Origin of the sequence: Leisingera sp. ANG-M1 (assembly GCF_000813745.1) — a bacterium.
Classification (GTDB): Bacteria; Pseudomonadota; Alphaproteobacteria; order Rhodobacterales; family Rhodobacteraceae; genus Leisingera.
Map to the genome: position 1 here is coordinate 64522 of NZ_JWLC01000010.1, position 111088 is coordinate 175609.

At 63.2% G+C, this 111088-nt stretch carries 107 protein-coding genes, 1 tRNA gene and 1 pseudogene (1 of these 109 cut by a window edge); 52 read left to right on the forward strand and 57 right to left on the reverse strand.

Annotation, left to right across the window (positions count from 1 at the left end; genetic code table 11):
- Both RA19_RS25740 and RA19_RS09105 read right to left on the reverse strand, forming a co-directional pair.
- The coding region (locus RA19_RS25740) for a M10 family metallopeptidase (protein WP_052261722.1) at positions 1-2064 on the reverse strand (2064 nt) is incomplete at its 3' end.
- A 27-nt stretch (positions 2065-2091) separates the two neighbouring features.
- Entirely contained in the window at positions 2092-2493 is a 402-nt protein-coding gene (locus RA19_RS09105) for a hypothetical protein (RefSeq protein ID WP_152615721.1), read from the reverse strand.
- A gap of 288 nt (positions 2494-2781) precedes the next feature.
- Here RA19_RS09105 and RA19_RS09110 point away from each other — a divergent pair, with 288 nt between their 5' ends.
- The 4 genes from RA19_RS09110 (at position 2782) to RA19_RS09125 (ending at position 6424) form a co-directional block, all read left to right on the forward strand.
- Complete coding sequence (locus tag RA19_RS09110; RefSeq protein WP_039161824.1) at positions 2782-3684, forward strand: metal ABC transporter substrate-binding protein; 903 nt, start codon at positions 2782-2784, stop codon at positions 3682-3684.
- A gap of 99 nt (positions 3685-3783) precedes the next feature.
- On the forward strand, positions 3784-4686 hold the full coding sequence (locus tag RA19_RS09115; protein ID WP_052261723.1) for a manganese/iron ABC transporter ATP-binding protein: 903 nt from the start codon (positions 3784-3786) through the stop codon (positions 4684-4686).
- Complete coding sequence (locus RA19_RS09120; protein WP_039161826.1) at positions 4686-5564, forward strand: metal ABC transporter permease; 879 nt, start codon at positions 4686-4688, stop codon at positions 5562-5564. Before RA19_RS09115 ends, RA19_RS09120 begins: the two co-directional genes overlap by 1 nt.
- Positions 5564-6424, forward strand: coding sequence for a metal ABC transporter permease (locus tag RA19_RS09125; RefSeq protein ID WP_039161829.1), 861 nt, complete (start codon positions 5564-5566; stop codon positions 6422-6424). Before RA19_RS09120 ends, RA19_RS09125 begins: the two co-directional genes overlap by 1 nt.
- 1 nt (position 6425) lies before the next feature.
- Here RA19_RS09125 and RA19_RS09130 read toward each other — a convergent pair whose 3' ends face one another.
- Positions 6426-7340: a LysR substrate-binding domain-containing protein gene (locus tag RA19_RS09130; RefSeq protein ID WP_039161832.1), complete on the reverse strand. Its 915-nt coding sequence runs from the start codon at positions 7338-7340 to the stop codon at positions 6426-6428.
- Positions 7341-7435: 95 nt separating this feature from the next.
- Between RA19_RS09130 and RA19_RS09135 the strand changes: the two genes are divergently transcribed.
- The 4 genes from RA19_RS09135 to RA19_RS09150 all read left to right on the forward strand — a co-directional run bounded on the left by RA19_RS09135 (position 7436) and on the right by RA19_RS09150 (position 13765).
- The gene (locus RA19_RS09135) at positions 7436-8956 is read left to right on the forward strand and encodes a trimethylamine methyltransferase family protein (RefSeq protein ID WP_039161834.1); all 1521 of its coding nucleotides are present in this window, start codon (positions 7436-7438) and stop codon (positions 8954-8956) included.
- 141 nt (positions 8957-9097) lie between these two features.
- Positions 9098-10273 (forward strand): mandelate racemase/muconate lactonizing enzyme family protein, encoded by a 1176-nt coding sequence (locus RA19_RS09140; protein ID WP_206540270.1) that lies wholly within the window; start codon positions 9098-9100, stop codon positions 10271-10273.
- 11 nt (positions 10274-10284) lie between these two features.
- A complete protein-coding gene (locus RA19_RS09145; RefSeq protein ID WP_152615722.1) occupies positions 10285-12759 on the forward strand; it encodes a GcvT family protein in 2475 nt (824 codons plus the stop codon).
- Between the two features lie 22 nt (positions 12760-12781).
- Complete coding sequence (locus tag RA19_RS09150) at positions 12782-13765, forward strand: GlxA family transcriptional regulator (RefSeq protein ID WP_052261724.1); 984 nt, start codon at positions 12782-12784, stop codon at positions 13763-13765.
- Positions 13766-13817: 52 nt separating this feature from the next.
- Here the strand turns inward: RA19_RS09150 and RA19_RS09155 are convergent, their stop codons facing one another.
- Positions 13818-14291 (reverse strand): nuclear transport factor 2 family protein, encoded by a 474-nt coding sequence (locus RA19_RS09155; RefSeq protein ID WP_039161837.1) that lies wholly within the window; start codon positions 14289-14291, stop codon positions 13818-13820.
- 207 nt (positions 14292-14498) lie between these two features.
- On the opposite strand from RA19_RS09155, the gene RA19_RS09160 reads away from it, so the two are divergent.
- Positions 14499-15062, forward strand: coding sequence for a TetR/AcrR family transcriptional regulator (locus RA19_RS09160; protein WP_039161839.1), 564 nt, complete (start codon positions 14499-14501; stop codon positions 15060-15062).
- 242 nt (positions 15063-15304) lie between these two features.
- Here the strand turns inward: RA19_RS09160 and RA19_RS09165 are convergent, their stop codons facing one another.
- The 5 genes from RA19_RS09165 to RA19_RS09185 all read right to left on the reverse strand — a co-directional run bounded on the left by RA19_RS09165 (position 15305) and on the right by RA19_RS09185 (position 21175).
- Positions 15305-16759: an aldehyde dehydrogenase family protein gene (locus RA19_RS09165; RefSeq protein WP_039161844.1), complete on the reverse strand. Its 1455-nt coding sequence runs from the start codon at positions 16757-16759 to the stop codon at positions 15305-15307.
- A gap of 63 nt (positions 16760-16822) precedes the next feature.
- Positions 16823-18139 (reverse strand): MmgE/PrpD family protein, encoded by a 1317-nt coding sequence (locus RA19_RS09170; protein WP_039161846.1) that lies wholly within the window; start codon positions 18137-18139, stop codon positions 16823-16825.
- A gap of 31 nt (positions 18140-18170) precedes the next feature.
- The gene (ltaE, locus tag RA19_RS09175) at positions 18171-19220 is read right to left on the reverse strand and encodes a low-specificity L-threonine aldolase (protein WP_052261725.1); all 1050 of its coding nucleotides are present in this window, start codon (positions 19218-19220) and stop codon (positions 18171-18173) included.
- Positions 19217-19894, reverse strand: coding sequence for a hypothetical protein (locus tag RA19_RS09180; RefSeq protein ID WP_039161848.1), 678 nt, complete (start codon positions 19892-19894; stop codon positions 19217-19219). Before RA19_RS09180 ends, ltaE begins: the two co-directional genes overlap by 4 nt.
- Before the next feature lie 384 nt (positions 19895-20278).
- Positions 20279-21175: a LysR substrate-binding domain-containing protein gene (locus tag RA19_RS09185; protein ID WP_039161849.1), complete on the reverse strand. Its 897-nt coding sequence runs from the start codon at positions 21173-21175 to the stop codon at positions 20279-20281.
- Between the two features lie 191 nt (positions 21176-21366).
- Between RA19_RS09185 and RA19_RS09190 the strand changes: the two genes are divergently transcribed.
- The 6 genes from RA19_RS09190 (at position 21367) to RA19_RS09215 (ending at position 26797) form a co-directional block, all read left to right on the forward strand.
- Positions 21367-21591, forward strand: coding sequence for a DUF1127 domain-containing protein (locus RA19_RS09190; protein ID WP_039161850.1), 225 nt, complete (start codon positions 21367-21369; stop codon positions 21589-21591).
- 186 nt (positions 21592-21777) lie between these two features.
- Complete coding sequence (locus RA19_RS09195) at positions 21778-22614, forward strand: transporter substrate-binding domain-containing protein (protein ID WP_039161853.1); 837 nt, start codon at positions 21778-21780, stop codon at positions 22612-22614.
- A gap of 56 nt (positions 22615-22670) precedes the next feature.
- Positions 22671-23642 carry an amino acid ABC transporter permease gene (locus RA19_RS09200; protein ID WP_039161856.1) on the forward strand — a complete coding sequence of 324 codons (972 nt, stop codon included), beginning with the start codon at positions 22671-22673 and terminating at the stop codon, positions 23640-23642.
- Between the two features lie 13 nt (positions 23643-23655).
- Positions 23656-24396 carry an amino acid ABC transporter ATP-binding protein gene (locus RA19_RS09205; RefSeq protein ID WP_039161860.1) on the forward strand — a complete coding sequence of 247 codons (741 nt, stop codon included), beginning with the start codon at positions 23656-23658 and terminating at the stop codon, positions 24394-24396.
- A gap of 112 nt (positions 24397-24508) precedes the next feature.
- Complete coding sequence (locus RA19_RS09210) at positions 24509-25852, forward strand: MmgE/PrpD family protein (protein ID WP_039161863.1); 1344 nt, start codon at positions 24509-24511, stop codon at positions 25850-25852.
- 42 nt (positions 25853-25894) lie between these two features.
- The gene (locus RA19_RS09215; RefSeq protein WP_039161865.1) at positions 25895-26797 is read left to right on the forward strand and encodes a LysR substrate-binding domain-containing protein; all 903 of its coding nucleotides are present in this window, start codon (positions 25895-25897) and stop codon (positions 26795-26797) included.
- 220 nt (positions 26798-27017) lie between these two features.
- On the opposite strand, the gene RA19_RS09220 is transcribed toward RA19_RS09215, so the two are convergent.
- From RA19_RS09220 to paaZ, 3 genes are all read right to left on the reverse strand, one after another.
- A tRNA-Met gene (locus tag RA19_RS09220) sits at positions 27018-27094 on the reverse strand.
- Between the two features lie 177 nt (positions 27095-27271).
- Complete coding sequence (locus tag RA19_RS09225; protein ID WP_039161868.1) at positions 27272-28072, reverse strand: PaaX family transcriptional regulator C-terminal domain-containing protein; 801 nt, start codon at positions 28070-28072, stop codon at positions 27272-27274.
- Positions 28073-28156: 84 nt separating this feature from the next.
- Entirely contained in the window at positions 28157-30187 is a 2031-nt protein-coding gene (paaZ, locus tag RA19_RS09230; protein WP_039161871.1) for a phenylacetic acid degradation bifunctional protein PaaZ, read from the reverse strand.
- Between the two features lie 127 nt (positions 30188-30314).
- Here paaZ and paaG point away from each other — a divergent pair, with 127 nt between their 5' ends.
- From paaG to RA19_RS09255, 5 genes are all read left to right on the forward strand, one after another.
- Entirely contained in the window at positions 30315-31100 is a 786-nt protein-coding gene (paaG, locus tag RA19_RS09235; RefSeq protein ID WP_039161874.1) for a 2-(1,2-epoxy-1,2-dihydrophenyl)acetyl-CoA isomerase PaaG, read from the forward strand.
- A gap of 2 nt (positions 31101-31102) precedes the next feature.
- The gene (gene paaI / locus RA19_RS09240; RefSeq protein WP_039161877.1) at positions 31103-31528 is read left to right on the forward strand and encodes a hydroxyphenylacetyl-CoA thioesterase PaaI; all 426 of its coding nucleotides are present in this window, start codon (positions 31103-31105) and stop codon (positions 31526-31528) included.
- A gap of 15 nt (positions 31529-31543) precedes the next feature.
- Positions 31544-32854: a phenylacetate--CoA ligase PaaK gene (paaK, locus tag RA19_RS09245; protein WP_039161878.1), complete on the forward strand. Its 1311-nt coding sequence runs from the start codon at positions 31544-31546 to the stop codon at positions 32852-32854.
- A 3-nt stretch (positions 32855-32857) separates the two neighbouring features.
- Positions 32858-33454 carry a TetR/AcrR family transcriptional regulator gene (locus RA19_RS09250; protein ID WP_039161880.1) on the forward strand — a complete coding sequence of 199 codons (597 nt, stop codon included), beginning with the start codon at positions 32858-32860 and terminating at the stop codon, positions 33452-33454.
- Between the two features lie 104 nt (positions 33455-33558).
- Entirely contained in the window at positions 33559-33774 is a 216-nt protein-coding gene (locus RA19_RS09255) for a hypothetical protein (RefSeq protein ID WP_039161883.1), read from the forward strand.
- A 65-nt stretch (positions 33775-33839) separates the two neighbouring features.
- On the opposite strand, the gene trpS is transcribed toward RA19_RS09255, so the two are convergent.
- Positions 33840-34868 carry a tryptophan--tRNA ligase gene (trpS, locus tag RA19_RS09260; RefSeq protein WP_039161885.1) on the reverse strand — a complete coding sequence of 343 codons (1029 nt, stop codon included), beginning with the start codon at positions 34866-34868 and terminating at the stop codon, positions 33840-33842.
- Between the two features lie 101 nt (positions 34869-34969).
- Here trpS and RA19_RS09265 point away from each other — a divergent pair, with 101 nt between their 5' ends.
- Positions 34970-35656 carry a rhomboid family intramembrane serine protease gene (locus RA19_RS09265; RefSeq protein WP_039161887.1) on the forward strand — a complete coding sequence of 229 codons (687 nt, stop codon included), beginning with the start codon at positions 34970-34972 and terminating at the stop codon, positions 35654-35656.
- Positions 35657-35884: 228 nt separating this feature from the next.
- Here RA19_RS09265 and RA19_RS09270 read toward each other — a convergent pair whose 3' ends face one another.
- From RA19_RS09270 to RA19_RS09290, 5 genes are all read right to left on the reverse strand, one after another.
- Complete coding sequence (locus tag RA19_RS09270) at positions 35885-36082, reverse strand: YgaP family membrane protein (protein WP_039161889.1); 198 nt, start codon at positions 36080-36082, stop codon at positions 35885-35887.
- A gap of 87 nt (positions 36083-36169) precedes the next feature.
- Positions 36170-36757 carry a Crp/Fnr family transcriptional regulator gene (locus RA19_RS09275; protein WP_039161892.1) on the reverse strand — a complete coding sequence of 196 codons (588 nt, stop codon included), beginning with the start codon at positions 36755-36757 and terminating at the stop codon, positions 36170-36172.
- A complete protein-coding gene (murJ, locus tag RA19_RS09280; protein WP_039161895.1) occupies positions 36754-38304 on the reverse strand; it encodes a murein biosynthesis integral membrane protein MurJ in 1551 nt (516 codons plus the stop codon). The genes RA19_RS09275 and murJ overlap by 4 nt, the downstream gene beginning before the upstream one ends.
- Positions 38301-41141 (reverse strand): [protein-PII] uridylyltransferase, encoded by a 2841-nt coding sequence (locus RA19_RS09285; protein ID WP_039161896.1) that lies wholly within the window; start codon positions 41139-41141, stop codon positions 38301-38303. The genes murJ and RA19_RS09285 overlap by 4 nt, the downstream gene beginning before the upstream one ends.
- Entirely contained in the window at positions 41101-42267 is a 1167-nt protein-coding gene (locus tag RA19_RS09290) for a penicillin-binding protein activator (protein WP_039161898.1), read from the reverse strand. Before RA19_RS09290 ends, RA19_RS09285 begins: the two co-directional genes overlap by 41 nt.
- Before the next feature lie 88 nt (positions 42268-42355).
- Between RA19_RS09290 and rsmI the strand changes: the two genes are divergently transcribed.
- From rsmI to RA19_RS09310, 4 genes are all read left to right on the forward strand, one after another.
- Entirely contained in the window at positions 42356-43213 is an 858-nt protein-coding gene (gene rsmI, locus RA19_RS09295) for a 16S rRNA (cytidine(1402)-2'-O)-methyltransferase (RefSeq protein WP_039161899.1), read from the forward strand.
- 3 nt (positions 43214-43216) lie between these two features.
- On the forward strand, positions 43217-43591 hold the full coding sequence (locus RA19_RS09300; RefSeq protein WP_039161902.1) for a YraN family protein: 375 nt from the start codon (positions 43217-43219) through the stop codon (positions 43589-43591).
- Positions 43592-43662: 71 nt separating this feature from the next.
- Complete coding sequence (gshB, locus tag RA19_RS09305) at positions 43663-44598, forward strand: glutathione synthase (RefSeq protein WP_039161905.1); 936 nt, start codon at positions 43663-43665, stop codon at positions 44596-44598.
- A complete protein-coding gene (locus RA19_RS09310) occupies positions 44598-45506 on the forward strand; it encodes an alpha/beta hydrolase fold domain-containing protein (RefSeq protein WP_039161907.1) in 909 nt (302 codons plus the stop codon). The genes gshB and RA19_RS09310 overlap by 1 nt, the downstream gene beginning before the upstream one ends.
- A gap of 73 nt (positions 45507-45579) precedes the next feature.
- Here RA19_RS09310 and RA19_RS09315 read toward each other — a convergent pair whose 3' ends face one another.
- From RA19_RS09315 to cobU, 4 genes are all read right to left on the reverse strand, one after another.
- The gene (locus RA19_RS09315) at positions 45580-47082 is read right to left on the reverse strand and encodes a YifB family Mg chelatase-like AAA ATPase (RefSeq protein ID WP_039161909.1); all 1503 of its coding nucleotides are present in this window, start codon (positions 47080-47082) and stop codon (positions 45580-45582) included.
- Positions 47083-47196: 114 nt separating this feature from the next.
- Entirely contained in the window at positions 47197-47880 is a 684-nt protein-coding gene (locus RA19_RS09320) for a glutathione S-transferase (protein WP_039161911.1), read from the reverse strand.
- Between the two features lie 58 nt (positions 47881-47938).
- The gene (locus tag RA19_RS09325; RefSeq protein WP_039161913.1) at positions 47939-48520 is read right to left on the reverse strand and encodes a histidine phosphatase family protein; all 582 of its coding nucleotides are present in this window, start codon (positions 48518-48520) and stop codon (positions 47939-47941) included.
- On the reverse strand, positions 48517-49035 hold the full coding sequence (cobU, locus tag RA19_RS09330) for a bifunctional adenosylcobinamide kinase/adenosylcobinamide-phosphate guanylyltransferase (RefSeq protein WP_039161916.1): 519 nt from the start codon (positions 49033-49035) through the stop codon (positions 48517-48519). The genes RA19_RS09325 and cobU overlap by 4 nt, the downstream gene beginning before the upstream one ends.
- 277 nt (positions 49036-49312) lie before the next feature.
- Between cobU and RA19_RS09335 the strand changes: the two genes are divergently transcribed.
- The 5 genes from RA19_RS09335 (at position 49313) to RA19_RS09355 (ending at position 53990) form a co-directional block, all read left to right on the forward strand.
- The gene (locus tag RA19_RS09335) at positions 49313-50191 is read left to right on the forward strand and encodes an RNA polymerase factor sigma-32 (RefSeq protein ID WP_039161917.1); all 879 of its coding nucleotides are present in this window, start codon (positions 49313-49315) and stop codon (positions 50189-50191) included.
- Positions 50188-51024, forward strand: a complete 837-nt coding sequence (locus tag RA19_RS09340) for a ChaN family lipoprotein (RefSeq protein ID WP_039161920.1) — start codon at positions 50188-50190, stop codon at positions 51022-51024. The genes RA19_RS09335 and RA19_RS09340 overlap by 4 nt, the downstream gene beginning before the upstream one ends.
- A gap of 236 nt (positions 51025-51260) precedes the next feature.
- Positions 51261-52457: a bifunctional phosphopantothenoylcysteine decarboxylase/phosphopantothenate--cysteine ligase CoaBC gene (gene coaBC, locus RA19_RS09345; protein WP_039161922.1), complete on the forward strand. Its 1197-nt coding sequence runs from the start codon at positions 51261-51263 to the stop codon at positions 52455-52457.
- Positions 52458-52494: 37 nt separating this feature from the next.
- Complete coding sequence (dut, locus tag RA19_RS09350; protein ID WP_039162067.1) at positions 52495-52950, forward strand: dUTP diphosphatase; 456 nt, start codon at positions 52495-52497, stop codon at positions 52948-52950.
- Positions 52950-53990: a HesA/MoeB/ThiF family protein gene (locus RA19_RS09355; RefSeq protein WP_039161924.1), complete on the forward strand. Its 1041-nt coding sequence runs from the start codon at positions 52950-52952 to the stop codon at positions 53988-53990. Before dut ends, RA19_RS09355 begins: the two co-directional genes overlap by 1 nt.
- A 106-nt stretch (positions 53991-54096) precedes the next feature.
- Here RA19_RS09355 and RA19_RS09360 read toward each other — a convergent pair whose 3' ends face one another.
- Complete coding sequence (locus RA19_RS09360; RefSeq protein WP_039161926.1) at positions 54097-55305, reverse strand: trans-sulfuration enzyme family protein; 1209 nt, start codon at positions 55303-55305, stop codon at positions 54097-54099.
- Between the two features lie 110 nt (positions 55306-55415).
- Here RA19_RS09360 and RA19_RS09365 point away from each other — a divergent pair, with 110 nt between their 5' ends.
- The gene (locus tag RA19_RS09365; protein WP_039161927.1) at positions 55416-57431 is read left to right on the forward strand and encodes a M3 family metallopeptidase; all 2016 of its coding nucleotides are present in this window, start codon (positions 55416-55418) and stop codon (positions 57429-57431) included.
- A gap of 127 nt (positions 57432-57558) precedes the next feature.
- On the opposite strand, the gene RA19_RS09370 is transcribed toward RA19_RS09365, so the two are convergent.
- The 7 genes from RA19_RS09370 to RA19_RS09400 form a co-directional block, all read right to left on the reverse strand.
- Positions 57559-58491, reverse strand: coding sequence for a 2-hydroxyacid dehydrogenase (locus RA19_RS09370; RefSeq protein WP_039161928.1), 933 nt, complete (start codon positions 58489-58491; stop codon positions 57559-57561).
- 18 nt (positions 58492-58509) lie between these two features.
- Positions 58510-59661: a rod shape-determining protein RodA gene (gene rodA / locus RA19_RS09375; RefSeq protein ID WP_039161931.1), complete on the reverse strand. Its 1152-nt coding sequence runs from the start codon at positions 59659-59661 to the stop codon at positions 58510-58512.
- Positions 59658-61604, reverse strand: coding sequence for a penicillin-binding protein 2 (mrdA, locus tag RA19_RS09380; RefSeq protein ID WP_039161933.1), 1947 nt, complete (start codon positions 61602-61604; stop codon positions 59658-59660). The genes rodA and mrdA overlap by 4 nt, the downstream gene beginning before the upstream one ends.
- Positions 61601-62140 carry a hypothetical protein gene (locus RA19_RS09385; RefSeq protein WP_039161935.1) on the reverse strand — a complete coding sequence of 180 codons (540 nt, stop codon included), beginning with the start codon at positions 62138-62140 and terminating at the stop codon, positions 61601-61603. The genes mrdA and RA19_RS09385 overlap by 4 nt, the downstream gene beginning before the upstream one ends.
- On the reverse strand, positions 62133-63074 hold the full coding sequence (gene mreC / locus RA19_RS09390; protein ID WP_039161937.1) for a rod shape-determining protein MreC: 942 nt from the start codon (positions 63072-63074) through the stop codon (positions 62133-62135). Before mreC ends, RA19_RS09385 begins: the two co-directional genes overlap by 8 nt.
- Before the next feature lie 33 nt (positions 63075-63107).
- Positions 63108-64154 carry a rod shape-determining protein gene (locus RA19_RS09395; protein WP_039134955.1) on the reverse strand — a complete coding sequence of 349 codons (1047 nt, stop codon included), beginning with the start codon at positions 64152-64154 and terminating at the stop codon, positions 63108-63110.
- A gap of 228 nt (positions 64155-64382) precedes the next feature.
- On the reverse strand, positions 64383-65165 hold the full coding sequence (locus RA19_RS09400) for a hypothetical protein (RefSeq protein ID WP_039161939.1): 783 nt from the start codon (positions 65163-65165) through the stop codon (positions 64383-64385).
- A 120-nt stretch (positions 65166-65285) separates the two neighbouring features.
- Here RA19_RS09400 and RA19_RS27370 point away from each other — a divergent pair, with 120 nt between their 5' ends.
- Positions 65286-66071 (forward strand): 23S rRNA (adenine(2030)-N(6))-methyltransferase RlmJ, encoded by a 786-nt coding sequence (locus RA19_RS27370; protein WP_082020499.1) that lies wholly within the window; start codon positions 65286-65288, stop codon positions 66069-66071.
- Between the two features lie 212 nt (positions 66072-66283).
- Here the strand turns inward: RA19_RS27370 and RA19_RS09410 are convergent.
- From RA19_RS09410 to RA19_RS09420, 3 genes and pseudogenes are all read right to left on the reverse strand, one after another.
- A pseudogene (locus RA19_RS09410) lies at positions 66284-67438 on the reverse strand (tetratricopeptide repeat-containing sulfotransferase family protein); the annotation flags it as partial.
- A 225-nt stretch (positions 67439-67663) separates the two neighbouring features.
- Complete coding sequence (locus RA19_RS09415) at positions 67664-69250, reverse strand: 2-isopropylmalate synthase (RefSeq protein WP_039161945.1); 1587 nt, start codon at positions 69248-69250, stop codon at positions 67664-67666.
- A gap of 293 nt (positions 69251-69543) precedes the next feature.
- Positions 69544-70125: a helix-turn-helix domain-containing protein gene (locus tag RA19_RS09420; RefSeq protein WP_039161947.1), complete on the reverse strand. Its 582-nt coding sequence runs from the start codon at positions 70123-70125 to the stop codon at positions 69544-69546.
- A 93-nt stretch (positions 70126-70218) separates the two neighbouring features.
- Between RA19_RS09420 and RA19_RS09425 the strand changes: the two genes are divergently transcribed.
- A complete protein-coding gene (locus tag RA19_RS09425; RefSeq protein ID WP_039161949.1) occupies positions 70219-71409 on the forward strand; it encodes an MFS transporter in 1191 nt (396 codons plus the stop codon).
- A gap of 58 nt (positions 71410-71467) precedes the next feature.
- Here RA19_RS09425 and RA19_RS09430 read toward each other — a convergent pair whose 3' ends face one another.
- Positions 71468-72871, reverse strand: coding sequence for an MORN repeat-containing protein (locus tag RA19_RS09430; protein ID WP_039161952.1), 1404 nt, complete (start codon positions 72869-72871; stop codon positions 71468-71470).
- 182 nt (positions 72872-73053) lie between these two features.
- On the opposite strand from RA19_RS09430, the gene RA19_RS09435 reads away from it, so the two are divergent.
- Entirely contained in the window at positions 73054-74712 is a 1659-nt protein-coding gene (locus RA19_RS09435; protein WP_039161954.1) for an NAD+ synthase, read from the forward strand.
- 179 nt (positions 74713-74891) lie between these two features.
- Positions 74892-76223 (forward strand): NAD(P)/FAD-dependent oxidoreductase, encoded by a 1332-nt coding sequence (locus RA19_RS09440; protein ID WP_039161957.1) that lies wholly within the window; start codon positions 74892-74894, stop codon positions 76221-76223.
- Positions 76224-76226: 3 nt separating this feature from the next.
- Here the strand turns inward: RA19_RS09440 and RA19_RS09445 are convergent, their stop codons facing one another.
- Positions 76227-77159 carry an MBL fold metallo-hydrolase gene (locus tag RA19_RS09445; protein ID WP_039161958.1) on the reverse strand — a complete coding sequence of 311 codons (933 nt, stop codon included), beginning with the start codon at positions 77157-77159 and terminating at the stop codon, positions 76227-76229.
- 107 nt (positions 77160-77266) lie between these two features.
- Here RA19_RS09445 and RA19_RS09450 point away from each other — a divergent pair, with 107 nt between their 5' ends.
- Both RA19_RS09450 and gltX read left to right on the forward strand, forming a co-directional pair.
- Positions 77267-77695 carry a DUF1801 domain-containing protein gene (locus tag RA19_RS09450; RefSeq protein ID WP_039161959.1) on the forward strand — a complete coding sequence of 143 codons (429 nt, stop codon included), beginning with the start codon at positions 77267-77269 and terminating at the stop codon, positions 77693-77695.
- 122 nt (positions 77696-77817) lie between these two features.
- Positions 77818-79143, forward strand: coding sequence for a glutamate--tRNA ligase (gltX, locus tag RA19_RS09455; protein WP_039161961.1), 1326 nt, complete (start codon positions 77818-77820; stop codon positions 79141-79143).
- 274 nt (positions 79144-79417) lie between these two features.
- On the opposite strand, the gene RA19_RS09460 is transcribed toward gltX, so the two are convergent.
- Entirely contained in the window at positions 79418-79984 is a 567-nt protein-coding gene (locus tag RA19_RS09460) for a gamma-glutamylcyclotransferase family protein (protein ID WP_039161963.1), read from the reverse strand.
- Positions 79985-80086: 102 nt separating this feature from the next.
- Between RA19_RS09460 and RA19_RS09465 the strand changes: the two genes are divergently transcribed.
- The gene (locus RA19_RS09465; RefSeq protein WP_039161965.1) at positions 80087-80536 is read left to right on the forward strand and encodes an RrF2 family transcriptional regulator; all 450 of its coding nucleotides are present in this window, start codon (positions 80087-80089) and stop codon (positions 80534-80536) included.
- Between the two features lie 21 nt (positions 80537-80557).
- Here the strand turns inward: RA19_RS09465 and RA19_RS09470 are convergent, their stop codons facing one another.
- Positions 80558-83083 (reverse strand): ABC transporter permease, encoded by a 2526-nt coding sequence (locus RA19_RS09470; protein ID WP_039161966.1) that lies wholly within the window; start codon positions 83081-83083, stop codon positions 80558-80560.
- Positions 83080-83784 (reverse strand): ABC transporter ATP-binding protein, encoded by a 705-nt coding sequence (locus RA19_RS09475; RefSeq protein ID WP_039161967.1) that lies wholly within the window; start codon positions 83782-83784, stop codon positions 83080-83082. The genes RA19_RS09470 and RA19_RS09475 overlap by 4 nt, the downstream gene beginning before the upstream one ends.
- A 48-nt stretch (positions 83785-83832) precedes the next feature.
- On the opposite strand from RA19_RS09475, the gene RA19_RS09480 reads away from it, so the two are divergent.
- A complete protein-coding gene (locus RA19_RS09480) occupies positions 83833-84474 on the forward strand; it encodes an arylesterase (protein WP_039161968.1) in 642 nt (213 codons plus the stop codon).
- A 59-nt stretch (positions 84475-84533) separates the two neighbouring features.
- Here the strand turns inward: RA19_RS09480 and RA19_RS09485 are convergent, their stop codons facing one another.
- The 3 genes from RA19_RS09485 to RA19_RS09495 all read right to left on the reverse strand — a co-directional run bounded on the left by RA19_RS09485 (position 84534) and on the right by RA19_RS09495 (position 85970).
- Positions 84534-84743: a cold-shock protein gene (locus RA19_RS09485; RefSeq protein ID WP_039132699.1), complete on the reverse strand. Its 210-nt coding sequence runs from the start codon at positions 84741-84743 to the stop codon at positions 84534-84536.
- A gap of 209 nt (positions 84744-84952) precedes the next feature.
- Entirely contained in the window at positions 84953-85525 is a 573-nt protein-coding gene (locus RA19_RS09490) for a L,D-transpeptidase (protein ID WP_039161970.1), read from the reverse strand.
- Positions 85526-85586: 61 nt separating this feature from the next.
- Positions 85587-85970 carry a hypothetical protein gene (locus tag RA19_RS09495; RefSeq protein WP_052261726.1) on the reverse strand — a complete coding sequence of 128 codons (384 nt, stop codon included), beginning with the start codon at positions 85968-85970 and terminating at the stop codon, positions 85587-85589.
- A 130-nt stretch (positions 85971-86100) separates the two neighbouring features.
- Here RA19_RS09495 and trxC point away from each other — a divergent pair, with 130 nt between their 5' ends.
- On the forward strand, positions 86101-86526 hold the full coding sequence (gene trxC, locus RA19_RS09500) for a thioredoxin TrxC (RefSeq protein WP_039162070.1): 426 nt from the start codon (positions 86101-86103) through the stop codon (positions 86524-86526).
- Here the strand turns inward: trxC and RA19_RS09505 are convergent.
- The 4 genes from RA19_RS09505 to ettA form a co-directional block, all read right to left on the reverse strand.
- The gene (locus RA19_RS09505; protein WP_039161972.1) at positions 86523-86735 is read right to left on the reverse strand and encodes a hypothetical protein; all 213 of its coding nucleotides are present in this window, start codon (positions 86733-86735) and stop codon (positions 86523-86525) included. The genes trxC and RA19_RS09505 overlap by 4 nt on opposite strands.
- Positions 86736-86874: 139 nt before the next feature.
- Positions 86875-87246 carry an eCIS core domain-containing protein gene (locus RA19_RS09510; RefSeq protein WP_039161974.1) on the reverse strand — a complete coding sequence of 124 codons (372 nt, stop codon included), beginning with the start codon at positions 87244-87246 and terminating at the stop codon, positions 86875-86877.
- A 401-nt stretch (positions 87247-87647) separates the two neighbouring features.
- Positions 87648-88172 carry a hypothetical protein gene (locus RA19_RS26535; RefSeq protein ID WP_152615725.1) on the reverse strand — a complete coding sequence of 175 codons (525 nt, stop codon included), beginning with the start codon at positions 88170-88172 and terminating at the stop codon, positions 87648-87650.
- 9 nt (positions 88173-88181) lie between these two features.
- A complete protein-coding gene (ettA, locus tag RA19_RS09515) occupies positions 88182-89849 on the reverse strand; it encodes an energy-dependent translational throttle protein EttA (protein WP_039161975.1) in 1668 nt (555 codons plus the stop codon).
- Between the two features lie 188 nt (positions 89850-90037).
- Here ettA and RA19_RS09520 point away from each other — a divergent pair, with 188 nt between their 5' ends.
- Together RA19_RS09520 and RA19_RS09525 are read left to right on the forward strand one after the other, a co-directional pair.
- Positions 90038-90541 (forward strand): hypothetical protein, encoded by a 504-nt coding sequence (locus RA19_RS09520; RefSeq protein ID WP_039161977.1) that lies wholly within the window; start codon positions 90038-90040, stop codon positions 90539-90541.
- 217 nt (positions 90542-90758) lie between these two features.
- The gene (locus tag RA19_RS09525) at positions 90759-91364 is read left to right on the forward strand and encodes a nicotinate-nucleotide adenylyltransferase (protein WP_039162071.1); all 606 of its coding nucleotides are present in this window, start codon (positions 90759-90761) and stop codon (positions 91362-91364) included.
- On the opposite strand, the gene RA19_RS09530 is transcribed toward RA19_RS09525, so the two are convergent.
- Complete coding sequence (locus RA19_RS09530; RefSeq protein WP_039162073.1) at positions 91353-92180, reverse strand: DMT family transporter; 828 nt, start codon at positions 92178-92180, stop codon at positions 91353-91355. The two genes, RA19_RS09525 and RA19_RS09530, sit on opposite strands and share 12 nt — an antisense overlap.
- 123 nt (positions 92181-92303) lie before the next feature.
- Here RA19_RS09530 and dacB point away from each other — a divergent pair, with 123 nt between their 5' ends.
- Entirely contained in the window at positions 92304-93791 is a 1488-nt protein-coding gene (dacB, locus tag RA19_RS09535) for a D-alanyl-D-alanine carboxypeptidase/D-alanyl-D-alanine endopeptidase (protein WP_039161978.1), read from the forward strand.
- Here dacB and RA19_RS09540 read toward each other — a convergent pair.
- Complete coding sequence (locus RA19_RS09540) at positions 93779-94162, reverse strand: winged helix-turn-helix transcriptional regulator (protein WP_039161979.1); 384 nt, start codon at positions 94160-94162, stop codon at positions 93779-93781. The two genes, dacB and RA19_RS09540, sit on opposite strands and share 13 nt — an antisense overlap.
- A gap of 113 nt (positions 94163-94275) precedes the next feature.
- Between RA19_RS09540 and RA19_RS09545 the strand changes: the two genes are divergently transcribed.
- A complete protein-coding gene (locus RA19_RS09545; RefSeq protein ID WP_039161982.1) occupies positions 94276-95187 on the forward strand; it encodes a PLP-dependent cysteine synthase family protein in 912 nt (303 codons plus the stop codon).
- A 19-nt stretch (positions 95188-95206) separates the two neighbouring features.
- Here the strand turns inward: RA19_RS09545 and RA19_RS09550 are convergent, their stop codons facing one another.
- Together RA19_RS09550 and RA19_RS09555 are read right to left on the reverse strand one after the other, a co-directional pair.
- Positions 95207-95605: a DUF2513 domain-containing protein gene (locus RA19_RS09550; protein ID WP_039161983.1), complete on the reverse strand. Its 399-nt coding sequence runs from the start codon at positions 95603-95605 to the stop codon at positions 95207-95209.
- A gap of 205 nt (positions 95606-95810) precedes the next feature.
- The gene (locus tag RA19_RS09555; protein ID WP_039132891.1) at positions 95811-96233 is read right to left on the reverse strand and encodes a tellurite resistance TerB family protein; all 423 of its coding nucleotides are present in this window, start codon (positions 96231-96233) and stop codon (positions 95811-95813) included.
- 236 nt (positions 96234-96469) lie between these two features.
- Here RA19_RS09555 and RA19_RS09565 point away from each other — a divergent pair, with 236 nt between their 5' ends.
- The 3 genes from RA19_RS09565 to RA19_RS09575 all read left to right on the forward strand — a co-directional run bounded on the left by RA19_RS09565 (position 96470) and on the right by RA19_RS09575 (position 101037).
- The gene (locus RA19_RS09565) at positions 96470-98113 is read left to right on the forward strand and encodes a lysine--tRNA ligase (protein ID WP_039161988.1); all 1644 of its coding nucleotides are present in this window, start codon (positions 96470-96472) and stop codon (positions 98111-98113) included.
- 140 nt (positions 98114-98253) lie between these two features.
- Positions 98254-98655, forward strand: a complete 402-nt coding sequence (locus RA19_RS09570; RefSeq protein ID WP_039161991.1) for a DUF4864 domain-containing protein — start codon at positions 98254-98256, stop codon at positions 98653-98655.
- A 96-nt stretch (positions 98656-98751) separates the two neighbouring features.
- The gene (locus tag RA19_RS09575) at positions 98752-101037 is read left to right on the forward strand and encodes a hypothetical protein (RefSeq protein WP_039161993.1); all 2286 of its coding nucleotides are present in this window, start codon (positions 98752-98754) and stop codon (positions 101035-101037) included.
- Between the two features lie 11 nt (positions 101038-101048).
- Here RA19_RS09575 and RA19_RS09580 read toward each other — a convergent pair whose 3' ends face one another.
- Positions 101049-101534: a HugZ family pyridoxamine 5'-phosphate oxidase gene (locus RA19_RS09580; RefSeq protein ID WP_039161995.1), complete on the reverse strand. Its 486-nt coding sequence runs from the start codon at positions 101532-101534 to the stop codon at positions 101049-101051.
- 27 nt (positions 101535-101561) lie between these two features.
- Entirely contained in the window at positions 101562-102221 is a 660-nt protein-coding gene (locus tag RA19_RS09585) for a hypothetical protein (RefSeq protein WP_052261727.1), read from the reverse strand.
- 154 nt (positions 102222-102375) lie between these two features.
- Between RA19_RS09585 and RA19_RS09590 the strand changes: the two genes are divergently transcribed.
- Entirely contained in the window at positions 102376-102699 is a 324-nt protein-coding gene (locus RA19_RS09590; protein ID WP_039161997.1) for an antibiotic biosynthesis monooxygenase family protein, read from the forward strand.
- Positions 102700-102804: 105 nt separating this feature from the next.
- Complete coding sequence (locus tag RA19_RS09595) at positions 102805-103212, forward strand: universal stress protein (RefSeq protein ID WP_039161998.1); 408 nt, start codon at positions 102805-102807, stop codon at positions 103210-103212.
- A gap of 12 nt (positions 103213-103224) precedes the next feature.
- Here the strand turns inward: RA19_RS09595 and RA19_RS09600 are convergent, their stop codons facing one another.
- Positions 103225-103836 (reverse strand): hypothetical protein, encoded by a 612-nt coding sequence (locus RA19_RS09600; protein WP_039162000.1) that lies wholly within the window; start codon positions 103834-103836, stop codon positions 103225-103227.
- Between the two features lie 154 nt (positions 103837-103990).
- On the opposite strand from RA19_RS09600, the gene RA19_RS09605 reads away from it, so the two are divergent.
- Positions 103991-104266 carry a TFIIB-type zinc ribbon-containing protein gene (locus tag RA19_RS09605; protein ID WP_039162001.1) on the forward strand — a complete coding sequence of 92 codons (276 nt, stop codon included), beginning with the start codon at positions 103991-103993 and terminating at the stop codon, positions 104264-104266.
- A 58-nt stretch (positions 104267-104324) separates the two neighbouring features.
- Here RA19_RS09605 and RA19_RS09610 read toward each other — a convergent pair whose 3' ends face one another.
- A complete protein-coding gene (locus RA19_RS09610) occupies positions 104325-104792 on the reverse strand; it encodes an aminoacyl-tRNA deacylase (protein ID WP_039162003.1) in 468 nt (155 codons plus the stop codon).
- 495 nt (positions 104793-105287) lie between these two features.
- Between RA19_RS09610 and RA19_RS09615 the strand changes: the two genes are divergently transcribed.
- Positions 105288-105914: a hypothetical protein gene (locus RA19_RS09615; RefSeq protein WP_039162005.1), complete on the forward strand. Its 627-nt coding sequence runs from the start codon at positions 105288-105290 to the stop codon at positions 105912-105914.
- A gap of 51 nt (positions 105915-105965) precedes the next feature.
- Here the strand turns inward: RA19_RS09615 and uvrB are convergent, their stop codons facing one another.
- A complete protein-coding gene (gene uvrB, locus RA19_RS09620) occupies positions 105966-108164 on the reverse strand; it encodes an excinuclease ABC subunit UvrB (RefSeq protein ID WP_039162076.1) in 2199 nt (732 codons plus the stop codon).
- A 192-nt stretch (positions 108165-108356) separates the two neighbouring features.
- Between uvrB and RA19_RS09625 the strand changes: the two genes are divergently transcribed.
- Positions 108357-108668, forward strand: a complete 312-nt coding sequence (locus RA19_RS09625; protein ID WP_039162007.1) for an ETC complex I subunit — start codon at positions 108357-108359, stop codon at positions 108666-108668.
- 485 nt (positions 108669-109153) lie between these two features.
- Here RA19_RS09625 and RA19_RS09630 read toward each other — a convergent pair whose 3' ends face one another.
- The 3 genes in view from RA19_RS09630 to RA19_RS09640 are tightly spaced (each overlapping or abutting the next) and all read right to left on the reverse strand, a layout consistent with a single transcriptional unit that may run on beyond the window.
- Positions 109154-109924 (reverse strand): LamB/YcsF family protein, encoded by a 771-nt coding sequence (locus tag RA19_RS09630; RefSeq protein WP_039162010.1) that lies wholly within the window; start codon positions 109922-109924, stop codon positions 109154-109156.
- Positions 109921-110949 carry a 5-oxoprolinase subunit C family protein gene (locus RA19_RS09635; protein WP_039162012.1) on the reverse strand — a complete coding sequence of 343 codons (1029 nt, stop codon included), beginning with the start codon at positions 110947-110949 and terminating at the stop codon, positions 109921-109923. Before RA19_RS09635 ends, RA19_RS09630 begins: the two co-directional genes overlap by 4 nt.
- On the reverse strand, positions 110946-111088 hold the 3' end of the coding sequence (locus RA19_RS09640) for a 5-oxoprolinase subunit B family protein (protein ID WP_039162014.1). It continues 595 nt past the right edge of the window; 143 of the gene's 738 nt are visible here — the last part of the coding sequence; the start codon falls outside the window, past its right edge; its stop codon occupies positions 110946-110948. Before RA19_RS09640 ends, RA19_RS09635 begins: the two co-directional genes overlap by 4 nt.

The window sequence follows — 111088 nt, forward strand, 5'->3', positions numbered from 1 at the left end:
GCCGCTGCCGCTGGTCATCGCGTCGTTACCAGTGCCGCCGTCCAGCTTGTTGTCACCGTCGCCGGCGTTCAGGGTGTCGTTTCCGTCGCGGCCAAACAACTGGTCTCCGTCAAGGCCCGTGGTGATCGCATCGTTTCCGTCACCGCCGTCCACTTTGTTCCTGCCGTCGCCGGCTGTGATGCTGTCGTCGCCGCCGCCGCCGAGGATCTTGTCAGCATCGGCCCCTGCGGTGATCGTGTCATTGCCGGTCCCGCCGGTCAGCTGGTTTTTACCGTCGCCGCCCAGGATCACGTCATTGCCGTCGCCGCCGTAGAGTTTGTCGCTGCCGTCGCCGCCATCCAGGCTGTCATCGCCCAGGCCGCCGTACAGACGGTCATTGCCGCGGCCGCCGGTCAGCGTGTCATCGCCATCGTAACCATACAACTGGTCATTGCCGTTGCGCCCTTCGATCTGGTTGTCTTCGCCGTTGCCATAGCCTTTGTCTGCCGCGGCACCGAGAATGATGTTTTCGATCACCGAACCTTCGCTGACGGTCAGCGTCTTGGAGCCGATTTTGCCGGACACACCGCTTTCCAAGGTAATTGTGGCTCTCAGGGTGACCTGGCTCAGGTCCAGCGTATCAACGCCGCCGTTTGTGTCCGTGACAGTGCCAAGCACGTTGGTCCAGCCCGGCACAAAGCTGTCGGTGAAGACATAGGTATTGTCGGGCGAGGGCGGCGGCGGCGGCGGCGGGGTGTCGCCGCTGTCGATGATTTCCGCCAGATCCGCATTGGCGGCGACACCTGCCAGGAACGCCAGCTGGGTGTCCGAGCCATTGTGGGATACCACCAGCCACGAGCCGCCGCTGCCTGCCTGCAGCGAGACGATGCCATCGCCGGCAGCATCGCTGCCGGAATATCCGATTGCCTCAAGCGCGGCAGTGATGTCGACCCGGTCGCCGGCTGCGAGATCAAAATCCGTGATGGTATCACCGGCCTCGCTCAGCGCGGTGTAGACAAACCGGTCGGCACCGGTGCCGCCGCTGAGAGTGTCCGCGCCGGCACCGCCGATCAGAATGTCGTTGCCTTCACGCGCATCGATGATGTCATTGCCGCTGCCGCTTTCCAGCCGGTTGTTGGCGGAGTTGCCGATCAGGTGGTCATTGCCGGAACCGGTCACGGCATTCTCGATCACGGTGCCGCGGGCGATGGAGAAGTTGCCGGTCAGGCCGTTGAGGTTGGAAAAGGTCTCTGCATTCAGGTTCAGCATCTGGTCAGAGCTGCGCGAACCGAGGTCAATGGTGTCGGTGCCGCCGCTATCGACCAGTGACGCGGCCCAGGTGCCCGACAGGTCCATGCCAAAGCGGCCGGTGGTTTCGTTGTCGCCGTAGGTGGTGTTGCCGGTTTCCACGTTCGCGGGGGTGCCATAGAGGTGGTGAATCGCCGCGATGTCGGCCAGCTGCGCGGTCGCGAGATATGCGAAACTTGCATCAACGGCGGTGTTTTCGCTTTGGTGGAAATAGGACATCACCGACATTTGCCAGCTGTCGTTGGCAAATTCTGCATCCGCACCATAGCTGGCGCTGCCATTGTAGTTGCCGGTATGGCCCAGGCCCAGAGCATGGCCGATCTCGTGCACGAATGTCTGGTAATAGTAGTTGCTGTTGCTGCTGGACCAGTTGGTGTTCACATTGATGTGCGAGCTCAGGATGGTGCCATTGCTGACCGAGGAGCTGGCCCAGGCGCCGGATTGATTGTCATCAAAGGTGATTTTGGCGCTGCCAGTGGTTTCGGTAAAGGTGATCCCGCTCAGCGCGGTCCAGCTTTCCAAGGCTTTGCGGGCCGCATCCTTGCCGGTTGCGTTCAAGCCGCTGAGGTTGACGGTCAGCTCGCCGCCGGCCTGGACATCGAAGGAGCGCTGGGTCCGGCCAGTGTCCTCCCAGTAGCCCTGGTAGAGGTATTGGGCGATCTGGTCGACGGTATAGGTTGGCTTGCCGGCGGAATCACCGCCGCCGCTGGATCCTGATCCGCTGCCGTCGGTGATTTCAGGTATTCTGTGCTGGGCTTGGCCGCAATATTCACACATGGGGGTGTTCCATCCTAGATCGTTAATTTACAAGGGAAATTCAGTGTGCCGAACCAGTTGAACGGCGAAGTCCGCGAGGCTGTCCGGGGTCAATTTCCCGTCCATGACCGAATGTTCGATCACCGGGCCCTGGCCGTTGCGGCCATCCCGGTGCTGCCAGGCCAGATAGCCGGAGATCCAGTCGGGGGACTGGTTCTGCCCGACATAGCGCAGGGTCAGGCCAGGGGAGCTTGCGGGCTCATCGGCACTGGTAACTTCACTGCCCGGGAAGCGGCTGTTCAATTCACCGGCCAGCGCCGCGCACAGGGGCTGTTGCAGGGGGGCGCCGCACTGCAGCTGAATGGTCTGCTCCGGGCTGGCAAGGACAGCGGAGCCGCTGACCAGCAGCCAGATTGCTGCGGAACAGCTGGAGAGTTTTCCAGGTGGCATCATAGAGGGGGTGCTCGCTCAGACGGTGAAAAGGATCAGGTTCAGTCCTGCGCCGTTCTGGCTGCACAGACTCAGGTCTAGATGCGGAATCAGGCGAAATGGCGGTTAAGAAGCGGGCAACATTTAGACGGCGTTAACCCTCGTTAACCAATTGATAAGGATTGGCAGTCCGGAGGTATGGGCGGCCTGCGTCAATGAGAGCTTTTGCAAATCATTCTCAATTTCATTGACAGTTGAGAATGATTTGCAATAACGATGCATCAACAACAGTTTGATATGGAGAATCGGATGTTCCCCAACCTGCTCAAGACGGTCTCTGCAGCCGCCTTTGCAGCCGTTGCTGCCAGCGCCGCAATGGCCGAGGACAAGATGAAAGTTGTCACCACCTTCACCGTGATCGCCGATATGGCGGCCAATGTGGCGGGGGACGCGGCCGAGGTGGTTTCGGTCACCAAGCCGGGCGCCGAAATTCACGGCTACGAGCCGACCCCGCGCGACATCGTGCGGGCTTCGGATGCCGACCTGATCCTGTGGAACGGCATGAATCTGGAGCTGTGGTTCGAGCAGTTCCTGACCAACCTGGATGGTGTGCCGTCGGTGACGCTGACCGATGGTATCAGCCCGATCCCGATTGCCGAGGGCTCCTATGAAGGCAAACCCAACCCGCACGCTTGGATGGGCCTGGATAACGCGCTGATCTACATTGATAACATCGTCGAGGCCTTTGCCGAGCACGATCCGGAAAACGCTGCGATCTACGTCAAGAATGCAGGTGAATATAAGGACAAGCTGCGCGCCACCATCGAGCCGCTGCGCCAGGCGATTGCCGAGATCCCTGAAGACAAGCGCTGGCTGGTAACCTGCGAAGGCGCCTTTAGCTACCTGGCCCGCGATTTCGCGATGAAGGAACTGTATCTGTGGCCGATGAACGCCGACCAGGTCGGGACTCCGCAGCAGGTGCGCGGCGTGATTGATGGTGTGCGTGCCAATAACATCCCGGTGGTGTTCTGCGAAAGCACCGTCAACACCGCCCCGGCCGAGCAGGTCGCTCGTGAAACCGGCGTGGCCTATGGCGGCGAGCTCTATGTCGACTCGCTCAGCGAAGCGGACGGCCCGGTGCCGACCTACCTGGATCTGCTTAGGGTCACCTCGCAGGCCGTGGCCCGCGGCCTGACCTCGGTGACTAATTAAGCCCTTAGGTTCTCATATCCTTTTGCCCCGCAGCGCAAGTTGCGGGGCGTTTCATTTCACAAAGCACAATTTCTGTGTGTAACTCTGCAGGACAGCCTCATGCTTGATGCCAGCGAGACCCACATTATGAACACCAGCGCCATGACCGCCGAGGGCGGTATCGCCGCCGAAAATGTCACGGTGACCTACCGCAACGGCCACACGGCGCTGTGGAACGCCAGTTTTGCAATTCCCCGCGGCACGGTGACCGCGCTGGTCGGGGTGAACGGCGCAGGCAAGTCGACTCTCTTCAAGGCAATCATGGGCTTTGTCCCGGCTGCGCAGGGCGAAATCAGCATCCTCGGCATGTCCGTCAAACAGGCGCTGCGCAAGAATCTGGTCGCCTATGTGCCGCAGTCCGAGGAGGTCGACTGGGCCTTCCCCGTGCTGGTCGAGGACGTGGTGATGATGGGCCGCTATGGCCATATGGGTTTCCTGCGCCGCCCCAAAGCTGCCGACCATGAAGCCGTCGACCAGGCGCTGCGCCGGGTCAATATGCAGGACTTCCGCCACCGTCAGATCGGCGAGCTGTCCGGCGGTCAGCGCAAGCGGGTGTTCCTGGCCCGCGCTCTGGCCCAGAACGGGCAGGTGATCCTGCTGGACGAGCCGTTCACCGGCGTCGATGTGAAGACCGAGGAGCAGATCATCGCCCTGCTGCGGGAATTGCGCGCCGAGGGCCGGGTGATGCTGGTCTCGACCCACAATCTGGGCAGCGTGCCCGAGTTCTGCGACCGGACCGTGCTGGTCAAAGGTACCGTTCTGGGCTTCGGGCCGACCGAGACCACCTTTACCCGGACCAATCTGGAACACGCTTTTGGCGGCGTGCTGCGCCATTTCACCCTGGGCGGCGATGCGCTGCATGACGATGGCGATACCCGTGAGGTCACCATCCTGACCGACGACGAACGCCCCTTTGTCCAATACGGCGAAAAGACCCAGACCAGCGAGGGCGGCAAGCCGTGATGGAATACCTGCTGGAGCCGTTCTCCTACGGCTATATGACCAATGCGATGTGGGTTTCGGCCCTGGTCGGCGGCGTCTGCGCCTTTCTGTCGGCCTATCTGATGCTCAAGGGCTGGTCGCTGATCGGCGACGCGCTCTCGCACTCGGTGGTGCCGGGCGTGGCCGGTGCCTACATTCTGGGTCTGCCTTTCGCGCTGGGCGCCTTCATTGCCGGGGGGCTGGCGGCCGGGGCGATGCTCTTCTTATCGGAACGCTCCGGCCTCAAGGTGGACGTGATCATCGGCCTGATCTTCACCTCTTTCTTCGGGCTTGGCCTGTTCATCGTCTCGATCAGCCCGATGTCGGTCTCGGTGCAAACCATCACCATGGGCAACATCCTGGCGATCACGCCCGAAGACACGCTGCAGCTGGCGATCATCGGCTTTGTCTCGCTGGCAGTGCTGCTGGCGAAATGGAAAGACCTGATGGTCACCTTCTTTGACGAAAACCACGCCCGCACAATCGGCCTGCAGCCCGGGCTGTTGAAGGCGGTGTTCTTTGTGCTGCTGTCGGCCTCTGTCGTGGCGGCAATGCAGACTGTGGGTGCGTTTCTGGTGATTGCCATGGTGGTCACCCCCGGAGCCACAGCCTATCTGCTATGCGACCGCTTCCCCCGGTTGATCATGGTGTCGGTGCTGATCGGCGCTGCAACAAGTTTCTTCGGCGCCTATGCCAGCTACTTCCTGGACGGTGCCACCGGCGGCATCATCGTGACGCTGCAAACGCTGATCTTCCTGGGCGTCTTCATCTTTGCGCCGAAACACGGGTTGCTGGCCGCCAAGCGCAAGGCGCGCGAGGCGCTGAAACGCGGCCCCGTTGCACAAGAAGGGGCTGCGTGATGGACCTCGATACACTGCTGATGCCGTTCCAATTTGCGTTCATGCAGAACGCGTTTCTGATCTCGCTGATCGTCTCGGTGCCCACAGCACTGCTCTCTTGCTTCCTGGTGATGAAGGGCTGGGCTCTGATGGGCGATGCCGTCAGCCATGCGGTGCTGCCGGGCATCGTGCTGGCCTATGTGCTGGGCTTCCCGCTGCTGATCGGCGCCTTTGCGGCCGGCATGCTCTGCGCGGTGGCCACCGGCTTCCTGGCCGGCAACAGCCGGGTCAAGCAGGACACAGTGATGGGGGTGGTGTTCTCGGGCATGTTCGGGTTGGGCATCGTGCTTTATGTTGGCCTTGAGACAAACGCGCATCTGGACCACATCCTGTTCGGCAACATGCTGGGGGTGGAGCCGGACGAGCTGTGGACCGCGGGCATCATCTCGCTGGTGGTTGGCGCGGCGCTGGTGCTGAAGTGGAAAGACCTGCTGCTGCACAGCTTTGACCCGGCGCAGGCGCAAGCCTCGGGCCTGCCGGTGACGGTGCTGCATTACGGACTGCTGGCAGCGCTGTCGCTGACCATCGTGGCAACACTCAAGGCGGCGGGGCTGATCCTGGCGATCGGGCTGCTGATCGCACCGGGCGCTGTGGCCTTCCTGGTGGTGCGCAAGTTCAGCACCATGCTGTGGGTCTCGGTCCTGATCTGCATGTTCTCGATGCTGGCGGGCACCTATGCGAGCTTCTTCCTTGACAGTGCTCCGGCGCCGACCATCGTGCTGATCCTGACTGTGCTGTTCATTCTGGCTTTTGTGCGCAGGCTGTATCTGACCCATCGAACGTCGATGCACCGGACCAAGGACCCCTCTGGGATCGCGTGAATCACGCGGTTCTCGAAGCAACCATCTCCAAAAGCCATTGCCGCACAAGTTCCGCGTTGGGCACCAGATCCTGGCTCTTGGACCACACCAGGTAGAAGCCTGCCCCGGTGGTCCAGGACCATTCCTTGCGCGCCGCCAGAAGCCCCTGTTTGATCAGCGGCTCAGTCACATGCTGCCAGCCAAAGGCAAAGCCCTCGCCGGCAATGGCCGCCTGCAGCACCAGGGCATAGTCGTTGAGCCGCATGCCCGCGGCCGGCGGTCCGCCTGTCACCCCAAAGTGTGCAAACCACTGTTTCCAGCTGGGGCGTTCGCGGATCGGCTCCTCCAGATGGATCAACCGCTCGTGCAGCAGGTTCGGCACGGTGGCCAGATTGACGGCCGAGGCCATCACCCGCGGACTCGCCACCGGATAGATCACCTCGGGCGCAATCAGAGCCGAGTGGCAGTCCGGCCAATTGCCATCCCCCCGCCGTACCGCCAGCGAGATGCCTTCGGTATTAATGTCCGGTTCCCGGTCCGAGCTCTGCAGCCGCAGGTCGATACCGGGATGCGCCTCGTGCAGCCGGGTCAGCTTTGGCATCACCCAGTAGTATGCAAAAGCCGAGGAGCAGTTGAGCGTGACATGGTCATTCCGCCCGAATTGCCGCACCGCCTTGGCGGACGCCAGCACGTCTTCCAGAGCCTTTGAAACGTCAGTGTAAAGCCGCATACCCGCACCGGTCAGCTCCACCTTGCGGTGGCTGCGGCGGAACAGAACCACGCCCAATGACGCTTCCATCTGCTTGATTGCCGCACTGACGGCAGGCTGCTGCACGTTCAGTTCTTCCGACGCACGGGTAAAGGAGCCGTGCCGGGCGGCGGCTTCGAAGACGATCAGGTGGCGGGGGCTGGTGAGGAGTTTCCACAGTTCTTGCATAATTCTCAATTATCCAAACGATCAGATTTTTCAACCGTCACAAATTGGGACGGCAGAGATAGTTTGATTCATCACTTGAGATTTTGGAGAGCCCCATGGCCCGACGCGCCCGCGCCTCGCGCGACAGAACCACTGCCCCCGCCGGTGCCCCCGCATCCCCCTGGATCCAGCGGACACTGCCGTTCTTTGACGTGCTGGACGAGGAGAAGCTGGTCAAGATCGAAGCCCAGGTCGACTGGATCTTCGAAGAGGTCGGCATTGCCTTCCGCGACGATCCCGAAGCGCTCAGGATCTGGAAAGAGGCCGGCGCGCGGATCGAAGAGGATACCGTGCGGGCAGATGCCCAGTGGATCCGGTCGCTTTGCGCCAAGGCGCCGCGGGAGTTCACCCAGCTGGCCCGCAACCGCGCGCGCTCGGTCACCATTGGCGGCAACAACCAGGTGTTTGCACCGATCTACGGTGCGCCGTTTGTACGTGATCTGGAAGGCGGCCGCCGCTATGGCGACATGGAGAGTTTCGAGAAACTGGTGAAGCTCACCTATATGCATCCGAACCTGCATCACGGCGGCTTTGTGATCTGCGAACCCTGCGACGTGCCGGTGAGCAAGCGCCATTTCGACATGCTTTATGCCCATATGACGCTGAGCGACAAACCGCATCTGGGCGCCATCACCGAAATGTCCCGCGCGCAGAACAGTGTCGACATGGCCGAGATCGTCTTTGGCAAGGATGTCATGGATGAGAACTGCGTGATCATGGGCAATGTGAACACCAACTCGCCGCTGCTGGTCGACAAGGTGGTGACCGAGGCGATCCGGGTCTATTCCGCACGCGGGCAGGGGATCGTCGTTGTGCCCTTCATCCTGACTGGTGCGATGGGGCCGGTTTCCACTGCTGCATCCGTGGCGCAGGCGATGGCCGAAGCGATGATGGTCTGCGCCTTCAGCCAGCTGGTGCGCCCGGGCGCGCCGTTTGTGCTGGGAAACTTCCTCAGTTCCATGTCGCTGAAGTCCGGCGCGCCGACCTTTGGCATGCCCGAGCCGGTGGTGTCGAACTATGCAATTGGCCAGCTGGCCCGCCGTGCAGGCCTGCCGCTGCGCTGCGGTGGCTCGCTGACTGCCTCCAAGATCGAGGATGCGCAGGCGGCCTATGAAAGCGCTGACTCGATGCATTCCACAATGCTGGCCGGCGCCAACTTTGTGCTGCACGCGGCTGGCTGGATGGAAGGCGGCCTGTGCACCGGGTTCGAGAAGCTGATCATGGATGCGGACCGTCTGGGCTCCTACCAGAAAGTGCTGAGCCAGGGCCTGGACACCAGCGACGAGGCCTTTGCCCGCGATGCCTATGGCGAGGTGGAGCCGGGCGGGCACTTCCTGGGCTCAGCCCACACCATGCGCAACTATCAGACTGCGTTCTATGAGCCGAAACTCAGCGACAGTGAGAACGTCGAAAGCTGGGAAGACGGCGGTTCCAAGGACATGCGCCGCCGCGCCTATGAACGCTGGAACGAGATGCTGAACCAGTATGAAGCGCCGCCGATGGATGACGCGGTGAAGGAAGAGCTGGCCGCCTACGTCGCCCGCCGCAAGGAAGAGATCCCGGATGCGTGGTACTGAGGCAACCATTTCTTCACGCATATGCACAGGTGATGCAGGGGACAGACAGTTGCCCCGGCACCCCCTGTGCACCCCCTGTACACCCCCTGTGCACCGGCAAGGCGATTTTGACGGCCTTTCCGGGCGGTGGAGGCCGCGCGTATGACCAGGCTGCGTATCACCGGGCTGCGGGCAACCCCCGTCAACATCCCGTTGGAAAAGCCAATGTGGTGGACTGGCGGACATTATCCCGGCACTTCAAAAACCATCATTGAGGTGGAAACCGACCAGGGTCTGCTAGGCCTGGGCGAGGCGCCGTCTGTCGATGTGGTGGACAGCATCCACGCGATGGGCGAGCGGCTGATCGGGGCCGACGCGCTGGATATCGCAGGCTGTGAAGCCCTGTGCGTGCCGCCCTGGCAGATCGTGCAGAACACCGACGACAGCTCGGTCGTGAAGGCCTTCGGTGCAATCGAAATCGCCCTGTGGGATCTGCGCGGCAAGGTGGCTGATGAGCCGCTCTACCGGCTTTTGGGCGGGGCCGTGCGCAAGGAGATCCCGTTCACCGAATATTTCGGCTACCGCGATGGCGGCGAGATGGAGCCGCAAGCGGTGGCCGACTACTGTCTGAGGATGCAGGAAGAGCATGGATCGACCATGTTCGAGGGCAAGCTGATCCTGGGCGATCCTGAGCTGGAGATCGATACGGTCAAGGCGCTGCGCGAGACCCTGGGGCGCAAGGCGATGCTGCGGCTGGACAGCAATATGCAGTACTCGCTGCCCACCGCGATGCGCCTGTTCCGCGAGATCGAGCCTTATAACATCCGCAACTACGAAGACCCGGTTGCGACGTTTGAGGAAATGGCGGAGCTGCGCCGCCACTTCACCATTCCGATTTCAACCCATGTGCCGGACATCCGCCGCGCGGTGGCGCTGGGTGCGCCTGACTACATCGTCACCAATTTCGCGGTGCTGGGCGGGATTGCCCGGGCTGTGCGCTTCATCGGCGCCTGCGAGGCGATGGGCGTCGGCTTCTGGTGCTACTCGGGCGATGCGGGCATTGCCACAGCGGGCTATCTGCATATGTCGGCTGCGATGCCCTGGATCACCGAGCCAAGCCAGTCGCTGTTCCGCTGGCAGATCGGCGATGTGATCGAAGGCGGCCCGTTCCGCCAGAAAAACAACGTGATTGCCGTGCCCGAAGGGCCGGGCCTGGGGGTGACCCTGGACCGCGGCGCCCTGCAGCACTGGCACAGCCATCTGGTCGAGAACGGACCGCTCGACCACTTTTATGACCCTGCAAAACCCGGCCGTTTCCGCCGTTTGCCCCTGAACTGAGGACAAAACCCATGTCAGACAATTTTGCCCAATCGACGCTCAACATCCACAAGGAGGAGAGCACAGGCGACAAGAAGCTGCCGAGCCACGCCAAGGCGGTGATCATCGGCGGCGGCGTTGTTGGCTGCTCGATCCTGTTCCACCTGGCCAAATTCGGCTGGAAGGACGTGGTGCTGCTGGAGCGTGACGAGCTGACCTCCGGCTCCTCCTGGCACGCTGCGGGGCAGATCCATACGATTTCGTCCGATCCCAACATCTCGCGCCTGCAGAGCTATACCATCGATCTGTACAAGGAGATCGAGGAAACATCCGGCCACAGCGTTGGCCTGCACATCACCGGCGGTTTCTACTTGGCCTCGAACAAGACCTGGTACGATTACCTGAAGCGGGAACGCTCCAAGGCGCGCTACATGGGCCTGAACCAAGAATTCATCAGCCCCAAGGAGGTGGCCGAGCGCCATCCGCTGATTGACCCGAAACATTACCACGCGGCGCTGTGGGATGATCAGGACGGCGATCTGGACCCATCGGGCGCGACCTATGCATTCGCGAAATCCGCCCGGGTGCATGGCGCGCAGTATTTCACCCATACTCCGGTGACCGGTACCACCCAGCGCCCGGATGGCAGCTGGGATGTGGTGACCCCGCGGGGCGTCATCAATGCCGAGCATATCGTGAACTGCGGCGGCCTGTGGGCACGTGAGGTTGGCCATATGCAGGGCATCAACCTGCCGGTGCAGCCGATGGAGCACCACTATCTGATCACCGACAAGATCGACGCGGTGGCCAACCACCCGACCCGCCTGCCGGCCGGTATCGACTATGAGGCGAACATCTACTTCCGGCAGGAACGTCAGGGCATGCTGCTGGGTACCTATGAGCCGAAAGGTACACCCTGGAAAGTGGACGGCACCCCCTGGGACTTTGGCCACGAGCTTCTGCAGCCTGATTTGGACCGGATTGCCGACCGTCTGGAAATGTCGTTTGAACGTATCCCGGCGATCGGCGAGGCGGGCATCAAGGATATGATCAACGGGCCGTTCACCTTCGGTCCCGATGGCAACCCGATGATCGGCCCGGTTCCGGGCATGAAGAACTACTGGTGCGCTGTGGGCGTGATGGCGGGCTTCTGCCAGGGCGGCGGTGTCGGCCTGACCATGGCCGAGTGGATGATCGACGGTGAGCCTTCGATCGACGTCTGGGCGATGGATGTGGCGCGGTTCGGCGACTTTGCGACCCCCGACTGGGGCACCGTGAAGTCGACCGAGAATTACGAGCGCCGCTTTGTGATGACCTTCCCGAACGAGACGCTGCCGAAGGGCCGGATGCAGAAAACCACCGCGCTTTATGACCGGCTGGTCGCCAAGGGCGCGCGGATGGGGCAGGGCTTTGGCCTGGAGAACGCGCTGTGGTTTGCCGATGGGCCGGAGGATGCGCATGAAGAGCCTACTTTCCAGCGCAACCGCTCGCACGACTATGTGGCGCGCGAGGTCAAAGCCGTGCGCGAGGCCGTGGGCGGCATTGAAGTTGCCAACTTTGCCAAGCATGAGTTCAAGGGCGCAGGCGCACGGGCCTATCTGGACCGGGTGCTGGCGGGCTATGTGCCCAAACCCGGCCGCCTGACCCTGACACCGATGCTGACGCCCAAGGGCAAGCTCTATGGCGATCTGACCGTGGCCTGCCTGGCTGAGGATCATTTCATGCTGTTCGGCTCCGGCACCATGCAGGAGGCGCACCGCCGCTGGTTTGAAAAGGACCTGCCCGCAGACGTGGCCTACCAGAACGTCTCGGACGATTGGCATGGTATTGCGCTTTCGGGTCCGAAATCGCGGGAGCTGCTGCAGCGGATCACCCGCGAGGATGTCTCGGGCGAGGCGTTCAAGTTCCGCGACCTGCGCCAGACCTTTGTTGGCGGCGTGCCGGTGATCCTGAACCGGATCAGCTTCTCGGGCGAGCTGGGCTATGAGATCTACTGCAAGCCGCAGTACCTGCTGCGCCTGGCGGAAGCGATCGAAGATGCCGGGGGTGATCTGGGCTACCGTTGGTATGGCGCGCGGGCGCTGATGTCGATGCGCCTGGAGAAGGGCTGGGGTGTGTGGACCCTGGATTTCCGTCCTGACTTTGACGCGGTGGAAAGCGGCATGGATGTCTTCATCAATTGGAAGAAGGATTTTGTTGGCAAGGAGGCCGCACTTGCTGCCAAGGAAGCCGGTCCGAGCCGCAAGCTGGTCACCATGACCATCGACGTGGACGGCATCGATGTCTCCAACGACGAGGCGATCCTGAAGGATGGCGAGGCAGTGGGCTACATCTCCTCCGGCGGTTATGCGCATCACGCGCAGACCTCGATGGCGATGGGCTATGTTTCGGCGGAGCACACCGGTGCGGGCACCAAGCTGCAGGTCGAGATCCTGGGCGAGATGTATGACGCTGAAGTGCTGGGCGCGCCGATCTATGACGCCAACGGCGCCAACATGCGTGCCTGATCCGAGCAGGGGAGCGGAAACCATGACCAAACCCATGCGGAAGCTCCCCGAAGCGGCCGAGGCCGTGCCGGCCTGCCGCTGCGTCTTCCTGCTGCTGCCCACCTTCTCGCCGCTGGACCTGTCCAGCGCGGTAGCAGCGCTGGAGGCTGCGAACAGCCATGACGGGACCGCGCGCTATGACTGGCGCGTGGTCAGTGAGGACGGCTTATCGGTCACTGCGCCTAACGGGCTGAGCGTGGCAGTGGACGGCGGCTTGCCGGATCTGACCCGTGGCGACATGGTCTTTGTCTGCGGCGGCCAGGGGTCCGAGCCGGGCGTCTCACTGAAGGTGCTGGGCTGGCTGCGCAAGGCGCAGCGCATGGGGGTGACCCTCGGTGCGCTGGGCGGCGGGGTGCTGGCGCTGGCGCGCTCTGGCCTGCTGGCCGGGCGCCAGGTGTCGGCCCATTGGGCGCTGCGGGCAATCCTCTCCGAAGCCCATCCGGACGTGGAGGTTAGAAGCTCGCTGTTCACCATGGAAAGCAAGCTGATCACCTGCGCCGGCGGCACCGCCACCGTCGACATGATGCTGAACCTGATCTCGGATCACTGCGGCCCGGAGGTGGCAACCGGGGCTGCAGATCTGATGGTCTGCTCCTCCGCCCGCAAGGGCAGTCAGGACCAGACCATTTCCGAGTACGGCCGCGCAGGCGTGCGGCACGAAAAGCTTGCCGCTGCGCTCAGCCTGATGCGCAGCAACCTGGAGGAGCCTTTGACCCCGGGCGGCATCGCCGATCTGGTCGGCCTTTCGGTGCGCCAGCTTGAACGGCTGTTCTCGAAATACCTGCAGACCACGCCCAAGGTCTATTACACAAGGCTGCGGCTGGACTATGCGCGCAGCCTGCTCTTGCAGACCAACATGCGGATCATCGACGTGGCGCTGGCGTCCGGCTTCAACAGCCAGACCCATTTCGCCAAGGTCTACCGCCGCTATTTCGGCAAGTCGCCGCATCAGGAACGGCCGTTCTGAGGGCCGCTGCGCTGGGCTGACGGTCAGCCCGGCGCTTTGCAAACCTTAGCGGTCAGAGGCCCAGGTCGCTGAGGCCCGGGTGGTCTGCCGGGCGGGGGCCTTGCGGCCAGTGGAACAGGCGGTCCGCCTCGGCGATCTTCAGATCGTTGATCGAGGCAAACCGGTGCGCCATGCGGCCGTCTACGGCAAATTCCCAGTTCTCATTGCCATAGGACCGGTACCACTGGCCGGAGGCATCGTGCCACTCGTAGGCATAACGGACGGCAATGCGGTTGCCATCAAAGGCCCAAAGCTCCTTGATCAGCCGGTATTCCAGCTCACGGTCCCATTTGCCAGCCAGGAAGGCCTGCACCGCATCGCGGCCCTGGGGAAAATCGGTGCGGTTCCGCCATTTGGTGTCCGGAGTATAGGCCAGTGCGACGGCCTCGGGGTTTCGGCTGTTCCATCCATCCTCAGCGGCGCGGACTTTGGCAATTGCAGTTTCGCGGGTGAATGGCGGCAGCGGCGGGCGGGGGGCTTCTGTCATGTTTGTGTACCGATCTGTTAACTTTCGATGCAAAGGTGTACAGATCGGTAAATGATTTCAAGAGTGTCAGCGCGAAAACTCGCAGGACAGAAGCGCGGCTGTTGGGGTCGGAGACGGGAAATGGCTGAAAACAAGGGGGTTATCTTGACCCGCCCGGCGCAGATAATATTCACTGGCTGGGACGGAAACTGTCCCACTGGAGCGTTCATGCGGCCCAACAAACGTGCCGAGCTGATTCGAAAATCGTTGGATCTATTCTACCGGAACGGCTTTCACGCCACCGGCATGGACTTGGTGGCGGCTGAAACCGGGGTGTCGAAAACCTCAATCTACAAGCATTTCCGCTCCAAGGAGGAGCTGATCCTGGCGGTGCTGCAACTGCGGGACGAGGATTTCCGTGGCTGGCTGTTTCAGCGGCTGGAGGAGCTGGCGGATACGCCCCGCGGACAGCTGGAAGCGTTGTTCGATGCGCTAGGGGAGTGGTTCGAACAGCCGGGGTTCCAGGGCTGCATGTTCATCAAGGCCAGCGCCGAATATCAGGCCGGCGAGGATCCGATCAACATGCAGTCGGCCGGGCACAAGCGATTGCTGCAGGAGCATTTCGCAGGCCTGGCTGCTAAGGCCGGGGCGCAGGAACCCGCGGCGCTGGCCCGGCAGCTTATGATCCTGAAGGAAGGCGCCATTGTGCTGGCAGCGATGAACCACAGCCCGGCTCCGGCCGGAGACGGGCGCCAAGCGGCGCTGGCCTTGATCGACCTGGCAATCAGATAGCTGTCACCAGAACCGTCAGGCAGGATTGCCGTCGGAACCTCTGTCTTCATTTTCAGGAAGGGTGGTAGCGGAGGTGTGTTTTGGGCGCAAACCCCACCTTGTGAGCCTTTTGCCGGTTCATATTAAACAAGAGAGGGCGATTTGAAATTGCGGCGATGTTCTTACGAAGATTTTGCTGGCCGCGTATGCAGATCCGCTGCGGCAGGGTTGTTCTGTACTGAAACTGTCAGGGGCCGAAACCCCTAACTGCGCAAGCGAATTGCTACATTTTTTGTTTGAACATAGTTCAATAACGCCTCTCGGCCCTTTTCACGTCCATAGCCGGACTGGCCGTAGCCGCCAAACGGGGTTTCAACACCGCCTGCGTACCACTCGTTCACATAGACTTGTCCGGCGCGCAATTGGCGGGCTGCCTGCGTGGCGCGGTCAAGGTCGCGGGTGAAGACGCCGCTGGCCAGACCGAAGGGGGTACTGTTGGCGATTTCGACCGCCTCGGCGGCGGTGCGGAATTTCAGAACCGACAGCACCGGGCCGAACACTTCTTCGCGGGCGATGGACATGCCGGGGGTGACATCGCACAGGAGCGTCGGCTCCATGAAGGCACCCGGCAGATTGAGCTTGCGGCCGCCGGCGGCGAGGCGGGCGCCTTCTTCTGTTGCCTGTGCCACCATGCGCGCCGCCCGGTCGCGCTGAGACTCCGATACCAGAGCCCCCATGTTCGGACCAAATGCTGCTCGGTCGATTCCGGGGCCGACGGACAGCGACCGGGCCAGAACCGAAATGCGCTCCACCAATTCATCATGGCGGCTTTCATGCACGATGACACGGCTCATGGCCGAGCAGACTTGGCCTGCGTTGAAATAGATCCCCCAGCGCACGTCGCTCTCAAACGCCTCTAGGTCGGCATCTTCATGCACGATGGCGGCGGATTTTCCGCCGAGTTCCAGCACGCAGGGCACCACGTTCTGCGCCGCCGCCGTTGCAATTGCGATGCCGGTGGCGACCGAGCCGGTAAAGACCAGCTGGTTGATCTGCGGGTGCGAAGACAGGGCCGCTCCGGCCTGATGCCCCAACCCGCACAGTATGTTCACGGCACCTGCCGGTAGCCCTGCGGCTTCGGCTGCATGGGCAAACCAAGCATTTACCAGCGGTGTCAGCTCTGGAGTTTTGATCACAGCTGCGTTGCCGGTGGCCAGCGCCGCCGACAGTGAGCGGGCGGTCATTTCCAGCGGGTAGTTCCAGGGGATGATCTGGGCCGAGACGCCATAGGGCTCATGGGTGGTGAAGTCGAAATAGCCAGCCCCCAGCGGGATTGAGCGGCCTTCGACCGTTTCTGCCTGGTTGCCATAGTATTCGAAATAGCGTGCAGCACCTTCGACTTCCATCCGGGCTTCCCACAGCGGCTTGCCCTGCTCAAGCGTCAGCACCGGGGCAATGTCATCGATGTGATCCAGCAGATAGCGGCCCATCGCTCTGACCATGCGTCCGCGCTCAACCGGCCGCAGATCGCTCAGCGCTCCGGAAAGATGCACCCGCCGCGCAGCCTGTACGGCCCGGTCCACGTCTGCGGCATCCGCCAGTGCATGTTCTGCCAGCTTCTGGCCGGTGCCTGGGTTGATCACATCGATCCGGCCAGCGCCGCCGTCTGCCCAGGCGCCGTCGATATAGTTCTGCCAAAAGGGCTTTATGTCCCGCACAGGTCTTCTCCCCGATGCTGCCGGATGGGTTGCGTTGGATCGCAGTGCTAAGTTGCCGGGTGCTCAGCTTCGGTAGCTGAGCTGTGCGAACATTCCGCTCAGGTCCCGGCTCTCCGGCAGCGCTTCGATGCTTGCCAGGAGAGTTCGAGCCTTGTCCTGCCCCATGACAGGTTCCGTCAGGCGCAGGAATTTTTCGCGGATCACGCTGTGGCTCACCCGGTTTTCGGGGTCGCCCTGGGCTTCGGTGACGTCAGACGTCAGGGTGCGCCCGTCGGCCAGCGAGATATGCGCCTGGGCAAAGCGGCGCGCCGGGAAGGCCTCGTTAAAGGCATCGGTTTCTTCGATCGCGACCATACGGGTCAGGCGCAGAATGTCCGGGTTGCTGAGGCCGGGTTCCATCACTTCACTCACACCGATCGTGCCAGCCACAAGCGCGGCGCCGACCGAGAAGGGCAGAGAATACTGGGCCTGTTCGGTGGTGGTAGGGATGGCGTTCAGGCGCTTGGCTTCGTGAAAGCTTTCGATCCGGATGGCGGTGATGTCTGCAGCGGCGAAGTCATGCGCGCGGCGCAGCGCCATTACCGCTTCGGCAGCGGGCTGGGCCCAGCGGCAGACGGGATAGAGCTTGATGTACTGGTCCTGGATGTACCAGTTTTGCCCCAGGTCGCCCCAGATATCTGCGAGGTCTTCGGCCTCCATCGAAATTGCAGGCGCTCCGGTGAACCCGTCACGGGCAAGATAGGCGGCGGAAACACCGGCCATCGAGCCCCAGCCGGAACCGTCCCGGACCATGGTCGGCGCGTCGATGCAGCGCATCATCTGGCTGCGTGGCCCGTTGTATTCCGCAATTCCCAGCGCTTCGCGGGTGCGGGCGGCGTCCAGGCCCAGGACGCGGGCGCCCATCGCTGCAGCTGCCAGCGCCACCCAAGCGCCAGAGGTGTGGTAATCGCAGACACTGCGGTGCAGCGCGATGCCGGCGCGGGTGCCGATTTCATAGCCGATGGTGACGAGGGTCAGGAATTCCTCCGCGTCGCTCAAACCTTCGGCCTGGGCCAGCGCAATGGCGGCGGGAATGACACCGCAGCCGACATGGCCCTTGGTCAGCTTGTGCCCGTCATGGGCATCCAGCGAGTCGATGGTTGTGGCGTTGGCCAGCGCCGCACCGGCGGCGCTGGCGGTCTTGCCTTCCGGCCAGATCTGCGCGGCCTGGCCGCCGAACATGGTTTGCGCATGGCCGCCGATGATCCGCGACATATCCGTCTGCACCGCGCTCATGGCGACGCCAAGGGTGTCCACCAGGGCGCGCACGGCGTCCTGCACGGCTGCTTGTGGCAGGTCCTCGTAGCGGGTGTTCAGGATGAAACTGATGGCATCGGTCATGCGGGTATCCTTGGTAGCAGGCAGGGCCGGGTTAGCTGGAGGTGAAAGACCGGAAGGCGGCGATGGCAGAGTCCAAAGCGCCGTCGTCCACATCCCGGTGCAGAACCATCCGGATCGCCGGCGACTGGCCGCCGATCTTGATACCTGCCTGTGCCATGTGGCCAATGAGGCGGGCGTGGTCTCCGGCCTTGGGCGTGAGGAACACCATGTTGGTCTGCGATGAAACCTCGCCGATCCCGGTCGCGCGCAGCGCTTCAGCCAGGCGGGCCGCCCGGGCGTGATCACTGACCAGTTCCGGCACGTGATGCTCCAGCGCATAGAGGCCGGCCGCGGCCAGCACGCCGGACTGCCGCATCGCGCCGCCGAGGATTTTTCGGTTGCGCCGGATCTGGCCCATCAGGGCATCGGGGCCAACCAGAACCGACCCTGCAGGCGTGCCCAGCCCTTTGGAGAGGCAGACGGAGATGGTGTCGAAAGGTGCGGCAAAGGTGGCGGCGTCGCAGCCCAAGGCAGTGATTGCATTGAACAGACGGGCGCCGTCCAGATGCACAGCCAGCCCGGCGTCACGTGCCACATGCACGCCTGCCTCGATCCGCTTCAGCGGCACAACCCGGCCGCCGACGCTGTTTTCAAGGCTCAAGAGGCGGCTGCGGGCGTAATGGGGATCGTCCATCTTGATCGCAGCGGCGATCCGGTCAGGATCCAGGCCGCCGTCCTCAGACGTTGTAACCGGCACCATCGAGACACCTGCCAGAACCGACGCCCCTGCCGCCTCGTCGCAGTAAAGGTGATAGCGGTCGCCGCTGATCATCTCATCGCCGCGGCCGCAATGGGCCATAACGGCAGCCAGGTTGCTTTGCGTGCCGGTGGGGAAGAACACCGCAGCGTCCTTGCCCAGACGTGCCGCAAGCTCCTGTTCCAGGCGGGTGACCGTCGGATCTTCACCATAGACATCATCCCCCAGCGGCGCGGCCATCATCGCTTCGCGCATGCCGGCGCTGGGTTTGGTCAGCGTGTCGCTGCGAAGATCGCAGATGCAGTTGGTGGCTGCATCTGCGGCGGTGTAACCATAGAGGCTCATTCGGTGACCTGATCGTAAGCCAGCGCTGCAACAATATGCACACGGTGCTTTTCGCCGCCATTCAGGGCGGTGTGATAGGCGCGGGTGTCGGTGAAATAGACCGAACCGTCGGCGGGCAGGTGGGTCACGTGGTGATTCACGATGAACAGCGAGCCGGGGTTCGAGATCAGCGGGATGTGCAGGCGCGGTTCCGGGTCGCGGTGCCAGGAGTTGCAGTTATACAGCCCCTTGGACAGGATCCGGGTGCGGCCGATCGGGAAGCGTTTGCTCAGCTCCTCGTGCACATATTCGAAATAGGTGCCCTTGAACTTCGGGTTGAACTCGGAAAAGTCGATTTCCGGCACCAGATCCTCGCGCGGTTCTTCGACATAACGCTCATCGGCGCGCAGCCAGTAGCGGCCCGACAGGTCGTTGGTGGTCCATTCCGTCTGGCCCGGGCGCTGGGTCAGCGGCAGCGCGGCAAAGCCCTGGTCCTGCATTCCGCCCATGAAGGCTTCGCGTTTCAGGCACTCTTCCAGAGCTTCCTGCAGCTTTTCGATGTCGAATTTCAGATCCAGCCGGGCAATGCCGGGGCCGGGCACGAACTCCGCAACCGATGTGTAATCGGGCATTTCGGACATGGCATTCTGGATCAGCTCGACGTCACTGTCCTGGATCTGTGGCATGAAGGTCATTGCGGCATCTCCCAAAAAAGGCGCGTTGTTTCCTCAAGCCATATTCAGATTTCGCGGTTTGGGAAGCTGGATTTTTTCATCAGGTGATCACCAAAACGCATCAAGTCGCGGCAAGATCTGGTGCCTGGTCTGATTTGACAGGGGCCGGGCAGAGGGGGGCGGCATGGGTTGTCCAGGTACGCTTCGCCTTTAACATGATAAAACAAAACATCTTTTTCCGATTTGGCCGAAGGCGCGCGGGATGCTCTGCGGAGCGAACCTGCCAAACAGGGAAAGGCCCGGAAAACGCCCGCAGCCACGCCCGTGAATAAATTTCATTGCGCGGGAATTTTCTTGGGGGGGCAGCACGGCTCACCCGGGGCTTGGTGCGGGTTGCGGAACTGCTTAGCCCGGCTGGCTGGCCGCCTGCATCTGCCCCAGGAACCAGTTCCGCATTCGCTCGACCCGGACTACGCCGACTTTGGCTTCCGGTGTCAGCAAATAGTATGCGCTGTCGGCGGCCTTAAAGGGGTGGACCTGCACCAGGCTGCCATTCTGCAGTTCCTTGCGGATCAGGATCTCTGGGATAATGGCGATGCCATGGCCGTTCTTCGTTGCATCGATCAGCATTTCGAACTGGTTGAACATCGGGCCGATGATTTTGCGCGGCAGCTTGACGCCCTGCAGCTTGAACCAGATCTGCCAGGACAGCGGCCGGGTGGAATGCTGCAGGATCCGGTGCTCCAGCAGGGCCTCGGGATTCTCCAGCGGTTCGGGGAACTGGTCCGGCGCACCCGCCACCACCAGAACATCGCTCATCAGCCGGTCGGCACGGTAGCCCGGCCAGGATACATCGCCCTGTGCAAAGGCCAGATCCACCAGGCTGGGGTCGATCTCGGAGTTCTTCAGATAGGTGACAAGGTTCAGCGTATGGCGGATCTTTTCCGCCTCCGGCCCCATGATCAGCGGCATCAGCCAGCGGCTGCCCAGGGTCGGGTAGACGCCGATGTTCAGACTGCCCTCGGCACTGTCATGCGATTTGGTTTTCAGAATGGTCAGCTCCAACTCCTCCAGGAGCGGTGACAGTTCAGCCAGCAGGTTGCGGCCGGCTGCAGTCAGCTTGACCCGTTGCTTGGAGCGGGTGAACAGCGACTGGCCGACAAAAGCCTCCAGGATCTGGATCTGACGGCTGACCGCACTTTGGGTCACGTTCATTTCCTCAGCGGCGCGTGCAAAGCCTTCGGTTTTTGCCGCCGCTTCGAAGCAGAGCATGGAAGTGATTGAGGGGATGCTTCGTCGCATAGGGGGCCTTGCCTTCTGAAATCCCTGTTTAAATAATGCTGAAATCTCATCAAGTCATTCCCCAATTCTAATATTTTTCAGAGTTTTTCGGGTGTAGTGCTTCGAAAAACTGAAGCTGGAAGATTCCCTCAGGATTTTCGGCTTCGGCTTTCGGTGCCGACTTCGGCGCAATGAGCAAGAGGAGACCGCTCATGCAGATGACACGAACGAACAGTGCGGGGGTACATGAGGCCAGCCTGGCTGCAGCTTGGCTGTCCGGGCTTTGGCAGCGCCCGGTGAATGCCCTGAGGCGGCTGGCCGATCATGAGCGCACGCTGCTGGCGCTGGCAGAACTGAGCGATGATCAGCTCAAGGATATCGGTCTCAACCCGCGCGACCTGTCCGCGGACCTGAAGACTGCCGCGCATCGGAGGTGAGCGGTGCATTGGCGAAACGGGCCGCCGCCGGCCCGTTTCTAGCCTGGTCCCGGCCGGAGGGGCCGCCCTTGGGACTGCTGCGCCGATCGGCGCAGAAAAACATTCATCCGGAACAAATTTTTTTCCCTGCGAATATCGCGCGGCCGCGGGCAAGTTCCCGGCACAGATTCAACATGGGAGATTCACATGGCCTGCACGAGACGCGCATTCACCCTGGCCGCAGCCCTGACCGCCGCCGCCTTCACCGCGGGTGCCAGCCTGGCCGGCGAGGCGCTGGACCGGATCACATCGGAAAATACGCTGAAAGTGGCGACCGATGCCAACTGGGCGCCGCAAAGCTTTCTGAACGACAACAACGAAATGGACGGCTTCGACGTCGATGTGGCCCGCGAGCTGGCCAAGCGCCTGGGCGTAGAGGTTGAGTTCGTGACTCCGGCCTGGGATATCATCACCGCAGGCAACTGGAACGGCCGCTGGGATGTATCGGTGGGCTCGATGACCCCGACCAAGGCGCGCACCGAGGTATTGGAATTTCCTGCTGTCTATTACTACACCCCGGCCGCCGCCGCGGTGCACAAGGACAGCCCCGCCGCCAATCTGGCGGACCTGAGCGGCAAGAAAATGGGCGCGACCACCGCCAGCGTTTTCGAGCTCTATCTGCAGCACGATCTGACTATTGACGCGGCTGGTGTGCCGTCGTTTGAATACCAGATCGAGCCGGGCGAGCTGCGCTCCTACAAGGACTCGACTGCGGTGATGGATGACCTGCGCCTGGGCGACGGCACCCGCCTGGACGGCATGGTCGGCTCGCTGCCTGCGATCCTCAACGGCATCGAAAACAACTATCCGATCAAGATTGTGGGCGACCCGGTATTTTACGAGCCGCTGGCGATTGCCATCGACAAGGGCGATGCCGAACTGAACGCTAAGCTCACTACCATCGTTGAAGACATGCGCGCCGACGGCACGCTGAGCGCGCTCAGCGAGAAGTGGTACGGCATCGACTACACCAGCACGAAATAAAGGAATTTCCGACTGGCCCGCTCTGAGCGCGGGCCAGTTGGTCTTGGAGGCAGGACATGCTTTACGCAGATACCGTGGTCAGTGATCCGCTGGTCCACAAACCCAAAGTAATTGCCGCGATGCTCGCCGCCGCGGCTGTTTTTTTTACCGTGCTGAACCTCAACGGCACCGTGTTCGGCGAACTGATGCGCCCAGTCATCGGCGAACCGGCTGAGGCCGGGTATTACGGCCAGTTTGCCATCGGCGTGGTGCTGGCGCTGCTGTTCACCCTGAACGTGGTGGTGATCGGCTTCCTGAAGTTCCGCCTTCAGGTCGTCATTGTCTGGCTGCAGCTTCTGTGCTTGTTCCTTGCTTTCTTCTACGGCTTCAACCTGGACTTCGAGTTTATCCGCAAGAAGGTCTGGTTCATGGTCAGCCAGGGCGTGTTCACCACGCTTTATGTCTCTGCGATCTCGATTGCGCTGGCCTCGGTTCTGGCCATCATCGGGGCGGTGGCAAAACTGTCCTCCAACGGTTTTGCTTATGCCATCGCCAGCTTCTACACGTCCTTCTTCCGCGGCCTGCCGCTGCTGATGCAGGTCTACCTGATTTATCTGGGCTTGCCGCAGCTGGGCTATGTGATCGACGCAGTGCCTGCGGGCATCCTGGCGCTGACCCTGTGCTACGGCGCCTATATGACTGAGATCTTCCGGGCCGGCATCCAGTCGATCCCCAAGGGCCAGTGGGAGGCCTCGCGCTCGCTGGGCTTCAAATTCGGTCTGACAATGCGCCGCATCATCCTGCCGCAATCGCTGCCGCTGATCATCCCGCCGACAGGCAACCAGTTCATCGCCATGCTGAAAGACAGCTCGCTGGTCTCAGTGATTGGCGTTTGGGAGCTGATGTTCCTGGCCCGCACCCTGGGCAACAAGACCTTCCAGCACATGGAAATGCTGATCACTGCGGCGCTGATCTATTGGATGCTGTCGATGTGCCTGGAGCTGATCCAGGGCCGGATCGAGCGCCATTTCCGCACCAAGAGCCACTGAGGGAGCCCGTGTCATGAACAAACCGGTCATCGAAATGCGCGGCGTGAACAAGTGGTATGGCACCTATCACGCACTGCGGAATGTCAACTTCACTGTCAGCAAGGGTGACAAGATCGTGATCTGCGGGCCTTCGGGCTCCGGCAAATCCACCTTGATCCGCACCCTGAACTGGCTTGAGTCGCATCAGGAAGGCGAGATCACCGTCGACGGCATCCGCCTGCATGAAAAGATGAAGGACATCGACAAGGTGCGGATGGAAGTGGGCATGGTGTTCCAGCACTTCAACCTGTTCCCGCATCTGTCGGTGCTGGAAAATCTGATGGCGGCGCCCATGTGGGTGCGCGGCGTGGCCGAGGCGGAGGCGCGGGAGACTGCGATGAAATACCTCGAACGCGTCCGCATTCCCGAGCAGGCGGACAAGTTTCCCGGCCAGCTGTCTGGCGGCCAGCAGCAGCGGGTTGCGATTGCGCGCAGCTTGTGCATGAACCCCAAGGTGATGCTGTTCGACGAGCCGACCTCGGCGCTGGACCCGGAGATGGTTTCCGAGGTGCTGGATACCATGGTGGAGCTGGCGCAGGACGGCATGACCATGGTCTGTGTGACGCACGAGATGGGCTTTGCTAAGGCGGTGGCGGACCGGGTGATCTTCATGGATGCCGGCGAGATCATCGAGGAGAACGACCCGGTACAGTTCTTCGAGAACCCGCAAAGCGAGCGGACCCGGACCTTCCTGAGCCAGATCCTGCAGCATTGACGCGCAGCTTCGGATACGGCTGAACTTGCCGAAGCCCGATGCGGCAGGTTCAGCGGTTATCGATTCCGTCTGGCCCCGGATGCAGCAAACGCGCGGAGGAGGCGCAGTGCAGATGGCCCTGAAATTCGACCGGTTTGCAGAACAGCTGGCTTATGAAGATCTGCCGGAACAAGTTCTGTGGACGCTGCGGCGGTCCTTTCTGGACACCATGGGTGTGGCGGCTGTTGGTGCAACTACGGAACTCTCGGGCATTGCCCGCCGGGTGGCGCCGATGATTTTTGGCGCAGGCAGTGCCGGCGCCGCGCAGATGCTGATGGACGGGTGCACGGTCAGCCCGGCCGGCGCCGCAATGGCCGGAGCCTTCACCATCGACTCGATTGACGCCCATGACGGGACCACGCCCTGCAAGGGCCATGCGGGTTCGGCGATCTTTCCGGCGATGATTGCCATGGCTCAGGCCGGCAGGCAGGAAATGGATGGCAAGCGGTTTGCCGAAATTCTGGCCGCGGCCTATGAAATCTCTTACCGCGCCGGGCTGGTGCAGCATGCAACTTGCGCCGATTACCACACCTCCGGCGCCTGGACTGCGGTTGGAGTTGCAGCCGCCGGCGCCAAGCTGCTGGGCGGCTCTGCGGAACAGATCCGCCAGGCTGCGGGCATCGGCGAATACCACGGACCGCGCAGCCAGATGATGCGCTGCATCGATCACCCGTCGATGGTGCGCGACGGAGTTGGCTGGGGGGCGCCCTCTGGCGTCACGGCTGCCTATCTGGCGATGGAGGGCTTCACCGGCGCTCCGGCCCTCACCTGCGAGGGTGAGGAGGGCGCGGACTTCTGGGCGGATCTTGGCAGCGGCTGGCGGCTGGTGGACCACACCCATTACAAGGCCTACCCCTGCTGCCGCTGGGCGCATCCCTCGCTGGATGCGGTGCAAGAGATAATGCAGTCTCATGGCCTCAGCCACGACCAGGTCGAGGGCGTGGAAATCCGCACCTTCCACTACGCCACCCGGCTTGCCGGGCACGAGCCGCAGAACCAGGATGAATTTGCTTATGCCATCGCTTTCCCGGTGGCCGCGATGATCGTGCGCGGCCAGGTGGGGGTCGAGGAGCTGAGCGAAGCGGCACTGCGGGATCCGGACATCCTGCGCGTCAGCCGTGCCGTCACGCTGATCGACGACGCCGAGATGACACGGATCAGCACGGACAAGCGCTGGGCACAGGTCACTCTGGTGCTGAAAGACGGCCGCCGGATCGAGGACGTGCCGCGCACCCCGCGCGGTGACGCTGACCTGCCGCTGAGCGATGCGGAGATCGTGCAGAAGTTCCATCTGCTGGCTGCGCCGGTGCTGGGGCAGGCTCGGGCTGAAGCGCTTGCAGAGCTGGCCTTGCAGTTCGACAGCCTGGACACGACCCGCTTCCGGCAGCTCCTCGACCTGTGCTGCCAGCCGGTCTAAATTGGCACCTGCGCCAGCCTTTCTGTTCACGGACTTCCTGTCATGCCACGCAAAATTCCGCCCTTTGCCGCCATCCGTGCCTTTGAAGCTGTCGCCAGGCTGGGCCGCAATGTGGATGCGGCGCAGGAGCTGAATATCACCGCCTCGGCGATCAGCCATCAGGTGCGGGCACTCGAGGCCTTTGTTGGCACGCCGCTGTTCCAGCGCGGCAGCGGCCAGCAGTCCGAGCTGACCGAGGAGGGCCGCGCGCTTCTGGCGCCGGTAACGCAGGCGCTTGATGCTATGGACTCGGCCTTTGCCCGCTACACCGGAAAAACGCTGGAGCAGATGATTTCGGTGCATATGTATCAATCGCTGGCAAACATGTGGCTGATCCCCAAGCTTCCAAAGCTGCGCGAAGCCCTGCCAGGGTTGACCCTCCGGATCGTCACGATGCCCGAAGAGATCAATCTGAGCGGCAGTGATGTAGACCACGCGATTGTCTTTTCTAACAAGCCGCCGCAGGAGACCCGTTGTGTCAAATTGTTTGACGAACTGATCCAGCCGGTGTGCTCGCCGGACTATCTGAAGTCCCGCACCGGGCCTTTGCGGCCCGAGGATATGGTGACCGAGCCGCTGATCCGCAGTCAGCACCATGCAAACGAATGGGGGCGCTGGTTCAACGCTGCAGGCCTGGGTGATCAGCCTTGGAAGCCGGTTGCGGAAATGGATAACCGCTCCAACGCGCTGCAGGCTGCGGCAAGCGGTCTTGGGTGGGCAATGGACCGGCGGCCGTTTGGTGAAGAGCTGCGCCGCAGCGGTCAGCTGGTGGCTCCGATCGACCTCGCAGTACAGACCGGGTATGCATACTACTTGCTAACTTCCTACCGTGCAGAAGGTTCACCTGCAGCAACCCAGTTCCGCAATTGGCTGATACGCAATTGCACTCAGCAATTTGCGGTTTGAGTCTAAGCCTGTCTATTTCCATTTCCCGGCGACATTTTGAGCCGGTGTTTTACCGCTAGCAGGCCCATGCTGGCGGAGGGCGGATGCGACCCCTCAATCCGTCAGGAATTCAGATTTGGCGTCGCAACGCTAATGCCAATCTGTGCGAATTCTGGCACTGCTCCGCAGCCACGGTAAAATCTCGGCCGCAAGGTGCACTTCACTGATTTCAAGAGAGGGGTGGTAGCGGAGGAGGGACTTGAACCCCCGACACGCGGATTATGATTCCGCTGCTCTAACCAACTGAGCTACTCCGCCGCTCGCTGTGTGGAGGCGATTTACGGAATGCCGCGGGCCGGGTCAAGCGGAAAAACTGCAGAAATGCGGATTCTGGGAGTTTTTTTCCGGAAGGGAGCAATATGTCTGCAAAAGCAACGAGTTGCGTGAAGGCAGACGCTGGCGCGCATGTAGCGGCCAAGCGCTCAGGCCGACGGCTTAGTCCGGCAGTTCGTCCAGGGCGGCCAGCGCGGGCAGCGGCAGCTGGTCCAGCAACTGGAACACTTGGCTGCGGCAGGCCTCTCCGGCCCAGTCCGCCGGGTGAAAGCTGGCGGGCAAGTCCGGGTGGCGCAGAACCACGCGGCGCCAGCGGTGCACGATCAGGGTGCGCAGGGTACCGGTCTGCGAGGGCGTCAGCCCCGGCGGCGGCGGGGTGATCCGGCTCAGGTCCTGCTGCAGGGCGGCGCAGGCCTCGCGCAAATGTTTCGGGAACAGCCGGGTCTTGAGCCAGCCGGGTACCGCGATGTTGCTGACCTCGGCGGCCATCAGGTCATTCAGGCTGCGCGGCATCGGGCCGTGGCCAAGGGCGGTGGTCCGGTTCACAGCCACGTAGTTGGGCAGCAGCAGCACCTCATCCAGAGTGGCCTGTCCGGTGCCGTCCTCGGCAACAAGCAAATGCCAGTCGCTGGGCGCAGCGGCGCGGCGTTCATAGATCCGCGGCGTGACGGCGGCGGATTGGCTGCGGCCGTATTCGGTCAGGTAATGCACCGAGGCGCGGCCTGCGCGGGCGCTTTCGATCCAGCCGTCTTTGCGCAGCCGGTGCAGCGCCACCCGAATTGCTTCGGGCTTGATTCCCATCGGTGTGATGATCCGGGTCAGCGCGCCGCCGCTGATCTGGGCGCCCTTCTCCTGGGCCAGATCGCCGAACAGCGACACGATCACCGACCAGACCCGCTGGTTCTGCGGGTCGTTCAACTGCTGTACGGCGGTGTCAAACCAGGGGTTATGCTGTTCGTTCATAGGGATAAACATAGTTCGCCCGGACGGGTTAGACCAGTCCAGGCGAAGGGCAGTGTTACCGCTGCCTACCACTTTTGCGCTGGTTCAAAAGGCATTCATGGTCAGCAGCTCGTATTCCGCAACCAGGTCGTTCTCCTGGTTGGTCAGGGTCACATGCCAGCGGACTTCACCGTATTCCTCGTTGCGCGGGGTCTTTTTCTTGACGGTGAGGCGCACCTTGATGCTGTCGCCGGCTTCGACCGGCTTCATGAAGCGCAAGCTGTCGAGGCCGGTATTGGCCAGAACCGGGCCTTCGTCCGGCTGCACAAACAGACCTGCCGCAAAGGACAGGATCAGGTAGCCATGGGCGACGCGGCCCGGGAAGAACGGGTTCCGCTTGGCAGCTTCGTCATCCATGTGGGCATAGAAGGTGTCGCCGGTGAAATGGGCGAAGGTTTCGATGTCCTCCATAGTGACGATGCGCGGGGCCGTGTGCAGGGTCTCGCCGATCGCCAGTTCGCCGAATTTGCGGGTGAAGGGGTGGGCAGGGCCTTTCGCCTCGGTGCCGCCGGGCACCCATTTCTCGCCGATCGCTGACAGGATGTCCGGCGAGCCCTGAATGGCGGTGCGCTGCATGTAGTGTTTCACGCCGCGCACGCCGCCCATTTCCTCGCCGCCGCCGGCGCGGCCGGGGCCGCCGTGCACCATGTGGGGCAGCGGGGAGCCGTGGCCGGTTGATTCCTTCATCGAGTCGCGGTTGTTGAAATAGAGGCGGCCGTGATAGGCGCCGGCGCCGATGGCAACCTCGCGGGCGACGGCAGGATCATGGGTGATGACCGAGGCCACCAGCGAACCCTGGCCGCGGTTGGCGAGGTCAATTGCGTGGTCGAGGTTGCGGTAGCCCATTATGGTGGAGACAGGGCCGAAGGCCTCGGTGTCGTGCACTCGCTGGGCCTTGTCCGGGTCGGCGCAATGGAACAGCATCGGCGGTACAAAGGCGCCTTTTTCGGCATCGGCGCCCGCAACGGTGAAATTCGCCGGGTCGCCATGGACCAGTTCCGCCTCCTGGCCGATGATCGCAGCCTTCTCCAGCACGTCGCGTTTCTGGCTGTTCGAGACCAGCGCGCCCATGCGGGTGCTCTCCAGGCGCGGGTCGCCGATTTGGGTCTTTGCAAGGCGGCCTGAAAGCGCTTCGATCACCGCATCGACTTGTGCCTGCGGTGCGATGATGCGGCGAATGGCGGTGCATTTCTGGCCCGCCTTGGTGGTCATCTCGCGGCTGACTTCTTTGACGAACAGATCGAACTCCGGCGTGCCGGGCAGGGCATCGGGGCCGAGGATCGAGGCGTTGAGGCTGTCTTGCTCAGCCACGAAGCGCACAGAATTTTCCAGGATTACGGGATTGGCGCGCAGCTTCAGCGCGGTACTGGCAGAGCCGGTGAAGCTGACGACATCCTGCATGGTCAGATGGTCCAGCATATCGCCGAGGCCGCCGGAGACCAGCTGAAGTGCACCTTCAGGCAGGATGCCGCTGTCGAGCATCAGTTTCACTGCCAACTCTGTCACATAGCAGCTGTTGGTGGCGGGCTTCACGATGGCCGGGACGCCGGCCAGCAGCGTGGGCGCGAGCTTCTCCAGCATGCCCCAGACCGGGAAGTTGAAGGCGTTGATATGCACCGCAACGCCGCGCAGCGGGGTGCAGATGTGCTGGCCCAGGAAGGTGCCGTTGCGGGAGAGTTGCTCCACATCGCCGTCGAGGTAGACATGGCCATCCGGCATCTCGCGGCGGCCTTTGGAGGCAAAGACAAACATGGTGCCGATGCCGCCGTCGATGTCGATCATGTGGTCAGACTGAGTGGCCCCGGTATTGAAGCTGAGGTCATAGAGCGCCTGCTTGTGCTGGCCTAGGTGCATCGCCAGCGCCTTCAGCATGCGGGCGCGGTCGTGGAAGGTCAGCTTGCGCAAGGCCGGGCCGCCCACGCTGCGGGCGTAGTCCAGCATGGCCTGCACGTCGAGCGCATCATTGCCGGCGCTGGCGATCACTTCGCCGGTGATGGCGCTGGCGATGCCGCGGGCGCCGACACCGGGTGCGACCCATTGACCGGCGGCAAAGCTGGAAATTTCTAGAAGGCTCATCATGCTGTCCTTTTCGTCAGGCCGGCTGCGCGCCGGCTGGCTGGAATCTGATGTGAAGATATATTGACCGTCCGGTCGGTTTATGCAAGAAGTTTGTCAAACACGCTGTCAGCAGGGTGAGGGAGAGATGAGCGATACGATTCTGGTAATGGATCACGGCGGCTGGGTAGAGATCACCCTGAATCGTCCGGACCGCCTGAACAGTTTTAACGAGGAGATGCACCTCGCACTGCGGGCCGCGCTGGAGGCTGCGCGCGATGGCGGTGCCCGCGCGGTGCTGCTGACCGGCTCTGGGCGCGGTTTTTGCGCCGGGCAGGACCTGGGCGACCGCGACCCGCGCAAGATAGACGGGCCACCGGACCTGAGCCAGACTGTGCGCACCTTTTATGCGCCTCTGGTGCGGCTGATCCGATCGCTGAACTTTCCTGTGATCTGCGCAGTCAACGGCGTGGCCGCCGGGGCAGGCGCCAATCTGGCACTGGCCTGCGATATGGTGCTGGCGGGCGAAAGCGCCAAGTTTATTCAGTCGTTTTCTAAGGTTGGCCTGATCCCGGACACCGGCGGCAGTTGGCATTTGCCGCGGCTGCTGGGGGAAGCGCGCGCCAAGGGGCTGGCGCTGACCGCCGAGCCGCTGCCTGCCAAAAAAGCTGAGGACTGGGGCCTGATCTGGAAGGCGCTGCCGGATGAGGAACTGATGGCTGAAGCCCGCGCCATGGCAGAGAGGTTTGCGAATGGCCCGACGCTGGGTCTGGGCCTTACCAAGAAGTGCATCCAGGCAGCGGCGGTCAACACGCTGTCAGATCAGCTAGAAATCGAAGCGAACGCGATGAAGACCTGCGGCGAGAGCGCGGATTACGCGGAAGGCGTTGCCAGCTTCCTTGAGAAGCGCGCCCCTGAGTTCAAGGGCAAGTGACCATGACCCCAAAGGAACGCGCCGAAAAATCCGCCGCCGCGATGTGGGCGGATGACCATGCGTCCAAGTGGGCGGGGATGGAGATCACCCATGTGGACGAGGGCGAGGCCACGCTGGAGCTGACCATCGCCCAGCACCACTGCAACGGCCACGGTATCTGCCACGGCGGCGTGACCTTCATGCTGGCCGACAGCGCCTTTGCTTTTGCCTGCAACAGCCGGAACCAGTCGACGGTGGCGCAGCATAATGTGATCAGCTTCACCGCGCCTGGACGCTTAGGCGACCGGCTGACTGCCAAGGCTCGCGAGATTTCCCTGACCGGGCGCAGCGGTATTTATGACGTGACAGTTAGCAATCAAAACGGCCAGCAGATCGCCGAATTCCGGGGCTTTTCCCGGGCGGTCAAAGGCCAGTTGTTTGACGAATAAGGTGTGGAGGACGCCATGGAAGACCTGAGCCCCAAGAAGGGTGAATTGGACCCGATCGAGATCGCTTCGATCGACGAAATCCGCAGCCTGCAGCTGGAGCGGCTGAAATGGTCGCTGCGCCATGCCTATGACAACGTGCCGATGTACAAGCAGCGGTTCGATGAGGCCGGCGTGCATCCGGACGACCTGCAGGAGCTGAAGGACCTGGCCAAGTTTCCCTTCACCTACAAGAACGACCTGCGGGATAATTACCCGTTTGGCCTGTTTGCCGTCCCGCGCGAGCAGATCATCCGCCTGCATGCCTCCTCCGGCACCACCGGCAAGCCGACCGTGGTGGGCTATACCGCAAATGACATTTCCAACTGGGCGGACCTGGTGGCGCGGTCCCTGCGTGCCTCGGGCCTGCGCAAGGGCGACATGGTGCATAACGCCTATGGCTACGGGCTGTTCACCGGGGGGCTTGGTGCACACTATGGCATCGAACGTCTGGGCGCGACCGTGGTGCCGATGTCGGGCGGCCAGACCGAAAAGCAGGTCGGCCTGATCACTGATTTCAAACCTGACGGCATCATGGTGACGCCCTCCTACATGCTCAACATCCTGGAGCAGTATCACAAGGTGGGCATGGACCCGCGGGAATGCTCGCTGAAGGTCGGCATCTTTGGCGCCGAACCCTGGACCGATGCGATGCGTAAGGAGGTTGAAGAGGCCTTTGATATGCATGCGGTCGATATCTACGGCCTGAGTGAAATCATGGGACCGGGAGTGGCGAACGAATGCGTCGAGACCAAGGATGGCCCGGTGATCTGGGAGGACCACTTCCTGCCCGAGATCATCGATCCGGAAAGCGGCGAGGTGCTGCCGGATGGCGAGTTGGGCGAGCTGGTGTTCACCACGCTGACCAAAGAAGGCCTGCCGATGGTGCGCTACCGCACCCGCGACCTGACCCGCCTGCTGCCGGGCACCGCACGCTCGATGCGGCGGATGGAGAAGATAACCGGCCGCAGCGACGATATGATCATTCTGCGCGGTGTCAACGTCTTCCCCAGTCAGGTCGAGGAGCAGCTGCTGGCGACCGGCGGCCTCGCGCCCTATTACCAGATTGAGCTCTACAAATCCGGCCGCATGGATGCGATGCGGGTGTTTGTGGAGGCCAATCCGGATGCAACGGATGAGCTGAGCCGGACCGCTGCGGCGCGGATGCTGACCAAGCGGATCAAGGATATGGTTGGCGTTTCCACCGAGATCATTGTAGGCGACCCGGGTTCTGTTGAGCGCAGCCAGGGCAAGGCCAAGCGCGTCGTCGACAACCGCGGTAAGGAGTGAGACTTGGCCCGCACGATTGCAAAAGACCACGATCAGAAGCGCGCGCAGATCCTGAAGTCCGCAGCCAAAGTATTTGCGGAGTCAGGCTATGACCGCGCGTCGATGACCCAGCTGGCGCGCGAGTGCGGGATCTCCAAGGCGAACATCTACCACTATTACGACAGCAAGGATGCCGTGCTTTTCGGCCTCCTTGATACTTACCTGAGCGATCTGCGTGACCGGGTTTGCGGGGTGGATCTGGATGGTTTTTGTCCCGAGGACCGCCTGCGCCGTATCGTGGGGGAGATTATGGCGGCCTATCAGGGAGCGGATCACGAGCACCAGGTGCAGATCGGTGCAATGGGGGCGCTGCCGGAGGAGGAGCAGAAGCTCTTGCGCGCCTATCAGCGCGAGATGGTGCAGTTCATGAGCGATGCTCTGGAGGCGGTTGCCCCGGATGTCTTCGACGGCGAATCTGCCAAGCTGCGCGGTGCCACCATGTCGGTGTTCGGCATGCTGAACTGGTACTACATGTGGAATTCCGGTGCCGGCTCAAAGGCACGCGAGGACTATGCGCGGCTTGCTGCCGAGCTGGTTTTGAACGGAGTCAGAGGGCTTTAACGGCTTATGGCGCCTTGCACGAAAACTTGAAGCGAATCCGCGGCAGAGTTTGTTTTGCGTTAAGGGCGCCCCGCGCTAGCCTTCTAACTTCATTGGAGGGTGAGATGGCAAAACCGGAAAGTTTCTCGAAATTCTACTTCAACAAGGTCGGCCTGGGCGAGGCCTGCGGCTGCGCCGAGCGTGCAATAGATATGTATGAATTCGACCGCCAGGCCGGAATGCCCGAGGTGGCCTCGGGCAAGCGCAAATTTTCCTGGAAAGGCTTTGCGCTGAAATACGGGCTGGTGTCCCGCTACAAGTTTTCGTCTGACGTCAGCTAAGCAGCGGCTGACACAGCCTGGGCGCGCCAGCGGGTTCGTGGTGGACCGCTGGCGCGAGGCTTTTCTTACAGGGAGACCGGCGGCACCATGCCGACGATGTCATAGGTCTTGCGCAGGATCGGCGCGGTGATTTCGCGCGCACGCTGCGAGCCGCGGGCCAGGATCTTGTCGATTTCATCCTGGTTGTCCATCAGGCGGGCCATCTCGGTGGAGATCGGCGCCAGTTTCGACACTGCCAGATCGGCCAGCATCGGTTTGAACTCCGAGAACTGCTTGCCGCCGACATCGGCCAGCACCTGATCGACGCTCTGCTCGTTCAGAGCGGCATAGATGTTGACCAGGTTGCGGGCCTCGGGCCGCTCTTCCAGACCTTTCGCTTCCGACGGCAGCGCCTCCGGGTCGGTCTTGGCCTTGCGGATCTTCTTGGCGATGGCGTCGGCGTCATCGGTCAGGTTGATGCGGGAGGCATCGGACACATCCGACTTCGACATCTTCTTGGAACCGTCGCGCAGGGACATAACCCGGGTGGCGGCACCTTCGATGACCGGCTCGGTTTCCGGGAAGAAATCGACGCCGTAGTCGTGGTTGAACTTGATGGCGATGTCGCGGGTCAGCTCCAGGTGCTGTTTCTGGTCCTCGCCCACCGGCACATGGGTGGCGTGGTAGACCAGAATGTCCGCCGCCATCAGCGCCGGGTAAGCAAACAGACCCAGCGAAGCGTTCTGCTGGTTCTTGCCCGCCTTGTCCTTCCATTGGGTCATCCGCTGCATCCAGCCCATGCGGGCGACGCAGTTGAAGATCCAGGCCAGCTGCGCGTGCTCGGGCACCTGGGACTGGTTGATCAGGATGGATTGCTCCGGGTCGATACCTGCGGCGATGAAGCCTGCGCACAGCTCGCGGGTGGATTTCATCAGGTCCTTGGGGTCCTGCCAGACGGTGACCGCGTGCAGGTCGACCATGCAGTAGATGGTCTCAAAATCCTGTCCCTGCATGTCGACAAAGCGCTTCATCGCGCCGAGATAATTGCCGAGATGCAGGTTGCCCGTGGGCTGGATGCCCGAGAACACACGCGGGGTGAAGGCGGATTCGCTCATTAGGGCGGAACTCCCGTCTGGAAATAGCAACCCCGGTGGCTTACCCATGGGGCCAGGATAGGTCAACAGGCGCGGGAGATTCCGTGCCGCAAGGAGCCCGGATGAGCAGCCAGCCCCATAACGCCGCAGTGAACCCTTTGCCCGCCGCCGTGGTGGCGCTGGTGCTGATCATCATGGGGATAGAGGCGGTGTTCTCACTTGGCGCCCGCGGCATTCTGGGCGATGCCTCGGCAATCGGATGGCGGCTGGAGGCGATCCAGTCTTATGCGTTCTCCAGCGAGATATTCTGGTGGATGCAGGAGAGCGGCCGCTGGCTGCCCGAGCATCTGAAGCGCTTTGTCTCTTACATCTTTGTGCATGGCACCTTCACCCACGCGCTGTTTGTCTGCGTCTTTGTGCTGGCGATGGGCAAGATGGTGGGCGAAGTGATGGGGGATCTGGCAATGGTTCTGATCTTTCTCTTGTCCGGTGCGGGCGGCGCGCTGGGCTATGCGCTGGTGATTTCGGACGGCCAGCCCTTGATCGGCGGCTTCCCGGCGGTCTACGGGCTGATCGGAGCCTTCACTTTCCTGCTGTGGCGCTCGCTGGCTCTGGTTGGGGCGCAGCAAAGCCGGGCGTTCTCGCTGATTGCCTTCCTGATGGGGGCACAGCTGCTGTTTGGCCTCTTGTTTGGCGGCCAGAAGGATTGGGTTGCGGATCTGGCGGGGTTTGCCACCGGCTTTGGCCTGTCGTTCTTCCTGGCGCCAGGCGGCTGGGCACGGATCCGCAACCGGATCCGCCACGACTGACGGCGGGGGCTCCCGCCCGCTGTCAAAGCCCTAAAGGGCATTTCCAGCCGTTGGGCCGGGCAGCGCGCTTGCGCGCGCTGCGTCAGTTTTGCCGAGAAGCGCTTCAGGGGCAGGTTTGCCCTGAAGGCGCCTTGCTGATTGTAGGATTGGCCAGTCCCGCCTCAAAGGTGAACCGCGCGTGCCGCGCGGCCGCCGTCGCGGCCCTTGACCCGGGACCGGCCGGAAGGATCAGCTCTGCTTGTTCAGCGGGCACGTGTTGAGGCCGAGAATCTGATAGAGCGGGCAGTACCCCATCAGGCCGGTGGCCAGCGGCACCAGGCCGATCAGCCCCCACAGGGTTTGCGGGCCGATGAAAACCAGCGACAGCAGGGCTAGGCCGAAAATAATGCGCAGAGTGCGGTCGAGGGGGCCTTCGTTGCGGGGCATTGCTTTGTCCTTTCGAACTCACGTTAAGGGTTGCGATTCCGTTCTAGGCCGCTGTACCCGCGCAGTCGGTGACAGTGTCACCAAGCCTTAGCATTTGTCTCTGGCAATCTTTTCCAGCCCGCTGCGGTCCAGGATGCGCAGGCTACCGCGGCTGGTCTCCACCAATCCCATGCGGGCGAATTCGCGCAGGCGGCGGGTGACAAATGCGCGTCCCGACGCTGTTTCAGCCGCCAAGGCGTCATGGGTGGTGCGGATGCTGCCGCCATCCCGGGAAAGCCGCAGCAGCGCCCGGGCCAGTCGGGCGTCGAAACCTGTGAGCGCGACATCCTCCACCAGCTGCTCGTAGTCGGCAAAGCGGCGGGCGATGGCTGTGAGGACTTCGGTCCGGAAACTGCTGTCTTCGGACATTGCCTGGCGGAATTGCGCGTGCGGGAGGATTTCGCCTTGGAGGGCTGTTTCCGCAATCCCTTCCGCGGAGTATGCGCGGTCCTCTGTCAGACAGGCAAAGGTCTGCAGGCAGACATCGCCCGGCCCGACCCGATAGAGCACGACTTCGCGGCCATTGGCGGCCGTCAGAGTGACTTTGATGCTGCCGGAGGTGAGGCGAACGAAGCCCGGGCACTCCTGCCCCGGTTGGAACAGCACAGTGCCGGCAGGGCAGTGGAGGCGGCTCATGCCTGCTTTCGGCGGCTGAGGGCGCTGCGGAATTCCGACAGGCGGAAAGCGCCTAAGGTCTGGCCGGCGGCGAAGTAGACAGCACCGCCAAGCACCACCAGGCCCAGCAGGGAAAGATAGCGCCAGTAGTCCAGCATGAACAGCCAGCTGCCCCAGGCGGCCACGGCATAGAGCACTGCGCCCATGACCACAGAGGCGGCCAGGATGCGCCAGGCGCGGCTGTGGAAGCGGGCGTCGAAGCGGGTCTCAGCGCCCATGCGGCGGGCGCCCAGGGCCAGAAGCACGACCATCGCCCATCCGGCCGCTGAGGCGGCGATGGCGGGGGCAATCCAGCCAAATACCGGCTTTAGGCCAAAGGCCAGCGCCGCGTTGACCAGCATTGCCACCAGCGCGTAGCGGAACGGGGTCTTGGTGTCCTCCCGGGCGAAATAGAGCGGCTGCAGCACCTTTTGCAGCATGAAGGCCGGCAGCCCGGCACCATAGATGGCGACGGCCAATGCGATGGCGGCCACATCCTCGGGGCCGGTGGCGCCGCGTTCGTAGAGCACCGAGACCAGCGGCAGCGGCACAGTAATGAAGGCCACGGCGGAGGGGACAGCCAGCAGCAGGGAAAACTCGCCGGCGCGTGACAAGGCGTCCTGCGAACCCGCGCTATCGCCTGCCCGCAGGCGGCGGGAGAGGGCAGGGAGCAGCACGATGCCGACCGCGATGCCGACCACGCCCAAGGGCAGCTGATACAGGCGGTCGGCGATGAACAGCCAGCTGGCAGCTTTTTCGATGTCCGAGGCAACATATTGCCCGACCACCAGGTTGATTTGCGTAACGCCCATGGCGAGCGCAGCTGGCACGGCGACCCGCACCAAGCTGGACATCTCGGCATTCCAGTGCGGCAGACCGGGGCGCAGGGTGATGCCTGCGCGGGCCGAGGCCATCCAGACGAGGGCCAGCTGAGCCACACCTGCCACCGGTATGGTCCAGACCAGCCAGAGAACGACGTCTCCGCCCAGTACCGCGCCTGCGGTCATGGCTGCGCAGGCAAAGATGTTGAGCAGAACCGGCGCAGCAGCAGCTGCCGCGAAACGTCCGGTGGCGTTCAGTACGCCCGAGAACAGCGCTGCCAGCGACATGAATAGGATATAGGGGAAGACGATGTAGCCATACCCCACCGCAATATCGAAACGCGCGTCTCCAACAAAGCCGCCGGCGGTCAGCCAGACCAGCCCCGGCATGAACACCATGCCGAGCCCCACCAGCGCCAGCACCGCGGCGGCCAGCAGGTTGAAGGCTTGCTGGGCATAGGTGCGGGCGTCTTCGCCGGCCTCATAGCGTTTGGCAAAGGCCGGCACGAAGGCTGCGTTAAAGGCGCCTTCGGCAAAGAAACGGCGGAACATATTGGGCAGGCGGAAGGCCACGATAAAGGCATCCAGCACCGGCCCCGGGCCGATGAAGGCGGCAATCAGGATCTCGCGGGCAAAGCCCAGCACGCGGCTGGCCAGCGTCCAGAACCCGACGGTCAGGAAGCCCGAAAGCAGTTTGATCGGCTTCATGTATCCGCCCGCTTGGCGCCCTCGGCGATCGCCTCGCGCAGTTTCTTCTCCAGCGTCCGCTGCTTGGACGCGGCATGGTATTTCAGGCCGAACATGTCCTTCACATAGAAGGTATCCACCACCTGCTCGCCATAGGTCGCAATCACCGCATTGGCGATATAGACATTGGCCGCCGCCAGCGAGCGGGCAAGATCATAAAGCAGCCCGGGCCGGTCGCGAGTGTCGACTTCGATGATGGTGTAGATCTCGGAGCCGTCATTGTCGAAGGTGATATGGGTCGGCACCTTGAAGGCCTTCTCGCGCTTCTTGATCTTGTCGCGGGATTTCAGCGCGTCGCGGGTGATCACTTCGCCTTTCAGGGTCTTTTCGATCATCTGCTTGAGCCGGTGCAGGCGCAGCGGATCAAAGGGATGGCCGTCGGCGTCCTGGATCCAGAACGCGTCGGTCACGTAGCCGTCCTTGGTGGTGTAGGAGCGGGCGTCCACCACATTGGCCCCGACCAGCGCCAGGGCGCCCGCGATGCGGGCAAAGATGCCGGGGTGGTCTTCCATCACAAAGGTGGCGCGCGTCGCGTCCCGGTCCTCGTCCGGATAGAGCCGGATCATCACCTCGCCCGGGTCGCCCTTGGTGGTGAAGTCGCGCAGCATCTCGGCAAAATCCACATGGGCGGTAATATGCAGCCCGTGCCAGTAGGGCGGATAGTGGCGGGCGGTTTCGGTCTTGAGGTCCGCCTTCGGCCAGTCCGGCAGCGCCTCGCGCAGGGCTTTCTTGGCGGCAGTGCCGCGCTGCTCGCGGTTCAGTGCCTCCATGCCGTCTTCGAGCGCGGCGCGGGTGTGCTTGTAAAGCGCGCGCAGCAGGGCGGCCTTCCAATTGTTCCAAGTGTCGGGGCCGACGCCGCGGATATCGCAGACGGTCAGCAGCAGCAGCAGGTCGAGCCGTTTGACCGTTTGCACCGCCTTGGCAAAATCCCGCACCGTGCGCGGATCGGCGATGTCGCGTTTCTGCGCCATGTCCGACATCAGCAGATGATAGCGCACCAGCCATTCCACGGTCTCGCATTCAGACTGCTTCAGCCCCAGCCGCGGCGCCACTTTGCGGGCGATCTGGGCGCCCAGGATCGAGTGGTCCTGCTCGCGCCCCTTGCCGATGTCATGCAGCAGCATCGCCACCATCAGCACCTTGCGGTTCAAACCTTTACGCAGGATCGAGGAGGACAGCGGCAGCTCATCCTCCAGCTCGCCGCGCTCGATTGCGGCAAAGTTGGCGATCACCTGGATGGTATGCTCATCCACCGTGTAGGAGTGGTACATGTTGAACTGCATCATCGCCACGATCGGCTCGAACTCGGGCAGGAAGGCGGACAGTACGCCCAGTTCGTTCATCCGCCGCAGCGCGCGTTCCGAGTTACCGTGTTTCAGCAGCAAATCGAGGAAGATCTGCCGGGCTTCCGGGTCCTTGCGCATATCGTCGTCGATCAGGTGCAGGTTTGCCGTCACCAGCCGCATTGCATCCGGGTGGATCAGCATGCCGGTGCGCAAGGCTTCCTCAAACAGCCGCAGCAGGTTCACCCGGTCGGAGAGGAACTTGTCCGGATCCAGCACATCCAGCCGGTTGTGCACCACCTTGTAGTCCGGTTTGATCCGCGGACCGCGGCGGAAGATGCGCTGCAGCAGCGGCGCGCCTTTCTGCTGGCTCGCCTCCAGCTTGGTCAGGAAGATCCGGGTCAGGTCACCCACACGGGTTGCGTGGCGGAAATACTCCTGCATAAAGACTTCCACGCCGCGGCGCCCGGCCTTGTCCTCGTATCCCATGCGGCTGGCGACCTCGACCTGCAGGTCAAAGGTCAGCTGTTCGGTGGCCCGGCCGGTGGCCAGATGCAGATGCGAGCGCACCGCCCAGATGAAAGTCTCGGCCTTGGAAAACAGTTCCAGCTCTTCGGGGCGGAACAGGCCCAGCGGCACCAGTTCCGCGGCGTCCTGCACGTGGTACAGATACTTGGCAATCCAGTAGAGCGACTGCAGGTCGCGCAACCCGCCCTTGCCCTCTTTCACATTGGGCTCGACCATGTAACGCTGGCCTTGCTTGACGTGGCGGGCGTCGCGCTCGCCCAGCTTGGCCTCGATGAATTCGCGGGTGTCCTGTGAGAACAGTTCGGTTTTCAGCCGGTTGTCCAGCTCTTCCGCCAGCGGCTTGTGACCGGCCAGAAAGCGGTGCTCCAGCATTGCTGTGCGGATGGTGTAATCCTCGCCGCCGAGCCGGATGCAGTCCTTGATGGTGCGGCTGGCATGGCCGACCTTCAGGCGCAGGTCCCACAGGATATAGAGCATGGATTCAATCACGCTCTCCGCCCAGGCGGTGATCTTGTAAGGCGTGATGAACAAGAGATCGACATCCGAGGCCGGGGCCATCTCGCCGCGGCCGTAGCCGCCGACCGCCATCACTGCGATACGCTCGCCCTGGGTGGGCGTGGCCAAAGGATGCAGGATGCCGCTCGCGACATACAGAGCCGTGGTCACCAGCCCGTCGGTCAGGAAGGTGTAGGAACGGGTCAGGTCGCGCGCCGCAAACGGCTTGGCGGCAAAGGCCTCGGCAATGGCCGCGCGTCCCGCCTTGTTGGCCGCGCGCAGGATTTTCACGGTTTCCCCGCGCAGAGCCGAAGGGGCAATGTCCTCGGCCAGGGCCTCGATCTGCGCCCGCACCGCCTTAGCGTCAAAGATGGCGCCGGGGTCGCAGATCAGCGGCCCCAGCGGTTCGGGAAAGCCATTGGCGGAAGGCCGCGGGGACGCGGCGGCGGGCTCAGAACCCGGCGCCTGCGAAGCTGCTTGGGGCTGGGTCAATGATCACGACCTTCTGTTCTTGGACGGTGGCAACAGCCAGGCCGCGCTCGTTGGTGCCATCCGGCAGCAGACGGAAAATGCCGCCGGCCCCCTGGAAGCCTGCGCCTTGGGTCAGCGCGCCCGCAGTCAGGGCATCGGATTTCCCGGCTGCAACCAGGGCGCCGATGGCAGCAATACCATCATAGGCCAGGCTGCCGATGGAGTGGGGGGCTCCGCCGTAGCTGGCCTGATAGCGGGCGCTGAACTGCTGCACCTTGCCCTGGTCGGGCATGGCAAACCAGCCGCCCTGCACGCCGGGCAGGGCCAGGGTCTGCGCGGGAATGTCCCAGCGGGTGAGGCCGATATACTGCTTCTCGGCCGGATCGACCCCGGCTTCGGGCATCAGCTGCGCCAGCAGCGGCAGGGCGCCTGCTGTGGTGGCGGTCAGGAAGACCGAATCCGCTTTTGCTGCTTCATTCCGGATCGTGGGAATGGCATTGATCACCCCCTGCTGCGACAGCTCATAGCCAACGCTGCCGGAGATATTGGCCCCGGTCTGGCCGGCGGCCCGCTGGATAGCCGAGCGCCCGGCCACTCCGGCTGCGTCATTGCCGCTGACGACCAGGATATTGCCCTTGCCGCTGCGGGCCGCAAATCCGGCCAGACGGCGTGCGGTGTTGTCAAAGGTCGGCCCCAGGATAAAGACATTGCCGCCTGCGATGGCGGGATTGTTGGAGAACGCCAGGACGTTGACGCCGCGCTGCCGGGCTGCGATGCCGGCTGCATTGGCGGCTTCGGCATAGACCGGGCCCAGGATCACCCGGGCGCCGTCCTTCAGCGCCTGCTGCGCCGCGCCGGTGGCCACTTCCGGGCTGCCCGCGGTGTCATAGACCCGCAGGTCGATCTGCACGCCGTCCAGATCGGCAATCGCCATCCGCGCCGCGTTTTCCAGGCTTTGCGCAAGTACGCTGTCGCCCTGCTGCGCCGAACCGCGCGGCACCAAAAGCGCCACCGGGACCGGCTTCGAAGTGTTGATGGTCGGGCCGGTGCCGATGGCAACCGGGTCGCAGGCAGCCAAAGCTATTGCGGAAACCGCCGCGGCGGCTGCCAATGCCGCCTTGCGGGCGCGTTTGAAAACAGCAAACATAATGGACTTGAAACTCCGTTCTCCCGGCGCCGCTGCGCCGCGTGGATTTAAGGGCGGATCATAAACGACCAAAAAGGCGGGTCCAGCGTTGAATCACCAGAATGTCATATTGTCTCCCGGGCTTTACTTTGTTGCCACGCCGATTGGCACCGCCCGCGACATTACCCTGCGTGCGCTGGACGTGCTGGCCTCGGCCGATGTGCTTGCCGCCGAGGATACACGCTCATTGCGCAAGCTGATGGAGATTCACGGCGTGCCCCTGGGCGGGCGGCGGATCGTCGCTTACCATGATCACAGCGGCGCCGGTGCCCGGGCCAAACTGCTGGATGCGATTACCGAAGGCAAATCCGTCGCTTATGCATCCGAGGCCGGGATGCCGCTGATTGCCGACCCGGGCTATGACCTTAGCCGGGCGGCGGCTGAGGCAGGCCACAAGGTCACCTGCGCACCCGGAGCCTCGGCTGCAGCGACGGCTCTGACCCTGGCGGGGCTGCCGTCTGATGCGTTTTTCTTTGCAGGCTTCCTGCCCAATGCTTCCGGAGCCCGGCGCAAGCGGCTGGAGGAGCTGCGCGAAATCCCCGGCACGCTGATTTTCTATGAATCACCCAAACGGGTTGCCGCTTCGGTGGCCGACATGGCCGCGGTGCTCGGCAACCGCCCGGCGGCGCTGGCGCGGGAGCTTACCAAGAAATTCGAGGAGGTGCGCCGCGCGCCGCTGGCCGATCTGGCTGCCGGGCTGGAAGAGAGCCCGGTCAAAGGCGAGATCGTGCTGCTGGTCGACCGTGCGCAGGAAGCCGAGGTGAGCGAGGGCGATCTGGAAAGCGACCTGCAGGCGGCCTTGCAAAGCAATTCGGTGAAGGACGCAGCGGGCATCGTCGCGGAAATGCACGGGCTGCCGCGGCGCAAAGTTTATCAGCTCGCCCTGCAGCTGGCCAAAGGCGGCTGAGGCTTGGCCGGCCCCCGTCAGCACCGCGGTGCCCGCGCGCATCTGTCCGGTGAGGCCGCGGAAGAGATCGTCGCCCGCCATTACGAAGCCTGCGGCTATACCGTGGCCGAGCGCCGCTGGCAGGGGGCTGGAGGCGAGATCGACTTGATCCTGCGCGGGCCCGATGAACTGGTGTTTGTCGAGGTAAAGCACAGCGCCACCAGCAGCGCCGCCGCTCTGCGGATCACACCCCGCCAGGTGGAACGCATCTATGCCAGTGCCGGGCAATATCTGGAAAACGAACCGCAAGGGCAGCTGACGCCGGTGCGCTTTGATGCGGCGCTGGTGGACGGCAGCGGCGCGGTTGAGATTATCGAAAACGCCTTTGGGATGGAGTGATCTGCTCCTGACCCATTGAACCCGGGGCGGCGCTGGGCCATGTATTCGTGCAGTTTACAAGGGATACTGCCATGAAAATCGCCTTTCAGATGGACCCTATCATGGGCGTGGACATCAATGCGGACAGCAGCTTCCGCCTGGCCGAGGAAGCTCAGGCGCGCGGCCATGAGCTGTTCTTCTACACCCCCGACCATCTGGCCTATCAGGAAGGCCGCATCACCGCCCGGGGGCAGGATATGACCGTGCAGAGGGTGGCCGGAACACCGGCAGTGCTGGGTGAAGAGCGTGAGGCGGATCTGGCGGATTTCGACGTGGTCTGGCTGCGCCAGGACCCGCCGTTTGACATGCACTACATCACTTCGACCCACCTTCTGGACATGCTGAAGGGCCAGGCACTGGTGGTGAATGATCCGTTCTGGGTGCGCAACTATCCGGAAAAGCTGCTGGTGCTGAACTTCCCGGAGCTGACGCCGCCGACCACCATCGCCCGTGATTTGCAGACCATCAAGGCCTTCAAGGAAAAGCACGGCGATGTGATCCTGAAGCCTCTTTACGGCAACGGCGGCGCCGGCGTGTTCCGGCTGGATGCCAACGACCGCAACCTCACCTCGCTGCATGAGCTGTTCACCGGCTTCAGCCGCGAGCCGCTGATCGTGCAGAAGTTCCTGCCCGATGTCAGCAATGGTGACAAACGGGTGATCCTGGTCGACGGTGAGCCGGTTGGCGCGATCAACAGGGTGCCCGCGGCAGGCGAGACCCGCTCCAACATGCATGTGGGTGGGCGGCCCGAGAAGATCGGCTTGAGCGAGCGCGATCTGGAGATTTGCGCCGCCATCGGCCCGCTGCTGCGCGAAAAGGGCCAGATCTTTGTCGGCATCGACGTAATCGGCGACTACCTGACCGAGATCAATGTGACTTCGCCCACCGGCATTCAGGAGCTGGAGCGCTTTGACGGCGTCAACATCGCTGAAAAGGTCTGGCAGGCGATCGAAGCCAAGATCAGCTGATGAGCTGGCAGCGCCGGGCCATAAACGCATGGATGCGCTATGGCATGAAGCCGGTGCTGCAGCACACCAGCAGTCCGGATCTGGCGCGGCGGGTGTTCGAGCTGATGGCGCCGCGTCTCTACCCGGCTCTGCCCCACACCCGGCTGCTGCCGCGGCCCGCGCCGCTGCCGCTAACCTTGGTTTCCGCGGGCAGGCCTCGCGGGGGACGGATCATCCTGTTCCTGCATGGCGGCGCCTATCTGGCGGGCAGCGCCCGTGCCTATCAGGGGATGCTGTCCCGCTTGTCGCTGGCCGCCGGGCTGGAGATTGCAGTGCCGGATTACCGGCTGATGCAGGACGCGCCCTTCCCAGCGCCTTTTGAGGACGCCATGGCGGCCTGGCACTACCTGCGCGGCTCTGGCTATGAGGCAGGGGATATCCTGCTGGCAGGTGACAGCGCGGGCGGCGGCTTGGCGCTGGCCTTGCTGGCCGGGCTCCTGGCACACAATGAGCGGCCAGCGGGCCTTGTTGCCTTTTCCCCCTGGTGCGATCTGACACTGAGCGGAACCAGTATCCAGGGCAACCGGGATAAGGATGTGATCATCCCGGCTGGGCGGATGAAGGAAGCCGTTGATCAGTATCTATCGGGTGCCGATCCTGCGGACGGGCGCGCCTCGCCGCTGTTTGCCGCCTTCCCTGATCCGCCGCCGGTGCTGATCCAGGCCGGAAGCACCGAAGTGCTGCTGTCGGATTCGCAGCGCATGGCTGCAGCGCTGGAGCAGGCGGGCGGCCAGGTGCGGCTCAGCATCTGGCGGAATGTGCCGCATGTCTGGCAATTCATGGCCGGCCATCTGCCGGAAGGGCAGGCGGCGCTGGAGGAGGCGGCGGAGTTTGCGGCCTCGGTTTTTGCCGCCGGCCGGACGCCATAACCGCAAGGGGGATACGCGCCCGCTGCACGGCGGGCGGGCGCGTGCCGGGCGTCAGGGCCCGGCGGGGCACATCTCAGACCGGCAGGCGGAAGCTCAGAGCTTCGGCAATATGCTGGCGCATCACACGGTCTTCGCAGGCCAGGTCAGCAATTGTGCGCGCCACCCGCAGCACCCGGTGATAGCCGCGTGCGCTTAGGCCAAAGCGCTCAGCAGCACGGATCAGCAGTTCGCGGCTTTCGCTGTCCGGGGCTGCGATCTGTTCCAGCACTGCGCCTTCGGCGTCGGCGTTCTGGCGCAGGCCCGGGTGATCGGCGAACCGCGCGGCCTGCATCTCCCGCGCAATGGCTACCCGCTGCGCCGTTTCGGCTGAGCCGCCAATGCTGGGCGGCAGTTCCAGGGCCGCCACATCCACCTGCGGCACGTCCAGATGCAGGTCAAAGCGGTCGAGCAGAGGCCCGGATATCCGCCCCAGGTAATCCGCACCGCAGACGGGGGCGCGGGAGCAGGCCCGGTTCGCATCCGCCAGATAGCCGCATTTGCAGGGATTGGCTGCAGCCACCAGCATGAAACGGCTGGGGTATTTGATGTGAGCGTTGGCGCGGGCCACCATCACCTCGCCGGTTTCCAGCGGCTGACGCAGGGTTTCCAGCACGGAACGGCCAAATTCCGGCAGCTCGTCCAGGAACAGGACACCATTGTGGGCGAGGCTGATTTCACCTGGCTGCGCCCGCCGCCCGCCGCCGGCAATTGCTGCCATCGAAGCGGTGTGATGCGGCTCGCGGAAGGGGCGGATCCGGCTGATGCCGCCTTCCTCAATCAGCCCGCACAAGGAATGGATCATTGAGGTTTCCAGCGCCTCGGCCGGTGACAGCGGCGGCAGGATCGAGGGCAGCCGGGCCGCCAGCATCGACTTGCCCGAGCCAGGCGGGCCGACCATAAGAATGTGGTGCCGCCCGGCGGCTGCAATCTCCAGCGCCCGTTTGGCCTGCTCCTGGCCCTTAACGTCCCGCAGGTCCTTGCCGCCATGGCTGCACACCGCCACACCGGGGGTTGAGGGTTCGATGCGCCGCTGGCCGGTGAAATGCTGCACCACTTCAGTTAGCGCGGCGGCGCCAATGACCTGAGCCGCATCAACCCAGGCAGCCTCCGGTCCTGAAAGTTTCGGGCACAGCAGCATCCGGTTTTCTTCCGCTGCAGTGACCGCAGCGGGCAAGGCGCCGGTGACGGGCATCAGCTTGCCGTCCAGCGACAATTCTCCAAGAGCGATGGTTTCTTCGGCCTTTTCTGCCGGGATTATGCCGATTGCTGCCAGCAGGGAGAGCGCAATGGGCAGGTCGAAGTGGCTGCCTTCCTTGGGCAGGTCAGCGGGCGACAGGTTTACGGTGATCCGGCGCGACGGCAGCGCTATGGACATTGCTGCAAAGGCGGCCCGTACTCTCTCCCGCGCCTCGGAGACGGCTTTGTCCGGCAGGCCAACCACGGAAAAGGCAGGCAGACCGGGGGCGACGGCGCATTGCACCTCGACCACGCGGGCCTCAACCCCTTGGAATGCTACGGTGTAGGAACGTGCTGTCATTTCTCCCAGCCTCCTGCGGTTCTGGGAGAAATGCTTGGCAATCGTGGTTTCCGAGTCGTTAACGCGGGCTGCGGCCAGAAGCGAATTCACGCAGAATTCGCGCTGGCGCGCGTTTTAATCCAGCATCCAGGGGCGCCGCGGCAGGTCCCGTGCGTAAGGCTCCGGGTCATAGCTGACCTCATGCGCCTGCTCTTGCCAGCGCAATACCGCCGGGTCTGAGAGCAGCAGTTTGCAATAGGCCCGGGTTGCGGCAGAAACCGGCAGTCCATAGCCCATGATGCGTGCCGCCACAGGTGTGTAGAATACATCCGCCAGCGAATAGGCGCCGAACAGATAGCCCTCAGCTTGGCCGGACAGATTACGGGCGTGCGCAAACAGCGTCTCGATCCGCTCCAGATCCGCCTTCACCGCGGCGGAAACCTCAAACCCTTCGTACATATGCGCTAGCTGCATCGGGCATTCGCCGCGCAGGGCAGCAAAGCCGCCCACCATTTCCGCCGCCAGCCAGCGGGCGGTGGCCCGAAGCGCCGGGTCTGCCGGCCACAGGCCTGCCTCGGGATGGTTTTCGGCCAGCGTCTCGGCAATGGCGAGGCTTTCGCCGATCACCGTGCCTTCGGAGGTGCGCAGGGCGGGCACCAGACGGGCCGGAGCCAGGTGCGCCATGTCCGCTGCCATGGTTCCGGAATAGAGCCCCACCATATGCACGGAATGGGGCAGGGAAAATTTCTCGAGCATGAGCCAGCCGCGCAATGACCAGCTGGAGAACATGCGATCGCCAATATAGATTTCATAAGCCATGGCAGCAGGCTACTGTCTTGTATTCCATTTCAAAATGGAATGTTTGTGATAGGTGCGTTCACGGGCGGTGATTGATCGCGCCGGACTGCCAGCCATCCGGCCCCTGTGCAACTTCGCTGACCGAAAGATTGTCGATCTTATGGCCAAAGGCTTCTTCTGCCGTCAGCACCTGCGCCCGCTGGATCTGGGTCAGGATCTGCCCGAAATGCCCCACAACGATCAGATTGCGCCCCCGGTGCGCTGCAATCAGCCCGTCAATGGCGGCATCCACACGGGCACAAACCTGGTTCCAGCTTTCGCCGCCGGGCGGGGTCACATCGCCGGGTGTTTCCCAATAGGCGCGGATGCGCTCGGGATCCTCGGCATCGACCTCGGCCCAGGTCCTGAGCTCCCAGGCGCCAAAGTGGATCTCGCGCAAGGCTTGCACATGTGGCAGGCGGTCCCGGCTGCCTTGGATGGCGGTAGCGGTGTCTGCCGCCCGGGACAGGTCCGAAGAGACCACCAGCGCGTCGGCGGGCAGATAGGCCGACAGGCGCTCCAGCGCGGCAGTATCTGACAGATCAGCAGGCAGGTCGGACCAGCCAACCATGGATTTGGCATGGGTCGGCCCGTGCCGGATCAGGTACAGCCGGGTGATCATAGCGCCCCCTTCAGAACCAGCGGCAAGCCCGCGGTGACCTGCACCACGGTGTCCGCCCGCGCAGCGAGTGCGATGTTGAGCCGCCCCTGCGCCTCGCGGAAGCGGCGTGCCAGCTTGTTCTCGGGCACGATGCCGAGGCCGGTTTCGTTGGAGACAATCACCAGATCCGCCTTGCAGCTTTCCATGGCCGACAGCAGTTCCGTTTGCGCAGCCTCCAGATCATGCTCTGCCAGAAGATGATTGGTCAGCCACATGGTGGCACAGTCCATCAGGCAGATTTGCCCCGGCCCCAAGGGCGTCAAAACGCTGGCAGCGGTTTCTGGCTCCTCAACAGTGGCCCAGCCGGCACCCCTTTGTTGCAGATGTCGGGACACTTTTTCGCGCATTTCAGCGTCAAAAATCTGTGCAGTTGCCCAGTAAACTCTGTCTTTTCCAGTGTTTACGCAAACCTGCTCGGCAAAGGCCGACTTGCCCGAGGCGGCCCCCCCCAGAATAAAAGTTACATTTGCAGGCATTTTTTGCTAACCTGTAAGTACCGAAGCCGTTCCTGTGGGTAACCGCAGGGCCCGGTGAAGACAAGAGACCGCAGTGTCCCGGGGTTCCAATTTTTAAGGCCGGGAAAGTCTGCGCAGGGGCCAAAACACATTTTTTCTTTAGCGGTTTTGGCCCGAGGATGGGCCAAAAGCCATATCCTGCGCTGATGCTGCGGGCCTGCGGAAGATCCGGGCCCCCAATTGTTCCAAACGCGTCCCCAGGCGGCAGTTTGTTAATTAGTTTCCGGGGGGAAAACACATGGCACTTGATCATACACTCGAAAACCCATTGCCAAGACAGGCGATGAAGGCGGAACTGCTGGATGCAGAAACCGAATTGCGCCTGGCCTATGCCTGGCGCGACGACCGCGACGTGAAGTCGCTGCACCGTCTTATCAACGCTTATATGCGCCTGGCGATTTCCATGGCGGCCAAGTTCAAGCGTTACGGCGCGCCGATGAATGACCTGATCCAGGAGGCCGGCCTTGGCCTGATGAAGGCTGCCGACAAGTTTGATCCGGACCGCGGGGTGCGGTTCTCGACCTATGCGGTCTGGTGGATCAAAGCGTCGATCCAGGACTACGTGATGCGCAACTGGTCGATGGTGCGCACCGGCTCGACCTCGTCGCAGAAATCGTTGTTCTTCAACATGCGCCGGGTGCAGGCGCAGCTGGAGCGCGAGGCGCGGACGGCTGGGATGCGGTTGGACCGCCATCAGCTGCATCAGAAGATTGCCTCTGAAATCGGCGTGCCGCTGCGCGACGTCGAGATGATGGAGGGGCGTCTGTCGGGGGCGGATTTCTCGCTCAACGCGGTGCAGTCCACCGACGAGGAGGGCCGCGAATGGATCGACGCGCTGGAGGATGACGCCACCCAGGCCGAGGAACTGGTGCAGGAGCGCCATGACCGCCGCCAGCTGCGCAAATGGCTGGTGTCGGCGCTGCAGGCGCTGAACGAGCGCGAGCGCTTCATCATCACCGAGCGCAAGCTGCGCGAGCGGCCGCGCACGCTGGAAAGCCTTGGCACAGAGCTGGGCCTCTCCAAGGAACGGGTGCGCCAGCTGGAGGCGGGTGCCTTCCAGAAAATGCGCAAATGCCTTGAAAGCCAATCGCGCGAGGTGCACAGACTGCTTTCATGAGAAAGCGGTTTCAAACTCTGAAAATGATCGCAAGCGCCGCCGTTCTGGCGGCGCTTTGCCTGTCCGGTGCCCGGGCTGAAGGATTGCAGGCAGCGGTCCAGGCCATGCGCGGCGCGGACGTGATGGTTCTCGGCGAGGTGCATGACAACCCGCAGCACCACTTGAACCAGGCCGCACTGCTGCAGGCGCTGCAGCCCAAGGCCGTGGTCTGGGAGATGATCACCCAGGCGCAGGCGGCCGGGCTTGATACGGGCAGACTGGATGAGCCTGCCTATGTGGCCGGGCAATTGGACTGGGCGCAGTCCGGCTGGCCGGATTTCAGCCTCTACGCACCGGTCTTCGCGGCCGCCAATGGGGCCCGCCAGTATGGTGCCCTGGTGCCGCGTGCCGAGGCTTCCTCGGCGCTGCAGCAGGGCGTGGCTGTCTATTTCGGCCCTAAGGCTGCGGCCCGGTTCGGCCTGGACCAGCCTCTGCCCGCAGCCGAACAGGCAGCACGCGAGGCAGACCAGCTGGCCAATCATTGCAATGCCATGCCTGCGGAAATGCTGCCGGTGCTGGTGGATTTCCAGCGGCTGCGCGACGCGGCGCTGGTGGCGGCTGCAGAAGCGGCGCTGAAGGACACCGGCGGCCCGGTGGCGGTGATCACCGGCAATGGGCACGCCAGAAGCGATCGCGGGCTGCCGGTCTATCTCGCCAAGGCGCGCCCGTCCCTGACGGTCGTGAGCCTGGGGCAAAGCGAGGGCGGCAGCATTTCAGGTGTCTTTGACCGTGTTCTCGACTCCGCGCCAGTGGAGCGCCCGGACCCTTGCCTGGCCTTCAGAAACAGCGGCTGAAAGCCTTGGGTACCCCCGCAAGCGGGCTGCTTTTGCGCGCAACCGCGCCGGGCGCAGCCCGGCGCCCGGCCCAACGCCGCCAGGGGCAGGGGCCTTAGCCCGTGCCGCGCGGGGGCGGGAGGAGCCGCTGATACCGGGATGTATGACTGAGCAGGATGGGAAAACCGTTTCCCTCTGCCGCTGCAGCGCAGTAAAGTCGCCTGAATCCGGGAGCAAGCTGGGGCAGGGGTGCAGAAATGCTGGCTGGCAAACATATTCTTCTGATCATCGGTGGCGGCATTGCGGCCTATAAGTCGCTGGAGCTGATCCGGCGCCTGCAGGACCAGGGCGCCCGTGTGACCCCGGTATTGACAAAGGCCGGTGCAGAATTTGTCACGCCGCTGTCGGTTTCGGCGCTGGCCGGAACTGCGGTGCATCAGGAGCTGTTCGACCTGACCTCCGAGGCGGACATGGGCCATATCCAGCTGTCGCGCAGCGCCGATCTGCTGGTTGTTGCCCCGGCAACGGCGGATCTGATGGCCAAGATGGCGCAGGGGCACGCCAATGACCTCGCGTCGACCTTGCTGCTCGCCACCGATACTCCGGTCTTGCTGGCGCCTGCAATGAATGTCCGCATGTGGGAGCATCCTGCAACCCGGCGCAATGCCGAGACGCTCAAAGGGGATTGTGTTTCCTTTGCAGGCCCCAACGAGGGCAGCATGGCTTGCGGCGAATTCGGTCCGGGCCGGATGGCCGAACCCGAAGAAATTCTCGCGGCCATTGCCGCCAGGCTCACGGACGGCCCGCTGAGGGGCAAGCGCATACTTGTCACCTCCGGCCCGACCCATGAGCCGATCGACCCGGTCCGCTACATCGCAAACCGTTCCTCCGGGGCGCAGGGGGCAGCAGTGGCCCGTGCTCTGTGCGAAGCGGGGGCTGAAGTGGTATTTATCACGGGCCCGGCAGCGGTGCGCCCGCCTGAAGGGGTGCAGGTGGTGGCTGTGGAAAGCGCCCGCGAAATGGAGGCCGCGGTGCAGGCGGCGCTGCCAGCGGATGCTGGCGTCTTTGCCGCCGCGGTGGCGGATTGGCGGGTGGCCAGCGCCTCGGACCGGAAGCTGAAGAAATCCAAGGACGGGCTGCCGGTGCTGGAGTTCGCCGAAAACCCGGACATTCTGAAAACCGTCTCGCAAATGAAAGAAGGCCGCCCGGGGCTGGTGGTCGGCTTTGCTGCGGAAACCAACGACGTGGTGGACAACGCCACCGCCAAACGCAAGCGCAAGGGCTGTGACTGGATCGTCGCCAATGATGTTTCGCCCGGCACCGGCATCATGGGCGGCAGCGAAAATGCGGTGACCCTGATCTCGGAAGACGGGGCTGAGGAATGGCCGCGCATGGGCAAGGATGAAGTCGCCCGCAAGCTGGCCGAGCGGATCGCTGCGGCGCTGGCCGGCTGAATTTGAGTATTTCCGGAAAGATGAAAGAGGAACAGTGATGGTTGTCATCCGTGTGATCCACGATGAGGGCGCGGACCGGGATGTGCCGCTGCCCTCTTACGAGACGTCCGGCGCGGCGGGTGCGGATATCCGGGCCAATTTCCCGGACCGGGAGACACTGACGCTGGCCCCCGGTGCAAGGATGCTGGTGCCGACAGGGCTGCGTATCGAAATCCCCGCAGGTTACGAGGTGCAGATCCGGCCCCGGTCCGGCCTGGCGCTGAAACATGGCATTACCCTGCCCAACACCCCGGGCACTATCGACAGCGACTACCGCGGCCCGCTGGGGGTGATCCTGCTGAATGCGGGGCAGGAGCCCTTTGACATCGCCCATGGCGACCGCATCGCCCAGATGGTGGTGGCGCCGGTGCTGCAGGCGCGGTTTGAGCTGGTAGGTGCGCTCTCCGGCACGGCCCGCGGCGCGGGCGGTTTTGGCTCCACCGGCAAAGCCTGATGCTGCGCATCCTCTTTCTCGCGGCGCTGGTCTGGTGGGGCGGGCGCTTCCTCGGCCTGCCGCGCAATCTGCGCATCGCCGTACTGGCGGTGCTTTTTGCAGCGGTGATCACGGTTCAATTGACCCTGCCCGCGGGGCACCCGCTGCGCGAAGGCACCGGCGGTTCTGTGTCCTCGTGGCTGCTGCTGGGCGGCTTGGCGCTTGCGGCCGGGTTTTATGCGCGTATCGTGGCGTCTCTGAAATCCCGCGCCCAGCCTCAGGACAGCCCGATGAGCCAGCCCGCCAGCACTTTCACCGAAACCGAGCTTGACCGCTATGCCCGCCATATCGTTTTGCGGGAACTGGGCGGACCGGGGCAGAAGAAGCTGAAAAAGGCCCGGGTTCTGGTCATTGGTGCAGGCGGGCTGGGTGCGCCAGCCTTGCAATATCTGGCGGCGGCCGGAGTCGGGATCATTGGCGTCGTCGACGATGATGTGGTCGACAATGCCAACCTGCAGCGCCAGGTGATCCACCGCGACGAGGATATCGGCAAGCCCAAGGTGTTTTCGGCTCAAGCTGCCATGGAAGCGCAGAACCCTCACGTCGAGGTCCGCCCCTACAACCGCCGGCTGACCGAAGATATCGCAGCCGGGCTGTTTGCGGAGTATGACCTGATCCTCGACGGCACGGATAATTTCGAAACCCGCTACCTGGCCAACCGCACGGCGGCGGCGTTGGGGAAGCCGCTGATCTCCGGAGCCTTGTCGCAGTGGGAAGGCCAGCTCAGCGTCTTCAACCCGGCCAAAGGCGGCCCCTGTTACCAGTGCATTTTCCCGGAAGCGCCGGCGCTGGGCCTTGCTCCCAGCTGTTCCGAGGCGGGCGTGATCGGTCCGCTGCCCGGCGTTGTCGGTTCGATGATGGCCGTGGAAGCGGTCAAGCAGATCACCGGTGCAGGCGCAGTGCTGCGCGGCGAGATGCTGATCTATGACGGGCTCTATGGCGAAACACGGAAAATCCGCCTGTCCCCCCGCGCGGACTGCCCGGTCTGCGGCGCAGGCTGACCGGAGTGTCCGGCGAATCCGCCGCGCGCCGCCAGGCGCGCGGCCGGGCCCAACGCAGGGACGGGCATCTTTGATGCACGCGCCCGGGGGCGGGAGAGCTGCGCGGTTACAGAACCCGGTCGAGATCGGCAATCAGGTCTTCTGCATCCTCCAGGCCGGTTGACAGGCGGAAAATGCCGTCGCCCGCATAGGCGCGGTAGTCCGCCTCCTGTGCCGGATCCAGGCGGAAGGAAGTGTCCATCAGTCCTGCCGTTTCCATCCAGAACACCAGTGAGCGATGGTGGCCCAGCGACACCGCATAGTGAATGACTTGCAGCTGCTCGATCATTTTCTGAGCCGCAGCCCGGCCCGCAGCCACATCTCCTACCTGAAAGGCAATCATGCCCGAGGTATTGGACATCTGCGTCTGCACCAGTTCCCGCTGCGGATGCGAGGCAAGGCCGGGATAGATCACCCGGGTGACCCGGGGATGTGCCTCCAGCCATTCCGCCACCGCCTGGGCGCCTGCCTCATGCGCCTTCATCCGCAGGGGCAGCGTGCTCATGCCGCGGGAGATCAGCCAGGCGTTGAATGGCGACAGAACACCGCCGTGATGGATCGCAGCCTCCAGCCGCATCTTTCCGATCAGTTCGGCAGAACCAGCGACCGCCCCGCCCACTGCATCGCCATGGCCGCCGATGTACTTGGTGATTGAATGCATCACCAGATCAACCCCCAGCGCCTGCGTGTCCATCCCCAGCGGCGAGGCAAAGGTCGCATCGCAGCTCAGCAGGGCACCGCCGGAATGGGCGATGTCTGCAACGGCCTTCAAGTCCGTCAGCCGCAGGATCGGATTCACCGGGCTTTCCGAATGGATCAGCTTGGTGTTGGGCCGCATTTCGGCAGAAACAGCTTCCAGATCCGACAGGTTCACGGCAGAAACCTCGATCCCCATCCGCGGCAGCGTGTCCCGCGCCAGCTCAGCAACGCCGGCATAAGACACATCCGACACGATCACATGGTCGCCAGCTGACAGGAACGTCAGGAAGATCGCCGCCGCCGCCGCCATACCCGACGCGGTGCACAGGCAATCTTCGGTCCCTTGCAGCGCAGCAATCTTTGCTTCCAGCGCGGCCACATTCGGATTGCTCCAGCGGGCATAAAGATAAGCCGGATCTTCACCAAGGTCATGCGCCGAAAACCCGGCAACATTCTCTGTCACAAAGGTCGAGGACATATGCAGCGGCGGTGCCGAAGCGCCGGTGGCCGGATCCGGTGCCTCTCCGGCATGGATCGCGGTGGTTTGAATGCCCTTGTAGATGTCGCCCTTGGCCATCGAATCCTCCTGAAGTTCTGCAAAATCTGGACAGTTCTGTACGGGCTTTGCAAGCCCAATTGCAGCGCCCTGGCTTTCCCGTTAGCGTTCCCGGCAAAGGAGACCCGTATATGTCCAATCCGCTTCTGTCCCGCTGGGACACGCCGTTTGAAATTGCCCCGTTTGCATCCATTTCCGATGACGATTTCGCACCTGCGCTGGAGCAGGCGCTGCAGGACCACAACGCGCAGATCGACGCCATTGCCGGCAGCACCGAGGCGCCAGGCTTTGCCAATGTGATCGAAGCCCTGGAAACCCCGTGCCGCGCGCTGGAGCAGGTGCTGGGCGTGTTTTTCACCGTGGCTGGCGCAGACAGCAATCCTAAGCGGGAAGAACTGCAGCGGGAATTTTCCCCCAAGCTTGCTGCGCATTTCTCCGCCATCACTGCCAACAAGGCGCTTTATGCCCGGGTCAAGGCGGTCTGGGAGCAGCGCGAAGACCTGGACCTCACGGACGAGCAGCAGCGCGTTCTGATGCTCACCCACCGCGGCTTTGTCCGCGGCGGCGCGGCGCTGGAGGGCGAAGCTGACACGCGGATGCAGAAGATCAAAGGGCGTCTGGCGACGCTCGGCACTGAGTTCACTCAGAACCTGCTGGCGGACGAGCGTGAGTGGTTCTTGGAACTCACCGAGGATGACCTGGAAGGCCTGCCGGAATTTGTGGTGAGTGCTGCCCGCGCGGCCGGCGAGGAGAAGGGCAAGGATGGCCCGGTGGTTACCCTGTCCCGCTCGCTGATTACCCCGTTTCTGCAGTTCTCCCCGCGCCGCGATCTGCGCGAGAAAGCCTTCAACGCCTGGGCTGCCCGCGGCGCCAATGGCGGGGATACTGACAATCGCGCTATTGCAGCTGAGATTCTGGCCTTGCGGGCGGAGCGCGCACAGCTTCTGGGCTATAAGAATTTCGCAGCCTACAAGCTGGAAACCGAAATGGCTAAGACGCCGGAGGCGGTGCGCGGCCTCTTGATGGACGTCTGGGGGCCGGCCAAGACCCGCGCCGATGCGGATGCCCAGGTGCTGACGGCCATGATGCAGGAGGATGGCATCAACGGCGATTTGGAGCCCTGGGACTGGCGCTACTATGCCGAAAAACGCCGCAAGGCCGAGCATGACCTGGATGAAGCAGCGCTGAAACCCTACCTGCAGCTTGACCGGATGATCGAGGCCAGCTTTGCCTGCGCCAACCGTCTGTTCGGGCTGGAGTTTGCACCGCTGGATGTGCCGCTCTACCACCCCGACTGCCGCGCCTGGGAGGTGACCCGGAACGGACAGCATGTGGCGGTCTTCATCGGCGACTATTTCGCGCGCGGCTCCAAACGATCCGGCGCCTGGTGCTCGGCGATGCGGCAGCAGGCGAAATTCCCTGAGGTGCAGGCACCGGTGGTGATCAACGTCTGCAATTTCGCCAAGGGAGACCCGGCGCTTCTGTCCTGGGACGACGCCCGCACCCTGTTCCACGAGTTTGGCCACGCGCTGCATCAGATGCTGTCCAACGTGACCTATGAAAGCATCTCGGGCACCTCTGTGGCACGCGACTTCGTAGAACTTCCGAGCCAGCTTTATGAGCACTGGCTGGAAGTACCGGACGTGCTGCACGAGTTTGCAACCCACGCAGAAACAGGCGAACCGATGCCGCAGGAGATGCTGGAGAAAGTGCTGGGCGCGGCCAATTTCGACATGGGTTTCCAGACGGTGGAATATGTGGCCTCCGCGCTGGTCGATCTCGCTTTCCATGACGGAGCCGCACCGGCCGACCCGATGGCAAAACAGGCCGAGGTGCTGGCAGAGCTCGGTATGCCCCGCGCCATCATCATGCGCCACGCCACCCCGCATTTCGCCCATGTCTTTGCCGGTGACGGCTACTCCTCGGGCTACTACAGCTACATGTGGTCCGAGGTGATGGATGCCGACGCTTTTGCAGCATTTGAAGAGGCAGGCGGTGCCTTTGATTCAGAGCGCGCCAAAGCGCTGGAGGAGCATATCCTCTCCACTGGCGGCTCTGTGGACCCCGCAGAGCTCTACACCGCTTTCCGCGGCCGCTTGCCTGGGGTCGAAGCGCTGCTGAAAGGCCGCGGCCTGGCTGCAGAATAGCAGGCGTCCCGCTGGGCGGTGTCTTGGAAATGGGTATTTGGGACCAGAAAGAAGCAGAAAACTCTAGCTTCTTTCTGGTCCGCAATACCCTGGGGTGAGCGCTTGCCAAGCGCAAGGGGCGAAGCCCCTAATAGCCGAGGCTGCGGTCGACCAAGTGCAAGAGCGGCTCGCCGGCCTCGCCGCGGCGGATGTTTTCGGCGATCACTTCCGCAGCCGTGCTTTCCCGGGTTTCCGAGGCGATATGCGGAGTCACCGTCACATTGGGATGCGCCCAATAGGGATGCTCCGGCGGCAGCGGCTCAACACGGAACACGTCCAGAGTTGCGTGGCCTGCCTGGCCGCTGTCCAGCGCCGCCAGAAGCGCCTCGTCATCAATCAGCGGTCCGCGGCCCGGGTTGATGATCCTGGCACCCTTGGGCAGCATGGCCAGCGTTTGCGCATTCAGCGTGTTCTCGGTGGCGGGCGTGTCCGGCAGCAGCAGTATCACGATTTCCGCCCGCGCCAGCGCCGCCTGCAGACCTTCGGCTCCGGCAAAGCAAGTGACGCCTTCGACATCCTTTTGCGTCCGGCTCCAGCCGGAAACCTGGAACCCAAGTGCTGCCAGCGCCTTAGCTGAGGCGGTTCCAAGCGCGCCCAGACCCAGCACCGTCACGTGGCGATCCTTGGCCAGAGGCGGGATGTGGCGGTGCCAGCGGCCCTGCAACCCATGGATCTGCATGTCCATGCCCAGGTGATAGCGCAGCGTATGGCCCACCACCCATTCGGTCATGCCTTGCTCCAGACCGGTGTCGACCATCCGGGTGAGCGGTACATTGGCGGGAGCCACAGGCACGATTTTTTCAACACCGGCCCACATGCTCAGGATTGCTTTCAACCGGGTGAAAGGGGTGAAATCGCTGACTGGCCCGCTGGGGGCGTAGACAATGTAATCTACTTCTTCTGGTGCGAATTCGTTGCGCAGATCTGCGTCGACGCCCAGCCGGGCCAGCTCCGCCTTCAACAGCGGCTCATAGGTTGGCCAGCCGTCCGGGCGGCCTGCAAACAGCACATTGACGGTCATGAAAACTCCCTGAATTTCTTAGCGTGAGGATTGCCGCGGGCGGTGGATGTTGGCGCTTTGAACAATGCCGAAGGCGCCCAAAAGCACCAGCATTGCCGAACCGCCATAGGACACCATCGGCAGCGGCACGCCAACCACCGGTGCCAGGCCCATCACCATCGACATGTTCACGGCAAAGAACAGGAAGAAGGTGATGGCGATGCCGAGGATCACCAGCGAGGAGAACCGGTCTTTGGTGGCAATGGCCGAGGCAATGCAGAACAGAATGATCAGCATATAGATGAACAGAAGGGTGAAGCCGCCGATAAAGCCGAATTCCTCCGCCAGGGTGGTAAAGATGAAGTCGGTGTGTTTTTCCGGCAGGAAATTCAGCCGCGATTGCGTCCCCTGCATGAAGCCGCGCCCGGACCAGCCGCCTGACCCCAGTGCGATCTTGGACTGGGTGATGTGGTAGCCTGCGCCAAGCGGATCCTGCGAGGGGTCCAGAAACGTGTCGATGCGGCGGAACTGATAGTCTTTCAACAGTTGCCATTCGGTACCGCGGCTTTGGAACACGGCGCTGACCAGCCCGACGCCGGCGGCAATCACTGCGGCGAAATAGGCCCAGTGGACACCGGCCAGAAACATCACCCCGCCACCCGCTGCCATCAGCAGGATCGAGGTGCCAAGGTCCGGTTGCTTCAACACCAGCGCGGTCGGGATCAGGATCAGAGCCACCGGCAGCAGCACCCACAGGGGCCGCGAGGTTTTCTCCGCGGGCAGCCAGTCGTAATAGGCAGCCAGCAGCATCACCAGGGCGATTTTGGTGACCTCCGAGGGCTGCAGCCGCATGAAACCAATGTCGATCCAGCGCTGCGCGCCCATGCCGACGGTGCCGAACAGTTCCACCGCGACCAAAAGGCCGAGAGAGCCCAGATAGGCCAGCACTGAAACATTGCGCCAGAACCAGATCGGGATCATCGCCACCACGAACATGACGCCGAGGCCCAGGGCAAAGCGCTTCACCTGCGGTTCAACCCAGGGACTGAAAGACCCGCCCGCGACCGAGTAAAGCATCAGGAAGCCGACGCCGGAAACGGTGATCAGCAGCAGCAGCAGGCCCCAGTTCAGGTAGAGGATCTTGCGGAAGCCGGAGGGCGTGGATTTGGCGTGATACTCAAGATAGCTCATGCGCGGCTGCTCCGGCTGCCCAGCGGGCGCTTGACCCTTTCGCGCTCCAGCCGCTCCTGCTGCGCCTTGATGCGGCTGCGGTCGGCCTTGGGGTAGGCCTCCAGCGGCGGGGTGCCATCGTAAAGCGCCTGCAGCATCACGTCGCGGGCAATCGGCGCGGCCGCCTTGGAGCCGCCGCCGCCGTGTTCGACGACCACAGCCACTGCGTATTTAGGGTTGTCATAGGGAGCAAAGCTCACGAACAGCGCGTGGTCGCGGCGTTCCCAGGGCAGGTCCTCGTTGCGGATCACACCCGCCGCGCGCTCGGCGGCGGTGATGTTGCGCACCTGGCTGGTACCGGTCTTGCCTGCCATCCGCATGCCGTCGCCGATGATGCGCGACCGGTAGGCGGTGCCGCGGCGGTCGTTGCTGACCGAATACATGCCCTTGCGCACCATGCGCAGGTTGTTTTCGCTGACGCCCAAGGGCTCGCCCGCGCCGTTCGGCTGCTCGACGCCATCAAGCGTTTTCAGCAGCCGCGGGGTGACGCTGCGGCCGGTGGCGATCCGGGCGGTCATTACCGCCAGCTGCAAGGGGGAGGCCAGCATAAAGCCCTGGCCGATCGAGACGTTCGCAGTATCGCCGACCAGCCAGTCCTTGCCGTAGGAGCGCTCTTTCCACTCTTTGGTCGGGGTGATCCCCTGCGCCACCGCCGACATCGGCAGGTCGTGTTTGATGCCGAGGCCGAATTTGTTGGCCATTGCCGAGATCTTGTCGATCCCGGTTTTGATCGCCACGTCGTAGTAATAAACGTCGCACGACCTCTTCAGCGAAGCGTTCAGATCCACATGCCCGTGGCCGGCCCGTTTCCAGCAGTGAAAGCGGCGGCCGGCGACTTTCAGATAACCGGGGCACCAGACGGTTTCTTCCGGCCCGACCACGCCTTCCTCCAGCGCCGCCAGCGCGGTGATCATCTTGAAGGTGGAGCCGGGCGGGTAGGTGCCTTGCACGGTCTTGTTGGACAGCGGGCGGTAGTTGTCCTCGGTCAGCATCCGGTAGTCGGCCACCGAGATGCCACGCACAAACAGGTTAGGGTCGAAACTAGGCGAGGAGCAGATCGCGCGGATGTCGCCGTCCTCGCAGTCGATCACGACCGCTGCGGCGCTTTCCCGGCCCAGCCGCGCCTGCACATAATTCTGCAGCCCGGCGTCAATGGTCAGCTGCATGTCCGCACCCGAGATCCCCTCGCGCCGGTCCAGCTCACGCATCACCCGGCCGGTGGCGTTGACCTCCACCCGCTTGGCGCCGGCCTTGCCGCGCAGCACATCCTCGCGCTTGGCCTCAAACCCCACCTTGCCGATCTGGAAACGCGGGATCAGCAGCACCGGCTCGGGGTCTTCCATCTTGCTCAGGTCATAGTCCGAGACCGGGCCGACATAGCCCACCACATGGGCAAAATCACCAAGCTGCGGGTAGACACGGGTGAGGCCGACCTCGGGCGTGACGCCGGGCAGGGCAGGGGCGTTCACCGCCACTTTGGAGATATCCTCCCAGCCGATCCGGTCGGCCAGTGTGATCGGGAGGAACGGCGGCGAGCGGCGCATTTCGGTACGGGCGCGCTCCAGGTCCTCGGGATCCAGCGGCAGCAGGTTCGAGAGTTTGGCAATCACCTCTTCCACGTCGCCGGCATCCTCGGGCACCACGGTGATTCGGTAAGAAGGCGAGTTCTGCGCGATGATCAGCCCGTTGCGGTCAAAGATCTGTCCGCGCGCGGGCGGCAACAGGCGGATGTTGATCCGGTTCTCCTCGGCCAGCAGGCGGAATTCATCGGCCTGATCCACCTGCAGATAGCGCATCCGGGCTGCCAGACCGCCGGCAAAGGCCAGCTGCAGCCCGCCCAGGAACAGCGCCCGCCGGGTCATTCTGCCATGAGAGGCATCGGTATCCTTGGAATTGCGTTTCATCGGCGGCTCACCAGGGTTTCGGCCTCGGCAGGAGACAGTTTGCGCACGCCCAGAATAGTCTGGCTGACCCAAACCGCCAGCGGATAGGCAAGGATCGTCATCACAATCTGGATCACAGTCAGGCTGATCGGTGCTTGTTCCACGCCGAACAGCACCAGCACCAGCCGGTTCAGCGTGGCAATGCCAGTGAGCACCAGCGCCACTGTCAGCCACTCGCTGGCAAAGGTGCTTTCGCGGTGCGGTGCAGCGCGCGCTTTCAGGAGCCCGCAGCCGAGCACTGTGAGCAGCGCCAGCAGGCCGGGCGGACGCAGAAAAAGCAGATCGGCCAGCAGCATCACCAGGGCAATCGATAGGGCGGGCACAAAGTCCGGCCGCCGCAGCGACCAGGCCATGGCCAGCAGCAGCAGGAAATCCGGCGGCGCCCAGAACCGCGGCGCAGTGTCGAGCGGCAGCAGGTGAAAAAACATGATCAGCAGCGCCAGGCCTGGAAAGGCCAGGCGCATGGTCCAGATCCGCGCGGGCGACGTGTTAGCCATTGCCGGCCTCAGCCGGGCTCTCGGCGCTGTCTGCTCCCAGCCCCTCGGGCCGCGGCTGCGGCACCGGATCGCCGGGCAGTGCGCCGACCAGCCCGCCGGGGTCCTGGATTACTTGGGTGCCGTGATGGCGCAGCACCCGCAGGAATTCCAGCCGCTCGTAGTCAGCCGACAGGCGAACCCGCATCCGGCCGGAGCGGTCCTTGGCCACTTGGCCGATCAGCAGCCCGGCGGGAAACACCGAGCCATCACCGGAGGAAATCACCCGGTCGCCCGGGCGCACCAGGTCCGGGTTTTCCAAAAAGCTCAGCAAAGGGGCCGCGTTGTTGTCGCCGGTGACCAGCGCGGTCTGCCCCGAGGGCTGGATGGTGGCGGGCACTGCACTGGCAGCGTCGGTCAGCAGGATCACCCGCGCGGTATCGCGCCCGGTACCGGAAATCCGGCCGACCAGGCCGATGCCGTCCATTGCCGCCCAGCCGTCATGCACCCCGTCGCGGCTGCCCACATTCAGCAGCACCGATTGCCGGAACGGCGAGCCGCTGTCGGCCATCACCACCCCGGTGATATAGGTGAGCTGCGGATCGAGCCGCACGTTGTTGAGGTCCAGAAGCCGGGCGTTTTCCTGTTCCAGCTGCAATGCAGCCTCTTTCCAGGCCCGCATCTGCCGCAGCTCGCTGCGCAGCTCTCGGTTTTGCTCAGCCAGCCGCTGATAGCTTTGAAAATCGCGGACCAGGTTGATCGCGGCAGTGACCGGCACCATCGCCCAATCCATGCTGGGCACCACACGGTCCACCACCTGCGCCCTGAAGCGCTCCACCCGCGGGCTGTCAATCCGCCAGACGATGAAAACAGCAAACAGGAACAGGCACAGCACCACCGTCAGCAAGCGCCGCAGCGGGGTGGCGTAATCGTCGTGCTGTGACTTGTCCTTTGCCACGTCTCTCCCTTCAGCCGCTTTGCGGACCGGGGTTTAGCTGTCGTAGTCGATGGCGTGGGCCAGCTGCTTTTCGAACTCCAGCGCCTTGCCGGTGCCAAGCGCCACGCAGTTCAGGCTTTCGTCGGCAATCGAAACCGCCAGGCCGGTCTGCTCGCGCAGGGCCAGATCCAGATCGCCCAGCAAGGCGCCGCCGCCGGTCAGCATCACGCCGCGGTCGACAATGTCGGCAGCGAGGTCCGGCGGGGTGGTCTCAAGCGCGGTCATCACCGCCTCGCAGATCTGCTGCACCGGCTCGGCCAGCGCCTCAGCCACCTGGGCCTGGGAAATCTCGATCTCCTTCGGCACCCCGTTCAGCAGGTCGCGGCCGCGGATCTGCATCGACTGGCCGCGGCCGTCGTCGGGCATCCGGGCGGTGCCGATCGAGGTCTTGATGCGCTCGGCGGTGGCTTCCCCGACCAGCAGGTTTTGCTGGCGGCGCAGATAGGAGATAATCGCCTCATCCATACGGTCGCCGCCCACCCGGACCGAACGGGCATAGACGATGTCGCCCAGTGACAGAACCGCCACCTCGGTGGTGCCGCCGCCGATGTCGACCACCATGTTGCCAGTCGGGTCGGTAATCGGCATGCCTGCACCGATGGCCGCGGCAATCGGTTCGGCAATCAGCCCGGCGCGTCGGGCGCCGGCAGACAGAACCGACTGGCGGATGGCACGTTTTTCAACCGGGGTGGCGCCGTGGGGCACACAGACGATGATCTTGGGCTTCGAGAAGGTCGAGCGTTTGTGCACCTTGCGGATGAAGTGCTTGATCATCTCTTCGGCAGTATCGAAGTCGGCAATCACACCTTCGCGCATCGGCCGGATCGCCTCGATCGAACCGGGGGTGCGGCCCAGCATCAGCTTGGCGTCTTCGCCAACCGCCAGCACTTTCTTGACGCCGTCCTTGACGTGATAGGCAACCACCGACGGCTCGGACAGGATCACGCCGCGGCCTTTGACATAGACCAGCGTGTTGGCTGTGCCGAGGTCGATGGCCATGTCCGACGAGAACAGGCCGCCCAAGTTTCCGAAAAGCGCCATATAGAAGGGATCCTGTGAAAGCTGCCGTAGTTCTGTGCGGCGACTCCAAGGAAGCCGCGTCGCAAACCTTATAAGCGGCAGGAGGGGGCCGCGAAAGGGCGTATTATGGTGAAACAGCGCCTTTCCGCCAGTCCGTGAGGTCATCGGCGTGGCACGTTCACCCGCTGTTCCGGAGCGTCCTGCGCAATAGCGGGCGGCGCGGGGCCGCGGCAGCGCGGAAATGGCCTGTCAGCTCGGGAAAATCCGCTGCATCTCCGCTTTGAAGTGACCCCAGGTCAAGCTGGCGCTGTTGCCGGCATAGCCCTCGTAATAAGATTTGCCGCTGGACGTCGGCAGGCCGGCCCAGATCTTGGCCAGGTTGAGCATGAAGGTCTTGCGCGGCATCTCCCCTTGCAGAAACGCGCTGTAGCCTGCTTCTTCAACCAGCTGATGCGCCAGCTGGTCCTGCAGCTCTGGCGAGAAACGGGTCTGCGGTTTGACGCCCTGGTGCTTGACCAGCCGGCGAAGGGTTGCGGGGATCATCTGGTAGCGGCCGATGGCATGGGGCTGGCCGGGGGTCGCATCAATCCAGGCATTGATCTCGGCAATGGTCATCTGGGTCGGTTTCTTCGGCGGTTTGCGCTTGGCGCCATATTGCACGGCGTCGTACTGCGCCTTGCCGGCCTCGGCGCTGGCAATCAGGTCAAACAGCTGCTTGACGCTGGGCGGTGCCCGCAGAACCGGCGCAAAGAGACTGCCGCCGCTGCGGCCGCGGAACAGGCTGGCGGCGCCAGGGTCGAGCGAAACAGCGCCGCGCCCGGGGTCTGTCCCGGGCAGCGTATCGGGCAGCAGGTTGGCGATTGCCTGCGGTGCGGTTTCCGATGCCGGTCCGGGCTGCGGGGCTGACGCCTGATGCAGGAAAAACTGGCTGCCGACCAGGGAGTAGCCCTGAGCGCTCACCGCGGCCGCGGCGCACAGCAGCAGGGCCAGGCAGGTGAGGACAAAGGCAACGGCGCTCGTTCTGAGGGGCATAGGGACCTGCATTCTGCAAAGGTGGAACGCAGGCAGTCTGACCGGTACGGATTGAGATTCCGTTTATCCCGCGGCCGCCCCCTCTTCCGCCGCACAGCAAATACCGCTAGAGGAGGCGCCATGCTTTCCTATCAGCACATTTATCACGCCGGAAATCTGGCTGACGTTCAGAAGCATGCGCTGCTTGCGTGGATGCTTGCGTATCTTACCCGCAAGGACAAGCCGCTCAGCTATATCGAGACCCATGCGGGCCGCGGCCTTTATCAGCTGGACGCACCCGAGGCGGTCAAGACCGGTGAAGCAGAACAAGGCATCACCCGGGTCCTCTCCGGGCAGCTGCTGGCCGAAGGCCACCCGCTGCACCAGGCGCTCTCGGAGACCCGTAGGCAGCATGGGCCGGCCGCTTATCCGGGCTCGCCGCTGATTGCGGCTTCACTGCTGCGCCCCGGCGATGCGATGCATTTTGCCGAGCTGCATCCGCAGGAGCACGCCGCCCTTCAGGCCGCGCTGAAGCCCTGGAAAGCACAGGTGCACAAGCAGGACGGTTTCGAACTGGCCATGTCCCTGGCGCCGCCGACGCCGCGCCGGGGATTGATGCTGATCGATCCGAGCTATGAGATCAAATCAGATTACACCCGCATCCCAGGCATTATCAGCCGCCTGCACCGGAAGTGGAATGTGGGCGTCATTGCGCTGTGGTATCCGATCCTGCAGGATGGCTCTCATGCTCCGATGCTGGACGCGCTGGAGGCGCTGGCGCTGCCAGGTGCGCTGCGCAGCGAAGCCAGGTTCCCGCCCGCCCGCGACGGCCACAGGATGGTGGGCTCCGGCATGTTTGTGGTCAATGCGCCATTCGGGGCTGAAGCCGAGGCGGCAAGGCTGGAGAAGGTGCTCGAAGCCTTGTAGGCCTTTGTGCTGCACAAGGCGGCATCCCGCTGTTCCCATTCCCGGATCCAGTCCCAGCCGCCGAGGGCGTCAACCAGCGGCGCCAGTTCAGTTTTGTAGCGTTTCCATTTGCCCAGACCCTTGGTGTTGATGCCTTCACGGATCTGCACCAGTGATGCGGTATTGACCGCGCCGGAGTAATCTTCCGGGCGCAGGCAGGCCGGGTTCCATTCCAGGTCCAGATGATCGAGGATTTGGCGCAGCTGCTGCTCCGGCTGCTCAACCAGGGCCCGGTAGGACTGCAGCCGCAGGCGGTTGCCGAGTTTGGGCAGGTAGTCATCCAGCGATGCATAGACGGTGCGGATCTGATGCCCGATCCACTCCAGCCTTTTTGAAAATGCCTGGCCTTCCGCAAAATCCTTGGAGAAGGCCGACAGCCCCACATCCAGCGGGTGCCGCATCATAAAGATAAACTTGGCATCGGGCAGGATCATCCGGGCGAAACCCAGGTTGAAGGAGTTCTGCGGCTGCTTGTCGACAATGACGGAGCGGCTGCGCAGCGCGCCGGGCACGTTCATCTGCAGGAACATGCTGCGCAGCGCCGTCAGATCTGCCTCGGTGGCGTGTTTGGTCCAATGCCAGTGGCTGGTCAGCGGCGCATCCTCCTGCACCAGCTGCCGCGCGGTGATCAGCGCCTGGCCAAGGCCGGGGTTCTCGCCGATACTGCCGATCTCCGGATGCCGGCCCAGCATCGCCTCCAGCAGCGTAGTGCCTGAGCGCGGCAGCCCGGTGACAAAAGCAAAGCGCTGCGCTGAGCCTTCTGCGCGCGCTTCGGCGAAACTGCCAGGGAAAAAGGCCTGCCGCTGTTCCGCGACCATTTTGTCGTATTCCGCCAGGGGGTAGCTTCCGGGTGTTTCCGCCTTGGCTTCTGCGAAAAAGCGCATTGCTGTGGCGGCGTTGCCGGCAGCATCTTCGATTTGCCCGATAGCATTGCAGACCGCGGCCCTTACCCCTTGAGGCAGATCCGGTGAGCCCGCCAGCTGTCTGAGCCTTGCAGCCTCCGGGCTGCTGGCGGCAAAGGTCTCAACCAGGTTCAGGGCAACCAGGGCAGGCGCCGACATGGGGGAGGCTTCCAGCACCTTGCGGAACGCCGCACTTGCAGCCTTTTTGTCGCCCATGGAAAGCCGGATCATTCCTGCCTTGCCCCTCGCGTTCAGATCCTCGGGCCAGGTTTCGCAAAGCGTATCCAGCACAAACAGGCTTTGGCTGACCAGACCCATTTCACTGTAGCAGTCAGACAGCGCATGGAGCACGGCCGGGTTCTGAGGGTCCGCCTCGGCCAATTGCTGCAACAGCGCCAGAGCTTCGGAAAACTTCCGCGTTCTCATGAGCAGATCGGCCTGATCCAGGGGATTGGAAGTCTCAACCTTTGGCAGCAGCGGGGCGTTTGTGGTCACTAGATTCTCCAGTGCTTCGAGTCAGCAAAATTTCTGCAAAATTTGCCCCATATTGGTTGATGCGAGGTTACTTCCTCCGGTGTTTTCTGCTGGGCAAAAGAAAAGCGCCTGCAGTGGGCAGCTGCAGGCGCTCAAATTCAACCGGCCCGGAAAAACTCAGGCGAGGTCCTTATAGGAAATCTCCTTGGCATCAGCGCCTTCGCCAACCCGGCCGCGGCGCACGATCAGGCGGTTCAGCGCGTTCACATAGGCCTTGGCCGAAGCCACTACCGTGTCGGTGTTTGCGCTTTCGCCGGTGGCGATGTTGCCGTCTTCCTCCAGCCGTACAGAGACGGTGGCCTGCGCGTCGGTGCCTTCGGTCACTGCATGCACCTGGTAAAGCTGCAGCCGGGCAGTGTTGGGGTAGATCTTGCGGATCGCCTTGAAGGTCGCATCCACCGGCCCGTCGCCTTCCGCCGTTTCCGTCACGTCCTTGCCGTCAATCTCCATCTCAACGGTGGATTCCGCCGGGCCGCCGGTGCCGCAGACAACTTTCATCGAGACGATCTTGAGGTGGTCGTTTTCGGCGTCGCCGCCGGTGCGCATCAGAGCGATGAGATCGTCGTCGAACACTTCTTTCTTGCGGTCGGCCAGTTCCTTGAAGCGGACAAAGACATCCTTCAGCTGGTTGTCGCCCACTTCATAGCCCAGGTGCTCCAGCTTGTCGCGCAGCGCGGCGCGGCCCGAGTGCTTGCCCAAGGGCAGGGAGGTACCGGACAGGCCCACATCCTCGGGCCGCATGATCTCGAAGTTTTCCGGGTTCTTCAGCATCCCGTCCTGGTGGATGCCGCTTTCATGGGCAAAGGCGTTCTTGCCGACGATGGCCTTATTGGGCTGCACCACAAAGCCCGACACCGTCGAAACCCGGCGCGAGATATGCATGATCTTGGTGGTGTCGATGCCGGTGTGGAACGGCATGATGTCATTGCGCACCTTCAGCGCCATCACCACCTCTTCCAGCGCGGTGTTGCCTGCGCGCTCGCCCAGGCCGTTGATGGTGCATTCAATCTGGCGCGCACCACCCGCAACAGCAGCCAGCGAGTTGGCGGTCGCCATGCCCAGGTCGTTGTGGCAATGGGTGGCAAAAATGATCTCGTCGGCGCCGGGCACGGTCTCGATCAGCCGCTTGATCAGGTCGGCGCTTTCGGCCGGGGCGGTATAGCCCACGGTATCGGGGATATTGATGGTGCTGGCGCCGGCCTTGATGGCGATCTCGACCACCCGGCAGAGGTAATCCCACTCAGTCCGGGTGGCGTCCATCGGCGACCACTGCACGTTATCGGTCAAGTTGCGCGCGTGGGTGACCGTGTCGTGAATGCGCTCGGCCATCTCGTCCTTGGTCAGGTTGGGAATGGCGCGGTGCAGCGGCGAGGTGCCGATGAAAGTATGGATGCGCGGCTGTGCGGCGTGGCGGATCGCCTCGGCGCAGCGGTCGATGTCCTTGAAGTTGGCACGCGCCAGCCCGCAGATCACCGCGTTCTTCGAGCGTTCGGCAATCTCGCTGACCGCCCGGAAGTCGCCCTCGGAGGCAATCGGGAAGCCGGCCTCGATGATGTCCACACCCATGTCGTCCAGAAGCTCGGCAATCTCCAGCTTCTCGTCATGGGTCATAGTGGCGCCGGGGCTCTGCTCGCCGTCGCGCAGGGTGGTGTCAAAAATCACTACACGGTTTTTGTCACCGGAAATCGGGGATGCGTTGGTCATGTCGGTATCTCTTGTCTCTGTCCTAGGCCCGGTTGCGGGCATCATCAGCCTTCTGTGGCGCGCGTGCGGCAATCCTCTGAGCGGGCGCGCCGGAAGGGCACGCTCAGAGGCGGGCTAGGATCAGTAGGGCGCGCAGAGCTGCACCGCGGGAGGCGGTGTCTGCAATGGTGATATCTGCGCGAATGGTCATGGCACGGATTTATACAGAGGCGAGGCGGAATGGAAAGGGGGATTCTTGCGGATATTGTGCCGGCTGGGATTTCAAGATGCATGTGAAGCCAGTCAGCGCCGGCTTAGTAATGCGGCGGGGTGACTGCCCAGACCAGCACGGTGCGGCCCGGCCCTGGGTTGTGGTAGCGGTGCGGGCGGTCCGAGGAAAACTGGATGGTGTCTCCCTGCCGCAGCAGAAAAGTCTCGCCCTCCACCGTCACCTCCAGCTGCCCCTCAGCGACATAGCCCGCTTCTTCGCCCTTGTGGGAGTACAGCTCCTCCCCCGACCCTGCGCCAGGCTCAAAGGAGGTCAGCACCATTTCCAGCTGGCCTGCCAGCGACGGGCTCAGCAATTCATCCCTGAGGCCGGAGGCAAACCGCAGCGACCGCCGCCGCCCGGCCCGCACCACCAGGCCTGCCTCGGGGCTGTCCTCCTCCTCGGGGCCGGGAAAGAACCAGTTGATGCCGACCCCCAGCGCCTTGCCGATCACATTCAGCGCCCGGATCGAGGGATCTGCATCCTGCCGCTCCAATTGGCTGAGATAGCCGATCGACAAACCGGTCTCCGCCGCCAATTGCTTCAGGGTCAGGCCGCGCGCCTTACGCAGCTCGCGCATGCGGGTGCCGATAATCGGCTGGGTCTCGCGGGTGCCTGTTTTGCTCATGACGCTTGACTCATCATAATTTTGATACAGAAATTCAGATAAAGAATCATAATCGACATCCGGATTCAGATAAACCCGCAGAAGGCGTCCTACATGTTCCGCTCAAAGTTCTTTCAGGCCTATGGCTTCTGGCACTGGGGAGAGGGGCTGCAGACCGTTCTGTTCACCTGGTACATGACGTTTCACGCCGGGCTGACGGCAGCCGAGATCGGTTTTTACCAGGCCTTGGTGCTGTCACCGTTCCTGATCTTCACCATCGCGGGCGGCGCGCTGACCGACCGGATCGGGGCACGTAAAAGCTTTGCCTGGTCGACCCTGCTGTTTGCCCTGGTGCTGGCGGGCTATGGGCTGGCGGATCATGGCGCGGGCTTTCTGCCCTGGGCTTTCTTTGCCTATTGCCTGCTGGCGGGCATCACCAGCGCGGTCTCAAATCCGGCAATCGACACGTTCATCCCCGGCGCCACGCCGCAGGGCGCCCAGGCCAATGCGCTGCTGGCGGCCACCGCCCACAATATCGCCAAACTGTCCGGCACGCTGACCGGCCTGCTGCTGCCCTGGCTGCTGGCTTTGGGCGGCTTCGGCCTCAACGCTGTGCTAATGGCGATGAGCGTCGCCATGCTGAGCCTGCATTTCCGCAGCCTGGGAAGGACACCGGCGCCGCGGCTGGCTGTCCGGGCTGGCAGCTCTTCGCTTCGCGGCGTTCTGCAGCACTACCGTACCTGCCCGGAGAACTTCGACATTCTCCTGTCCAGCGCCATGCTGGGGCTTTTGGTGGTGCCGGCCGGCTATATTCTTTGGCCGCTGCTGCTGCGCGAGCGGTTCCCGGAGTACGGCGGCATGATTGCCTTGCTGTTCATCTGTTCCTGGATCGGCGCGATCAGCATCACCTGGCTGGCTGGACGCCATTCGGCCCGTCTGCTGCGGCCCGGACGCCTGGCGCTGCTGGTCTGGCTGGCCTGGGCGGGCGGCCTTGCTGCACTGGTGCTGGCCGGAAGCTTCTGGGCGATGTGCGCCATCGTTATGCTGATGGGCGGCGGCAAGCTGGGCAAAGCGCTGGTCTATGGCAAGTACCTGCACAACAGTCCGGCAGACGCGCGCGGTGTGCTGATTGCGGTGGATCAGACCGCTTTCTGGGGGCTTGCGGCCTTGGGCACCTTTGCCATGGGGCAGGCGGCAGAGCGGTTGGGAGCGGCACCCGCCATGCTGCTGGTTTCAGCTCTGGTGTCGGTCTGCGTGCTGCTGCTTGCAGCACGGCGCCAGCTGACAAATCTGGTGCCCGCGTGACGGCATGCCACCGGCTCTTGCCACACGTGAAACACTGCCCTCAGTGCCCGAGGCAGGCTTACTCCGACCCGTTGCTGACCAGCGCGCCGTTTTCCCAGGTGCCTTCCGCCTGCTGGCCGCTGGCGTATTTCATTGTGCCCGGCCCCTGGCGCTTGCCGTTGACAAAGCTGCCTTCGTAAATGTCGCCATTGGCATAGGTCGCCACGCCTTCGCCAAAGATCTTGCCTTCTTGCCAGCCGCCTTCATAGATGAAGCCGTCTGGCATCTCGATTTTGCCCTGGCCGTGGCGCTGGCTGTCGGCGAACTGGCCGGTATAGACCGAGCCGTCGGCATAGGTCACCTTGGCGTCGCCATGGCGCTGCCCGTCCTGCCAGCCGCCCTCATAGCGGTAGCCGTCGGCATAAGTCATCACCCCTTGGCCGTGGTTCTTGGCGTTTTTGAAGCCGCCGGTATAGGTGATGCCGTTGGGGTAGGTGGCGGTGCCGTCGCCTTCAATCACGCCGGCAATCCAGGCGCCTTCATAGGTGGAGCCGTCGGGATAGGTGATCTTGCCCTGACCATCCGCCAGATCATCGCGGAAGTCGCCCTCGTAGAACGAACCATCGGGATAGACTGCCTTGCCCTTGCCCTCGATCTGTCCCTGCACCCATTCGCCGGTATAGCTGTAGCCGTCCTTCTCGGTGAAAGTGCCGGTGCCGTGGCGCTGATCCTCGTGGAAAGCGCCGGCATAGACGTCGCCATTGGCATAGGTCTGCTTGCCGGTGCCGTGGCGGCGGCCGTTTTGCAGTTCGCCCTCGTAAATATCGCCGTTGGGCTGAGCCAGGCGCCCGGTGCCGTGCATCTGGCTGGCGTCCCATTCGCCGTCGTAGATCAGCCCGTCCGAGGTCTCCAGCCGTCCTTGGCCCTGCAGCTGGCCATCGGCCACGGCGCCTTCGTAGATGGTGCCCTCGGCATAGGTGATCTTGGCGTGGCCCTGCTGGCGGCCCTGAACCCAGCCGCCATCATAGCTGTAGCCGTCGGGTGAGGTCATCACCCCTTTGCCGTCGCGCTTGCCGCCCGCAAAACTGCCCTGGTAGCGCACGCCGCTGGCATAGACCGAGGTGCCGTCGCCGTGGATCTGGCCATCCATCCAGCCGCCCTCATAGGTGCTGCCGTCGGCGCGGGTCAGCTTGCCCAGCCCATGCGGCTTGCCCTGGGCAAACTCGCCTTCATAGACCGAGCCGTCGGGGAACCGTGCCACACCCTGGCCGCGGACCTCGCCATCGACCCATTCGCCGGTGTATTCATACCCGTTCGGCAGCCGGTAGGTGCCGGTGCCATGCTGCAGCCCGTTGCGGAAGGTGCCCTCGTAGACGCCGCCGATCTCATCCTGCGTGGTGATAACGCCGCTTTCCTGGGCCAAGGCCGGCGCGGCCAGTGCCAGGATTGTGCTAAGTGCGAATGCGGTGCCGAAACGGGTCATTCAAAACCTCTGCCTGCCCAGGAATTACGGTGTTGCTGCCATTTAGGGTTGCTTGCCCGGAAACTAAGCTACCGCGCCCGGCGCCGCAATGTCTTTTACCCCGCCCTTGGCCCGGGCTCTTTCCCTTCGCCGTCAATCTGGTAAATGGCTTGAGGAGGAAATTTGCAAAGGGCCCTAGCAGCATGGCAGACCGTTTCCGCGTGACACTGGCGCAGCTGAACCCCACTGTGGGCGATCTGGCAGGCAATGCCGCCAAGGCCAAGGCCGCCTGGGAAGAGGGCCGCCGGGCCGGGGCCGACCTGGTGGCGCTGCCGGAAATGTTCATCACCGGCTACAACACCCAGGACCTGGTGATGAAACCGGCCTTTCACAATGCTGCGATTGCCGAGGTCGAAAGGCTGGCGGCCGAGTGCGCGGAGGGCCCGGCACTGGCCATCGGCGGTCCCTGGGTTGAGGGCGGCCGCCTCTACAACGCTTATCTGATCCTGAAGGGCGGCAAGATTGCCTCCCGCAGCCTCAAGCACCACCTGCCGAATGAAACCGTCTTTGACGAGGTGCGCATCTTCAACGCGGGGCCCTTGGGTGGTCCCTATGCGGTGGGCAACACCCGCATCGGATCGCCGATCTGCGAGGACGGCTGGCACGAGGATGTCGCCGAAACCCTGGCCGAAACCGGTGCCGAGTTCCTGCTGATCCCCAACGGCTCGCCTTACTTCCGCAACAAGATGGACGTGCGTTTCAACCATATGGTTGCGCGCTCGGTCGAGACCCACCTGCCGGTGATCTATCTCAACATGGTCGGCGGCCAAGACGATCAGGTGTTCGATGGCGGCTCCTTTGTGCTGAACCCGGGCGGCGCGCTGGCGCTGCAGATGCCGGTGTTTGATGAAGCCTATGCGCATCTTGACCTGGAGCGCACCGTCGAGGGCTGGCACGCCATTGAAGGCGAAAAAGCGCATTTGCCGGACGAGTGGGAGCAGGACTACCGGGTGATGGTGGAATCACTGCGCGATTATCTGGGCAAGAGCGGTTTCAAGAAGGTGCTGCTGGGCCTCTCCGGCGGGGTGGACTCGGCCATCGTTGCAGCCATCGCGGTTGATGCCATCGGCGCCGAAAACGTCCGCTGCGTAATGCTGCCGTCTGAGTACACTTCGGATGAGTCGCTGGAGGATGCCGAGGCCGTCGCCAAGGCGCTGGGCGTGCATTACGACTACGTGCCGATTTCCGAGGGGCGCGAGGCGATCACCAGCACTCTCGCGCCGCTGTTCGCAGGCCGCGACGCCGACCTGACCGAGGAAAACATCCAGTCCCGCCTGCGCGGGCTGCTTCTTATGGCGATGTCCAACAAATTCGGCGAGATGCTTCTGACCACCGGCAACAAGTCTGAGGTCGCAGTCGGCTATGCCACCATCTATGGCGACATGAACGGCGGCTACAATCCGATCAAGGATCTCTACAAGACCCGCGTCTTTGAGACCTGCCGCTGGCGGAACGCCAACCACCGCCCCTGGATGAAGGGGCCGGAAGGAGAAGTGATCCGCCCCAATGTGATCGACAAGCCGCCGTCGGCCGAATTGCGCGAGGATCAGAAAGACAGCGACAGCCTGCCGGACTACCCGGAGCTGGACGCGATTCTGGAAATTCTGGTCGACCAAGATGGTTCAATCACAGATTGCGTCGAGGCCGGTTTCGACCGGGATGTGGCGAAACGTGTCGAGCATCTGGTTTATATCAGCGAATACAAGCGCTTCCAGTCCGCGCCCGGTGCCCGCCTGTCTCCTCGCGCGTTCTGGCTAGACCGCCGCTATCCGATCGTGAACCGCTGGCGCGACCCGTCTTGATCCTGCGCTAACGGGTTGAATGCGCAGGGCTTTCTGTACTTTTCCGGCTATTTTCAGGGCTGTTTCCGGTGGCGGTAACGCCCTGATATGCGGCGCAAAAAACACAATGGCAGAAAGCGGCACGGCTGGCGTCGCCTGCATGCTGGACCCGCGATTGGGCACCGGGCATAGATGCCCGCATGCCTGGACCGAAGCTGCCCCATTTCCAATCCGACCTGGCCTTGCCCAAGGCTGTTGACGCCGTGGTGATTGGCGGCGGCATCATTGGTGCGACCACCGCGCTTGAGCTGGCCGAACGCGGCCATTCCGTGCTCTTGTGCGAAAAGGGCCAAATCGCCGGCGAGCAAAGCTCGCGCAACTGGGGGTGGGTGCGGATTTCCTGCCGCGACCTGCGGGAGATCCCGCTGATGGCCGAGGCGCTGAGGCTTTGGGAAGGCCTGGCTGAACGTACCGGCCGGGAGACCGGCTTCACCCGCTCCGGCATCCTCTATACGGCTGAAACGGCCAAGCGCGAGGCGCAGCTGGAACGCTGGCTGCGCAACCTGGACAATTGGGGGCAGGGCGCCCGTATGATCCGCGGCGAACAGATCGAACAGCTGATGCCGGGCCACCAGACCAAGACCCGCTCCGGTCTGCTGACCCCGTTGGACGGCCGCGCCGAACCGCAGATGGCCACCCATGCCATCGCCTCTGCTGCTCAGGCCGCAGGCGCCAGAATTATGACCGAATGCGCGGTGCGCAGCGTCGAGACAGCGGCAGGCCGCATCAGCGGTGTGATGACCGAGCGCGGCCGCGTGGCCTGTTCTGCCGTGATCGTGGCCGGCGGTGCCTGGTCGCGGCTGTTCCTGGGCAACGCCAAGGTGAAACTGCCGCAGTTGAAAGTCCTGAACTCAGTGCTGCGCACGTCACCGGTTCAGGGCGGTCCGGAAACGGCGATCCGTGCCGCAAACCTCGGTCTGCGCAAGCGGGCTGATGGCGGCTACACCGTGGCCGATGCCCATGAAAATATTGTCGATATTGTTCCCGACAGCTTCCGCCTGGGCTGGAAGTTCATGCCCAGCTACCTCCAGGAATGGCGCGCCCTGCAGTTCCGCGTCTCGGGCCGCTGGGCTGAAGAAGCCGCCCAGGCCCGCCGCTGGAAACCCGATCAGACCACCCCGTTCGAACTCTGCCGGGTGCTCGACCCGGCGCCCTCGCAAAAGGCGCTGAAAAGCGGTTGGGCCGCGGCGCAAAAAGCCTTTCCGGTGCTGCAGGGCGCTGACGTTGTGCAAAGCTGGGGCGGGCTGATCGACGTGACCCCGGACGCAATCCCGGTGATCTCGCAAGCCGACGCGCTGCCGGGGCTGTTTGTCGCCACTGGCTTCTCCGGCCACGGCTTCGGCATCGGCCCGGCAGCAGGCAGGCTTGCGGCAGATCTGGTCACTGGCGACAAGCCGGTTGTGGACCCGCATGAATTCCGCCTGTCCCGTTTTACGGATGGCAGCAAATACGGGCCCCAGACCGGGTACTGACCGCTACCCCATCAACTGATAGCTCACCGGCACATAGCGGAAACCCTCGCCGCGGGTCTCCACAAAACCGGCCGCTGGGAACGGCATGTGGTAACCGATCATCGGCACCCTGTCCGCGGCCAGCATCCCCAGCACCTTCCGGCGCGAGGCACTGGCAGCCTCCGCATCCGCATCAAAGCTGAAAGCCCAGTCCGGCCGGGCGAAACTGTAGACATAGTGGTTGGCCAGATCCGCCGTCAGCAGCAACTGCCGCCCGCCGCTCTCCAGCATGTAGCACATATGCCCCGGCGTATGACCAAAGCTCGCCACTGCGGTTATCCCGGAAGCCACGCTGCCGCCGTCATCAATGAAGGTGGTCTTTTCGGCCAGCGGCGTCACATTGCTGGCGACCAGATCGCCAACCCGGTTGCCGGGCTCCATCTTGGACCAGAAGTTGTACTCAGCTGCAGCCGTCACATAGCGGGCGTTGGGAAAGGTCGGCGCTCCATCTGTCATCAGCCCGCCGATATGGTCGGGGTGCATATGGGTTATTACCACCACATCGATCTGGTCCGGCGTCACCCCGGCGGCGGCCAGAGCCTTGGCAATGCCGCCCATGCCCAGTCCGGTGTCAAACAGCACCAGCTCGGCGCCGGTATCGACCAGAGTAGGAGTGAAGTAGAACTGCAGCGTATCGGATGAGATGAAGTTCTCCGCAGAGATTTGGGCAAACTCCTCATCGCTTGCAGCCGCTCCGAACATGGCCTTCTGCCCCTCGCGCGCAATCGACGTGTCAAGCAGCGTGGTGACAGGCATCCCGCCCAGTTTGAAGGAATGGGCAATCGGGGCCTCGGCACGGCCGCCATGGGCACCTGCCAGCACCGGGGTAGCAGCATTGGCAAAGGGCAGGGCTGCCGCGCCTGCCAGCGCTGCGCGTCGGGACAAGGGAACAGTCATCGGGGGATCCTCCAAGTTGCATTGGACTTGCCGCATCCTAGCGCCGCTTGCGCCGGGGGCTGTAAACAATCCTGTGATGAGGCACACTCGGGGCAGGAGGGCCGCATATGAGCCAGAACAAGACCGTTCCCACCGGCGTCAGCGTCGAGGGCTTTCTCGCCTCTGTTGAACCGGAGCGAAAGGCGCTTGAGGCACAGCAGCTGGATGCCCTGTTCCGTCAGGCCAGCGGCTTTGCACCGCAGATGTGGGGGGCGACCATCGTCGGCTACGGGCGTTACCACTACCGCTATGCCACAGGCCGCGAGGGCGATTTCCTCGCCACCGGCTTCTCGCCGCGCAAGGCGCGCCATTCTATCTACATCATGCCGGGGTATCAGGACTATGGCGCGATTCTCGCCCGCCTCGGCAAGCATAAGCTCGGCAAAAGCTGCCTCTATGTGAATAAGCTCGCCGATATCGATCTGGACGTCCTGTCCGAGCTGATCATAACCGGCCTCAAAGACCTGAATGCGCTCTGGCCGGTGCAGCCAGACTGACCCGCTCTTTCCTCTTGCCCAAAATATCCCCGCCGGAGGCACGCGCCAAAGGCGCGTTAACCCCGCTGAAACTGGACAATCCGCCGCCCATGTGACAAGGCAACGGCAACAGGAGATCCGAGATGACCACCACCCGTTTTGCCCCGTCGCCGACCGGCTATATCCACGTCGGCAACCTGCGCACCGCGCTGATGAACTACCTGATCGCCCGCAAGGCCGGCGGCACCTTCATCCTGCGCATCGACGACACCGACCCGGAGCGGTCCAAGGAAGAATATGTCGATGCCATCAAACAGGACCTGGAGTGGCTGGGCCTGACCTGGGACAAGGTGGAGCGCCAGTCCGAGCGGCTCGACCGCTATGTCGCTGCGGCAGACAAGCTGCGCGAAATCGATCGGTTCTACGAGGCCTTCGAGACTCCGACTGAGCTGGACCTGAAGCGCAAGAAGCAGCTCAACATGGGCAAGCCGCCGGTCTATGACCGCGCCGCGCTGGCCTTGACCGGCGACGAAAAAGCCGCCCTTCGTGCCGAGCGCGGGGATGGCGTCTGGCGTTTCAAGCTGGATCACCAGCGCATCGAATGGGCCGACGGCATCCTGGGCGATATCTCCATCGATGCGGCCTCGGTCTCCGACCCGGTGCTGATCCGCGGCGACGGCCAGTTTCTCTACACCCTAGCCTCGGTGGTGGATGACACCGAAATGGGCGTGACTCATGTGGTGCGCGGCTCCGACCATGTGACAAACACCGCGACCCAGATCCAGATCATCGAGGCGCTGGGCGGTACCGTGCCGTCGTTTGCCCACCACTCGCTGCTGACCGGCCCGCAGGGCGAGGCGCTGTCCAAGCGCCTCGGCACGCTGGCGCTGCGCGATCTGCGCGAAGCGGGCATGCAGCCGATGGCGCTCCTGTCGCTGATGGCGCGCCTGGGCTCCTCCGATCCGGTCGAGCTGCGCAGCGAAATGGCCGAGCTGATCGATGGCTTCGACATCAACCGCTTTGGCGCGGCGCCGACCAAGTTTGATGTCGAGGACCTTTATCCGCTGACCGCCCGCCACCTGCAGTCGCTGCCGCTGGAGGCTGTGCAGGGGCAGGTGGATGCGCTGGGTGTCCCGGCGGAGAAACAGGCTGCCTTCTGGGATATGGCAAAGGAAAACATCACCACTCTCAAGGATCTGGCCGGCTGGTGGGAGCTATGCCGCGACGGCGCCGAGCCGCTGGTGGCCGATGAGGACAAGGAGTTCATCGCCGAGGCAATGGCGATGCTGCCCGAAGGTCCCTATGACGGCGATAGCTGGAAGACCTGGACCACGGCAGTGAAAGAGGCCACAGGCCGCAAGGGCAAAGGGCTGTTCATGCCGCTGCGCAAGGCGGTCACCGGCATGGAGCGCGGGCCTGACATGGGGGCGCTGCTGGCGCTGATGGAAAAGGTCCGCGCCCGCGGCTGACCCGGGCTGGACAGTGCAGAAGATACCAGGCGGCACTCCCAAGTGCCGCCTTTTCTATTCCGGTCCGTGACTGCCGGCGCGGCTCTCCCGCCCGCCGGAGCAGCATCAAAGATGCCGCCCCTGCGGTTGGGCCGGGCGCCGCGCATCCGCGCGGCGCAGCACCGCACCGCAGGTGCGGTGCCATACCCAACTGGCCATGGTGCAGCTTGCCTGCGCCGGGACAGGCGGGAGGGCCTGCGGACCTGCCGAACGTTTTTTGAAGGGTGCCGCGGGTTCAGCCCAGCAGAAAGCGGGCACCTGTCTCCGCAATCAGGCTGTCGAACAGATCCCGCTCTTGCGCAGACAGCACCTGGTGGCGCGGGTAGCGCGGTGCTGCCCGGTCATTCAGGACCGAAGCCTCCCAGCCATCGGTGGTGGCGATGAATTCCTTCACCCCGGCCTCGCCGAACACCTGCAAATACCCCTGCAGCACCACATCCAGATAGCTGAGCAGCACCGGATGCCTGTCCGTCACGCCGTTTTGTTTCTCCGGCGCCACGGCGTATACTGAAATCTCCGGCGCACCCGCTGCGTCATGCTGCACCTGATCGGTCGCCGGAAGCCGCTCATAAGCAAATTCCCGTTCGTCCAGTGCCGCCCAATCCGCCCCTGGCACCTCGGCAATCAGCCCGTCGATTGCACTGTCCGCGCAGGGCACGGCTGACAGAAACGCCACATCGCGCAGTCCCGTGTGCACCCAGGCCCGCCGCCAGCCCCGCAGCCGCGCCGGCCGGGCGCCGCCATAGCTGTGAGTGGCCGTGTTCACCAGGCTGCCGTAGCCAAAGAAGAAGGGAGCTGCCATGCTTCAGAGCCTTTCCGCCGCAATTCCGTTTATTGATGTATGTCAAACCGCTTTTTCCGCTCCCATGCAATAAGCGATGCATTGAAGCTGCGGGAACGAGTCATGCGTATTACCAAAAGGACCAACATCGCCGTGCGGCTGCTGATGTACTGTGCCGCCCACGAAGACCGCCTGGTGACCAAGGCCGAGATTGCTGATTGCTGCAATATCTCGGAGAACCACCTGGCCCAAGTCATCAACCAGTTGAGCCAGCTCGGCTATCTGGCCACCCAGCGCGGCCGCAATGGCGGCATGAGCCTGGGCAAGCCTGCCGGGGAGATCCGGATCGGGGATGTATTCCGCGACGTCGAGGGCAACCTGCCGATGGTGGAATGCTTTGCCGATGCCGATAACACCTGTCCGCTGTCTGAGGCGTGCCGTTTGAAGGTGGCACTGGCGGATGCAGCGCAGGCCTTCTACGCCTCGCTGGACGACATATCTCTGGAAGCGCTGGTCTGCGACAACCATGATCTGCTGCGGATCCTGCAGCCGGTGTCCTGCGGCGCCCGCTGAATCGGGACGCCGCAGCCTGTCTTACTCCCGGGCGCGCAGGATGCGGGCGGGCTTGGCGGCCAGTGGCCGCAGTGCAAAGGCGAGCCCGGCCAGCAGCGTGGTCAAAACACCGCCGGAAATCACCAGCAGGGCATTGGGCCAGATCACCGCGTAGTCTGTCTCGAACACATAGGCATTGATCGCCCAGGCCCCGGCAATGCCCGCCGCTAGCGCCACCGCGCCGGCTGCTGCCCCCAGCAAAGCCGAGCGCAGGGCAAAGCTCGCCAGGATCTGTTTGCGCGGTGCGCCAAGCGTTTTCAGGAGCGCGGCCTCATAGCGGCGCGCAGGCTCCCCGGCCGCAGCTGTTCCCAAAAGCACCAGGAAACCGGTCAGCAGCGTCGCTGCCGCACCGTAGGCCGTGGCCGCCGCCAGCTGGCGCAGGATGTCCGACACCCGGTCGATGGCGTCGCGCATGCGGATGGCGGTGATATTGGGCATCTCGCGTGCCAGGTCGCGCAGGATCGCGGCCTCGGCGTGCTCCTCGGCATAGACGGTGGCAAGGAAACTATGAGGGGCACCTGCCAAGGCGGCCTCGTTCATCACAATAACAAACCCCATGCCCGCAGTAGAGAAATCCACGTTGCGGAAGCTGGTGATGGTGCCGGTGATGTCGCGTCCCAGGATGTTGAGCGTCAGCGTGTCGCCCAGCTGCAGCCCCATCTCCTCTGCCTCTTCGGCGGAGAAGCTGATTTGGGGGTCGCCCGAGTAATCCTCCGGCCACCATTTGCCTGCGGTCACAGTTGTGGTCTCAGGCAAGGCGGCGGCATAAGAGACGCCGCGATCGCCTTCGACCACCCAGTGATCGCCAGCAACCTCGGTGGCGGGCTGGCCGTTGATCCGGGTTACCACACCGCGCAGCATCGGTGCGTTCTCCACCCGGGTCACTGCCGGGTCATTTTCCACCCGCTCCAGGAAGCTGGGCATCTGGCTGCGCTGGATGTCGACGAAGAAATAGGAGGGCGCCACGTCCGGCAGGTTGCCGGCAATGGCCCGGCGCATGTTGCCGTCGATCTGGCCGATGGCGGCCAGTACCGTAAGGCCCAGGCCCAGCGCCAGCACCGCAGGCACCGCGCCGTCGCGGGCACTGCCGATGGACGAGAGTGCCCAGCGGAGCGCAGGCCGGCCGCGCGACGCTCCGGTGCCGCGGCGGGCCAGGAAACCGATGCCAAGCGCCGCAATCAGCAGCACGATCAGCGAGCCCATCAGCCCGCCCGCGGTCCACAGCGTTAGCTCAGCCGAACCGCTGAACCAAGCTGCGAGCCCGACCAGCGCGCTAAGGGCTGCCGCTGTCGCCACCAGGTAACGCGGCGCGGGCAGCCGGGTGCGGCTGGCAAAGGCATCGCGGAAAAGCGAGGCGGCGCGGATGCGTTCAGCCCGCGCCAGCGGCCACAGGGCAAACACAAAGGCGGTCAGCAGCCCATACAGCGCAGCTTCGATCAGCGCCGAAGGGTAAAGGGAGAACACCGCCGGGAACGGCAATTGCGCTGCGATCAGCGGCCCCAGCAGCACCGGCATCAGCCCGCCGATCCCCAGCCCGATCACCACACCCAGCATCGCCAATGCGCCGATCTGCAGGAAATAGGTGAGAAAGATCGTCTGCCGCTCGGCTCCCAGCGTGCGCAGGGTCGCAATGGTTGACGTCTTTGTCGCCAGATAAGCCCGCACCGCGGCAGAGACGCCGACACCGCCCACCGCCAAGCCTGACAGCCCCACCAGCACCAGGAAGGCGCCCAGGCGTTCGACAAACTCGGAAATCCCCGGCGCGCCGTTCCGCGCATCGCGCCAGCGCATGCCAGTGGTTTCGAACAATCCCTCGGCTTCGGACTGCAGGGCGTTCAAGTCGTGGCCCGCAGGCAGCTCCATCCGGTATTTGGTGTCAAACAGAGTGCCGGTCGCCAGCAGGCCGGAGTCGGCCAGGTCCGGGGTTGCTACAATGGTCCGCGGTCCCAGTTCAAACCCCGAGGCCGCCGCATCCGGCTCCAGCGCGATCATCGCCATCAGCCGGAAGTCTTGGGTTCCAAGCCGGAATGTATCCCCTGGCTGCAGCCCCAGCCGATCTGCCAGCACCCGGTCCATCACCCCGCCGGGCAGGCCATCGGCGCCCGCCAAAGCGGTCTCCAGCGGCATCTCCGGCGCCAGCTTCATCTCGCCTTTCAGCGGGTACAGCCCGTCCACCGCCTTCACCTGGGTCAGCCCGCGCTCCTCGCCCACCGTCGCCATCGAGCGGAACTCGGCAATCTCTGAATAGCGCAGCGTGTTCTCTGCCAGCCATGCGCGTTCATCGTCATTGGCAAAGCGGTAGGTGAAATTCAGCTCGGCATCGCCGCCCAGGATCGTCGCGCCCTCGCGCGACAGTCCGGTCTCGATCGAGGCGCGGATCGAGCCGATGGCGGCAATCACCCCAACCCCCAGCGCCAGGCAGGCGAGGAAGATGCGGAACCCTTTCAGACCGCCGCGCAGCTCGCGCAGGGCAAAGCGCCAGGCCAGGCGGAAAGCGGAAGTATTCATTCCGCCGCCTCGCGCGCGGCCTCATCGTCGACGCGCCCGTCGCGCAGCCGGATCACCCGGTCGCAGCGCGAGGCGAGCTCCGGCGCATGGGTGACCATCACCAGCGTTGCGCCATAGCGGTCGCGCAGTCCGAACAGCAGATCCATCACCGCTTCGCCGTTGGCTTCATCCAGGTTGCCGGTAGGCTCATCCGCCAGCAAAATCGCAGGCCGCGGCGCCAGGGCTCGCGCCAGCGCCACCCGCTGCTGCTCGCCGCCCGACATCTGAGCGGGGAAATGGCCAGCCCGGTGGCCAAGGCCGACGGCCTCCAGCTCCGCCTGGGCACGCTCAAAGGCATCTTTGACGCCTGCCAGCTCCAGCGGTGTCGCCACGTTTTCCAAGGCGGTCATGGTGGGGATCAGGTGAAAGCTCTGGAACACCACGCCCATGTTATTGCGGCGGAACCGCGCCAGCGCGTCCTCATCCATCGCAGTCAGGTCCTGGCCCAGGGCGCTAACACTGCCGCCGGTCGCCTGCTCGAGCCCGCCCATCAGCATCAGCAGCGAGGACTTGCCCGAGCCGGACGGGCCGATCAGCCCCAGGGTCTCGCCCTGCTGCACGTCCAGCGAGATGCCGTGCAAAATCTCTACCGGGCCGGTATTGCTATTCAGGGTCAAAGACGCATCTAAGAGATGCAGAACGGGGCTGTTATCTTTGGTCATCGGGCCTGCCTGTTGGATCCACCTATCGGATATGGAGTGTTTGCGGCGATGCACAAGATACTGGCGCTGTTGAGTTTGATGCTTTTTGCCGGCACCGCCGGGGCTGAACCGCTGCGGATCACCGCCTTCGGCGACAGCCTGGTGCAGGGCTACGGGCTGCCGCAGGGCCAGGGACTGGTGCCGCAGCTGGAACGCTGGCTAAACGAAAACGGCGCTGAGGTGGTGCTGCAAAACGCCGGTGTCTCGGGCGACACGACCGCCGGCGGGGCTGAGCGTGCCGAATGGACCCTGTCTGACAACCCCGACGGATTGATTGTGCTGCTGGGCGGAAACGACCTGCTGCGCGGGCTGTCGCCGGACGAGGCGCGTGCCAATATGACCCGCATCCTGCAGGCGGCTGAGGCCAAGGGGATTACAGTCATGCTCATCGGCATGAAGGCACCGCCGAACTACGGGCCCGAGTACAAGGAAAGTTTTGATGCCATCTACCCGGAGCTGGCCCGGGCCTTCGGCGCGGTGCTGCACCCGGATGCCTTTGCCGGCATCGCGGCAGAAGCGGGCGGGGACCCGGCAGCGGCGCAGGCCTACATGCAGGACGACGGCATCCATCCCAACGCCCAAGGGGTGGCGCTGAACGTAGCGGCGCTGGGGCCGGTTGCGTTGCAGCTGGTTGAGAGCATCCGCAACTGAAAACAGCCCCGGAATGGCAGGGCTGTCTGAATTCTCTTACTCTGGATTGGAAATCCGGATCAGGAGACCAGCGCAATATCCACTGCGGACTCGCGGCCATCACGGCCGGCGCGCAGTTCGTAGGTCACTTTCTGATTGTCCGCCAGGCCGGTCAGCCCCGAGCGTTCCACTGCGGAAATATGGACAAAAACGTCCTTGCCGCCTTCGTCGGGCGCAATAAAGCCGTAGCCTTTGGTGGTGTTGAACCATTTGACGGTGCCAGTGGCCATCGTCTCGTACTCCTAAGTCGTCTCAAATTATCTGCCCGCGGATTGCGGCAGGCCGGCAAAGTCTGCAGATGATCATGACCGTGCCGCGCAGGCTACAGTGATGGCATTCGCGTAACGTCGCGATGACACAATTGGGTATGAAACCCTGTTAGCGCAAGAAAAATGCGGAATGACGCGGGGTTTCGACGCAGATTCCGGCAAGACTGTGCCTAAAGAACCGTCACCACAGTGCCCAGCGGCACCCGCTCGTACAGATCCGTCACATGCTCGTTCAGCATCCGGATGCAGCCATTGGACACAGAGTGGCCAATGGTTTGCGGCTGGTTGGTGCCGTGGATGCGGAAATAGGTGTCGACACCGTTCTGGTACAGGTATAGCGCCCGCGCACCCAATGGGTTTTTCGGACCGCCCGGCTGAATATATTCATTGTCGACGAATTTCGCATAGGCGCGGGGGTCGCGTTCGATCATTTCCGGGGTCGGACGCCAGCTGGGCCATTCCCGCTTGCGCTGGATTACTGCAGAGCCGGTGAACTCAAGCCCGGCCTTGCCGACACCAACGCCATAGCGCATCGCCTTGCGGGGTTCGGTCACGTAGTAGAGATAAAATGACCGCGGCAGCACCAGGATCTGGCCAGGGGCGAATTCTTTCTTGATGCGCACCTCCTGGGGGACGGGATCAAAAGGGGGCGGGTCCTTTTTGCGCGCCAGTGCAGGCAGCGGCAGCAGCGCCGCCGCCGCGGCTGCAGTGCCAGTGTTCAGGATGTCCCGGCGTGTCAGCATGGCCAAACCTCCGAATTTCCGTTGTCTCTGCTTCTCATCTTCCGGTGGCAGAGGCTTCCGGTCAACGGGCTTGCGCAGCTGGGCGGGCAACTGTTGCAAGTGCGGCGGCTGCAAGCATGCAGACGGCGATCCAGCCGAAGTACCAGAACTGCCCGGCCAGCAGGTCTTCGGCGTAGGAAGCGGCAAACCGCGCCTTGCCTGTGCTGGCAACCGCAAAGGCGGCAGCGCCGAAGGCGGCAAAGCCTCCGGCTGTCAGCCAGCGCGGCAGCTGCAGCCGCCCGGCGGCAAGCGCAACAGCCAGGCCGGGCAGCGCGCCCAGCCAGATTACCTTGCCGGCCCACCAGGGATGCGCACCCAAAGCGGCTGTGAGGTTCAGGAGATGGGCCAGTTCTGCGGCAACCAGAACGGCGGCGAGGGGCGGCAGGAGGCGGAGAATCTGTTTCATGCATCCGACATCGGAACCGGACGCTGCGGTTGCCATCCCCGGTGACAGGTTTGTGATGCGCTGCCAGCCGCTCTTGCGGCGGGCCAGGCTGCGGCTGTATCAGGGCATGTCCGCAACCGGAGGAGCTGCCATGGGCGCCAAGACACTGACTTGCCTGACCTGTGCCCAGCTGAACCGGGTGCCGGAGGAGAAGCTCGCCAAGGGGCCGAAGTGCGGCACCTGCGGTGAAGCGCTGCTGCCGGGCAAACCGGTGGATGTGGATCCGGCGACGCTGCAGAAAGCAGTCCAAAACGACGATCTGCCGCTGGTGGCCGATTTCTGGGCGCCCTGGTGCGGCCCCTGCAAATCCATGGCGCCGGAGTTCTCCAAGGCTGCCAAGGCGCTTGGCGCCAAGGCCCGGCTGGTCAAGCTGAATACCCAGGCGCACCAATCCACCGGCGCCCGCTACCGCATCCGCGGAATCCCGACTCTGGTCGCTTTTGAACGCGGCAAGGAAAAGAAACGCCAGGCCGGCGTGATGCGCCAGGGCCAGATCGTGAGTTGGGTAAAGGGTTAAGCCCGGCCGCCGAGGGCGGGTTTGAGGCGCGGCTGCGGCTGCATCCGGCTGCGCAAGGCCGCGGCGCCAATCACCAGCATCGCAACGGAAAGCCCTGCGCCAGGATAAAGCAGCAGGCTCACCCAAACGCTCAGCCCGGCCGCCGCATACCCCAGCACTGCGGCCGCAAACCCCGCAATCATGCCCAGAATGATACCGGCCCAAGCCATGGCGCCTCCTTTTCCAGCCACCAGTCTAACCTGGCGGCCGTATCGTCTCTCAACCCTATCTTCCGCAGGAAATTGTTAAAAAATGGCTTAAATTGCGGCGAAAAGATGCGGGCGGTCGCCCCGAAAGAGCAGCCCGGCGTTATTTCGAGATCAGCGCCACGCCGTCCTTGGCCTTGGGCATCTTGCCCTTGCCCTGCTGCAGCACATGCGCCATCTCATGAGCAAGCAGGTAAGAGTCCTTGGCATAGGCGGGTTTCGCCACATAGACATGATTGCCAACGGTAAAGGCACGCGCCTTCAGCTCTTTGCAGACTTCCTTGGCATTGCCGCCCATATGCACCCGCACCTTGCCCAGGTTGCCGCCGAAATGCGCCTCCAGCCCTTTGCGCAGGTCGCCGGGCAGTTTCTTCTCGGTGGTGCCTTCCGGCGCGGTCTTGAGCTTCCTGCGCTTGGCCTTCCGGCCTTTGGTCGCCTCGACTTCTGCCTTCACCTCTTCCGGTTTCAGAGTCATGGGGGATCCTTTCCAACGCTTTAACCAGCACATGGGCGCGGGGGCGCCTGTGGTGAGGGTAGGGCGAAGGGCGGGAAGGGCAAAGAGGGCGGGAAGGCCGAGGCCAACCGCTCAGCCAAACGTATAGAAGCTGTATTCCGGTGGTGGAGCCAACGTCCCCGGGCCGCTTAAGGCCCGGGCTGCGCCTGCCTGCCCCCCGGCAGGCGCATTCGCGCCCGCCCAGGCAGCCGCAGCCCTAATGTTTTGTACCTATTGGGACGTGAGGCGCCAGCTGCACGGCCCGCGCCTGACCTTCCCGTCATGCCGGAGGCATGCTTTCAGCATGACGAAGGCGCATCCGATCGCTCCCAAGGTCAGGCGCGAGCCTAGTGTTGGATTTGGTTTAGAAATGAAGAGTAACTCTAGCGAATGCTGCAATATTGCTCAAAGTACGCCAGCACTTCGGGTAATCCTTGCAGTTTGATTTTGTGAGATCCGAGTGGTGAAGACACTATCAGTTTAGCACGCCGATCTGCGAGAGCCGCCTCTTGTACAGCCGCTATGAAAGCCTTGTCATCACTCGCATTCGTGGGAACAAGTTTCACCGATCCCTTTAGTTTCGAACGGGAAAACGCGAAAGAAATCCCTGAAATATTGGCGGATGCCGATGAATCGTCCGGAATGCTCCGCCCGAAGTCAAGCACTGGCGTAACGGCATTCCGGTTCTGCGAACCCCAAAGTTTGAGCAAGACGCGAGTTTTAGGATCCTGACAATTCTGGCGGTCGCAACGATGGGCCTGACAAGATAAGCCATGAAACTCGGTCATTGCTGTAAAGACATGCCAGCCGGATATACGAACCTCGTTTTTGGGGTCCAAAGCAGCTGCCGGAGTGGCGACCGCCAGACAACTGGCAGTCACCACTAAGAGCCAGTGAATCAGGCTCAATCGCATGAGTTACCGCACAAACTTCTTGTGCTTCAACCGCTTGGGCTCCAGCGCGTCGGGGCCCAGGCGGCGTTTCTTGTCCTCTTCGTAGTCCTCGAAGTTGCCCTCGAACCACTCCACATGCGCGTCGCCCTCAAAGGCCAGGATGTGGGTGCAGATCCGGTCGAGGAAGAAACGGTCGTGCGAGATCACCACGGCGCAGCCGGCGAAATCGACCAGCGCGTCTTCCAGCGCCCGCAGGGTTTCCACGTCGAGGTCGTTGGTCGGTTCGTCGAGCAGCAGCACGTTGCCGCCCTCTTTCAGCAGGCGCGCCATGTGGACGCGGTTGCGCTCACCGCCGGACAGCAGGCTCAGCGGTTTCTGCTGGTCGCCGCCCTTGAAGTTGAACGAGGAGCAATAGGCGCGGGAGTTCACCTGCGCGTCGCCCAGTTCGATGATCTCGGCGCCGCCGGAGATCGCTTCCCAGACAGTTTCATTGTCCTTCAGATCATCGCGCGACTGGTCGACATAGGACAGTTTGACGGTGTCGCCGTATTCCACGGTGCCTTCGTCGGGCTGCTCCTGGCCGGTCAGCATCTTGAACAGGGTCGATTTACCGGCGCCGTTGGGGCCGATCACGCCGACAATGCCGCCCGGCGGCAGCGAGAATTCCAGGTTTTCGATCAGCTGCTTGTCGCCAAAGTGCTTGGCGAGGCCGTTGACTTCGATCACCTTGGAGCCGAGGCGCGGGCCGTTCGGAATGACGATCTGGGCGCGGCCGACCTTTTCACGCTCGGACTGGCTGGCCATCTCGTTATAGGCGGCGATACGGGCCTTGGACTTCGCCTGGCGGGCTTTCTGGCCCTGCTGCATCCACTCCAGCTCGCGCTCCAGTGTCTTCTGCTTGGCCTTGTCCTCGCGCGCTTCCTGTGCCAGGCGTTTCGCCTTCTGTTCCAGCCAGGCGGAATAGTTGCCCTCGTAAGGAATGCCGCGGCCGCGGTCGAGCTCCAGGATCCAGCCGGTGATGTCGTCCAGGAAGTAGCGGTCGTGGGTGACGCAGAGGATGGTGCCCTTGTAGTCGATCAGGTGCTGCTGCAGCCAGGCGATGGTCTCGGCGTCCAGGTGGTTGGTCGGTTCGTCGAGCAGCAGCATGTCGGGCGCTTCAAGCAGCAGCTTGCACAGCGCCACCCGGCGGCGCTCACCACCCGACAGGTCCTTGATCGGCGCGTCATCCGGCGGGCAGCGCAGCGCCTCCATCGAGACGTCGACCTGGCTGTCCAGATCCCACAGGTTCTCCGCATCGATGGCGTCCTGCAGCTCGGTCATTTCGGCCATCAGCTCATCGGTGTAGTTCTCGGCCATCTCCACCGCGATCTGGTTGAAGCGGTCGACCTTGTCCTTCTTCGCCTTGACGCCGAGCATGACGTTTTCGCGCACAGACAGGTTCTCGTCCAGCTGCGGCTCCTGCGGCAGGTAGCCGACCTTGGCGCCCTCGGCCGCCCAAGCCTCGCCGGTGAAGTCCTTGTCAAGGCCGGCCATGATCTTCATCAGCGTGGACTTACCGGCGCCGTTGACGCCGACCACACCGATCTTCACGCCGGGCAGGAAGGAGAGGTGGATGTTTTCAAAGCATTTCTTGCCACCCGGGTAGGTCTTGGAGACACCCTGCATGTGGTAGACGTACTGGTAGGAGGCCATGTGCTCGCTCCGTTAAGGGGGGAAATCGCTGGCGGGAGTGATAGCGGATGGGCGGCGGCGGGGCAATTCAAAGGTTACCTTGCCGAGCGCCGCTGTGTGCCTGGCTTGGCAGGCCTTTCAGCGGGCGCTAGGGTTCGGAAACGAGCCGACTGGAATTGAAAGGAATAAATTTGAGATCCTTGGCCGCTATGTGCGCATTCCTGGCTTGCTTATCGCTGTCTTCCTTCGCCAGCGCGCTGGAGATTAAGAGCCAAACGGTTATCAAGGGGTGGTCTGTTATTGAAGCAAAGACAGACCGGGATGGCCTTTCCTGCCAGGCACTCCGCTGCGATCAGCCGGATTGCAATTCCCGGGAAGCGTCTGTGTCTCTGTTGCTTTGGGGGTCGAAGTACCGCAACGCAATAACGCCGATGGTTGGTCTTGGGTCAGATCTTCCCAGAAGGTTTCCTGCCCAGCTTAGTGTCGGGGGTAAGGCGTTTGCTTTTAGTCAAAACAAGAAACCTGGCCCACACCGTTTGCTGCCCAAACGGAAAACTGATGATGCTAAAATCATAAGGGCAATGTTGACAGCCTTGTCCCGCGATCCGCAGGCAAATGCCCATGTGACATCCTCGCTTGGGGAGCAAAAAATTAGTCTGGACGGGCTTCCGGAAGTGCTGGCTTACTTTGAAGAACATTGCTGGATCAACTAGACAGTCCGCTAGGGCTGCACTGAATGAGGCTAAAGAGCTTGTGGTAGGCAAGACGCTGTAATTCAAACCGTCCCGTGCGCAGCACGGGCAGCGCCCGACCTCCCCCACGGGAGGGCGCTACGCACCCGCCCGAGGCCGGGCACGGCCCTCTGTTGCGTGAAGGCGCCGCTCAACATGTGATTGATCTCGCCCGCAAATTATGCGCATCAAGGCCTTCATGGTTTGTAAGCTGCCGCATATCCGTCCGGGGCAGAGCGTCGGGCTGCTGGGAGGATCTTTTGATCCGCCGCACCGGGGCCATGCGGCGATTGCGCAGGGAGCGCTCACGGCCTTTGGGCTGGATCACCTGGTGCTGCTGGTGTCGCCAGGCAATCCGCTGAAAGTCCGCCAGCCGGCTCCGCTGAGGCGGCGGATTGAGGCCTGCGAAAAACTGATCCGGCATCCGCGCATCCATATCAGCGGCATCGAGGCAGATCTTGGCACCCGCTACACCGCCCAAACCCTGCGCCATCTGCGCCGCCGCCATCCTGGCGTGCGTTTTGTCTGGCTGATGGGGGCGGATAATCTCACCCATTTCCACCGCTGGAAGGACTGGCGGCAGATCCTCGACACGGTGCCGGTGGGCGTATTGGCGCGCCCGAATGACCGCATCTCGGCGCGGTTTTCGCCTGCAGCAACGATCTACCGTCACGCCATGCTGAAGGGCTGCGAAAGCCATCTACTGGCACAGTCCGAAAGCCCAGCTTGGTGCTTCGTCAACGTGCCGATGGTGGATGCGAGCTCAACCGAGATCCGCGCCCGCGGCGAGTGGTCAGCGGCGTAAAGCCGCCGAGGCCAGCCCCGCCGACAGGACCACCGTCAGCCCGGCCCAGGTCCACAGGTCGGGCAGGTCGCTGAACACCGCCCAGCCCAGGCCCACCGCGGCCACCAGCTGGAAATAGACCATCGGCGCCAGCTTCACCGCCTGCACGCGGGCATAGGCAAACAGCAGCAAGAGATTGCCGGTCATCGAAAATGCCGCACTCCCCACCGTCAGCGCCGCGGTTGACGGCGTGAACTCGGGCAGGCTGGAAAGGCCCAACGGCAGCATCAGCACCGCGCTCAGCAGCAGCTGGGTCAGGCTCAGTTCCAGCGGCGAGCCCACATGCGCCAGCCAGCGCGAACTGGTCAGGAAACAGCCGTAGAAACAGCCGGCCAGCAGTGCCCACATGAGGTTGACGGAGCCGCCCAGCCCGGGCCGCACCACGATCAGCACGCCGAGGAATCCCAGCGCCATCAGCAGGCTGCGCAACAGCGTTGCCTGTTCGCGCAGCAGCAGCACCGACAGAACGTAGCTGACAATGGGGCCGATGAAGAAGGCGGCAAAGACATTGGCCAGCGGCTCGGTCTGCAGCGCGAACTGGATCGAGAAGATGCCGCCGGTCAGCAGCCCGGCGCGCAGCCACAGCCGCGGGTCGCGCAGCAGTGTATAGGCCCGGCGCGGCACAAAGGGCAGGATCAGCAGGGTGCCGATAGCAAACCGCGACCAGGCAACAAAGGCCGGTGCCGCCAGCCCGCCGCCGGTCAGCAGCTTGCCGCAAAGATCGCCTGCGGGGATCATCGACATCGCCGCGAACATCAAAAGAACTGCCTGTAACATGGGCGCCAGCGGTAGCAGGAGATCCGCCGGGGCAAAACCCCGGATCTTCAACCGTCCGGTCCAAAGGCGGATTACCGGGAAACGGGGATTGAAGCCGCCGAAGTCCTGCGCCAAAAAGAACCTATGACTTCGCGCCGGATGTTCCTCCTCTCCGGGCTTGCCGCATTGGCGGGCTCTTCTGCTTTGGCCAATGCTCCGGCCGTTTCCCTGCGCCCGGTGGCCCGCCGCGTCAGTTCGCTGGCCGCGGGCTCGGACGGGCTGAAAGCGCTGCTGGCACGGGCCAAGCTGACCGGCCACGCGGTCTGCGCGGTGGCGGATGTGAAGACCGGCCAGGTGCTGGAATCCTCTGGCGGGGCAGAGGCTTTGCCGCCCGCCAGCGTCGCCAAGGCGCTGACCGCGCTTTATGCGCTGGATGTGCTGGGGGCGGATCACCGGTTTGAGACCCGCATCCTGGCCACCGGCGGCGTGGCTGGCGGTGTGGTCAAGGGCGACCTGATCCTGGCCGGCGGCGGCGATCCAATGCTGAACACCGACCATCTGGCGCTGCTGGCCAAGGCGCTGAAGACCGCCGGCGTGCGCGAAGTGCGTGGGCGGTTCCTGGTCTGGGAGGGCGCGCTGCCTGCAATCAGGACAATTGATCCGGGCCAGCCCGACCACGTCGGTTACTCCCCGGCAGTCAGCGGCATTGCGCTTAATTTCAACCGGGTGCATTTCGAATGGAAGCGCGCCTCCAGCGGCGGCTGGGCCATCACCATGGATGCGCGCACCGAGAAGTACCGCCCCGAAGTCGCCACAGCCCGGATGAAGATCGAATCCCGCGCGGTGCCGGTCTACACCTACGCGGATAGGGGCGGGGTGGATCAGTGGACCGTGGCCAGCAAGGCGCTGGGCAAAGGCGGCGCGCGCTGGCTGCCGGTGCGCAATCCAGGCGCATATGCGGGGGATGTGTTCCGCACCCTGGCACGCTCCAATGGTATTGCCTTGCCAAAAGCGCGCACCGCTAAATCGCTGCCCGAGGCACAGCTGCTGGCGCAGCACCACAGCCCGCCGATGGATGTGATGCTGAAGGCGATGCTGAAATATTCCAACAACCTGATGGCTGAAATGATCGGCATGGCGGCTACTGCCCGCCGCGCCGGACGGCCAGCTTCATTGAAAGCTTCGGCGGCAGAGATGAGCCGCTGGGCGGCCGGGACATATGGCATGTCCGGCACAAAACTGGTGGACCACTCGGGCCTTGGCGATGCCTCGCGGATGACACCTGGCGACCTGACCGGGGCTCTGGTGGCGGCCTACAAGGCCGGCCATCTGAAACCGCTGCTGAAACGCTTCCCGATGCGCGACGCCAAAGGCCGCATTCTCAAGGGCCACCCGATCCAGGTTGCGGCCAAGACCGGCACGCTGAACTTCGTCTCCGGCCTCGGCGGCTTCATGACCGCGGCCGACGGCACCGAGCTGGCCTTTGCCATTTTTACCGCCGACCAGAAGGCCCGCGCCCGCATTCCGCGTGCCCAGCGGGAGCGCCCGCAAGGCGCCCGAAGCTGGAACCGCCGCGCCAAGCAGCTGCAGCAGCAGCTGATCGAACGATGGGGCGCTGTTTACGGCAGCTGACCGGCCTCTGCCACCGTTTTACCGGTCTGCGGATCATACAGCCCGCCGCCCAGATGCACGTGCCCCCAGCCCATGATCTGCAGCAGGACCGGCTCCAGGCTGCGGCCCTGGTCCGTCAGCGTATACCGGTAGCGGACCGGGCGGTCCTGATAAGCCTCCTTTGTGATCAGCCCCAGGCCCATCAGCCGTTTCAGCCGCTCTGACAGCAGGTTGGCGGCGATGTGCTCTTCGCTGGCCTGCAGCTCCTGAAAGGTATGCTTGCCATGCCACATCAGATCGCGCACCACCAGCAGGGTCCATTTGTCCCCCAGAACGTCCAGCGTGCGGGCAATCGAACAGCGTGAGCGGAAGGCGGTTTGCGGCTGGGTCATGCGGGGCTCCAGGGAAATTCATCCCAGCCAGAATAAGACACTTTCAAAATGAAAGCCACTCATGCAGAGTGACTTGCAATTTGAAAGTGAGTCGTGTGCACAGGAGACGCCGCATGGAAGCAATTGGAAACACACCACTGGTAAGGCTCAGCTGCCTGGCCGGGCCGGACAGCGCCGAGGTTTGGGTAAAGTGGGAAGGCGCCAACCCCACTGGCAGTATGAAGGACCGCATGGCGCTGTCGATGATCGAAGGGGCGGAACGCCGCGGCGATTTGCAACCCGGCGGGCGGGTGGTCGAATATACCGGCGGCAGCACCGGCAGTTCCCTGGCGATGGTATGCGCGGCGCGCGGCTACCAGGCGCATTTCGTTTCCTCAAACGCGTTTTCCGAGGAAAAGCTGCAGACCATGCGGGCCTATGGGGCAAAGGTGGAGGTCATTCACGCCGAAGGCGGCATCCTGACCGCCAGCGTCATTGACCGCACCATTGCCCGCGCCAAGCAGCTGGCGGCGGAACCCGGCGTGTTCTGGACCGATCAGGTCAACAACATGGACAACAAGCGCGGCTACCACGGCATGGCCCGGGAGATCCTGGCGCAACTGGACGGTCCGGTGGATGAGTTTGTGATGGCCGCGGGCGGCGGCGGCTGCATTTCGGGCAATGCCGAAATTCTGAAGCAGCACAACCCGGATACCCGCATCACCGCCATCGAGCCTTACAACGTGCGCAACCTTTCCGGCGGTGATACCAGCGGCACCCACCAGCTGGAGGGTATCGGCCTGTCTTTCCTGCCAAAGATCCTGCGCCGCGATCTGATTGATGATGTGGTGCCGGTCCGCGACGAGGACGCTTTCGCCGCCGCCCGCATGCTGGCGCAGCAGGAGGGGCTCTTGGGCGGCATCACTTCGGGCGCCAATATCTGGGCCGCATTGCAGCGGGCCCGGGAACTCGGCCCGGGCAAGCGGGTTGTGACCGTGGTGATCGACACCGGGCTGCGCTACCTGAACTGCGGGCTGCACGGCTGAAGCCCGCCTGGGCGCCGTATCAGCCTCCTGCGGCAAAGGCACGCGCGCGCATCAGGTCCCGGGCCAGTTCGGCCAGGATTGCCATGCTGAAGCCGCCCAGGGCCTCGCGCCGGTCCTTAGCCGCGCCCCAGGCGTTGTCGCAGCGGATATTGTCGAGAAACTCATGCCCGGCCCAGGTCAGCCCGTGCACCACCCAATTGCCGCCGGCCAGCCGCGAGAAGCGGGCAAATCCGGCGCTTTCCAGCAGCTCCAGGTGATACGCCAGTTTGCGCGCCCCGGCCTCCGGCAAGCAGCCGTCCAGCGGCAGCATCATCGCCGCAGCCGCGGCTTGCGGCAGGGTGCAATAGCCCCCCCGCCCCGCCTCGATTTCGAGAAGGAGTTTCCGGATCTCATCAATATCCCGCTGCCACGCCGCCATTGGCCTGAACCCTTGCACAATCACACCGCGGCGAAATGGTGCGGAACGATCCCGCGCACAAGTCCGGGTTGTGCAAGGCCGCTATGCTGTGCAGGCAAGTTCCGCTAGGTCAAGCAGCCGCGCCGGCACGCCATTTCTTCTGGCTCAAAATATCCCGGGGGAGGCCGTCAGGCCGGGGGCAGAGCCCCCAATCCTTTCTTATCGTTCAGACCATATGCCGCGCGCGAGCGCCGCGCTCGATGGCGGCGGCATGCAGCCGGTCGATGTTCAGCTCGTAACGGACCTCGGCCAGGAACTCGAGTTCGGTCTCGCCAAGGATACCGTCGGCGGCGGCCACGTCGCAGGACAGCGCATAGGCGGTCTCAAACAGCCGCTCCGGCAGATCGCCGCGGATAAGGCCGAACAGTGCGGCCAGCCCGTCTTCCTGCTCGAACAGGTCCAGCACAGTCTGCGAAATGCGGCTGACCCGGTCGATATCGTAGTCTGCAAACACCGGCAGCATGTTCACCGCCGACTGGATCTTGACCAGCTCCGAGGTGCGGATGTTCTCGTCCGAGGCCGATACCGCCACCATCAGCGCCACCAGGCAGTCCTGCGGGGTCATCGGGTGCGGGGTTTGCTCACTCATGGACGAAATCCTTATCTGCTCTCAATATTGACCCAATCAGGATAGGTATGCCCGCGCAGCACTTCAACAACAGCCTGCGGCACCGCGGCAAATTTTGCGCAAAGCCCGCCGCAAAACCCTGCTCCGCAAGGGGTGGCATTATTGACTCATGCTGCATCGGCACAATAGAGAGGCACGTCCGGTTGCGCCCCGCGCCTCCGGTGATCCCGAAACCACAGACGCCGTTGGAGAACATTATGTCTGATCTGCGCGAAGAAGCTCTCAAGAGCAAAGCCTGGCCGTTTGAAGAAGCCCGCCGGGTGCTCAAACGCTATGCCAAGGGCGCGCCGGAAAAGGGCTATGTTCTGTTTGAGACCGGCTATGGCCCCTCCGGCCTGCCGCACATCGGCACCTTTGGCGAGGTCGCCCGCACCACCATGATCAAGAAAGCCTTCGAGGTGATCTCGGACATCCCGACCAAGCTGATCTGCTTCTCGGATGACCTCGACGGCATGCGCAAGGTGCCGGGCAATGTGCCGAACCCGGAAAGCCTGCATGACCATCTACAAAAGCCGCTGACCAGCGTGCCGGATCCGTTCGGCACCCATGAAAGCTTCGGCCACCACAACAATGCCATGCTGCGCCGGTTCCTGGACACTTTCGGCTTCGAGTATGATTTCTACTCGGCCAAGGATTTCTATGAATCCGGCCAGTTCGACGAGGTTCTGAAGCGCGCCGTCGAAAAATATGACGACGTGATGGCGATCATGCTGAAATCCCTGCGGGAAGAGCGCCGCCAGACCTATTCGATCTTCCTGCCGATCCACCCGGAAACCGGCCGCGTTCTGTACGTGCCGATGAAGAAGGTCTGCGCCGAGACCTATACCATCACGTTCGACGACGAAGACGGCAAGGAATGGACCCTGCCGGTCACCGGCGGCAACGTGAAGCTGCAGTGGAAACCGGACTTCGGCGCCCGCTGGGCAGCGCTGGGCGTGGACTTTGAAATGTACGGCAAGGACCACTCCACCAATACGCCGATCTATGACGGCATCTGCCGGGTGCTGGGCCACCGTGCGCCGGAGCATTTCACCTATGAGCTGTTCCTGGATGCCAACGGCCAGAAGATCTCGAAAACTTCCGGCAACGGCATCTCGATCGACGAATGGCTGACCTATGCCTCGACCGAGAGCCTGGCCTACTTCATGTACCAGAAGCCCAAGACCGCCAAGCGGATGCATTTCGATGTGATCCCCAAGGCGGTGGATGAGTATCACCAGCAGCTGCGCGCCTACCATGGGCAAGACCTGAAGGCACAGCTAAACAACCCGGTCTGGCACATCCACGCAGGCGACGTGCCGCAGTCGGATATGGTGGTGCCGTTCTCGATGCTCTTGAACCTGGCCTCCGCTTCCAGCGCCGAAGACAAAGCCACCATGTGGGGCTTCATCAACAAATATGCGCCTGACGCGACACCGGAAACCCACCCGGGCATGGATCAGGCCGCGGGCTTTGCGGTGGCCTACTTCAACGACTTCGTGAAACCGGCCAAGACCTTCCGCCTGCCCACCGATCAGGAGCGCGCGGCGCTGCAGGATCTGGCGGATGCGCTGAAGTCTTCGGACGCCGCGCTGGCGGCCATTGCCAAGAAGAACGAGATCGCAGGCAACACCGACCCGCTGCCTGAGGCCGATTTCGCAGACGAGGAATTCCTGCAGTCAGTGGTCTTTGCCATCGGCAAGATCCACGGGTTCGAGCCGCTGCGCGCCTGGTTCTCGGCGATCTACGAAGTGCTGCTGGGTGCTTCCCAAGGCCCGCGCTTCGGCGGCTTTATCGCGCTGTATGGCGTTGAAGACACCATTGCGCTGATCGAAAAGGCGCTGGCGGGCGAGCTGGCGTAAGCAGGCCAAACGCTAACGGTATTTGTAAAAGGGAGCGCTTGCGCTCCCTTTTGTTTTTCCGCTCCAAAGCTCCCCGAAGCAAAACATTGACCTCACCTTGCCGTGAGCTACCTGTGAGGTCTGGGTGTTGGAGGGGGCAGATGCGCAAGCTGTTGCTTGCTGTCACGAGTGTTTTGGTACTGGCCCTTCCAGCCTCAGCGCAGAAGGCGCCGGTTACGGCGGTGATCGACAGTCAGATCGCCGCTTTTTTGCGGGACGATTTCGAAACCGCCTTCACCCATGCCTCCCCCTCGATCCGCCGGATTTTTGAAACGCCCGAGCGCTTCGGCCAGATGGTGCGGCAGGGCTATCCGATGGTCTGGCGCCCGGCCGAGGTGCGTTATCTCGCCTTGCGCGACGTGGCTGGCAGCCTGTGGCAGCGGGTGATGATCACTGATGCAAATGGCGCTGTGCACCTCTTGGATTACCAAATGATTAAGCTGGAAAGCGGCTGGAAAATCAACGCGGTACAGCTTCTGACAGGGCAGGGTGAGAGCACCTGAAATGCCCCCTGCGTACGCCCCTCTCGGGCGATGTTAACGCGGCAAGTGTAGATCCTTTTCCCCGAACGCGACATGCGCAGCAGGAAAGGGTTTTCCATGAACAAGGCGATCACCGAAGGTTTGCAGCTGATGCCGCCCGCATTTGCGGACGGCCTGAACGTCTGGTCCAGCGGCGACGGCACCCCCGGCTCCGACACCTATGATGGCGCTGCGAATGCCGTCTTTGTCGCGGCGGATCCGGATTTTGGCGGCTGCCTGGAGCTGCAGAAGACCGAAAACACCCAGAAACTCCGTTTCATGGGGGAAACCCCGCTGCAGCCGGGCTGCTATCTGCAGATCAAGGCGCGCATCAAGGCGGTCAGCGGCGCGCTGCCTTCGGTGCGCATCGCAGGCTGGGCCGCGGCAAGCAACGGCAGCCATATCAGCGGCGTGGACGAAACGGCGCCGCAGGTGGCGCTGACAACCTATGGCGACGCAGTCGAGGTCACCGGCATCGTTGGCAGCGGCAGCCGCGGCGGTGTCGACATGCCCTGGGGGCGCACCGCGGCTTACGGCCATTTCGGCCTTGACCTGACCGGCGCCAACGGCGGCGTGGTGCGGATCGACGATATCGAGATCACCGACATTACCAGCGCCTTCCTGCGCGACATGCTGAGCCTGGTGGACGTGACCGACTATGGCGCCGTGGGCAACGGCAGCTTTGACTGCTCCGCGGCCTTTGAAGCGGCTGATGCCGCTGCCGATGGCCGCCGCATCCTGGTGCCCGCCGGCGAATTCTACCTGAACAGCACCGTGTCGCTGGGCAGCGAGGCCGTGTTTGAAGGCACTGTTTCGATGCCCGATGACGAAATGCTGCTGCTGACCAAGAACTTCGACTTTCCCTCTTACGCCGCCGCCTTCGGCAACGAGGAGCTGGCCTTCAAAAAGGCGTTCCAGGCCCTGATCAACAACGTGGACCATGAATCGCTGGACCTGAAGGGGCGCAAGGTCAGTGTAACCGGCCCGGTCGATATGCAGGCGGCGGTGCCGAACAAAAGCTCCTATGCCACCCGCCGGGTCATCCGCAACGGCCAGATCGAGGCAGCCTCCAGCGCCGCCTGGGACACCGATGTGGTGACCTCGCAGGCGACCTACAGCGCCTCGGATTCCAAAAAACTGACCAATGTCGCCAATATCGCCAACATTGCTGTCGGCGCGCTGGTCGAAGGCGCAGGCGTCGGCCGCGAGGTCTATGTGAAGTCCAAAAACACCGGCGCGGGCGAGCTGACCCTCAGCACCGCGCTCTATGATGCCGAAGGCACCCAGACCTTCACCTTCCGCGATTTTAAATACATGGTCGATTTCAGCGGCTTCAGCGCGCTCAGCAAATTCGGCCTCGAAGGCATCGAGTTCCAGTGCAACGGCCGCTGCAGCGCCGTGCGTCTGCCGCCGTCGGGATCGGTCAACAGTTTCGACAGCTGCTTCATCTCGCGGCCGCTGGACCGCGGCATCACCTCTATCGGCACCGGCTGCCAGGGCATCCTGATCGATAACTGCCAGTTCCTGTCCAACGAGGACCCGCTGGATGTCCCTGACCGTGTCAGCATCGGGCTGAACGTCAACAACAACGACGCCAAGCTGCGCAGCAACCGGGCCACGAGGTTCCGCCATTTCGCCATTCTGGGCGGCGGCAACAACACGGTGACCGGCAACCATTTCTTCCAGGGGGACAGCATCCCGGGCGGGGTGCGCACCGCGGGGCTGGTGCTGACCTCCAACAATTGCACCTCGACGGTGTCGGACAACTACGTCGACAATTGCTTCATCGAATGGACCAACGAGCGCGACCCCAGCCCGGACAACACCGGCGGCTTTTCGTTCAGCGCCCTGTCCATCAACGCCAATGTGTTTCTGTCAGGCGATGTCGCCAACTGGTTCAGCTACATCGTTGTGAAGCCCTATGGCAGCGGCCATTACCTGAACGGGGTGTCGGTTACCGGCAACAAGTTCCGCTCCCTGAACGGCAGCATCGACCGGGCCGAGCGGGTCGATACCAGTTTTGCGGACCTGGATTTCACCCGCTCCAAGAACGTGGTTTTCACCGGCAATATGTACCACAACATCACCACCCATGCCGCCAACCCGCTGCGGGTGCGGCACGATCAGAACTCGGCGTCAACATCGTGGAGCGTTGATGCGGACGGGCAGCTGCCGTTCCAGGGCTATGCCCGCTATGTCGACAGCGTGATCCCGATGGGCCCCCTGCGGACCAGCGGCAACAGCACCCGCTACATCACGCCGTATACCGAGGTGCTGCAAGGCTCTGCCAATGATGAGATCCATCTGCGCTGGGGCGAGGCGGTCAAGGGCGAGGTACAGGTGATCCTGCGCATGGACAGCTGACCCAAAGCCGGTCAGCCCTGCGGATGCAAGTCCGCTGGGCCCAGGTGAAACGCTTTGCCGAAGCCGCCGTTCAGATGCGCCGCCGTAATGCGGAAGCGGACAAAACTGAAGTCGGCAAACTGAATGTAGAGCTTGGCCTTGGGGTGGCTGCGCAGGTAATGCGCAGCCAGTTCCGCATGCCCGGGGGCGCCGTGCGTCAGGAAGCCGGCCTGGCAGACCAGGCTAAGGCGCGGATGGGTCAGCGGATCGCCTTTGGCGCCAGGCTCCCCCACCAGCAGCGAGCAGGCCGGGCGCTGCCGCATCGCCTGGGTATGCAGCGCCAGGTCCGAGACCAGGCTGACCGGCGCGCCTTGCGGATCCAGCCCGAACGCGACCCGCGTGACCAGCGGGCTGCCGTCTTCGGCCAGCACGCCAAGCGCGGCAAAGCGCGCCTCGGCCATCAGGCTTTGCGCCAGGCGGCGGGCGCCGTCATCGGCGGGGCGGATCGGATCGGCCATGCATGCCTCAGGTATTTGCAGCGGAGTTCAGAACCTCTGCCACAAGCTCAGCTTCAAGCCAAGGCTGCGCTGCTGCGCCCGGCGGTGCTCCAGCCCCAGGACCAGCTCCTGCCGGGGGCTGAGCGCATAGCGCAGGGACGGGGTGACCGCATAAGAGAGCTCACCGCTTTCCGGCCGCGAGGTTTCAATCTGCAGCATCGGGGCAAATTTGCCAGGCCGCCGCAGGCCCAGGGTGGCATCGAGTTTCCAGATACCGTCCTCGCCGCCGTTGCGCAGCTCATAGGCGGCATCAATGGCCAGCCAGCCGCTGCCGTTGCGGGTGCGGAAACTGCGCCCGAAGGAGAGAGCAGTCTTCTGCATCACCTGCCAGCTGCCTTGGAAGTGATTGCCGCCGATCCCCGCCTCAGCCGCCAGCCTGTTGCGCCCCGCGTGCCACAGCGGCAGGCGGGCAAACAGCAGCGCATGGCCGGAGACATCCGCATTCTGGTTCAGATCGACCCCGAGAGTGAGTTTCGGTGCAAGCCCGTAAGCCCCGTAATAGCCCAGTTCATGCGCTCCCTTGCCATCGCTTTGGCGGTAGGTCGCGCTTGCGGAAGCAAACCCGCGGCCCGGTTTCTCAGGCCATGCGCCGCCGGCCGCCGGCTGGGCCAGCGCCAGGGCAAGACAGGCGGCAAAGGCAGATTTCATTCCGATGGCTCTAACAGACTGCGGCAAGAGTCCCGGCTTATGGTTAAGGTTGTGTTAAATGGTCCCGGCGGTTCAAATGCGTGCGGCGGTGAAAAAAGGTCGTGCGCTTCTGGCGCAAACGGGCGTAGGCTGGGGGAAGTCAACGGAGGAGCCAATGCCAACAATAGCAAAAACCGCTGATATCCAGACCGTTATCACCACATTCGAGATGACGCCCGGGACCTGCCAGGATCTGCTGGAGGCGCTGCAGGACGCCTATTCCGATTTCATTTCGAAACAGCCCGGCTTTATTGCGGCCGGCCTGCATGTGAATGACGCCCAGACCCGCATCGCCAATTACTCGCAATGGCGCCGCCGCGAGGATTTCATGGCCATGCTGCGCAGCCCCGAGATGCGCGAACGCAACCGCAAGATCAACGAGCTGTGCCGCAGCTTCGAGCCGGTGATGTATGACGTGGCGGAGGTTTTTGGCTCGTAACCTCCTGCACCGGCACTGAAAAGCTGTCCTGCCTTGACCCCGGTCAAGGCGGGGTTCCGGCGGCATAGCTACTCTCGAAGCGTCAGTAACCCAAGGAGACTAGCCATGTATCACAATATTCTGGTGCCAATTTCCTTTGACCCGGAGCGGGATGTTAACGGGCCGCTCAAAGTAGCACGGCTGCTGTCTGCGCCGGGCGCCAAGGTGACGCTGCTGCATGTGATAGAGCAGGTGCCGGCCTATGCAATCTCTTACATTCCGGCCGATTTCATGGAGGACACGCGCAGCGCGCTGCAGGCCGAGCTCGACGGGCTGGCGCAGACCCTGCCCAATGCCGAAGGCGCTTTGGTCGAAGGCCATTCCGGCCGCACCATCCTGGATTGGGCAGAGCAGAACCAGCCGGATCTGATCATCCTGGCCTCGCACCGGCCATCAATGCAGGATCTGCTGTGGGGGTCGACCTCAGGCCACGTGGTGCGCCACGCCGCCTGTGCCGTGCATGTGGTGCGCTGACGCGGCGGGCCGTCAGGCCGGGACCGCCTTTTTCAGCAGCTGCCAGGCCAGCCGGATCGCGGCGCCGGGCAGCATCGCAGAGCGCAGCAGGATCTTGTTGGAGTTCACCGCTTCGGCAATGCGGGCATATTGCACTTGCTTGGCGGCCGGTGAGCGCAGCAGAATGGTTTCCGCCTGGCGCATTGCCTGCTCGGTCTGCCGCTTGATCTGCGGCACCGCGGCGGGTTTGACTGCGCGGTAGACGTTCAGACCCAGCCGCACGTTCTTCTGGGACGGGTCCAGGTTCTTCTTGACGGCTTTGGTCAGCGTATCCTCGACCAGCGTCAGCGCCTGAGAGGCCTCGGCATAGGCCTGATTGCTGTCCAGTTTCTGCCGGGCCAGCTTGTAGGTGTGGCGGAAACAGTCGAACTTGAAGTTCCGGGGCAGCCGTCCGCAGCGGTCGAAGCCGCGGGTCAGGATGTTGACAACCGATCGGGTGACCGAAGCGCTGAGCGCGTTGCTCTGGCCGCCGCCCTGGGCGCTGCCGCCGCCGCCGCCACCACCGCCTTCCCCGGCCCGCGCATGGGCGGGCGCGGCGGCGAGGATCAGGGCCAGAAGCCCGGCTTGCAAGGTTTTGCTGCTCATATGTGCCTCCTTGGGTTTGCAGCAAGCTTACCATGGGTCAGCTGCCTGGAAACGGGCGGAATCCCGCAAATCCTGCATTTTTACGGCTGCCTTGCCTTGCAGCCTGCCCCAAGGCTGCCCAGTTGAGTGGCGTGAGTTGTGACAGGAGATGCAAATGCAGTGCCCGATTGATGGAACCCAGCTGGTGATGAGCGACCGCGCGGGGGTCGAAATCGACTATTGCCCGAAGTGCCGCGGCGTGTGGCTGGACCGGGGCGAGCTGGACAAGATTATCGAGCGATCAGCACAGCCTGCACAGGCGGCACCGCAGCCGCAGCAGCGCTATGAGGAGCGCAGCCGGGAGTATGACCGGCATGACGAGCGGAAATACGACAAGAAGTACTACAAGAAGAAAAAGAAGAACTTCCTGGAAGATCTGTTCGATTTCTGACCGGCAATAGGCGCCGCCCCGGTCAAACGGGGGCGGCAGGCCGGTGCTGGTGCCGGTGTCAGTGAACCGTGCAGAAGGAGCCGTGTTTGGCGTCCTGCATCAGCTGATCGAAGTGGCGGCCCTTCATCTCGATGAGGGTCTTGTGGTCGCCGGCTTCGAACCAGACCTTGTCGAGCCCGGTCAGGCTGTCGTCGATCACCGTGGGCACATGGTAGGCTGCGCCGACGCAAGGCGCCGCGCCGGGGTCGCAATCGTCGAAGACCTGGTTCAGCTCATATTCCGGCGCCAGCCCGAGGCGGCGGTTCATCATCGACTGCAGCGCGTGCAGGTCGACATGGTGGTTGGACGGGATCACCGCCAGCACCGGGCCTTCTTCCATGTGAATAAGCACCGATTTGGCCAGATGGTCGCCCGGCACATGGGCGCTTTCGGCGCATTCAGCCGCGGTGGCGGTATAGGGATGGCGGACGGTGCCGAAGGGCAGGCCCTGTGCCTCGAGATGATGTTTCAGGCGTGAGGCGATCATCGTTGGGTCCTCCTGTTCAGGGTGGGACCCCCCGGCCGCTGGTGGCTCAGGTCCTTGGCGCCGCGGATGTGTCTTGGGTCACTGGAGGTGCGGCGTCTTCAGCACTGGGCGCAGCAAGCGGCAAGCCGGGGCGCCCCGTAGTTTCTGGTGCCCTCCAGTGTGGGGCAGGAGGGGTGAGTCGGGCAAGAGGGGCGGGGCAGCGGGTGCTGTAGGGTGTAAAGGAAAAGGGGTTTCGCTGCGAAACACTATTTGTTAACAGGGGGTTACTTGATTTTTGGTAGTTTTGCGGAGCCAATTGCACGGCTTTGCCGTGCATCGCGCCCGACCCGCCCCCCCCAGGGCGGGCGCGAACGCCCACCCTCGGGATCGGGCGCTGGGTTGTTGAGAAAGTTGGATTTCCCACCTACAACAACGGGCAACCTAACGCCCTCTATTTCTTGACCAAAAAGCAGCGCAGGCATTTGCCTCCAAGTCTTGTGCAGCCTTAAGGAACAAATGAGCTTGCGCATTCTTGCCGTTTTACTTTCATTTTTCGCAGCTTCTGCGAGTGCGGAAAGCAACGAAACTATAGCGCTGCGTGGTGCTCTAGCCGCGATGGGGTATTCTGAAATCATTCTTCATCATTGCAAGCTGACTTTTTCCCGAACTGCTGAGCCAACCCAGGAAAACAACGAACTCACTGGCTACAAACGCACTCTGCATATCGAAACCTTGCAAGATATCGCTGAGGAGCCAGTCAGGCTCAAAAAACAAAAGAGCCTAAAGTTCCATATTTTGGATTTGAAGTTCCGCGGTTCCTATTCACCGCAACTTGATCAGATCCAGCGGGCCAGACGGTTCATAAGGAAACGGTTCCCAAACTCAAACTGGCCGTATGATTTTCCCCATTTTCAGGGGGAATTCACACCCGAGATCGAGTTGGAGCTCAAACGGGAGTATCCTGAAATTTGGTCTATGAACAGGACAGTTGAGTACACCAGATATGGCAAAGCCACTCGCCCGGAGATGAGCTTTGAGTTGACCTACAGTTCCGCGGAACCGCTAGAGAAATTTCGGGACAGCTTGAGGGCATATTCAAATGGGAAAAGATGCCCTCTCCTGAAAGCAGGCGAAGAACTCTAACTAAGCCAAGTCTTAGTCAGACAGGTAGGCTATGCTAATTGCCATTCTACTTCACGAAAACTTCTTCTGCGACTTTCCCCGGTAGGCCCGTGTCCCGGCCTTGCCGGCTGTTGACCGCCCCCGCGATTTGACGGCAGCCTCGGAGGCCGCCTCCACCGCAGACTGCCGCGCCAGCGGGTCGTCTGATATGGCCAGATCCACTGCCTCCAGACGTTTGACCTCGTCGCGCAGGCGGGCGGCTTCTTCGAATTCGAGGTTCTCCGCCGCCTTGCGCATCTCGTCGCGCAGGCCGTTCAGATGTGCCTCCAGGTTGGCGCCGTGCATCGGTTTGTCCACCGTGGCGGTGACGCGGTTCATGTCGACGTCGCCCTCGTAGAGGCCGGCCAGAACGTCCTCGACGTTTTTCTTCACCGTCTCAGGCGTGATGCCGTGTTCGAGGTTGTAGGCGATCTGTTTTTCGCGGCGGCGGTTGGTTTCCCCCAGGGCGCGTTCCATCGAGCCGGTGATCTTGTCGGCATACATGATGACGCGGCCGTCGGCGTTGCGGGCGGCGCGGCCGATGGTCTGGATCAGCGAGGTTTCGGAGCGCAGGAAGCCCTCCTTGTCGGCGTCCAGAATAGCGACCAGGCCGCATTCGGGGATGTCGAGGCCCTCGCGCAGGAGGTTGATGCCAATGAGCACGTCGAAGGCGCCAAGGCGCAGGTCGCGCAGGATCTCGATGCGCTCCAGCGTGTCGATGTCGGAGTGCATGTAGCGGACTTTGATGCCCTGTTCGTGCAGGTATTCGGTGAGGTCCTCGGCCATGCGTTTGGTCAGCGTGGTGACCAGGGTGCGGAAGCCGTTGGCGGTGACCTTGCGGACCTCGTCCAGCAGATCGTCCACCTGCATGTCGACGGGGCGGATTTCGACCTCGGGGTCGAGGAGGCCGGTGGGGCGGATCACCTGTTCGGTGAAGACGCCGCCGGATTGCTCCATCTCCCAGCCTGCAGGCGTGGCGGAGACAAAGACCGATTGCGGGCGCATGGCGTCCCATTCCTCGAACTTGAGGGGCCGGTTGTCCATGCAGGAGGGCAGGCGGAAGCCGTGTTCGGCCAGGGTGAATTTGCGCCGGTGGTCGCCGCGGTACATGCCGCCGATCTGGGGGACGGAGACGTGGCTTTCATCGGCGAAGACAATGGCGTTGTCGGGGATGAATTCAAACAGGGTGGGGGGCGGCTCGCCCGGGGCGCGGCCGGTGAGGTAGCGGGAGTAGTTCTCAATCCCGTTGCAGTGGCCGGTAGCCTCAAGCATTTCGAGGTCGAAGTTGGTGCGCTGCTCCAGCCGCTGCGCCTCCAAGAGTTTGCCGTCGCCGACGAGGCCCTCGAGCCGCTGTTTCAGTTCCTGTTTGATCGAGACAACGGCCTGGTTGAGGGTGGGTTTCGGCGTCACGTAGTGGGAGTTCGCATAGACGCGGATCTGCTCGAAGGTGCCGGTCTTTTCGCCGGTCAGCGGGTCGAATTCGGTGATCGCCTCCAGCTCCTCGCCGAAGAAGGAGAGCTTCCAGGCGCGGTCTTCGAGGTGGGCGGGGAAGATTTCCAGGGTGTCGCCGCGGACCCGGAAGGAGCCGCGCTGGAAGGCCTGGTCGTTGCGCTTGTACTGCTGGGCGACCAGATCGGCCATGATCTGGCGCTGGTCGTACATTTCGCCGGCCTTCAGATCCTGGGTCATCGCCGAGTAGGTTTCGACCGAGCCGATGCCGTAGATGCAGGAGACAGATGCAATGATGATTACGTCGTCGCGTTCGAGCAAGGCGCGGGTGGCCGAGTGGCGCATCCGGTCGATCTGCTCGTTGATCTGGCTTTCCTTCTCGATATAGGTGTCGGAGCGCGGCACATAGGCCTCGGGCTGGTAGTAGTCGTAGAAGGAGACGAAGTATTCGACTGAGTTCTCCGGGAAGAACCCTTTGAATTCGCCGTACAATTGCGCTGCCAGCGTCTTGTTGGGGGCAAGGATGATGGCGGGGCGCTGGGTCGCCTCGATCACCTTGGCCATGGTGAAGGTCTTGCCGGTGCCGGTGGCACCCAAGAGCACCTGGTTGCGCTCGCCGTCCAGGACGCCCTGCGACAGTTCCTCGATCGCCACCGGCTGATCGCCGGCCGGGTCAAAGGTGGTGTTCATGACAAAGCGCTTGCCGCCTTCCAGCTTGGGCCGCTGCTGCGGTGCCCGCTGGGTCATCATCGGCATGGACTTGTCTGAATGGGCATAGGGCATCTGGGCGACTCCTTGGAACGGCGCTGATTTTGGTCTGTTTTTGTTCTTGTTCAAGGGGCATTCGGCGCCGTGGCGGGCAAATGCCTGTGGCAGCAGCGCAAAACGCAAGAAATGCGCGGCATTTGCCACCTTGCCGCAGCGGCGCATCCGGCGCATAAATGCGCAAGTTTGAGACTCATCAGGAGACTGCCCATGCAAGCGCGGATTTACCGGCCAGCCCGCAACGCCATGACCTCTGGCATGGCGAAGACGCGGAAATGGGTTCTGGAATACGCGCCCGCCTCAGCCCGCGAAGTGGACCCGCTGATGGGCTGGACCTCGTCCGGCGACACCCAGGCCCAGGTCAAGCTGCGTTTTGACAGCAAGGAAGCGGCGCTGGAATACGCCAAGGACCACGGCATCGAGGCCCAGGTGGTTGAGCCTAAGGTGCGCAAGGCAAACATCCGCGCCGGCGGCTATGGCGAGAACTTTGCCACCAACCGCCGCGGCCCCTGGACCCACTGAGTCCGTTGTAAATCTTCCACGAGTTCCCACCGTTTCGGCACGAGTTCTCACCAGGATCTACGTATAGGGCGCCCAGCGGGCGCCTTTGCTATTTCTGGGTTAGAGCATCGTGGCGGAAGCCGAATGCATTGCGGAAACAGAGAGAACGGGCTTCTTCGTTTTGCTGTGCATGCATATTCGGGGGCTGCGTAGACGATTGCCAGGCAATGTATTGTCAGATGGCGAGGAAGACTATGATGCAGCTTGGTGCCACTCTTGCGGTAGCTTCAGTGGCGGAGGCTGAAGCAGGTGATTAGCCCCAGGCGCTTTTCCTAAGGGCAGGGGGCGGCCCAATCCTGCCTTTCGACTAGCATCTTCATCGCCGCGGTGCGGCCCGTCGAAGCCGCCGTTTGTGCATGCTGCAGCATTTCCGTCAAACAAATGATCGCGGCCGGTACAATTCGGACCTTCGCTGAATGTGCATCACAATCGGAGCCGAACGGCGGCTATGCCCCGCCACTGAATGGAGCAGCGTCTATTCCTTCTGACCTAAGGGCTTCACGGATCCGTTGGGCACTTACCTCAGCGGAGGCCGTATCACCGTGCAGGCAAATGGTGTCGATACGAGTGGCTATCCTGGTTCCATCCGTAGTGATGATTGCACCTGCTTTGAGCATTCGGACCACGCACTGCGAAATTTCACCGGCGTCGTGAATAACAGCGCCAGGTTCGCTTCGGCTGACCAAGGACCCATCCGGATTATAGGCCCGGTCGGCGAAAACCTCGCAAGCGCTCTTGCAGCCAAGTTCCTCGGCCGCAGCCTGTTGTTCGGTGGCAGCCATAGCGACAACGATGATGTCCGGTGCAACCGATAAGGCAGCTTCATAGCAGGCCGTCGCAACGTTCCGCTCCTTGGCAGCCTGGTTGGCCAAGGCGCCGTGCAGCTTGAGATGCTGGACTTCCGCCCCGCATGCCCGCGCCATCGCTTGCGCCGCGCCTAGCTGGTAACGCACCATGTTGCCGAGGCTTTCCAATGGGATGGACATCTGGCGCCGGCCGAAGCCCTGCAGATCAGGAAAACCCGGGTGGGCTCCGATCCCGACGCCTCTGTCATGGGCCGCCGCGATGGTACGCGCCATTACATCGGGATCGCCCGCATGGAAACCGCAAGCGATATTAACCGAAGTCACCGACTCCAGCAGGGCGAAGTCGTTGCCCATTTGCCAGGCGCCGAAGCTCTCGCCCATATCCGCATTCAGGTCGACGGTTTTGATCATTGGTGTTCTCTCTCCAAGTCATCTCCGGAAGTTGCGCCGCTGATCAACTGGTAGGACAGTAGATCAAACATGGTCCGCGGGTCCCGCAGTAGTGGCCGTAGAGATCTTCCAATTTCCAGGCGGCGCTCCTGCTCCAGGTGCACTATCTCAACCGCCTCCTCCATCGTAACGAACTGGAAACGGAACGCAGTGCCGGGGCGCCCTTGCGCCACCAGCGGCAGGTCCGCGGGCAGCACCGAACCGATCCGGGGGTAGCCGCCGATGGTCTGGCACTCGCTGAGCAGCACAAAAGGCGCACCGTCGCCGGTGATCTGGATGTCGCCGGGCACGATCACTTCCGACACCACCTTCAGCCCGTCACCGGGTTTCAGCGCAGCGGTATCTGAGGTCAGGCGCACCCCCATCCGGTTGCCCCGCAGGTCGCGGCGGAAGCTGCTGTTTTCAAAGGCCGCTATCTGCGCCGGGCTGAACAGGCCGGTTTGCGGCCCCGCCACCGCCCGCAGGGTGCCGCCATCGAACCTTGGCGCCGGATCCAGGCGCTGACCGGTGCCGCGCAGGCCTTCGTCCGCGCCGATCGGCAGGCAGGCCCCCGGCTGCAGCGCGCCGCCAAGGCCCGCGCCCAGATGCGCCGAACGGGCGCCGAGCTGCGGTTCGGTTGCAATGCCGCCGCCCAGATGCAGGTAGCCGTAACAGCCGGCCTCGCAGCCGCCGATCTTCAGCCTGGCCCCGCGCGGCAGCAGGTGGCTGGCGTTCCAGACCAGCGGGGCGCCGTCCAGGCTGGCCTGCATCACCGCGCCGGTGAGGGCGATACGCATGTCTTCGGAGGCCTCGAACTCGCCGCCTGCGCCGGCCATCTCCAGCGCGGCGGTTCCGGCATCCTGCCCCAGCAGGGCGGCGCCCTCTGCCAGCGCCAGCCGGTCGGCGGCGCCGCCGCGGGACAGGCCGCCGGCGAGATGGCCGGGACGGCCAAGGTCTTGCACCGTGACACCGGGCCCGGCGCGTTTCACCGTCAGGGTTCTGGTCATCGGATCACCTCCGCGCGGGCCCCGCCGCCTGGATCAGATTGCATCCTCGCAAGCGTTTCCGCGCCGACGGGCTCGAACTGCAGCTCGTCGCCGGGCCGCAGCACGAAGGGGTCATCCGAGTCCGGGCGGAACAGTTGGA

Bases quoted from the DNA above. Each gene is read 5' to 3' on its own strand.
- RA19_RS09630 (WP_039162010.1), bottom strand. From the start codon at position 109,924: ATGATCAAAACCGTCGACCTGAATGCGGATATGGGCGAGAGCTTCGGC.
- RA19_RS09495 (WP_052261726.1), bottom strand. From the start codon at position 85,970: ATGAAACAGATTCTCCGCCTCCTGCCGCCCCTCGCCGCCGTTCTGGTT.
- RA19_RS09225 (WP_039161868.1), bottom strand. From the start codon at position 28,072: ATGAACGAACAGCATAACCCCTGGTTTGACACCGCCGTACAGCAGTTG.
- coaBC (WP_039161922.1), top strand. From the start codon at position 51,261: ATGCTGGCTGGCAAACATATTCTTCTGATCATCGGTGGCGGCATTGCG.
- RA19_RS09610 (WP_039162003.1), bottom strand. From the start codon at position 104,792: ATGATCGCCTCACGCCTGAAACATCATCTCGAGGCACAGGGCCTGCCC.
- RA19_RS09370 (WP_039161928.1), bottom strand. From the start codon at position 58,491: ATGACCGTCAATGTGCTGTTTGCAGGCCGCCCGGACGGCTGGCCAACC.
- trxC (WP_039162070.1), top strand. From the start codon at position 86,101: ATGGGCGCCAAGACACTGACTTGCCTGACCTGTGCCCAGCTGAACCGG.
- RA19_RS09430 (WP_039161952.1), bottom strand. From the start codon at position 72,871: ATGACCCGTTTCGGCACCGCATTCGCACTTAGCACAATCCTGGCACTG.
- RA19_RS09540 (WP_039161979.1), bottom strand. From the start codon at position 94,162: ATGACCCAGCCGCAAACCGCCTTCCGCTCACGCTGTTCGATTGCCCGC.
- ltaE (WP_052261725.1), bottom strand. From the start codon at position 19,220: ATGAGCCTCTATGGTTACACCGCCGCAGATGCAGCCACCAACTGCATC.
- RA19_RS09325 (WP_039161913.1), bottom strand. From the start codon at position 48,520: ATGATCACCCGGCTGTACCTGATCCGGCACGGGCCGACCCATGCCAAA.
- RA19_RS09605 (WP_039162001.1), top strand. From the start codon at position 103,991: ATGCAGTGCCCGATTGATGGAACCCAGCTGGTGATGAGCGACCGCGCG.
- RA19_RS09190 (WP_039161850.1), top strand. From the start codon at position 21,367: ATGCAGATGACACGAACGAACAGTGCGGGGGTACATGAGGCCAGCCTG.
- RA19_RS09205 (WP_039161860.1), top strand. From the start codon at position 23,656: ATGAACAAACCGGTCATCGAAATGCGCGGCGTGAACAAGTGGTATGGC.
- paaZ (WP_039161871.1), bottom strand. From the start codon at position 30,187: ATGAGCCTTCTAGAAATTTCCAGCTTTGCCGCCGGTCAATGGGTCGCA.
- RA19_RS09255 (WP_039161883.1), top strand. From the start codon at position 33,559: ATGGCAAAACCGGAAAGTTTCTCGAAATTCTACTTCAACAAGGTCGGC.
- RA19_RS09520 (WP_039161977.1), top strand. From the start codon at position 90,038: ATGTGCGCATTCCTGGCTTGCTTATCGCTGTCTTCCTTCGCCAGCGCG.
- RA19_RS09125 (WP_039161829.1), top strand. From the start codon at position 5,564: ATGGACCTCGATACACTGCTGATGCCGTTCCAATTTGCGTTCATGCAG.
- RA19_RS09625 (WP_039162007.1), top strand. From the start codon at position 108,357: ATGCAAGCGCGGATTTACCGGCCAGCCCGCAACGCCATGACCTCTGGC.
- RA19_RS09415 (WP_039161945.1), bottom strand. From the start codon at position 69,250: ATGACCAACGCATCCCCGATTTCCGGTGACAAAAACCGTGTAGTGATT.
- RA19_RS09140 (WP_206540270.1), top strand. From the start codon at position 9,098: ATGACCAGGCTGCGTATCACCGGGCTGCGGGCAACCCCCGTCAACATC.
- RA19_RS09565 (WP_039161988.1), top strand. From the start codon at position 96,470: ATGTCTGATCTGCGCGAAGAAGCTCTCAAGAGCAAAGCCTGGCCGTTT.
- RA19_RS09555 (WP_039132891.1), bottom strand. From the start codon at position 96,233: ATGAGTGAGCAAACCCCGCACCCGATGACCCCGCAGGACTGCCTGGTG.
- RA19_RS09395 (WP_039134955.1), bottom strand. From the start codon at position 64,154: ATGGCGCTTTTCGGAAACTTGGGCGGCCTGTTCTCGTCGGACATGGCC.
- RA19_RS09355 (WP_039161924.1), top strand. From the start codon at position 52,950: ATGCTGCGCATCCTCTTTCTCGCGGCGCTGGTCTGGTGGGGCGGGCGC.
- RA19_RS09580 (WP_039161995.1), bottom strand. From the start codon at position 101,534: ATGGCCGATCCGATCCGCCCCGCCGATGACGGCGCCCGCCGCCTGGCG.
- RA19_RS09470 (WP_039161966.1), bottom strand. From the start codon at position 83,083: ATGAATACTTCCGCTTTCCGCCTGGCCTGGCGCTTTGCCCTGCGCGAG.
- RA19_RS09490 (WP_039161970.1), bottom strand. From the start codon at position 85,525: ATGCTGACACGCCGGGACATCCTGAACACTGGCACTGCAGCCGCGGCG.
- RA19_RS09485 (WP_039132699.1), bottom strand. From the start codon at position 84,743: ATGGCCACTGGCACCGTCAAATGGTTCAACACCACCAAAGGCTACGGC.
- RA19_RS09210 (WP_039161863.1), top strand. From the start codon at position 24,509: ATGGCCCTGAAATTCGACCGGTTTGCAGAACAGCTGGCTTATGAAGAT.
- RA19_RS09180 (WP_039161848.1), bottom strand. From the start codon at position 19,894: ATGACCTTCATGCCACAGATCCAGGACAGTGACGTCGAGCTGATCCAG.
- RA19_RS27370 (WP_082020499.1), top strand. From the start codon at position 65,286: ATGCTTTCCTATCAGCACATTTATCACGCCGGAAATCTGGCTGACGTT.
- RA19_RS09480 (WP_039161968.1), top strand. From the start codon at position 83,833: ATGCACAAGATACTGGCGCTGTTGAGTTTGATGCTTTTTGCCGGCACC.
- RA19_RS09465 (WP_039161965.1), top strand. From the start codon at position 80,087: ATGCGTATTACCAAAAGGACCAACATCGCCGTGCGGCTGCTGATGTAC.
- RA19_RS09595 (WP_039161998.1), top strand. From the start codon at position 102,805: ATGTATCACAATATTCTGGTGCCAATTTCCTTTGACCCGGAGCGGGAT.
- paaI (WP_039161877.1), top strand. From the start codon at position 31,103: ATGACCCCAAAGGAACGCGCCGAAAAATCCGCCGCCGCGATGTGGGCG.
- RA19_RS09585 (WP_052261727.1), bottom strand. From the start codon at position 102,221: ATGAAATCTGCCTTTGCCGCCTGTCTTGCCCTGGCGCTGGCCCAGCCG.
- paaK (WP_039161878.1), top strand. From the start codon at position 31,544: ATGGAAGACCTGAGCCCCAAGAAGGGTGAATTGGACCCGATCGAGATC.
- RA19_RS09635 (WP_039162012.1), bottom strand. From the start codon at position 110,949: ATGACCAGAACCCTGACGGTGAAACGCGCCGGGCCCGGTGTCACGGTG.
- RA19_RS09400 (WP_039161939.1), bottom strand. From the start codon at position 65,165: ATGCCCCTCAGAACGAGCGCCGTTGCCTTTGTCCTCACCTGCCTGGCC.
- RA19_RS09115 (WP_052261723.1), top strand. From the start codon at position 3,784: ATGCTTGATGCCAGCGAGACCCACATTATGAACACCAGCGCCATGACC.
- RA19_RS09440 (WP_039161957.1), top strand. From the start codon at position 74,892: ATGCCTGGACCGAAGCTGCCCCATTTCCAATCCGACCTGGCCTTGCCC.
- RA19_RS09525 (WP_039162071.1), top strand. From the start codon at position 90,759: ATGGTTTGTAAGCTGCCGCATATCCGTCCGGGGCAGAGCGTCGGGCTG.
- RA19_RS09110 (WP_039161824.1), top strand. From the start codon at position 2,782: ATGTTCCCCAACCTGCTCAAGACGGTCTCTGCAGCCGCCTTTGCAGCC.
- RA19_RS09445 (WP_039161958.1), bottom strand. From the start codon at position 77,159: ATGACTGTTCCCTTGTCCCGACGCGCAGCGCTGGCAGGCGCGGCAGCC.
- RA19_RS09615 (WP_039162005.1), top strand. From the start codon at position 105,288: ATGAGCTTGCGCATTCTTGCCGTTTTACTTTCATTTTTCGCAGCTTCT.
- RA19_RS09530 (WP_039162073.1), bottom strand. From the start codon at position 92,180: ATGTTACAGGCAGTTCTTTTGATGTTCGCGGCGATGTCGATGATCCCC.
- RA19_RS09160 (WP_039161839.1), top strand. From the start codon at position 14,499: ATGCGGCCCAACAAACGTGCCGAGCTGATTCGAAAATCGTTGGATCTA.
- RA19_RS09475 (WP_039161967.1), bottom strand. From the start codon at position 83,784: ATGACCAAAGATAACAGCCCCGTTCTGCATCTCTTAGATGCGTCTTTG.
- rodA (WP_039161931.1), bottom strand. From the start codon at position 59,661: ATGAGCTATCTTGAGTATCACGCCAAATCCACGCCCTCCGGCTTCCGC.
- RA19_RS09600 (WP_039162000.1), bottom strand. From the start codon at position 103,836: ATGAGCAGCAAAACCTTGCAAGCCGGGCTTCTGGCCCTGATCCTCGCC.
- RA19_RS09105 (WP_152615721.1), bottom strand. From the start codon at position 2,493: ATGCCACCTGGAAAACTCTCCAGCTGTTCCGCAGCAATCTGGCTGCTG.
- RA19_RS09420 (WP_039161947.1), bottom strand. From the start codon at position 70,125: ATGAGCAAAACAGGCACCCGCGAGACCCAGCCGATTATCGGCACCCGC.
- paaG (WP_039161874.1), top strand. From the start codon at position 30,315: ATGAGCGATACGATTCTGGTAATGGATCACGGCGGCTGGGTAGAGATC.
- RA19_RS09505 (WP_039161972.1), bottom strand. From the start codon at position 86,735: ATGGCTTGGGCCGGTATCATTCTGGGCATGATTGCGGGGTTTGCGGCC.
- RA19_RS09435 (WP_039161954.1), top strand. From the start codon at position 73,054: ATGGCAGACCGTTTCCGCGTGACACTGGCGCAGCTGAACCCCACTGTG.
- RA19_RS09265 (WP_039161887.1), top strand. From the start codon at position 34,970: ATGAGCAGCCAGCCCCATAACGCCGCAGTGAACCCTTTGCCCGCCGCC.
- RA19_RS09315 (WP_039161909.1), bottom strand. From the start codon at position 47,082: ATGACAGCACGTTCCTACACCGTAGCATTCCAAGGGGTTGAGGCCCGC.
- RA19_RS09340 (WP_039161920.1), top strand. From the start codon at position 50,188: ATGAGAAAGCGGTTTCAAACTCTGAAAATGATCGCAAGCGCCGCCGTT.
- RA19_RS09215 (WP_039161865.1), top strand. From the start codon at position 25,895: ATGCCACGCAAAATTCCGCCCTTTGCCGCCATCCGTGCCTTTGAAGCT.
- gshB (WP_039161905.1), top strand. From the start codon at position 43,663: ATGAAAATCGCCTTTCAGATGGACCCTATCATGGGCGTGGACATCAAT.
- RA19_RS09510 (WP_039161974.1), bottom strand. From the start codon at position 87,246: ATGACTCTGAAACCGGAAGAGGTGAAGGCAGAAGTCGAGGCGACCAAA.
- uvrB (WP_039162076.1), bottom strand. From the start codon at position 108,164: ATGCCCTATGCCCATTCAGACAAGTCCATGCCGATGATGACCCAGCGG.
- RA19_RS09310 (WP_039161907.1), top strand. From the start codon at position 44,598: ATGAGCTGGCAGCGCCGGGCCATAAACGCATGGATGCGCTATGGCATG.
- RA19_RS09320 (WP_039161911.1), bottom strand. From the start codon at position 47,880: ATGGCTTATGAAATCTATATTGGCGATCGCATGTTCTCCAGCTGGTCA.
- RA19_RS09360 (WP_039161926.1), bottom strand. From the start codon at position 55,305: ATGGCCAAGGGCGACATCTACAAGGGCATTCAAACCACCGCGATCCAT.
- RA19_RS09550 (WP_039161983.1), bottom strand. From the start codon at position 95,605: ATGGCGGCGTGGCAGCGGGATATTGATGAGATCCGGAAACTCCTTCTC.
- RA19_RS09120 (WP_039161826.1), top strand. From the start codon at position 4,686: ATGGAATACCTGCTGGAGCCGTTCTCCTACGGCTATATGACCAATGCG.
- RA19_RS09135 (WP_039161834.1), top strand. From the start codon at position 7,436: ATGGCCCGACGCGCCCGCGCCTCGCGCGACAGAACCACTGCCCCCGCC.
- RA19_RS09130 (WP_039161832.1), bottom strand. From the start codon at position 7,340: ATGCAAGAACTGTGGAAACTCCTCACCAGCCCCCGCCACCTGATCGTC.
- RA19_RS09150 (WP_052261724.1), top strand. From the start codon at position 12,782: ATGACCAAACCCATGCGGAAGCTCCCCGAAGCGGCCGAGGCCGTGCCG.
- murJ (WP_039161895.1), bottom strand. From the start codon at position 38,304: ATGAAGCCGATCAAACTGCTTTCGGGCTTCCTGACCGTCGGGTTCTGG.
- RA19_RS09590 (WP_039161997.1), top strand. From the start codon at position 102,376: ATGCCAACAATAGCAAAAACCGCTGATATCCAGACCGTTATCACCACA.
- RA19_RS09185 (WP_039161849.1), bottom strand. From the start codon at position 21,175: ATGCGACGAAGCATCCCCTCAATCACTTCCATGCTCTGCTTCGAAGCG.
- RA19_RS09450 (WP_039161959.1), top strand. From the start codon at position 77,267: ATGAGCCAGAACAAGACCGTTCCCACCGGCGTCAGCGTCGAGGGCTTT.
- dacB (WP_039161978.1), top strand. From the start codon at position 92,304: ATGACTTCGCGCCGGATGTTCCTCCTCTCCGGGCTTGCCGCATTGGCG.
- RA19_RS09275 (WP_039161892.1), bottom strand. From the start codon at position 36,757: ATGAGCCGCCTCCACTGCCCTGCCGGCACTGTGCTGTTCCAACCGGGG.
- RA19_RS09425 (WP_039161949.1), top strand. From the start codon at position 70,219: ATGTTCCGCTCAAAGTTCTTTCAGGCCTATGGCTTCTGGCACTGGGGA.
- RA19_RS09570 (WP_039161991.1), top strand. From the start codon at position 98,254: ATGCGCAAGCTGTTGCTTGCTGTCACGAGTGTTTTGGTACTGGCCCTT.
- RA19_RS09200 (WP_039161856.1), top strand. From the start codon at position 22,671: ATGCTTTACGCAGATACCGTGGTCAGTGATCCGCTGGTCCACAAACCC.
- RA19_RS09195 (WP_039161853.1), top strand. From the start codon at position 21,778: ATGGCCTGCACGAGACGCGCATTCACCCTGGCCGCAGCCCTGACCGCC.
- ettA (WP_039161975.1), bottom strand. From the start codon at position 89,849: ATGGCCTCCTACCAGTACGTCTACCACATGCAGGGTGTCTCCAAGACC.
- RA19_RS09545 (WP_039161982.1), top strand. From the start codon at position 94,276: ATGGAAGCAATTGGAAACACACCACTGGTAAGGCTCAGCTGCCTGGCC.
- dut (WP_039162067.1), top strand. From the start codon at position 52,495: ATGGTTGTCATCCGTGTGATCCACGATGAGGGCGCGGACCGGGATGTG.
- mrdA (WP_039161933.1), bottom strand. From the start codon at position 61,604: ATGAAACGCAATTCCAAGGATACCGATGCCTCTCATGGCAGAATGACC.
- RA19_RS09460 (WP_039161963.1), bottom strand. From the start codon at position 79,984: ATGGCAGCTCCCTTCTTCTTTGGCTACGGCAGCCTGGTGAACACGGCC.
- RA19_RS09365 (WP_039161927.1), top strand. From the start codon at position 55,416: ATGTCCAATCCGCTTCTGTCCCGCTGGGACACGCCGTTTGAAATTGCC.
- RA19_RS09155 (WP_039161837.1), bottom strand. From the start codon at position 14,291: ATGACAGAAGCCCCCCGCCCGCCGCTGCCGCCATTCACCCGCGAAACT.
- RA19_RS09335 (WP_039161917.1), top strand. From the start codon at position 49,313: ATGGCACTTGATCATACACTCGAAAACCCATTGCCAAGACAGGCGATG.
- RA19_RS09170 (WP_039161846.1), bottom strand. From the start codon at position 18,139: ATGACCGATGCCATCAGTTTCATCCTGAACACCCGCTACGAGGACCTG.
- RA19_RS09290 (WP_039161898.1), bottom strand. From the start codon at position 42,267: ATGTTTGCTGTTTTCAAACGCGCCCGCAAGGCGGCATTGGCAGCCGCC.
- cobU (WP_039161916.1), bottom strand. From the start codon at position 49,035: ATGCCTGCAAATGTAACTTTTATTCTGGGGGGGGCCGCCTCGGGCAAG.
- RA19_RS09270 (WP_039161889.1), bottom strand. From the start codon at position 36,082: ATGCCCCGCAACGAAGGCCCCCTCGACCGCACTCTGCGCATTATTTTC.
- trpS (WP_039161885.1), bottom strand. From the start codon at position 34,868: ATGAGCGAATCCGCCTTCACCCCGCGTGTGTTCTCGGGCATCCAGCCC.
- RA19_RS09145 (WP_152615722.1), top strand. From the start codon at position 10,285: ATGTCAGACAATTTTGCCCAATCGACGCTCAACATCCACAAGGAGGAG.
- RA19_RS09385 (WP_039161935.1), bottom strand. From the start codon at position 62,140: ATGGCTAACACGTCGCCCGCGCGGATCTGGACCATGCGCCTGGCCTTT.
- gltX (WP_039161961.1), top strand. From the start codon at position 77,818: ATGACCACCACCCGTTTTGCCCCGTCGCCGACCGGCTATATCCACGTC.
- RA19_RS09575 (WP_039161993.1), top strand. From the start codon at position 98,752: ATGAACAAGGCGATCACCGAAGGTTTGCAGCTGATGCCGCCCGCATTT.